Source organism: Nocardia sp. NPDC049935, from assembly GCF_055586645.1.
Map to the genome: position 1 here is coordinate 1 of NZ_JBVJHV010000003.1, position 110074 is coordinate 110074.

Annotated in this window: 116 protein-coding genes (1 of these 116 cut by a window edge); 50 read left to right on the forward strand and 66 right to left on the reverse strand. The window is 68.3% G+C overall.

The window, feature by feature from the left end:
- Positions 1-274 precede the first annotated feature (274 nt).
- The 4 genes from ACZ6SF_RS12855 to ACZ6SF_RS12870 all read right to left on the reverse strand — a co-directional run bounded on the left by ACZ6SF_RS12855 (position 275) and on the right by ACZ6SF_RS12870 (position 3281).
- The gene (locus ACZ6SF_RS12855; RefSeq protein WP_466062278.1) at positions 275-988 is read right to left on the reverse strand and encodes an SAV_915 family protein; all 714 of its coding nucleotides are present in this window, start codon (positions 986-988) and stop codon (positions 275-277) included.
- A gap of 397 nt (positions 989-1385) precedes the next feature.
- On the reverse strand, positions 1386-2171 hold the full coding sequence (locus ACZ6SF_RS12860; protein WP_466062279.1) for a hypothetical protein: 786 nt from the start codon (positions 2169-2171) through the stop codon (positions 1386-1388).
- A complete protein-coding gene (locus tag ACZ6SF_RS12865) occupies positions 2168-2605 on the reverse strand; it encodes an RDD family protein (protein WP_466062280.1) in 438 nt (145 codons plus the stop codon). Before ACZ6SF_RS12865 ends, ACZ6SF_RS12860 begins: the two co-directional genes overlap by 4 nt.
- A gap of 178 nt (positions 2606-2783) precedes the next feature.
- Positions 2784-3281: a hypothetical protein gene (locus ACZ6SF_RS12870; protein ID WP_466062281.1), complete on the reverse strand. Its 498-nt coding sequence runs from the start codon at positions 3279-3281 to the stop codon at positions 2784-2786.
- Between the two features lie 114 nt (positions 3282-3395).
- Between ACZ6SF_RS12870 and ACZ6SF_RS12875 the strand changes: the two genes are divergently transcribed.
- The gene (locus ACZ6SF_RS12875; protein WP_466062282.1) at positions 3396-3863 is read left to right on the forward strand and encodes an NUDIX hydrolase; all 468 of its coding nucleotides are present in this window, start codon (positions 3396-3398) and stop codon (positions 3861-3863) included.
- Positions 3864-3875: 12 nt separating this feature from the next.
- Here the strand turns inward: ACZ6SF_RS12875 and ACZ6SF_RS12880 are convergent, their stop codons facing one another.
- From ACZ6SF_RS12880 to ACZ6SF_RS12895, 4 genes are all read right to left on the reverse strand, one after another.
- Positions 3876-7214 (reverse strand): hypothetical protein, encoded by a 3339-nt coding sequence (locus tag ACZ6SF_RS12880; protein WP_466062283.1) that lies wholly within the window; start codon positions 7212-7214, stop codon positions 3876-3878.
- 167 nt (positions 7215-7381) lie between these two features.
- Positions 7382-7753, reverse strand: coding sequence for a hypothetical protein (locus tag ACZ6SF_RS12885; RefSeq protein WP_466062284.1), 372 nt, complete (start codon positions 7751-7753; stop codon positions 7382-7384).
- Between the two features lie 567 nt (positions 7754-8320).
- The gene (locus ACZ6SF_RS12890) at positions 8321-8515 is read right to left on the reverse strand and encodes an NmrA family NAD(P)-binding protein (RefSeq protein WP_466062285.1); all 195 of its coding nucleotides are present in this window, start codon (positions 8513-8515) and stop codon (positions 8321-8323) included.
- Positions 8516-8594: 79 nt separating this feature from the next.
- Complete coding sequence (locus tag ACZ6SF_RS12895; RefSeq protein WP_466062286.1) at positions 8595-9578, reverse strand: helix-turn-helix transcriptional regulator; 984 nt, start codon at positions 9576-9578, stop codon at positions 8595-8597.
- 81 nt (positions 9579-9659) lie between these two features.
- Here ACZ6SF_RS12895 and ACZ6SF_RS12900 point away from each other — a divergent pair, with 81 nt between their 5' ends.
- The 3 genes from ACZ6SF_RS12900 to ACZ6SF_RS12910 all read left to right on the forward strand — a co-directional run bounded on the left by ACZ6SF_RS12900 (position 9660) and on the right by ACZ6SF_RS12910 (position 12153).
- Positions 9660-10241 carry a VOC family protein gene (locus ACZ6SF_RS12900; protein ID WP_466062287.1) on the forward strand — a complete coding sequence of 194 codons (582 nt, stop codon included), beginning with the start codon at positions 9660-9662 and terminating at the stop codon, positions 10239-10241.
- A 173-nt stretch (positions 10242-10414) separates the two neighbouring features.
- Complete coding sequence (locus ACZ6SF_RS12905) at positions 10415-11392, forward strand: ATP-binding cassette domain-containing protein (protein ID WP_466062288.1); 978 nt, start codon at positions 10415-10417, stop codon at positions 11390-11392.
- Positions 11389-12153: an ABC transporter permease gene (locus ACZ6SF_RS12910; RefSeq protein ID WP_466062289.1), complete on the forward strand. Its 765-nt coding sequence runs from the start codon at positions 11389-11391 to the stop codon at positions 12151-12153. The genes ACZ6SF_RS12905 and ACZ6SF_RS12910 overlap by 4 nt, the downstream gene beginning before the upstream one ends.
- A gap of 49 nt (positions 12154-12202) precedes the next feature.
- Here ACZ6SF_RS12910 and ACZ6SF_RS12915 read toward each other — a convergent pair whose 3' ends face one another.
- Positions 12203-12583, reverse strand: coding sequence for a MerR family transcriptional regulator (locus ACZ6SF_RS12915; protein WP_466062290.1), 381 nt, complete (start codon positions 12581-12583; stop codon positions 12203-12205).
- Positions 12584-12641: 58 nt separating this feature from the next.
- Here ACZ6SF_RS12915 and ACZ6SF_RS12920 point away from each other — a divergent pair, with 58 nt between their 5' ends.
- Complete coding sequence (locus ACZ6SF_RS12920) at positions 12642-13439, forward strand: alpha/beta fold hydrolase (protein WP_466062291.1); 798 nt, start codon at positions 12642-12644, stop codon at positions 13437-13439.
- A gap of 16 nt (positions 13440-13455) precedes the next feature.
- Here the strand turns inward: ACZ6SF_RS12920 and arfB are convergent, their stop codons facing one another.
- The 3 genes from arfB to ACZ6SF_RS12935 form a co-directional block, all read right to left on the reverse strand.
- Entirely contained in the window at positions 13456-13869 is a 414-nt protein-coding gene (arfB, locus tag ACZ6SF_RS12925; RefSeq protein ID WP_466062292.1) for an alternative ribosome rescue aminoacyl-tRNA hydrolase ArfB, read from the reverse strand.
- A gap of 144 nt (positions 13870-14013) precedes the next feature.
- A complete protein-coding gene (locus ACZ6SF_RS12930; RefSeq protein WP_466062293.1) occupies positions 14014-14637 on the reverse strand; it encodes a phosphotransferase in 624 nt (207 codons plus the stop codon).
- Entirely contained in the window at positions 14594-14737 is a 144-nt protein-coding gene (locus ACZ6SF_RS12935; RefSeq protein WP_466062294.1) for a hypothetical protein, read from the reverse strand. Before ACZ6SF_RS12935 ends, ACZ6SF_RS12930 begins: the two co-directional genes overlap by 44 nt.
- Before the next feature lie 329 nt (positions 14738-15066).
- On the opposite strand from ACZ6SF_RS12935, the gene ACZ6SF_RS12940 reads away from it, so the two are divergent.
- Both ACZ6SF_RS12940 and ACZ6SF_RS12945 read left to right on the forward strand, forming a co-directional pair.
- The gene (locus ACZ6SF_RS12940; RefSeq protein WP_466062295.1) at positions 15067-15528 is read left to right on the forward strand and encodes an SRPBCC family protein; all 462 of its coding nucleotides are present in this window, start codon (positions 15067-15069) and stop codon (positions 15526-15528) included.
- A gap of 128 nt (positions 15529-15656) precedes the next feature.
- Positions 15657-16481 carry an alpha/beta hydrolase family protein gene (locus ACZ6SF_RS12945; protein ID WP_466062296.1) on the forward strand — a complete coding sequence of 275 codons (825 nt, stop codon included), beginning with the start codon at positions 15657-15659 and terminating at the stop codon, positions 16479-16481.
- Between the two features lie 83 nt (positions 16482-16564).
- Here ACZ6SF_RS12945 and ACZ6SF_RS12950 read toward each other — a convergent pair whose 3' ends face one another.
- Positions 16565-17170: a dihydrofolate reductase family protein gene (locus tag ACZ6SF_RS12950; RefSeq protein WP_466062297.1), complete on the reverse strand. Its 606-nt coding sequence runs from the start codon at positions 17168-17170 to the stop codon at positions 16565-16567.
- A 180-nt stretch (positions 17171-17350) separates the two neighbouring features.
- On the opposite strand from ACZ6SF_RS12950, the gene ACZ6SF_RS12955 reads away from it, so the two are divergent.
- Positions 17351-18214: an alpha/beta fold hydrolase gene (locus ACZ6SF_RS12955; RefSeq protein ID WP_466062298.1), complete on the forward strand. Its 864-nt coding sequence runs from the start codon at positions 17351-17353 to the stop codon at positions 18212-18214.
- 62 nt (positions 18215-18276) lie between these two features.
- On the opposite strand, the gene ACZ6SF_RS12960 is transcribed toward ACZ6SF_RS12955, so the two are convergent.
- Both ACZ6SF_RS12960 and ACZ6SF_RS12965 read right to left on the reverse strand, forming a co-directional pair.
- Positions 18277-18540: a hypothetical protein gene (locus ACZ6SF_RS12960; RefSeq protein ID WP_466062299.1), complete on the reverse strand. Its 264-nt coding sequence runs from the start codon at positions 18538-18540 to the stop codon at positions 18277-18279.
- A gap of 32 nt (positions 18541-18572) precedes the next feature.
- Positions 18573-19202: a TetR/AcrR family transcriptional regulator gene (locus ACZ6SF_RS12965; protein WP_466062300.1), complete on the reverse strand. Its 630-nt coding sequence runs from the start codon at positions 19200-19202 to the stop codon at positions 18573-18575.
- Positions 19203-19284: 82 nt separating this feature from the next.
- On the opposite strand from ACZ6SF_RS12965, the gene ACZ6SF_RS12970 reads away from it, so the two are divergent.
- Entirely contained in the window at positions 19285-20655 is a 1371-nt protein-coding gene (locus ACZ6SF_RS12970; protein WP_466062301.1) for a flavin monoamine oxidase family protein, read from the forward strand.
- Between the two features lie 3 nt (positions 20656-20658).
- Positions 20659-22119, forward strand: coding sequence for a flavin monoamine oxidase family protein (locus ACZ6SF_RS12975; RefSeq protein ID WP_466062968.1), 1461 nt, complete (start codon positions 20659-20661; stop codon positions 22117-22119).
- Positions 22120-22151: 32 nt separating this feature from the next.
- On the opposite strand, the gene ACZ6SF_RS12980 is transcribed toward ACZ6SF_RS12975, so the two are convergent.
- On the reverse strand, positions 22152-22715 hold the full coding sequence (locus ACZ6SF_RS12980; RefSeq protein ID WP_466062302.1) for a TetR/AcrR family transcriptional regulator: 564 nt from the start codon (positions 22713-22715) through the stop codon (positions 22152-22154).
- Positions 22702-24225 (reverse strand): MFS transporter, encoded by a 1524-nt coding sequence (locus ACZ6SF_RS12985; RefSeq protein ID WP_466062303.1) that lies wholly within the window; start codon positions 24223-24225, stop codon positions 22702-22704. The genes ACZ6SF_RS12980 and ACZ6SF_RS12985 overlap by 14 nt, the downstream gene beginning before the upstream one ends.
- Before the next feature lie 282 nt (positions 24226-24507).
- On the opposite strand from ACZ6SF_RS12985, the gene ACZ6SF_RS12990 reads away from it, so the two are divergent.
- Positions 24508-25392, forward strand: a complete 885-nt coding sequence (locus tag ACZ6SF_RS12990) for an esterase/lipase family protein (RefSeq protein WP_466062304.1) — start codon at positions 24508-24510, stop codon at positions 25390-25392.
- Between the two features lie 727 nt (positions 25393-26119).
- Positions 26120-27763 carry a flavin-containing monooxygenase gene (locus tag ACZ6SF_RS12995; RefSeq protein WP_466062305.1) on the forward strand — a complete coding sequence of 548 codons (1644 nt, stop codon included), beginning with the start codon at positions 26120-26122 and terminating at the stop codon, positions 27761-27763.
- Between the two features lie 50 nt (positions 27764-27813).
- Here ACZ6SF_RS12995 and ACZ6SF_RS13000 read toward each other — a convergent pair whose 3' ends face one another.
- The gene (locus tag ACZ6SF_RS13000; RefSeq protein WP_466062306.1) at positions 27814-29061 is read right to left on the reverse strand and encodes a cytochrome P450 family protein; all 1248 of its coding nucleotides are present in this window, start codon (positions 29059-29061) and stop codon (positions 27814-27816) included.
- A 279-nt stretch (positions 29062-29340) separates the two neighbouring features.
- Between ACZ6SF_RS13000 and ACZ6SF_RS13005 the strand changes: the two genes are divergently transcribed.
- Positions 29341-30093 (forward strand): phosphotransferase family protein, encoded by a 753-nt coding sequence (locus ACZ6SF_RS13005; RefSeq protein ID WP_466062307.1) that lies wholly within the window; start codon positions 29341-29343, stop codon positions 30091-30093.
- A 44-nt stretch (positions 30094-30137) separates the two neighbouring features.
- On the opposite strand, the gene ACZ6SF_RS13010 is transcribed toward ACZ6SF_RS13005, so the two are convergent.
- The 7 genes from ACZ6SF_RS13010 to ACZ6SF_RS13040 form a co-directional block, all read right to left on the reverse strand.
- Complete coding sequence (locus ACZ6SF_RS13010) at positions 30138-31124, reverse strand: alpha/beta fold hydrolase (protein WP_466062308.1); 987 nt, start codon at positions 31122-31124, stop codon at positions 30138-30140.
- Entirely contained in the window at positions 31097-31855 is a 759-nt protein-coding gene (locus tag ACZ6SF_RS13015; protein WP_466062309.1) for a MerR family transcriptional regulator, read from the reverse strand. The genes ACZ6SF_RS13010 and ACZ6SF_RS13015 overlap by 28 nt, the downstream gene beginning before the upstream one ends.
- Before the next feature lie 110 nt (positions 31856-31965).
- Positions 31966-32631, reverse strand: a complete 666-nt coding sequence (locus ACZ6SF_RS13020; RefSeq protein ID WP_466062310.1) for a trimeric intracellular cation channel family protein — start codon at positions 32629-32631, stop codon at positions 31966-31968.
- Positions 32632-32785: 154 nt separating this feature from the next.
- Positions 32786-33421, reverse strand: a complete 636-nt coding sequence (locus ACZ6SF_RS13025) for an AAA family ATPase (RefSeq protein ID WP_466062311.1) — start codon at positions 33419-33421, stop codon at positions 32786-32788.
- Between the two features lie 79 nt (positions 33422-33500).
- Positions 33501-34265, reverse strand: a complete 765-nt coding sequence (locus tag ACZ6SF_RS13030; protein ID WP_466062312.1) for a MerR family transcriptional regulator — start codon at positions 34263-34265, stop codon at positions 33501-33503.
- 94 nt (positions 34266-34359) lie between these two features.
- The gene (locus ACZ6SF_RS13035) at positions 34360-34893 is read right to left on the reverse strand and encodes a hypothetical protein (protein ID WP_466062313.1); all 534 of its coding nucleotides are present in this window, start codon (positions 34891-34893) and stop codon (positions 34360-34362) included.
- Positions 34894-34964: 71 nt separating this feature from the next.
- On the reverse strand, positions 34965-35951 hold the full coding sequence (locus tag ACZ6SF_RS13040; protein ID WP_466062314.1) for an SDR family NAD(P)-dependent oxidoreductase: 987 nt from the start codon (positions 35949-35951) through the stop codon (positions 34965-34967).
- Between ACZ6SF_RS13040 and ACZ6SF_RS13045 the strand changes: the two genes are divergently transcribed.
- Positions 35946-36353: a DUF2267 domain-containing protein gene (locus ACZ6SF_RS13045; RefSeq protein ID WP_466062315.1), complete on the forward strand. Its 408-nt coding sequence runs from the start codon at positions 35946-35948 to the stop codon at positions 36351-36353. The genes ACZ6SF_RS13040 and ACZ6SF_RS13045 overlap by 6 nt on opposite strands.
- Positions 36354-36382: 29 nt before the next feature.
- On the opposite strand, the gene ACZ6SF_RS13050 is transcribed toward ACZ6SF_RS13045, so the two are convergent.
- Genes ACZ6SF_RS13050 through ACZ6SF_RS13095 form a run of 10 tightly spaced genes read right to left on the reverse strand, consistent with a single transcriptional unit; the run spans position 36383 to position 46092 of the window.
- Positions 36383-37282, reverse strand: coding sequence for an LLM class flavin-dependent oxidoreductase (locus ACZ6SF_RS13050; RefSeq protein ID WP_466062316.1), 900 nt, complete (start codon positions 37280-37282; stop codon positions 36383-36385).
- Entirely contained in the window at positions 37267-38034 is a 768-nt protein-coding gene (locus ACZ6SF_RS13055) for an SDR family oxidoreductase (RefSeq protein WP_466062317.1), read from the reverse strand. The genes ACZ6SF_RS13050 and ACZ6SF_RS13055 overlap by 16 nt, the downstream gene beginning before the upstream one ends.
- Entirely contained in the window at positions 38031-38897 is an 867-nt protein-coding gene (locus ACZ6SF_RS13060) for a sulfurtransferase (protein ID WP_466062318.1), read from the reverse strand. Before ACZ6SF_RS13060 ends, ACZ6SF_RS13055 begins: the two co-directional genes overlap by 4 nt.
- Positions 38857-40077, reverse strand: a complete 1221-nt coding sequence (locus tag ACZ6SF_RS13065) for an MFS transporter (protein WP_466062319.1) — start codon at positions 40075-40077, stop codon at positions 38857-38859. Before ACZ6SF_RS13065 ends, ACZ6SF_RS13060 begins: the two co-directional genes overlap by 41 nt.
- A gap of 33 nt (positions 40078-40110) precedes the next feature.
- Positions 40111-40629, reverse strand: a complete 519-nt coding sequence (locus ACZ6SF_RS13070; protein ID WP_466062320.1) for a cupin domain-containing protein — start codon at positions 40627-40629, stop codon at positions 40111-40113.
- An 8-nt stretch (positions 40630-40637) separates the two neighbouring features.
- Entirely contained in the window at positions 40638-41852 is a 1215-nt protein-coding gene (locus ACZ6SF_RS13075) for a styrene monooxygenase/indole monooxygenase family protein (RefSeq protein ID WP_466062321.1), read from the reverse strand.
- The gene (locus ACZ6SF_RS13080; RefSeq protein WP_466062322.1) at positions 41849-42988 is read right to left on the reverse strand and encodes an LLM class flavin-dependent oxidoreductase; all 1140 of its coding nucleotides are present in this window, start codon (positions 42986-42988) and stop codon (positions 41849-41851) included. The genes ACZ6SF_RS13075 and ACZ6SF_RS13080 overlap by 4 nt, the downstream gene beginning before the upstream one ends.
- Complete coding sequence (locus ACZ6SF_RS13085; RefSeq protein WP_466062323.1) at positions 42985-44229, reverse strand: styrene monooxygenase/indole monooxygenase family protein; 1245 nt, start codon at positions 44227-44229, stop codon at positions 42985-42987. The genes ACZ6SF_RS13080 and ACZ6SF_RS13085 overlap by 4 nt, the downstream gene beginning before the upstream one ends.
- A gap of 1 nt (position 44230) precedes the next feature.
- Positions 44231-45040 carry a TauD/TfdA dioxygenase family protein gene (locus ACZ6SF_RS13090; RefSeq protein WP_466062324.1) on the reverse strand — a complete coding sequence of 270 codons (810 nt, stop codon included), beginning with the start codon at positions 45038-45040 and terminating at the stop codon, positions 44231-44233.
- A complete protein-coding gene (locus tag ACZ6SF_RS13095; protein ID WP_466062325.1) occupies positions 45037-46092 on the reverse strand; it encodes an L-tyrosine/L-tryptophan isonitrile synthase family protein in 1056 nt (351 codons plus the stop codon). The genes ACZ6SF_RS13090 and ACZ6SF_RS13095 overlap by 4 nt, the downstream gene beginning before the upstream one ends.
- A gap of 129 nt (positions 46093-46221) precedes the next feature.
- Here ACZ6SF_RS13095 and ACZ6SF_RS13100 point away from each other — a divergent pair, with 129 nt between their 5' ends.
- The gene (locus ACZ6SF_RS13100; RefSeq protein ID WP_466062326.1) at positions 46222-47178 is read left to right on the forward strand and encodes a LysR family transcriptional regulator; all 957 of its coding nucleotides are present in this window, start codon (positions 46222-46224) and stop codon (positions 47176-47178) included.
- Between the two features lie 71 nt (positions 47179-47249).
- The gene (locus tag ACZ6SF_RS13105) at positions 47250-48290 is read left to right on the forward strand and encodes an HAD-IIA family hydrolase (protein ID WP_466062327.1); all 1041 of its coding nucleotides are present in this window, start codon (positions 47250-47252) and stop codon (positions 48288-48290) included.
- 46 nt (positions 48291-48336) lie between these two features.
- Here the strand turns inward: ACZ6SF_RS13105 and ACZ6SF_RS13110 are convergent, their stop codons facing one another.
- A complete protein-coding gene (locus tag ACZ6SF_RS13110; RefSeq protein ID WP_466062328.1) occupies positions 48337-48774 on the reverse strand; it encodes a DUF6069 family protein in 438 nt (145 codons plus the stop codon).
- 144 nt (positions 48775-48918) lie between these two features.
- Positions 48919-49785: an alpha/beta fold hydrolase gene (locus tag ACZ6SF_RS13115; RefSeq protein ID WP_466062329.1), complete on the reverse strand. Its 867-nt coding sequence runs from the start codon at positions 49783-49785 to the stop codon at positions 48919-48921.
- Between the two features lie 103 nt (positions 49786-49888).
- Here ACZ6SF_RS13115 and ACZ6SF_RS13120 point away from each other — a divergent pair, with 103 nt between their 5' ends.
- Complete coding sequence (locus tag ACZ6SF_RS13120) at positions 49889-50368, forward strand: CGNR zinc finger domain-containing protein (protein ID WP_466062330.1); 480 nt, start codon at positions 49889-49891, stop codon at positions 50366-50368.
- A 59-nt stretch (positions 50369-50427) separates the two neighbouring features.
- Entirely contained in the window at positions 50428-50979 is a 552-nt protein-coding gene (locus ACZ6SF_RS13125) for a dihydrofolate reductase family protein (RefSeq protein ID WP_466062331.1), read from the forward strand.
- Positions 50980-51014: 35 nt separating this feature from the next.
- Here the strand turns inward: ACZ6SF_RS13125 and ACZ6SF_RS13130 are convergent, their stop codons facing one another.
- Genes ACZ6SF_RS13130 through ACZ6SF_RS13140 form a run of 3 tightly spaced genes read right to left on the reverse strand, consistent with a single transcriptional unit; the run spans position 51015 to position 52604 of the window.
- Positions 51015-51200 carry a rubredoxin gene (locus ACZ6SF_RS13130; protein WP_466062332.1) on the reverse strand — a complete coding sequence of 62 codons (186 nt, stop codon included), beginning with the start codon at positions 51198-51200 and terminating at the stop codon, positions 51015-51017.
- A 1-nt stretch (position 51201) separates the two neighbouring features.
- A complete protein-coding gene (locus ACZ6SF_RS13135) occupies positions 51202-51381 on the reverse strand; it encodes a rubredoxin (protein ID WP_466062333.1) in 180 nt (59 codons plus the stop codon).
- A complete protein-coding gene (locus ACZ6SF_RS13140) occupies positions 51381-52604 on the reverse strand; it encodes an alkane 1-monooxygenase (RefSeq protein WP_466062334.1) in 1224 nt (407 codons plus the stop codon). Before ACZ6SF_RS13140 ends, ACZ6SF_RS13135 begins: the two co-directional genes overlap by 1 nt.
- Before the next feature lie 185 nt (positions 52605-52789).
- On the opposite strand from ACZ6SF_RS13140, the gene ACZ6SF_RS13145 reads away from it, so the two are divergent.
- Positions 52790-53398 carry a TetR/AcrR family transcriptional regulator gene (locus tag ACZ6SF_RS13145; protein ID WP_466062335.1) on the forward strand — a complete coding sequence of 203 codons (609 nt, stop codon included), beginning with the start codon at positions 52790-52792 and terminating at the stop codon, positions 53396-53398.
- 106 nt (positions 53399-53504) lie between these two features.
- On the opposite strand, the gene ACZ6SF_RS13150 is transcribed toward ACZ6SF_RS13145, so the two are convergent.
- Positions 53505-54695, reverse strand: a complete 1191-nt coding sequence (locus ACZ6SF_RS13150) for an FAD-dependent monooxygenase (protein ID WP_466062336.1) — start codon at positions 54693-54695, stop codon at positions 53505-53507.
- A gap of 112 nt (positions 54696-54807) precedes the next feature.
- Between ACZ6SF_RS13150 and ACZ6SF_RS13155 the strand changes: the two genes are divergently transcribed.
- Together ACZ6SF_RS13155 and ACZ6SF_RS13160 are read left to right on the forward strand one after the other, a co-directional pair.
- Entirely contained in the window at positions 54808-55293 is a 486-nt protein-coding gene (locus ACZ6SF_RS13155; protein ID WP_466062337.1) for a MarR family winged helix-turn-helix transcriptional regulator, read from the forward strand.
- An 88-nt stretch (positions 55294-55381) separates the two neighbouring features.
- The gene (locus tag ACZ6SF_RS13160) at positions 55382-56215 is read left to right on the forward strand and encodes a hypothetical protein (RefSeq protein ID WP_466062338.1); all 834 of its coding nucleotides are present in this window, start codon (positions 55382-55384) and stop codon (positions 56213-56215) included.
- Between the two features lie 35 nt (positions 56216-56250).
- Here ACZ6SF_RS13160 and ACZ6SF_RS13165 read toward each other — a convergent pair whose 3' ends face one another.
- Entirely contained in the window at positions 56251-57234 is a 984-nt protein-coding gene (locus tag ACZ6SF_RS13165) for a zinc-dependent alcohol dehydrogenase family protein (protein ID WP_466062339.1), read from the reverse strand.
- Positions 57235-57320: 86 nt separating this feature from the next.
- On the opposite strand from ACZ6SF_RS13165, the gene ACZ6SF_RS13170 reads away from it, so the two are divergent.
- The 6 genes from ACZ6SF_RS13170 to ACZ6SF_RS13195 all read left to right on the forward strand — a co-directional run bounded on the left by ACZ6SF_RS13170 (position 57321) and on the right by ACZ6SF_RS13195 (position 61380).
- Positions 57321-57680: a winged helix-turn-helix transcriptional regulator gene (locus tag ACZ6SF_RS13170; RefSeq protein WP_466062340.1), complete on the forward strand. Its 360-nt coding sequence runs from the start codon at positions 57321-57323 to the stop codon at positions 57678-57680.
- 121 nt (positions 57681-57801) lie between these two features.
- Positions 57802-58440: a DUF3558 domain-containing protein gene (locus ACZ6SF_RS13175; RefSeq protein ID WP_466062341.1), complete on the forward strand. Its 639-nt coding sequence runs from the start codon at positions 57802-57804 to the stop codon at positions 58438-58440.
- Between the two features lie 84 nt (positions 58441-58524).
- Positions 58525-59784 carry a hypothetical protein gene (locus ACZ6SF_RS13180; protein ID WP_466062342.1) on the forward strand — a complete coding sequence of 420 codons (1260 nt, stop codon included), beginning with the start codon at positions 58525-58527 and terminating at the stop codon, positions 59782-59784.
- The gene (locus tag ACZ6SF_RS13185; RefSeq protein WP_466062343.1) at positions 59781-60266 is read left to right on the forward strand and encodes a hypothetical protein; all 486 of its coding nucleotides are present in this window, start codon (positions 59781-59783) and stop codon (positions 60264-60266) included. The genes ACZ6SF_RS13180 and ACZ6SF_RS13185 overlap by 4 nt, the downstream gene beginning before the upstream one ends.
- Positions 60267-60299: 33 nt before the next feature.
- Positions 60300-60800 carry a hypothetical protein gene (locus ACZ6SF_RS13190; RefSeq protein WP_466062344.1) on the forward strand — a complete coding sequence of 167 codons (501 nt, stop codon included), beginning with the start codon at positions 60300-60302 and terminating at the stop codon, positions 60798-60800.
- Between the two features lie 121 nt (positions 60801-60921).
- Positions 60922-61380 carry a nitroreductase/quinone reductase family protein gene (locus ACZ6SF_RS13195; RefSeq protein ID WP_466062345.1) on the forward strand — a complete coding sequence of 153 codons (459 nt, stop codon included), beginning with the start codon at positions 60922-60924 and terminating at the stop codon, positions 61378-61380.
- Between the two features lie 19 nt (positions 61381-61399).
- On the opposite strand, the gene ACZ6SF_RS13200 is transcribed toward ACZ6SF_RS13195, so the two are convergent.
- A complete protein-coding gene (locus ACZ6SF_RS13200) occupies positions 61400-61792 on the reverse strand; it encodes a VOC family protein (RefSeq protein ID WP_466062346.1) in 393 nt (130 codons plus the stop codon).
- 95 nt (positions 61793-61887) lie between these two features.
- Between ACZ6SF_RS13200 and ACZ6SF_RS13205 the strand changes: the two genes are divergently transcribed.
- Together ACZ6SF_RS13205 and ACZ6SF_RS13210 are read left to right on the forward strand one after the other, a co-directional pair.
- Positions 61888-62835, forward strand: a complete 948-nt coding sequence (locus tag ACZ6SF_RS13205; protein ID WP_466062347.1) for a helix-turn-helix transcriptional regulator — start codon at positions 61888-61890, stop codon at positions 62833-62835.
- Between the two features lie 70 nt (positions 62836-62905).
- Complete coding sequence (locus ACZ6SF_RS13210) at positions 62906-63289, forward strand: YdeI/OmpD-associated family protein (RefSeq protein WP_466062348.1); 384 nt, start codon at positions 62906-62908, stop codon at positions 63287-63289.
- A 30-nt stretch (positions 63290-63319) separates the two neighbouring features.
- Here the strand turns inward: ACZ6SF_RS13210 and ACZ6SF_RS13215 are convergent, their stop codons facing one another.
- Together ACZ6SF_RS13215 and ACZ6SF_RS13220 are read right to left on the reverse strand one after the other, a co-directional pair.
- On the reverse strand, positions 63320-64111 hold the full coding sequence (locus tag ACZ6SF_RS13215) for an adenylate/guanylate cyclase domain-containing protein (RefSeq protein WP_466062349.1): 792 nt from the start codon (positions 64109-64111) through the stop codon (positions 63320-63322).
- Positions 64108-64881: a MerR family transcriptional regulator gene (locus ACZ6SF_RS13220; RefSeq protein ID WP_466062350.1), complete on the reverse strand. Its 774-nt coding sequence runs from the start codon at positions 64879-64881 to the stop codon at positions 64108-64110. Before ACZ6SF_RS13220 ends, ACZ6SF_RS13215 begins: the two co-directional genes overlap by 4 nt.
- A gap of 238 nt (positions 64882-65119) precedes the next feature.
- Between ACZ6SF_RS13220 and ACZ6SF_RS13225 the strand changes: the two genes are divergently transcribed.
- On the forward strand, positions 65120-66448 hold the full coding sequence (locus tag ACZ6SF_RS13225; RefSeq protein ID WP_466062351.1) for a PucR family transcriptional regulator: 1329 nt from the start codon (positions 65120-65122) through the stop codon (positions 66446-66448).
- Between the two features lie 47 nt (positions 66449-66495).
- Here the strand turns inward: ACZ6SF_RS13225 and ACZ6SF_RS13230 are convergent, their stop codons facing one another.
- Together ACZ6SF_RS13230 and ACZ6SF_RS13235 are read right to left on the reverse strand one after the other, a co-directional pair.
- On the reverse strand, positions 66496-67203 hold the full coding sequence (locus ACZ6SF_RS13230) for an SDR family NAD(P)-dependent oxidoreductase (protein ID WP_466062352.1): 708 nt from the start codon (positions 67201-67203) through the stop codon (positions 66496-66498).
- Entirely contained in the window at positions 67200-67913 is a 714-nt protein-coding gene (locus ACZ6SF_RS13235; RefSeq protein ID WP_466062353.1) for a TetR/AcrR family transcriptional regulator, read from the reverse strand. Before ACZ6SF_RS13235 ends, ACZ6SF_RS13230 begins: the two co-directional genes overlap by 4 nt.
- Positions 67914-68110: 197 nt before the next feature.
- On the opposite strand from ACZ6SF_RS13235, the gene ACZ6SF_RS13240 reads away from it, so the two are divergent.
- Genes ACZ6SF_RS13240 through ACZ6SF_RS13250 form a run of 3 tightly spaced genes read left to right on the forward strand, consistent with a single transcriptional unit; the run spans position 68111 to position 70706 of the window.
- Positions 68111-69331 carry a cytochrome P450 gene (locus tag ACZ6SF_RS13240; protein WP_466062969.1) on the forward strand — a complete coding sequence of 407 codons (1221 nt, stop codon included), beginning with the start codon at positions 68111-68113 and terminating at the stop codon, positions 69329-69331.
- Entirely contained in the window at positions 69328-70329 is a 1002-nt protein-coding gene (locus ACZ6SF_RS13245) for an LLM class flavin-dependent oxidoreductase (RefSeq protein ID WP_466062354.1), read from the forward strand. Before ACZ6SF_RS13240 ends, ACZ6SF_RS13245 begins: the two co-directional genes overlap by 4 nt.
- Positions 70326-70706 (forward strand): EthD domain-containing protein, encoded by a 381-nt coding sequence (locus ACZ6SF_RS13250; protein ID WP_466062355.1) that lies wholly within the window; start codon positions 70326-70328, stop codon positions 70704-70706. The genes ACZ6SF_RS13245 and ACZ6SF_RS13250 overlap by 4 nt, the downstream gene beginning before the upstream one ends.
- Positions 70707-70749: 43 nt before the next feature.
- On the opposite strand, the gene ACZ6SF_RS13255 is transcribed toward ACZ6SF_RS13250, so the two are convergent.
- Positions 70750-71397, reverse strand: a complete 648-nt coding sequence (locus tag ACZ6SF_RS13255) for a TetR/AcrR family transcriptional regulator (RefSeq protein ID WP_466062356.1) — start codon at positions 71395-71397, stop codon at positions 70750-70752.
- Positions 71398-71486: 89 nt separating this feature from the next.
- Here ACZ6SF_RS13255 and ACZ6SF_RS13260 point away from each other — a divergent pair, with 89 nt between their 5' ends.
- Positions 71487-72527 (forward strand): NAD(P)-dependent alcohol dehydrogenase, encoded by a 1041-nt coding sequence (locus tag ACZ6SF_RS13260; RefSeq protein WP_466062357.1) that lies wholly within the window; start codon positions 71487-71489, stop codon positions 72525-72527.
- A 3-nt stretch (positions 72528-72530) separates the two neighbouring features.
- On the opposite strand, the gene ACZ6SF_RS13265 is transcribed toward ACZ6SF_RS13260, so the two are convergent.
- Positions 72531-73814: a lipase family protein gene (locus ACZ6SF_RS13265; RefSeq protein WP_466062358.1), complete on the reverse strand. Its 1284-nt coding sequence runs from the start codon at positions 73812-73814 to the stop codon at positions 72531-72533.
- Positions 73815-73992: 178 nt separating this feature from the next.
- The gene (locus ACZ6SF_RS13270; RefSeq protein ID WP_466062359.1) at positions 73993-74835 is read right to left on the reverse strand and encodes a helix-turn-helix transcriptional regulator; all 843 of its coding nucleotides are present in this window, start codon (positions 74833-74835) and stop codon (positions 73993-73995) included.
- A gap of 101 nt (positions 74836-74936) precedes the next feature.
- Between ACZ6SF_RS13270 and ACZ6SF_RS13275 the strand changes: the two genes are divergently transcribed.
- Both ACZ6SF_RS13275 and ACZ6SF_RS13280 read left to right on the forward strand, forming a co-directional pair.
- Positions 74937-75659 (forward strand): SDR family NAD(P)-dependent oxidoreductase, encoded by a 723-nt coding sequence (locus tag ACZ6SF_RS13275; RefSeq protein ID WP_466062360.1) that lies wholly within the window; start codon positions 74937-74939, stop codon positions 75657-75659.
- Positions 75660-75706: 47 nt separating this feature from the next.
- A complete protein-coding gene (locus tag ACZ6SF_RS13280) occupies positions 75707-76186 on the forward strand; it encodes a hypothetical protein (RefSeq protein WP_466062361.1) in 480 nt (159 codons plus the stop codon).
- Between the two features lie 65 nt (positions 76187-76251).
- On the opposite strand, the gene ACZ6SF_RS13285 is transcribed toward ACZ6SF_RS13280, so the two are convergent.
- Complete coding sequence (locus ACZ6SF_RS13285; RefSeq protein WP_466062362.1) at positions 76252-78201, reverse strand: S9 family peptidase; 1950 nt, start codon at positions 78199-78201, stop codon at positions 76252-76254.
- A gap of 208 nt (positions 78202-78409) precedes the next feature.
- On the opposite strand from ACZ6SF_RS13285, the gene ACZ6SF_RS13290 reads away from it, so the two are divergent.
- From ACZ6SF_RS13290 to ACZ6SF_RS13305, 4 genes are all read left to right on the forward strand, one after another.
- Positions 78410-79741: a DUF2252 domain-containing protein gene (locus tag ACZ6SF_RS13290; protein ID WP_466062364.1), complete on the forward strand. Its 1332-nt coding sequence runs from the start codon at positions 78410-78412 to the stop codon at positions 79739-79741.
- 162 nt (positions 79742-79903) lie between these two features.
- A complete protein-coding gene (locus ACZ6SF_RS13295; RefSeq protein ID WP_466062365.1) occupies positions 79904-80311 on the forward strand; it encodes a hypothetical protein in 408 nt (135 codons plus the stop codon).
- Positions 80312-80552: 241 nt separating this feature from the next.
- Complete coding sequence (locus ACZ6SF_RS13300) at positions 80553-82517, forward strand: hypothetical protein (RefSeq protein WP_466062366.1); 1965 nt, start codon at positions 80553-80555, stop codon at positions 82515-82517.
- A 23-nt stretch (positions 82518-82540) separates the two neighbouring features.
- A complete protein-coding gene (locus ACZ6SF_RS13305; protein ID WP_466062367.1) occupies positions 82541-84130 on the forward strand; it encodes an ABC transporter substrate-binding protein in 1590 nt (529 codons plus the stop codon).
- A 13-nt stretch (positions 84131-84143) separates the two neighbouring features.
- Here the strand turns inward: ACZ6SF_RS13305 and ACZ6SF_RS13310 are convergent, their stop codons facing one another.
- Complete coding sequence (locus ACZ6SF_RS13310) at positions 84144-84887, reverse strand: MerR family transcriptional regulator (RefSeq protein WP_466062368.1); 744 nt, start codon at positions 84885-84887, stop codon at positions 84144-84146.
- Positions 84888-85078: 191 nt separating this feature from the next.
- On the opposite strand from ACZ6SF_RS13310, the gene ACZ6SF_RS13315 reads away from it, so the two are divergent.
- Entirely contained in the window at positions 85079-85546 is a 468-nt protein-coding gene (locus tag ACZ6SF_RS13315; RefSeq protein WP_466062369.1) for an SRPBCC family protein, read from the forward strand.
- 24 nt (positions 85547-85570) lie between these two features.
- On the opposite strand, the gene ACZ6SF_RS13320 is transcribed toward ACZ6SF_RS13315, so the two are convergent.
- Entirely contained in the window at positions 85571-86350 is a 780-nt protein-coding gene (locus ACZ6SF_RS13320) for a helix-turn-helix domain-containing protein (RefSeq protein WP_466062370.1), read from the reverse strand.
- A 153-nt stretch (positions 86351-86503) separates the two neighbouring features.
- On the opposite strand from ACZ6SF_RS13320, the gene ACZ6SF_RS13325 reads away from it, so the two are divergent.
- From ACZ6SF_RS13325 to ACZ6SF_RS13335, 3 genes are all read left to right on the forward strand, one after another.
- Positions 86504-87490, forward strand: a complete 987-nt coding sequence (locus ACZ6SF_RS13325) for an ABC transporter substrate-binding protein (protein WP_466062371.1) — start codon at positions 86504-86506, stop codon at positions 87488-87490.
- Positions 87491-87551: 61 nt separating this feature from the next.
- Positions 87552-88550 (forward strand): iron chelate uptake ABC transporter family permease subunit, encoded by a 999-nt coding sequence (locus ACZ6SF_RS13330; protein ID WP_466062372.1) that lies wholly within the window; start codon positions 87552-87554, stop codon positions 88548-88550.
- Positions 88547-89578 carry a FecCD family ABC transporter permease gene (locus tag ACZ6SF_RS13335; protein WP_466062373.1) on the forward strand — a complete coding sequence of 344 codons (1032 nt, stop codon included), beginning with the start codon at positions 88547-88549 and terminating at the stop codon, positions 89576-89578. Before ACZ6SF_RS13330 ends, ACZ6SF_RS13335 begins: the two co-directional genes overlap by 4 nt.
- A gap of 39 nt (positions 89579-89617) precedes the next feature.
- Here ACZ6SF_RS13335 and ACZ6SF_RS13340 read toward each other — a convergent pair whose 3' ends face one another.
- Entirely contained in the window at positions 89618-90499 is an 882-nt protein-coding gene (locus tag ACZ6SF_RS13340; RefSeq protein WP_466062374.1) for an SDR family oxidoreductase, read from the reverse strand.
- A gap of 84 nt (positions 90500-90583) precedes the next feature.
- Here ACZ6SF_RS13340 and ACZ6SF_RS13345 point away from each other — a divergent pair, with 84 nt between their 5' ends.
- Entirely contained in the window at positions 90584-91165 is a 582-nt protein-coding gene (locus ACZ6SF_RS13345) for a TetR/AcrR family transcriptional regulator (protein ID WP_466062375.1), read from the forward strand.
- Between the two features lie 154 nt (positions 91166-91319).
- On the forward strand, positions 91320-92864 hold the full coding sequence (locus tag ACZ6SF_RS13350; RefSeq protein WP_466062376.1) for an acyl-CoA carboxylase subunit beta: 1545 nt from the start codon (positions 91320-91322) through the stop codon (positions 92862-92864).
- A gap of 259 nt (positions 92865-93123) precedes the next feature.
- Here ACZ6SF_RS13350 and ACZ6SF_RS13355 read toward each other — a convergent pair whose 3' ends face one another.
- From ACZ6SF_RS13355 to ACZ6SF_RS13380, 6 genes are all read right to left on the reverse strand, one after another.
- On the reverse strand, positions 93124-94176 hold the full coding sequence (locus ACZ6SF_RS13355; protein ID WP_466062377.1) for a fatty acid desaturase family protein: 1053 nt from the start codon (positions 94174-94176) through the stop codon (positions 93124-93126).
- A gap of 103 nt (positions 94177-94279) precedes the next feature.
- A complete protein-coding gene (locus ACZ6SF_RS13360; RefSeq protein ID WP_466062378.1) occupies positions 94280-95134 on the reverse strand; it encodes a carbohydrate ABC transporter permease in 855 nt (284 codons plus the stop codon).
- A complete protein-coding gene (locus tag ACZ6SF_RS13365) occupies positions 95131-96081 on the reverse strand; it encodes a carbohydrate ABC transporter permease (RefSeq protein WP_466062379.1) in 951 nt (316 codons plus the stop codon). The genes ACZ6SF_RS13360 and ACZ6SF_RS13365 overlap by 4 nt, the downstream gene beginning before the upstream one ends.
- Positions 96078-97382, reverse strand: a complete 1305-nt coding sequence (locus tag ACZ6SF_RS13370) for an ABC transporter substrate-binding protein (RefSeq protein ID WP_466062380.1) — start codon at positions 97380-97382, stop codon at positions 96078-96080. The genes ACZ6SF_RS13365 and ACZ6SF_RS13370 overlap by 4 nt, the downstream gene beginning before the upstream one ends.
- A 223-nt stretch (positions 97383-97605) precedes the next feature.
- The gene (locus ACZ6SF_RS13375) at positions 97606-99108 is read right to left on the reverse strand and encodes an alpha/beta hydrolase (protein ID WP_466062381.1); all 1503 of its coding nucleotides are present in this window, start codon (positions 99106-99108) and stop codon (positions 97606-97608) included.
- 142 nt (positions 99109-99250) lie between these two features.
- Positions 99251-100204: an acyl-ACP desaturase gene (locus ACZ6SF_RS13380; RefSeq protein ID WP_466062382.1), complete on the reverse strand. Its 954-nt coding sequence runs from the start codon at positions 100202-100204 to the stop codon at positions 99251-99253.
- A gap of 308 nt (positions 100205-100512) precedes the next feature.
- Here ACZ6SF_RS13380 and ACZ6SF_RS13385 point away from each other — a divergent pair, with 308 nt between their 5' ends.
- The gene (locus ACZ6SF_RS13385) at positions 100513-100761 is read left to right on the forward strand and encodes a hypothetical protein (protein WP_466062383.1); all 249 of its coding nucleotides are present in this window, start codon (positions 100513-100515) and stop codon (positions 100759-100761) included.
- 120 nt (positions 100762-100881) lie between these two features.
- Positions 100882-101382 carry an SSI family serine proteinase inhibitor gene (locus tag ACZ6SF_RS13390; RefSeq protein ID WP_466062384.1) on the forward strand — a complete coding sequence of 167 codons (501 nt, stop codon included), beginning with the start codon at positions 100882-100884 and terminating at the stop codon, positions 101380-101382.
- Here the strand turns inward: ACZ6SF_RS13390 and ACZ6SF_RS13395 are convergent.
- Positions 101370-102002 (reverse strand): TetR/AcrR family transcriptional regulator, encoded by a 633-nt coding sequence (locus ACZ6SF_RS13395; RefSeq protein ID WP_466062385.1) that lies wholly within the window; start codon positions 102000-102002, stop codon positions 101370-101372. The two genes, ACZ6SF_RS13390 and ACZ6SF_RS13395, sit on opposite strands and share 13 nt — an antisense overlap.
- Positions 102003-102474: 472 nt before the next feature.
- Here ACZ6SF_RS13395 and ACZ6SF_RS13400 point away from each other — a divergent pair, with 472 nt between their 5' ends.
- Both ACZ6SF_RS13400 and ACZ6SF_RS13405 read left to right on the forward strand, forming a co-directional pair.
- On the forward strand, positions 102475-103698 hold the full coding sequence (locus ACZ6SF_RS13400; RefSeq protein WP_466062386.1) for a PucR family transcriptional regulator: 1224 nt from the start codon (positions 102475-102477) through the stop codon (positions 103696-103698).
- A gap of 48 nt (positions 103699-103746) precedes the next feature.
- A complete protein-coding gene (locus tag ACZ6SF_RS13405; protein ID WP_466062387.1) occupies positions 103747-104535 on the forward strand; it encodes a PucR family transcriptional regulator in 789 nt (262 codons plus the stop codon).
- Here the strand turns inward: ACZ6SF_RS13405 and ACZ6SF_RS13410 are convergent.
- The 5 genes in view from ACZ6SF_RS13410 to ACZ6SF_RS13430 are tightly spaced (at most 43 nt apart) and all read right to left on the reverse strand, a layout consistent with a single transcriptional unit that may run on beyond the window.
- Positions 104520-105338 carry a lytic transglycosylase domain-containing protein gene (locus ACZ6SF_RS13410; protein WP_466062388.1) on the reverse strand — a complete coding sequence of 273 codons (819 nt, stop codon included), beginning with the start codon at positions 105336-105338 and terminating at the stop codon, positions 104520-104522. The genes ACZ6SF_RS13405 and ACZ6SF_RS13410 overlap by 16 nt on opposite strands.
- Positions 105338-106543, reverse strand: coding sequence for an oxygenase MpaB family protein (locus ACZ6SF_RS13415; protein WP_466062389.1), 1206 nt, complete (start codon positions 106541-106543; stop codon positions 105338-105340). The genes ACZ6SF_RS13410 and ACZ6SF_RS13415 overlap by 1 nt, the downstream gene beginning before the upstream one ends.
- A 43-nt stretch (positions 106544-106586) precedes the next feature.
- Positions 106587-107645, reverse strand: coding sequence for an alpha/beta hydrolase (locus ACZ6SF_RS13420; RefSeq protein WP_466062390.1), 1059 nt, complete (start codon positions 107643-107645; stop codon positions 106587-106589).
- Between the two features lie 38 nt (positions 107646-107683).
- On the reverse strand, positions 107684-109255 hold the full coding sequence (locus ACZ6SF_RS13425) for a glycosyltransferase family 39 protein (protein WP_466062391.1): 1572 nt from the start codon (positions 109253-109255) through the stop codon (positions 107684-107686).
- Positions 109255-110074 carry the 3' portion of an MFS transporter gene (locus ACZ6SF_RS13430; RefSeq protein WP_466062392.1) on the reverse strand. Its footprint extends 617 nt past the window's final position, so the window shows 820 of its 1437 coding nt (coding positions 618-1437); its start codon lies beyond the right edge, outside the window; its stop codon occupies positions 109255-109257. Before ACZ6SF_RS13430 ends, ACZ6SF_RS13425 begins: the two co-directional genes overlap by 1 nt.

Sequence of the window (110074 nt, forward strand, 5' to 3'; positions counted from 1 at the left end):
CGTCCGGGTATTTCTTCGGTGCTGCCACGCGGGGCTCCTTCCCGGTCCTATCGGACCATGCTCAGAGCCCTCCAAGGAAGCGGGGGAACCTCACCTACGACGAGCTGTCCCGCACCATCCATGATCACCGACAGGAGCGCGAGTACTGAGGGTGTGATAACACCGGCATCCAGGGTATCCGGTGTCTTCTCGTTGGTCGCATCGAGTTCCGTACTGGAAGTCGTCAGCGTGCTCGCGATGGTCGCCAGCGTGTTCTGGTCGATACACAACTCCGTCATGATTGGAACCCCCTCCGGTGTTCATCCGGTATATGGATATCCAGCAGCAGAACATCGAATGGCTGGTCCTGCTGAACCGAATCAAGTGCCACCGTGGGCGTCCACATCCACGGCTGATCATCACCGCAGCATGTCAGGAGTCGGTCGAGCGCCGAATACGCCAGGCAGGCCACCCGGCCGTCGCGCATCTGCCGCAACATGATTCGGGCGTCCTCGACCCTGTCCACATGAGCCATGGTCGGCAGATAGACAACAGGCGGGAAGTTCTTCGGAATCGACGTGGCACCCGAATCGCCTCGACGTCCACTTGCTTGGGCAGACTCGGCGGCATCACTTCGCCCGGCAAGGACCGGTTCGTTGTTCGCCCGATAAGCGTCGTGGTTCACCCGGTCGGCAGCCGGCGCATTTGATGTAGCCGAAGGTGGCATACCATAGCTCGCCGCTGAATAGCCGGTGCTCGGGGGACGCAGTCGCGCGAAGGATTCCTCTGGAGGCAGTCCGGATGCGGGAGCGGTAACAGGCCCGAGGTCGCTCTGGCTCGTGGAGTCGGCCTCCGTCGGCAAATGAGCAGCGGGCTCCTGGGAGGCCGGAGTCGGAGAGGGCGGCGGCGCTACCGGCGTGTCGCCGAGATTGAGCGACGAATACAGGTTATCCGGATTGTTCGGATGATCAGTGCCATCAGCGAATGGGTCATAATGCGATACAGGCATCACGGCACCTCACGGATCGTCTACAGGCTGAGACAGACGGATTGCGAAAATCGATGTTCAATCCGAAGCCCCTCCCCCCATGGCTCTCTTCGATCGCTGCACACCATGCCCGGCACACCACCGGTTGTCAAGATGCCTGTCTGAAGATTCACCAACGCCTGGGATACACCGGCCGTCACCACGATGCCGAGAGTGACAGCCACGAGTGTGCCCAGGGCGACGGCCGACCACATCCACCGACCTCGCATCGAATGTTCCTTTTTATACGAACCCATCATGCCCCGAGATCCCAGTCATCGGTCCATGAACGCCAGGGTGGATTCCAGACGTGCGTCGTGGCTGTCGACCCGACGCACGCCGGACGACGCCCTGTCGAGGTCCGCAGCGGTCCGGTTGTTCAGACGTTCAGGAACTCCAGATGGACGATTCGGGTTTGCGGGTCACGTTCATCGACCAGAACCTTACGGAAAACAAGGTTCCCCGACGGGGACGTGATGTTGTCGCGAGCATAGAGAAGCTTCGGTGAAGTGTTCGGATCCGGTCCGGCGATGGTCGAAATGGACAGTGCGTGCCCGGGCCCGAGCGGAGCCGAATAGCCGGAGTTGTCCAGCATCCACACCAGACCGGGCGGCGTCATCTCGACGGCCAACCGAAACCGGGGCTCGGGTCCGGATTCCTTCTGGACCAGTAGAACCTTGCCGCCCGCCGGAAGGGTCCAACCGCCGTATTCGGTCGCCTCACCGATGAGCTCCGGGCTGTCGCCCACTTCGGTTCCGGAATCCGCCGCACGGTAGACCGATTCGGTGCATCCCACTCCTGTCAGCGCAACCAACAGGAGCATGCCGATGAGGATGCCGCGCCGAGCCACCGAAAAAGCCCTCGGAGACCCGCTGTTATCGGGTCGGGTCGGTGCGGTCGCCCTTTCGGCTGTCCGGCGGGCCCGGAAAATCGATTGCGCCATTGGTGGGTACATCCCCTCGTAGTGTTGAACCGACGAAGTTCCGAACATATTGAATTCCTGGCCATATCCCGCTGTGTGCAAACCGCCCATCCGTTGGTCGCTGATGTCGAAGCCGAGCAGTTCGACGCCTTTCGGGCTGGGCCTGGAGCTGTCCCAGTTGTACTGAAGGCAGGCCAGCACTCTCCCGAATATGGCGTACGCGTAGCGGTGGGTCGCGGTCAACTGAAGACCGTGAGGATCTCCAGCGCGCCGAAGATGCCGATGAACCACTGCTTGATCAGCTGCCCCAGCGTTGGATAGCTGCCGTCCTCACGCCGCAACCGGAGCCCGACAAGGAGTTTGCCGAGCGTGGTCCGGATCAGCCTCTGAATGAATGTGCGGTGGAGGAACGAGGCGGCGATAGCGGCGAGCACTCCCGACATGATCGGATTCCACGGGGGCTCGGGGGAATGCTCGAAGCTGTACCACACCGCCACACCCACCGCGATATGCAACACCATATCCACGATCAGGGCCACGGTGACCAGCGTGTACCGCAGCTCTTTCGATGTGTAGGGGTTCGACGTCCTGCCCACCATGAGGTCGTCCGAGGGCTTCGGGGTGCTGGGGGCGGGGCGGGTGCCGGATTTGCCACCGGCACGGATTTTGTGCCGCATAGGGTTCGGTTCGCGCTTGCTCAGTCCTACGGGTGGGCGTTCCGCTCCAGCGTTGCCGCGGTGATATGGCACCGTGTTCGATTCGTCAGAGCGCAAGACTGGAACTCCTACTGTCCGAGAGGGGTTGCGGGAAGGTCATCGACGACGCCATATCGAGGCCCGAATGGTCCACGGCCGCTCAGACGCCGCGGAAATCGATATGCACTATGCGCGTATCCGCATCCCGCTCGTCGACAGTGATATCGCGCATCATCACCGTGCCTGCCGGGGAAGTGAACCATTCCTGAGCCCGGACAACATTGAGTGACGATTCCAGCGACGGCCCAGCGATCGGTTGCTGCAGGAACGGGGGATGTTCCTTCGCGAATGTGGTGCGGAATCGCGATTGCTCCAGCATCCAGACGAGGTCGGCCGGCGAGAGCTCGACCGCGATCCGATACCGGCGATCGCGATCGTCCTTGCGCTCGACCAGCAGCACCTTGCTGTTCACCGGCAGTATCCATCCTCCGTACTCGGTCGCCTCTGCCAGTAGAGCCGGACTGGTCGATGCCTCGATATCCGGGACCATCGCCTGCTCGATCGAACGGTCGACAACCCGCGCACAACCGTAGATGCCGAGAGTGACGGCCGCGAGTGTGCCCAGGGCGACGGCGGGCCACATCCACCGACCTCGCATCGAACGTTCCTTTCCGGTGGAAAACGGTGGCGATATCATCGCGGCGGAGTCCCGGCACTACCAAACCGAGGGCCCGTAACCAGGCAAGCCGGATGAGGGAATTACGTTCGGTGGATGAGCTTCAGACTCGCGGCATACGCCGTCTGCCTCGAACAGGGCCGGGTGTTGCTCGCTCGTCATGTAGCCGGAAACGGCGAGACCACGTGGACATTTCCGGGCGGTGGGGTCCAGCATGCGGAGGATCCCTTCGATGCGGTGACCCGGGAGCTCGCTGAGGAGACCGGCTATGCCGGGGTCGTCGAGCGCCTGCTGGGTGTGGATTCGAGGGTGATCCCCGCCGCCGTTGCTCGTGCGGGAGTCGAGCATCAGAATGTCGGGGTCTACTACCGCGTCCGCATCACCGGCGGTCGGCTTCGAGCCGAACCGAACGGAGCGACTGTCGAGCCGACCTGGACTCCGCTCGGCGAGGTGATCTCTCTGCGTCGGTCATCGCTTGTCGATTCCGGCTTGGCTCTGGCGCGGACCGTTCCGGCAACCGGTCATATCACGCCCGCTCCGGTCGGCGGCTTGATCCAACACTGAGATACTCCCGAATCACCCGCGCCGCGACCGTGGTCGGCATCCTCGGTCCGCCGAAGCGGCCCACGCCTCGGCGAACATCTCGTGCAGCGGTGCGGGCGGGAATATCCGCAGGTAGGGGCCCTCGATTTCCTTGCCCGTCGGTTTGGCCAGGTGCGTATCCAGTTTCCCGGACTCGAGGGGGAGGTGTGGGGCGGCGACCCCGTCGGTCCAGGGGCCGGGAATGAAGGCGGTGCGGCCCGCGCGGAGACGTTTGCCGATCTCGATCAGCCCGAGCGTCGTGAGTTCCGCCTGCACTGTTTTGTGGTGGGCGGCCTTCCACCCGTTCCAGGCGCGGATATTCCTATCGGTCGGGCGGGCGAGGGTGAGGAGTTGCAGATAGAGAGCGCTTGCGTCCGGTGAGGCGCCGGTATCCGCGGAGACCTTGCCGACGAGATCCGGGACACTGTGGCGGGGGTCCGCCTCGTAGTGGCCGGCGCTTACGGGCGTGGTGGCCGCTCGTTCGACGAGGCGTGCCAGGCCGGTGACCAGTATCTGCTCGCAGTAGATCGCGTGCGCGATGTCCGGCATATCGTGTGCTGCGCAGAGCCGGGCCGTGCGTTCCACCAGCGCGGGATCCGAGAGCGCCGCCGGACGGAGGAAGACGTAATCGAAACGCTCCGTCGGATTCACGATCACCAGCCCGTTGTCGTGGACCGGTAGATCGTGTGGGGGCACCGGCACCGTGTCCGGACCGAATACCGCCGCGCGGAAATGCTGGAATCCGAGGGATACGAGTAGATCCGGACCACGGAGACGAGCGCGCAATCGCTCGTAGATATCGACGGCGTGCGCCGCGACGGGATCGCCCACCGGGCGTTCGGTCAGTGCCCAGACCAGTGCTGTGGCAAGGGAGCGGTAGGGATTGTCCCGTCCGGACAACGCGTCGGTGCCGCGGCTTCCGGTCACCCGTAGTTTTCCGGCGTACTCGGTTCGCAGGACATGGTGCAGATCCTCGGTCGCCATCGGGGAGACATCGGGACAGAGCAGGGCCAGGGCGAAGGGCCGGTCGAGTCCGGTGGCGGACTCGAGCGCCGCCATCGCTTCCTCGGGAAGATGCGACCGGCGGCCGATAAGCTCGTTCCACGCCGTGGCGAGGCGTTCCGCGGCGGCGAGATCGCCGTCTACCGTCCACAGTTCGGCCGGATCGTCGGGGACGGCAGCAGCCAGCAACCGCACGGTTCCTTCGGCGCCGAGGCGGCCGATCATCGTCTCGTAGTCCCTGGCCATCGCCTCGGTCATGCCGTACGGCTTGGCGCGCAGCATCTTCTCATGCGGCGACATCGCCCGGTCGAAGCCGTGGCCGTCGCGTCGGGGCAGCCCGTCGAGCACCAGCCGGGCAACGGCATCACGGACCCCGGTACGTTCGGCGAAAACCCGGACCGCTCGCTCGGAGACGGCGATCGGCCCGTGCGTCTCCAGCAGCTCCGCGATGCGAGGGAGCCGGACGGAATCATCGCGGGTGAGGACGATGGAACGGATATCGGTCGCCTGGTCCGGCGCCGGGGCCGTGGCGGGTTGCAGGAATATCTCGCCGTAGCCGATCGTCCGGTCGTCCGGGATGGAGCGCGCGCGCCCCGAGCGCCACTCCCCCGGCCGGGCGTAGGGCTGAGCCGCCCAGGTGTGCAGCAACCCGAGCAGGGCGTCGCGCTGTGGCTGTGGAGTGCGGGCGGTGACGGCGCGCCACACGATCGCATCGATATGGCCGAGCAGGGGCGTCCACGCGACGGGCCGGCCGAGGCAGCTCAGGGATCGCACGTACCGATCGATATCGCCGGCGAAGAAGGAACCGTCCGCGGCCAATGTCGCCAGGGCGGCGGGCTTCTCGGTCGCGTAGCCGAGGTCCGGGAGCAGACCGAGCAGGGCCGGGTACAACTCGGTATCGGCGATTACGACGGGCGGGCGGACGAGTAGATCTGCCCGGACAACGTTCACCCGGTGGATGGTCCGCTCGAGCTGCTGCGCCAGCCGTGCCGCGAACGAGCCGAAGGAACGCACCGCCTCGGCGATCAGTGGATCCGTGATCGAATCGGGGACAGTACCGTCGGTCAGCAGATGCCGTACCTGCTCCAGGTCGAGAGCGCGCAGCGCCCGGGACGATTCGATATCGCGGGCGCCGAGGAAATGCCAGAACGCGGGCGGTGGGAACGGCCGGGGGTCGTCGGGGTGGTGCTTCCATTGAATGCGCTGGTAGTTCAGCGTTGCGGTCTGTTCGTCCGGCAGGCTTCCGACCTCCCAGTGCGCCGCCCCGTCCAGATAGGCGGTCAGGGATCTGCGGTCGTCATGGCAGGTCATCAGCAACCGCGCTCCGCCCGCGGGCATCTCGAATACACCCCACGGCATGAACCCGCGGTGCGGTTTCAGGTGGGCGCCGCGGCCGTCGATACCTTCCACGAGATAGCCGATACCGGCCCGGTAGTCCCGATCCCGGGTGATCCGGTACGCGGTCAGGCCGTCTACCTGGCCGAGCGGGGTGTCGGTGTGTCCGTCGGGGAGACGCGCCGAGCTGATCAGCGAATTCGGCCGGATACAGTCCGGCGGGATCTCGACATCGGCCAAGAACGCGGGCAGGCCGGGCGACTCGCCGGGCACGCCCGTGACCGGATCCAGTTCGGCCCACCGGTCTCCGGCGGCACCTTCCCAGCGCAAACCCCAAACCCGCGCCCCGTCGCCTACCTGGGGCCGGTGCTGTCCCACACCGTGCCGGTCGCCGGGGCGGAGTACGCGTTCGCCGTCGTAGCGACCGCCGTCTCCGGTGCCGAATTGATATCCGAGCCGCTCCTCCGACGCACCGTTACGCCGCGTCATACCGGCCTGCTCCGCGGGCTCGAAAACATCGCCGGGGGAACTCAGCCAGAATGCCGATCGATCCCGACGCGCGGGGTGCTCGCTGTAACCCACCAGGAAATCGCCGCCGGCGAAGAAGACGGTGAGATCGTGGGCACGCGCGGGAAGAGTGAATGTGGCGTCGGCGACGCGCCCGGACGGGCCGACGGCGATGACGCGGTCGATACCGAATACGGTGAGCACCGGCCAGGTCGAGGTGACGCCCTGTGGTTCGCCCAGATCGGCGAGTGCCGCATCCAGCGCGGGCCAGCATATTTCGGCCGGGATTCCCGCACGCAGTGTCCGCAACAGGGGTACGGCCATATCGACCGCTGCCAGGTTCTCTTCCAGGCCCTCGCGTGTGCGTGCGGTGTGGTCGTCGATCAGATAGCCCAGTTCGTCGAGGGCCTGTTCGGTATCGATCAGCCCTCCCCCCGCGAGAAGCGACAGTGCCTTCGTGATGCGGTCGTTACGAGCGGTGATCTCCACGCGTCGATTATGGTCACGAGGGCCCGACCCCGCCGGGACGGCCATCGGGCGCTGCTGGGGGACCGCGGGTTGGTGGCCGGCTGCCACGCCCGAATCGGCGGACCTTCGTTCACCGAATGGCTCGACACCACCTACCGGTCAAGGGCTCGACCCGCGGCCCCGTCAGATCAGCAGCCCTGTGGAGCCCGCCCGGCGTCCTGCGCGTAGGTGGTCGAGCCGACCATGGCGCCGACCACGGCGCCGACGATCCCGAACGGGATGGCCCCGACAATGAACAGGGGCAGACCCGTGATCGCGCCGACCGCGGTTCCGAGCGCGGCGCCCAGGCCGGTCCGGAGTTCGATGGAGTCGCCGGGCGCCATGCAGGCCGCGATGGGCGATGCCGCCCCGGACCCTGGAACAGCAGGCGCTTGCGCCGGCGCGACCGGCGCGGGGGCCGGGGCGGGCGCGGCCGCCGCGACGCCCCCTGATCCGGCGATGAGCGTCGCGGCAACAACGCTGCCGAGCATGGTGCGGGTCGATATATTCAATGTATTCACGCAGATTCCTGATCAGTCGAAACAACTGGCGACCTGAGTAGTCAGATCTGCGTCCATAATGTCGTATCGGCCGGTGCAATGCTCGCCTGCGGTATCCCGGTCGAAGCGAGCCGGAAACCGTGCTCGCCGACGATCCGGCCTACCCCGCCTGCCCCTCCTGCACAGGTAGACCCCGGTTTCCGTCCTCTCGGTACGGGCACCGGTGTCACGCCCTATACCGCTCGCTGGAGAATGGAGGCAACGGTCGGGCGGGGGTTACGTGTTGGCAGTGGACGATGAGGTCGAACCATTCTTCGGCGGATCCGCCGGTCATGTAGTGACCGTCGTCGGTGTCGTATTCGCGGCCGATCATCCTGAATTCGGCCGTGCGGCAGCGACGTCCCCCACGACCCATATCAACCGTTTCCGCAATGGCGCGCCACGCCCATGCCCGACCAGCATCACGGCACCACCGGACCAGCACAGGAGTGCGCCGATTGCTTACCACGAGACCGGCAACTCAATCCCGGTTCAACAGCCCGGCGATGGTTGCGACCTGCTGACGCGCACTGACCGATGCGGGACCGGTCAGCGCATACCGCTGCCCCGGTCCGCCAGCGAGGAGATATCGGCCAGATCGCCCTCAGCCGCCTCGACCCCGGCCGGGAAGGCGGCTCCACCGGTGTCACGGGTGAGCGCCCTGATCGGCTCGGCGCCGAAGGCGCGCAACTCCTTCAGCAACGAGCGTCCGATGTTCCCGGTGGCTCCCGTGACCAGAATCATGAGCATGTCCTCTCGCGTGGTGATCAACCGAGGCCCACGCTAGAACCTCAACCTATATGCAGGTCAAAAGGGAGCGACGTCAGGTTTCACGACCGGAACCACCGGTCGTTGCCGTGGCGGCGAGGAGCCTGGATCCCCAGTCCTTCATGAGATCGGCCGCTTCGGGTGGCCCGTGCACGATGAACGGCGCGCCGATCGAGACGAGGCAGAAGGCCGCCCAGTCCAGGGATTCGGCGGCGATATGGACCTCGCAGGAGCCGGGGTCGAGGGCGGCGACGGTGCCGTAGTGGACGATCTCGGCTCTGACCCGTTCGGCGGAGGCCTGGATGGTGGCGTGCACCCGGTACCTCGACGGCATGGACCCGATCCGGTCACGGACATAGTCCACCGGATCGCCGCCGGGCAGGTTGCGTGGTGCGAATCGTGCGCCGGTGCGGCGTGGTTGGGTGATCCGGTCGATTCGGAAGGTTCGCCAGTCGGTGCGATCGAGATCCCAGGCCACCAGGTAGAGGCGGCTTTCGACATTGACGATCTGATGCGGTTGGGTGGTGCGCTGCGAAGTGGCCGCGTCGCTGCCGCGGTAGGAGAAGGAGACGCTATCGGCGTCCCGGCAGGCGAGCGCGAGCGTGGTCAAGGCGGTGACATCGTCGATCCCGGCTCGGTGGTAGCCCTCGCCGGCGGGGGTCGCGACGGTCCGCAGACTGTCGATCCGGCGACGGATACGAGTGGGAAGGACCTGGACGATTTTGGCCATGGCGCTCATCGCGGCTTCCGCGGAGGCGGGATGGACGCCGGTGGCGATCTCCTTCAACCCCAGCACGGTCGCGGCGGCCTCCTCCTCGCCCAGCACCAGTGGTGGCAGGCAGGCGCCCGCACTGAGCTGGTAGCCGCCGCCGGTACCGCGCGTCGTGACGATCGGATAGCCGATCTCCTGGAGACCGAGCACATCACGCCGGACGGTCCGCACACTGACATCGAGCCGGCGGGCGAGCTCGGCCCCGGACCAGTGGCGACGGCTTTGCAGCAGACCGAGAAGCGCGAGGGTGCGAGTGCTGGTGGACACATCCCGACGCTAGGCGCACTTGTGGCCATATCCTGTCCGCAACTGCGACGACGCTGGGGGCGCCAACCGAAAGGAGACAGTATGTCCACCACTCCCGTCGTCCCCCCGGCGCCCGCCGGATCCGCAACGGTCGACCCCTTCATCTGGACCGACGACGCGGCAGGTCTGCTCGATTTCCTCGTCGATGTGTTCGGGGCGATCGAGGTCCCCGAGACGCGGACCGCCGATACCGACGGCCTGATTCTGCATTCCGAACTGCGGATCGGCGATTCGACGCTGACGATCGCCGACCGCAAACCGGACTGGCCGTATATGCCGGCCTTCGTCCGCGTCTACGTCGACGATCCGGCCGCCACGCTGAAACGAGCCGCCGCGCGTGGTGCGCGGATCGTCACCGAGCCGACGGACTTCTGGGGCGACGTACTCTCCCGCTTCGCCGACCCGTTCGGCCATCTGTGGTGGGTGTACAAGCACAATCCGGGTAACGCGTCCTGGGATGAAGGATCGGCGGACGGGGCCGGCGAAGGCGGCTGGGGGCAGGCCGATTCCGCCGAGAACAGCGCGGGCGAGTCCTGGGAGTCGTTCGCCACCCCGGAATTGACCGCCGTGCATTCCTCGCTCATGGAAGCGATGGCCTCGCTGCGGGATCCGCGCACCCGCTGACCCGCCTGCCATGCCCTGCGGCCTCGTCTGCGCCGCAGGGCATTCGGCGTCCGCTTTTCGAGGCAAGGACTTCCGGGCCGCCCCGTTCGGCTTGTGGCCGGATACCGTCCGCAACGGAGGTTTTGATCGTCCTGTACCCCATCGAAAGGCAGGACGTGATCAGCACCCGGAATTTGACCAGGACCTTCCACGGTCCCGGCGAATCAGAAGTCCGCGCGGTCGACGGCATCGATCTGACCGTCGCGCGGGAAGAAGTCTTGGCGATCCTCGGCCCCAACGGGGCCGGTAAGACGACCTTGATGCGCATGCTCACGACGCTGCTGCCGCCCACCGGCGGATCCGCGGAGATCGGCGGCCACGACGTACAGCGTGAACCGGCCCAGGTGCGGCGGGTGATCGGATACGTCGGTCAGGGCAACAGCGCGGGACATACCCAACGCGCGATGGACGAGGTGGTGACCCAGGCCCGGATCCACGGGCTGGACCGGAAATCGGCGCGGATCCGGGCGGGCGAACTGTTCACCGCCCTGGGTCTCGACGGACTAGGAAAGCGGAAGTCCCAGGCCATGTCCGGTGGCCAGCGCCGGCGCCTGGATCTGGCGATGGGGTTGGTCCACCGGCCCGCGCTGTTGTTCCTCGACGAGCCGACGACCGGCCTGGACCCGCACAACCGGGCCAACCTGTGGGACCACATCGCCCGCCTCCGGGCGGAATCCGGTATGACGATCGTGGTCACCACGCACTACCTCGACGAGGCCGACCAGATCGCCGACCGGGTCGTGATCGTGGATCACGGGCGCATCATCGCCGACGGTTCACCCGAGGCGCTGAAGAGCGAGCACGCGGGCGACAAGGTGACGTTCGAGACACGAGACCCGGCCCGGGCCGGTGAGCTGGCCGAACTGGCGCGCCGGACCGAAGGCGTGAACCGGGTGACCCACACCGGCACCACCGTCGTCGCCCACGCGGCGAACGGCCCGAAAGCCGTACCCGCGCTGGTCACCGCGGCCCATGCGCGCGGCCTCGAGGTCGTTTCCGCGGCGACCCGGGAGCCCACCCTCGACGACGTCTTCCTCGAGCTCACCGGACGCAGCCTGCGCGACACCGGCACGGCCGAGCACGGCAACCACGATCCGGAGGAGACCCGATGACCACCACCCAACCGCGCCGCAATATCGTCGCCGACACCCTGCTCGTCACCGTTCGCGAACTGCGCCCCGTGATCGGCGACCCGTTCTCGATCGTCTTCGGCCTGGTCCAACCACTGTTCTTCCTGTTGCTGTTCGGGCCGCTGCTGGCCCGCGACGGTGAATCACCCTGGGCGTGGTTCGTTCCCGGAATCCTGGTCATGACGTCGTTGTTCGGTACCGCCGGCACCGGCTCCAACCTCCAGTTCGACCTCCAGACCGGCACCCACGAGCGCCTACTGGTCACGCCGCTGTCCCGGTCGGCCCTCTTCCTGGGTCGCGCGGTCAAGGAATTCCTCCCCCTTATCGCGCAGGCGACCCTGATCATCCTGGTGACCATCCCCCTGGGGCTGCGTCCGGATCCACTCGGCGCGGTGCAGGGCCTGCTGCTACTGGGAGTCCTCGGCCTGGGCATCGGCTCGTTCAGTTACGCCCTGGCGATCGTCGTCCGGGAACAGGACTGGGTTTTCTGGACCGTGCACCAGACCTTGCTGTTTCCCTCGATGATCCTGTCCGGCATGCTGCTGCCCCTCGAACAGGCCCCGGGCTGGATGCGCGCGCTCTCGGTGGTGAACCCACTGACCCACGTCGTGAACGCCGAACGCGATCTGTTCGCCGGCCGCCTCACCTCGGCCGACGTCGGCTGGGGCTGGGTTGCCGCGATCCTCACCGCGGCCATCGGTATCGCGGTGGGCCTGCGGGCACTGCGCAAGAGCACCAGCTGACCCGGTAGCGACCCGAATGGCCCGATGCCATGGTCACCGGCCGGGAAGTCTAGGGAAGACGCCCCTGGGCGGTGGTCGAGCCGGATTCCGTGGCGGACAGGTAGCGAGCCAGTAGTTCGCGGGTTTCTCGCAGGCAGGTGATGCGGGAATCGAGGGAGTCCAGCTCGGAACGGAGAAGGGCGAGCATATCGGGGTGGGGTTCGAGAGTGGGGGCAGGGCCGTGCGCGCAGGGCAGGATCTCGCGAATGGCCCGGGTGGGCAGGCCGGCGGCCAGGAGAGCACGGATCTGGTGGACGGTATCGGGGGCGGTCGGAGCGTACTCGCGAAAGCCGCCCCCGGTTCGCTGTGCCGTGAGCAGCCCCTGCTCCTCGTAATAGCGAAGTAGCCGATGGCTCACACCCGTACGCTGCGCCAGTTCACCGATTCGCATCCCGACTCCGCCACTACGAGTTGACTCTCACATCGATGTGAGATTTTAGCGTGGGTCCATGACACAGCAGAACACGAGTGAATTCCTGGGGTCCGTCCACGGCAGCGGCCCGGGTCTCCTGCTCGCGCACGGGGCCGGCAGCGATATCGAGGACAGTTTCGGCCCGATCGTGCCGCGGTTGGCCGAGGCGAATACGGTCGTGGCGGCGGACTACCCGGGGTCGGGGCGTACGCCGCGCGCGACAGCGCCGCTGACTCTCGACGGCCTGGCCGACGGCTTGGTGGACGCCGCGCTGCGGGCCGGGCAGGAACAGTTCGCCGTGGCCGGGTTCTCTACCGGTGCCGCGGTGGCAGTGCGGATCGCGACTCGGCACCGTCGACGGGTGACCGGGCTGGTGTTGTCGGCGGGATTCGCTCATCCCAATGCGCGCCTGCGGTTGGTCGCCGCCACGTGGCGGAGACTGGCCGCTTCCGGAGATATCCGGTCATTGGCGGCGTATCTGACCCTGCTCGGCTGGAGTCCGGGATGGCTCGACGACCGATCGGGTCGCGAAATCGGTGCGATGGTCGACGCGATCGGGCCGGCGCTACCGTCCGGAGCCGACGATCAACTCGATCTGCTGACCCGAGTCGACGTCCGGTCGGAGCTGGCGGGTATCGGGGTTCCGACCGTAGTCGTTGCCGGCGCCCACGACCTGGTCGTATCGGCGGCGCATGCGGCCGAACTCGCGATCGGGATTCCGAACGCCCGGCTCGTCGAACTCGATTCCGGACACGCACTGGCCAGTGAGCGCCCCGCCGAATGGGCAGCGGTCATCAACGACTTCCTGGCAGTGCGGGTCCCACCGCGACGGTGATTCGCTTTCCCCGCAGCTACTGGTCGTCCGGGAAGGCACGGCGGTTTCGCTTGATGCTGCCGCGCCGTTTCTTCGCGGCGATGCGACGTTCTTTCGCGCCGCGCGAGGGTTTGGTGGCGCGGCGAACGGGCGGCGGGGCGGCAGCGGCGTCACGCAGTAACGAGGCCAGGCGTTCGCGGGCGGCCGCGCGGTTCTGCAGCTGTGCGCGGTGCTCCGAAGCGGCGACCGTGAGCACCCCGTCGACCAGGCGGCCGGCCAGGCGATCGAGCATCCGGATGCGCAGCCGCTCCGGCACGGAGGGCGAGTTGGCGAGGTCGAACGAAAGCTCGACCCGGCTGTCGGTGGTGTTGACGTGCTGCCCACCCGGACCGGACGAGCGGGAGAACCGCTCGCGCAACTCGGAGGCGGGTATCACCAGCGTCCGGGTCACGGTCAGGTCTTCTGCCACGATCCGATGCCGTCTTTCCGTTTCGCGAGTCCACTGTCCCAGGGGTGATGACCTTGCCGTTCACGATAGCGACGACCTTGCCGCGGTTCTGTCGGCGAGGCCATCTCGGAGGTCGATCCCCTTGTGTCACAAGCCCTTCAGGACACGCTCGAGTGCCGCCCGGCCTACCGGTCCCCAGTGCGGCTTGCCGCCCGGCAGGCCTCGATCTCCGTTCTGCCCCATGAGCATCAGGAACAGACTCTTCATGGCCGCCAATCCGCGGGCGCGCCGGATCGCCGACTCGTCCGCGTTCGCGTACATCTCGAAGAACCGTGCGGCCGTGCCCGCGGGCAGCAGGACCCATGCCGCGGCGAGGTCCCACGCCGGGTCACCGGCGAACAGGTCACCGAAGTCGACGATGCCCGAGAGCGTTCCGTCCGAGACGACGACGTTCGCGGGGTGCAGGTCGCCGTGAACCCACACCGGTGGGCCCTCCCACGCGCCGGCGGCGACGGCATCGTCCCAGACCGCCCGGACGTCGGTAGCGAGGTCGGCGGGGGCGGCTCGGAAGAAGGATTCGAAACCGCCCGCGCAGTCCCTGGGATGGGCGCCGCGGTCGGCGGCGATCGGCGCCTCGGCGGGTGCGGGAACATGGAGCGCCCGGAGGAAGGCCGCCAGCGTATCGGCCGCGTGAGTGCCTCGACTGATCGTGGCGTGATCGAGCGGCTCACCGTTCGTCTCCGAGACGCCACATCTGGTTGCCCCAGCCACCCGCCACCTCGCGGATGGTCAGGGTCGCGAGGTCGGGATGTTGCTCCCGGAGCAGGTCGCGGACCAGGTCTGCGGTGATCTCCAGGTCGGTGGCGGTCATGCGGAGTCACTGTACCGAGGCAGCACGCGGCGTGAGGCCCGCCGAGAACGGCTCGCCGCGGCCGCGAACGTCGCTTCCCGGACAATTACGCAACTAAAGGTTGCATATTTAGACGGACTATGCCACTGTGGTTACGCAACCAATTGTTGCTCTATGGAGGTCCCCGCGGGGCGTATCGAGTAGCCCGCCGAGGACCGGCCGACCGGCGGGTTCGCGACGTTCGAAGATCCCGGCGGCGGCAACTACCTGCAGATCACCCGGCTGCGGCCGGACGCGATGTGATCGCGATCGGCCGCATCGCACCACAATCACTCACCAGGGAGATGACCATGCCTGACATCCTGCACCGAGTCGGAGCGAAGGCTCCGCGGCGCGACATCTACAACGCACTCACCACGATCGAAGGCGTAGCCGGCTGGTGGACGCGGGACGCGAGCGGCGACCCCGGCAGCGGCGGCGAGATCCGCTTCGGCTTCGAGCCGGGAGAGGCCGTCGCGGGCGATGCGTCGTTCCGGCTCGAGGTCCTCGAGACCACGCCCGACGAACTCGTCCGGTGGGAAGTCCTCCAGGGTCCGCCGGAGTGGATCGGTACCGAAATACGGTTCGCGCTCGGCGACGAAGACGGCTTCGCGATCATCGAATTCGGCCACTTGGGATGGCCCGCGGCCGGCGAGTTCATGGGGCACTGCAGCACCAAGTGGGCCATTTTCCTCATGAGCCTCAAACAGCTCGTGGAGACCGGGGCAGGCGCTCCGGCACCCGACGACGTCCAGATCAGCAACTGGCACTGAGCCGGTCGGGAGTACGCAAGGGTTTACGATTCCTGACGACCGTCGCGGCCGCCGGCCGACTCCGGCCCGGGATCGACATCCTCGCCGAACGTAGGCAGGCTCCGCGACTCGGCGAACCGAGGAGTGTGATGGAAACGATCACCGGAACCGCTGCCGGAGTGCCCTACACGGCGCTGCCACCCGACGCCGGGGTCGACGCTCCCGCACCACTGATCGTGACCTGGCACATGCTGGATGCGCCGCGCACCGATACCGCGTTCGCCGCGGCCCTGCCGATGACCGGGGTGCCGGCCTGGCGGGTCCACCTGGGCATGCCGATGTGCGGCGCCCGGATGGTCGACGGCCGCGTCGACGCCGTGCTCGAACTCGCCCGCCAGGACGCCCTACTCGCGTTCCTCGCACCCTTCACCCGGCAGGCTGCCGACGAGTTCCCGGCAGCCCTGGCGGCACTGCGTGATCGGCTTCCGGTCGACGAGGGGCCCGTCGGCATTGTCGGCGCCTCGCTCGGCGGCGCGGTCGCGCTCGAAGTGCTGTGCACAGAGGCGGTCCCGATCCGGCAGGTCGCGCTCGTGAACCCGGCCGTGCGGATCCGCTCGGTGGTCCCCTTGACCGAGGGCATCGCCGGTCGTCCGTACGAATGGACGGCCGAAGCCGAACGTGTCGCCGACGGGCTGGATTTCGTGGCCCGGGCCGCCGAACTCACGGTGGCGCCGGCGCTGCTGGTCGTCAGCGGGGAAGAGGATCACCCGGACCTGCGTGCCGACGCGGCCGCGTTGGTCAACACCCTGCGTCGCCGCTATACGCGGCCGGACGACGTCGAACTGATCTCCGTGCCGAATCTCGCGCACCCGCTGGCCGACGAACCGGGCCTCGAACCGACGCCACAGCGCCCCGACGCCAAAGCGGTCGACGACATCCTGACGCGGTGGTTTCGCCGGCAGCTGATCACGTAGCCTTCGCCGTCGACCGGCACCGCCGGCCGCGCGCCGGCCGGTCACGCTCCGGCTTACCGGGGGTTCGGAACAGCAGTGAGACGTCAGGCCGGAGCGCCGAGGGGCGGGTGCTCGAGCACCCGGGGCTTGTACTCGACCAGCTGGATGCGGCCGTCGAAGGTGCGGTGCTCGAGCATGTCGAGGGCGACGTCCGGATAGCCGTCGTAGATGCGTTCCGAGCCCGTGGCCCCGGTGATCACCGGGAACATCACGACCCGGAAGCGGTCGACGAGTCCGGCCCGCAGCAGGGACCGGCACAGGCTGAGGCTGCCGATCGTGGCGAGGAGCCCCGAGCCTTCTGCCTTCATGGCGCGGACCGCCTCGACGGCGTCGTCGCGGACCAGCGTGCAGTTGGCCCACGTCAGTGGCTCGGCGAGCGAGGAGGAGAACACCACCTTGGATGCTCGGGTGAGCTCGTCGACGGATGCCTCTTCTTCGGGCCTGAACTCGTCTTGGCCGTCCGGGACCTCGCCGGCGGCGAATCCCGACATCTGGCGGTAGGTGTTCGCTCCCATCAGGTGGGTGGCTTCGGGCTGCTCGCCGAGCCACGCGAGGTACTCCGGGCCCTCGAGGCCCCAGAACCCGGGCCATCCCTCGCCCGATGCGTAGCCGTCGAGAGAGGTGATGAAGTCGACGAGAAGTTCCGGCATGGCGGTGTCCTTTCCTACGGTGTCACGAGTTCCGACCGGCCGGGGGCTACGAACTCATCGGTCGCGCCAGGAGATCACGACAGAGTTCGAGACCCCGGCCGTCTTCTCGGCCGCACCGATGAATCCCGGGTGGGTCCGTCGTCGAAACCGGTGGGTGTGCCGACAGACAGGAGTCCGGGTATGACGAGATCGGTTCGATCGGATATGACCTCGGTGCGGGCGAACGGTGTGGATCTGGGTGTCCAGAGCTTCGGCCGCGACGACGATCCGCTGATCCTGCTGGCCGGCGGCACAACGATGTTGTCGTGGCCCGACGCGCTGTGTGAGCGGCTCGCGTCGGGCAGGCGGCGCGTGGTCCGCTACGACCTGCGTGATTCCGGCGCCTCGACGACCGTCGATCCGGAGAATCCGGCCTACGACCTACGGGACCTCGTCTCCGACGCGGCCGCGCTGGTCGGGGCGCTCGGTGCCCGGACCGCCCATCTCGGGGGAATCGGCGTCGGCGGGATGGTCGCCCAGGTCGCCGCACTGGACCACCCGGACCTGTTCTCCGCACTGACCCTCGTCGGCACGCGGCCGGTTGCGCCGGGCCCGGTCGACGCGGACCTGCCCGACCACGACGGCGCGATCATGGGCCCCCTGTTCTCGCGTCCGTCGCCGGACTGGACCGACCGGGAGGCTGTCGCGGCGTTCGCCGCCGAGGGCGCCGAGCCGATGGGCAACGACCCGCGGCAGGCACGGGCGACGGCGGCCCGGATCTGGGACCGGACGCCGTCGAGCGATCCCGCGGTGCACCAGGCGAACCAGCTCGGGATGGTGTTCTCCCGGCTCGACTGCGCCCCGCGCTGGCGGGGCCGGCTCGGTGAGCTCGACGTGCCCACGCTCGTGGTGCACGGTCGCGCCGATCCGTTCTTCCCGGTCGGCAATGGCGAGGCGCTCGCCGCCGAGATCCCCGGGGCGCGGCTGCTCGTCCTCGACGACATGGGTACCGCTCTGCGCGACGACTCGGCCGACCGGGTTGCCGCAGCCGTGCTCGCAAGATAGCTACTCGGAACCGAGGAGTCCGACCATGGCGGTGATCGAAGACGTCGGCCCGCTGGGGGTACTCAGGAACGCGATTGACCGGCTGTATCCGTCTCGTCCTCGTCCCCGAGTTGCCATCGGCCGGGGCCGACGAATCTGTTCCGTATCCCGGGTATTCGAAGGTCGATGCCGGCCATTACGACCAAGAATCCCACGCCGAGAAGCGCGACGAGCGCGAGCGCGATCAGGATCAGGACTCGTAGCGCCGGTCCCGGACCCGCCACGATGAGCACGACGATCATCAGCAGGGCGCCCACCGAAACCACCGCTGCGACAACCTTCTTCATATATCAACGGTAGACCTGAAACCCGCTGGCTTTCATGAACTTTCGGCACCGTGCCGGTTGCGGTGGTGTGTGGTGCCGGTGATCAGTCCGCCGAGCAGGGCCCGGGCCAGCTCTCCCGCTCGGGCGCGGCTGAGGGTGGGATCGTCGGATTCGGCGATGGTGAGCGACATTTCGGTGAGGGCGCCGTAGATCGCGCCGGCGAGTAGTTCGGGCGGGTACGGCTGGATTTCACCGGCGTCGAGCAGGTATCGGGCGCCTTCGACGACGAGCCCGCTGAGGTGGCGCCGGTCGACTTCCCGCCAGCGTTGCCAGCCCAGCGCGATGGGGCCCTGCAGCAGCACGATATGGCGGTACGCGGGTTCGGTGCAGATGTCGAGGAAGGCATCCATCGCGTGTTCGACGCGTTCCAGTGGATCGGTCGAGGAGTCGATCGCGGCTCGGACGCGTTGTGCCGCGTCTTGTTCCAGTTCGTCGACGACCGCCTCGAACAGCCCTTTCTTGCCGTCGAAATGGTGATAGAGCGCGCCGCGCGTCAGGCCGGCGGACCGCACGAGTTCCTCTGCCGACAGATCGGCGTAGTCCCGTTCGGCGAAGAGGCGGGCGCCGGTCTCGAGCAGGGCCCGCCGGGTGTTCTCGACGTGCTTGTCACGCAAAGACTCCATACGCTATGTTTATCACATACAGCGTGTATGTCAGATGCACGGCGCATGAGATGGACGCGGGGCATGGAACGGAGCTGTGGGTATGGACAAGTCAGCGGACGTGGTGGTTGTCGGAGCCGGTACCGCGGGCCTGGTCGCCGCTCGTGACCTGGTGCGCGCCGGATTCGAGGTGCTGGTGCTCGAAGCGCGGGACAGGGTGGGCGGCCGCCTGCTCAACGCCGAACTCCCCGGCGGCGCGCCGATCGAGGTCGGCGGGCAGTGGGTCGGTCCCACCCAGCATCAGGTGCTGGCGTTGATCGAGGAACTGGGCCTGCGGACCTATCCCACCCACACCGCCGGGCGGCATATCGCCGAGCTGGGCCGCTCCCGTTCCGAGTACACCGGCCGTATTCCGCGGGTGAACCCGCTGGCGCTGCTCGATATCGCCCAGACGCAGCTGCGGCTGGACCGGTCGGCGCGCAAGGTCGTCCGGGCCGAGCCGTGGGAGTCCGGGCCGGCCGCATCACTGGATGCGCAGACCTTCGGCACCTGGCTGCGTCACCACGCCCGCACCGCCGAAGGGCGTGCTTTCTTCCGGTTGATCACCGAAGCCGTATTCGCCGCCGAACCGGAGGATATGTCGGCGCTGTGGGCGCACTTCTACATCGGCGCCGGCGGCGGGCTCGACGCGCTGATCGACGTGGCGGGTGGCGCCCAGCAGGACCGGGTCGTGGGCGGCACCCAGACCATCGCCCTGGCCCTGGCCCGGGAACTGGGGGAACGAGTCGTCCTCGACAGTCCGGTGACCGATATCGAGTGGGACGACGCCGGTGTGCGGGTCCGAGCCGCAGGTGTGACCGTGCGTGCGCGCCGCGCGGTGATCGCGGTGCCGCCGCCGCTGGTCGCCCGACTCCGGTTCACCCCGGGGCTGCCCGGCGACCGCGACCAGCTCGTGCAGCGGATGCCGATGGGCAGGGTGATCAAGGTCAATATCGCCTACGACGAACCGTTCTGGCGCGCCGACGGCCGGAGCGGACAGGCCAACAGCGACCGGCGGGCCCTGGGCACCGTTTTCGACAACACTCCGTTCACGGGTGGTCCCGGCGTGCTGGTCGGGTTCCTCGAGGGCCGTCACGCCGACGCCGGCGCCCGTCTGAGCCCGGCCGATCGGCGCGCGCTGGTGCTCGAGGATCTGGCCGGGTACTTCGGCCCGCAGGCTCGTCGACCCATCGACTACATCGAAAAGGACTGGGCCGAAGAGGAATACAGCCGCGGCTGCTACGGCGCGTTCGCCACACCCGGGACCCTGACCCGGTTCGGGCCCGCGCTACGCCGGCCGATCGGCCCGCTGCACTGGGCGGGCACCGAAACCGCCACCCGCTGGCCCGGCTATATCGACGGCGCCGCCGAGTCGGGCCACCGCGTCGCCGGAGAAATCGACAGCGCTCCGGCTGCCGCGGCGTCGGACAGATAAGAGCTGTCACCGGCCCCGGTTCTCACAGCAGGGCCATCGACACCACGATCGCCCCGGTCCAGGACAGGGCGTTCTCGCCCGTCCGGAAAGGCAGATATGAGCAGCGATGACCCCACGCAGACCGAGGCGCGATCGGATCCGGCCGCGATCACCACGACCGTGGCCGTGGTCGGGGCAGGATTGGCGGGACTGACGGCCGCGCGCATCCTGCACCGGTCAGGTGTCGAGGTGCTCGTACTCGAGGCCGCCGACCGGCCGGGCGGGCGCGCGATGAGCGAAACCACCGCACTGGGGTCGCGTGTGGATCTGGGCGGGCAGTGGATCGGCCACGACCACCACCGCCTGGCCGCGCTGGCCGGCGAACTCGGCGCCACCCGGTTCCGCATGCACACCACGGCGCTGCCGACCGTCCTCGACGGCGCCCGCCGGGTATCGCCGGGGGCACCGTCGATGCTGGCGACCGCCGGTCTTCTGCTCGGTCTGGAAGCGTTGTCCCATATCCGTGCACCCCGGCGGTGGAGCACCACGACCGTCGCGGACTGGCTGGCGAAGGTGCCCGGGCGGACGGCACGACAGCTGCTGGAACTGGCCGCCCTGACCTCGTGGACCGCCGACCTCGACCGGTTGTCGGTGCAGGCGATGCTGAGAATGATCCGCATGCAGGGCGGATTGCGGACCATGCTGTCGACCACCGGCGGCGCGCAGGAGGATCTGCTGGTCGAAGGCGTCGGCACTCTCATCGACGGCCTCGCCGGTGAACTCGGCCCCCGCGTTCGTCTCGGGCATCGCGTCACCTCGATCGGCGAGGACACCGAGGGCGTCACCCTCGCCACGACCGCGGGCGCGGTCCACGCCGCCGAGGTCGTGGTGACGGTTCCACCGCCGCTGCTGGACCGCATCGACTTCCGGCCGCCCCTGCCGCCCGGCCGGGTCGCCCTCGTCACCCGCTCCTACATGGGGTCGGTCTACAAGGCGATCGCGGTGTTCGACCGGCCGTTCTGGCGGGACCGGGGCACGAACGCCGAGATCATGGCTCTCGGCGCACCCGGGATCGCCGTGTTCGACAGCAGCCCGCCCGATGGTCCCGGCCACCTGTGCCTGCTGATAGGCGGCCCGCACGCACGAGCACTCGACGGGCTCGACGTCGCCGCTCGGCGCGACTCTCTCCTCGGCCGCCTGGTTTCCCTGCTCGGCACGGAGATCCTCGAGCCGGTGGGCTGGCACGAGAAGGCGTGGCATCTCGACGAGAACGCGGGTGGCGGTTACACCGCGCTTCCCGAACCCGGCGCCACCGACGCCCTGCCGCCGCTGCCGTCCACGCCGGTCGGCGCTATTCACTGGGCCGGCGCCGAAACCGCCCTCGACCATCCCGGCTACCTCGACGGCGCCATCGAATCCGGCACCCGCGCAGCCCATGAGATTCTCGACGCGCTCGCGCCACGGGACCGGCACACACCGCGATAGCGGTCCCGGTTTCCGCGGGCGGAGTAGCCGGATCACGGCTGCTCGGTCAGCGCCAGCAATTCCGCTCGGGCCAGGGCGAGATCCTCGTCGGTCAGATAGGGACTCGACCGCGCGAGGGCAAGCCCTTCCGCCGCGTGCTGGATGGCCAGGACCCGCGCCCGGGGTAACCCGTCGGCATCGAGCGCGGCCTTCCATTTCACGGCGTCGCGTTCGTACAGCGCGTCCACACCGGTCGCGTTTCCGAGCGCCGCGATCAGCCCGGTGGGGTTGAGGATCCGCGCGAAATACTCGCTGTCGCCGGTGAGAGCGCGAACGTAGCCGCGGATGAATTTGCCGGGTGTGTTCTCCGACAGGTCGATATGGGCACGGACCTCCTCCCACATCCGCGTGATGCCGTGTTCGACGACCCCCAGCAGCAGCGAATCGCGGTGTGGGAAGTGATGCCGGAGTCCGCCCTGCGTCACACCGGCGGCTTCGGCGATATCGGCGAGACTGACGTTCGACCCGCGTTCGCTGAACAGCCGGTCGGCCGCGTCCAGGATCGCCCTGCGGGTCCGTTCCTTGTCACGGGTGACGACCCGCTCAGTGTTCTTCATGCCTACCTACTTCGCTGTCCCGTGGTGAGGGAATCACCCACCATGCCACCGCGGCGGCGAACACGATGATCGCGGCGGCGACGAAGGACGTGGTCTGCACCGCCGAGGTGAACGCGCGCATGGCATGGTCGACGACCACCGGGTCCGCGGCGGTCTCGATGGTCGTCGCCGGCGACCGTTCGGCCGAGGCGGCGTCGGCGGGGTCGACCCCGGACGGCAGGTCCAGATGGGACCGGTACATCGCGAGGTGGATCGATCCGAGGACGGCGATGCCCAGGGCGACACCGAGTTCGTAGGCGGTTTCGGCGATCGAGGAGGCGGCGCCCGCTCGCTCCTCGGGAACCGCGGAGACCACCGCATCCGTCGAGAGCGTCATCGACACTCCCACTCCCAGCCCGACCACGGCCAGCGAGATACCCAGCCCCCAGTACCCCTGCTGCGAGGTCGTCAGGCCGATACCGGCCAGGCCGACCGCGGCCGTCGCCAGACCCAGCCCGATCGCCCGTCCGGTTCCCATCCTCGCCACGAGGACACCGATGAACGCGATCACGATCATCGCGGCGAGCGTGGACGGTAGCTCGGCGAGCCCGGCCTGCAGCGGACCGTACCCGCGGACGAGCTGCAGATACTGGGAGAAGAAGAACAGCAGCCCGACGAACGCGAAGATCGCCAGACCGTTGGCGGCCACCGAACCGGCGAAGGCGGGCATCCGGAACAGGGCGACATCGAGCAGCGGATGCGTGAGGCGCAGTTGCCGCCGCACGAAAACCCAGCCCGCCGCCACACCCACCACCGCGCAGACCGGGACGGTCCCGTCCAGTCCGCTGCCGACCCAATGTTTCACGGCATAGACCAGGGGAACGATCGCGACGATCGACAGCAGCGAGGAAGGGATATCGATCGGGGCCGAGGCGTTCCCGCGCGATTCCGGGATCAAGACGGGCCCCGTCAGCAGCACCAGCACCATGATCGGCAGATTGATCAAGAACACCGAACCCCACCAGAAGTTCTCCAGCAGCAACCCACCCACCAGCGGGCCCAGGGCGGCGCCGGCCGTGGCCCCCATCGACCACACGGCGATCGCCGTCGTCCGTTGTTTCGCGTCGGAGAACATCGAGCGCACGATCGACAATGTCGACGGCATGAGCGTCGCGCCGGCCACGCCCAGCAGGACGCGCGCCGCGATGAGCGTTTCGGCGTTCGGCGCGAAGGCCGCGATCGCCGAGGCCACACCGAACGCGGCCGACCCGATCAGCAACAGGCGTTTCCGGCCGATGCGGTCGGCCAGGTTGCCCATCGTGATCAGCAGACCGGCCAGCACGAACGAGTAGATATCGCCGATCCACAGGAGCTGCGTGGCACTCGGGGCGATATCGGCTGTCATCGACGGAACGGCCAGGTACAGCACGGTGCCGTCGACGGCGAGCAGGCCCACGACCAGCACGAGGACCGCCAGCGCGGACCATTCCCGGCGACCGGCGCGCGTGGGTGCGCTCACGTATTCGACCATGCCGACAAGTTAACAACTCATTCGAGTTTTTACAACTCTTTATCGAGCTGTTAGCGAGAATCGAGGCAGCGCCCACCACCGCGACGGTTGGGACGTTTCACATACGACGGACGCCGGCAGCCCGGGAGACGTGCGATATCACGGGCTCGAATGTGACTACCCCACAATGCGCCCAACCGGACTTCGAGGCACTCCGCCGGGTGCCATAGTGCGGAGGTGAAGCGTCTGAGCGTATTTTCCGGGCCCCGGTGGCGCGGGCTCGCCGTCTGCGCGGCGTTGGCCATGACCTTGTCTGCCGGTCTCATGGCGACCGTCCATGCCGATCCCCCTCCCGCCACCCCGTACCCGGTGCCGAACCAGTTCTTGCTCGACGCGATGCGGGCATCGCTGCAGGGCGGAGCGGCGAGCCCGCCCGGCACGAACAACTGGTCGTGCCGGCCGACGCCGGAACATCCGGAGCCGGTGATTCTCGTGCACGGAATTCTGGCCAACCGCAACAACAACTGGCAGACCTACGGTCCCCTCCTCGCCAATGAGGGGTACTGCGTATTCAGTCTCACCTACGGGAGCCCCGGCGGCGATCCGGCCGGGTTCTTCGGAGGCCTGGGACCGCTGCGCAACGGCGCCGCGACGCTGGGGTCCTTCGTCGATCAGGTCCTGCAGACCACCGGCGCGGACAAGGTCGCGCTGGTTGGGCATTCCCTCGGCGCGACAATGCCGTACTGGTACATCAAACTCGGCGGCGGCGCCGAGAAGGTTTCGAAGATGGTCGGACTCGCGGGCGGCGTGCAGGGCATCCCGGGCAACGCCCTCACCAGCGGCTCGACCGAAATCCTCGGTGGTGATTCATTGCCCGGCTCGAGTTTCATCCGCGAACTCCACGCGGGGGGCATCGCTGTACCGGGTGTGGCCTATACCCAGATAGTCACCAGATACGACGAGATCCTGCCCTACACCGCGGGTCTGATACACGAACCCGGCGTCGCGAACTACGTGGTCCAGGACCTGTGCGCCCAGGACTTCGCCGACCATCTGTCCATCAATTCCGACCCCGTCACCGCCCGGCTGGTCCTCAACGCTCTCGATCCCGGACATCCGCAGCCCGTGCAGTGCAGCCTGGTCCTGCCCGCCGTCGGGGTTCCGCCGACCGGGTCCGGGGGCCGCTGAGACGGACCGGCCGGATACGGCCGCCGCGTACGACACGGTGATGCGCCGGGTCCCCGTCCCGATATCTCAGTACATACGTCAGCCCACCGGTGTCCTCCCCGAAGCAGTCGGCGAAATACTCCCGAGGCGACGTCCCCGGCTCGGCCTGCCCCCAATCCGGCGCCTTCCCGTCCCAGAACCGGCCGTCGTACATCGCCCCGGGATTCTCGATGACCTCCGGACCCGGAACCGGTGTCACCAGCCACTGCTCGAATGCCTCCCGCCTCATGGGAATACGAGCGGCAACGACAAACGTGTCCGACACAACCGGCTCCTCATCGACCTCGGCGACGCCCACCGTCCCGGGCTCACGCGCTGATCCTGAGGTCCCACCACCTGCCGCGACACTGCCGAGCCCCGATCCGGGACCGCTCGCCGGCAGTCGCGCTCGAATACGTACGCACGCTTCGATGTTCCGCCGATCTGCAACCTGTTCCGGTCTGGAATACTGTTGGCTCGGCGAGTCCGGTCCGCGCGTCGGGGAGCTCGTGAGATCAACCGAGCTGTAGCGAATGGGTCAGGGGGCGGGAACTTTCACGGTGTCGACTTTCACGGTGTCATCGAATACGACGTCCGATCCCCGCAACCCGCCTCGCTCCTTTCCCGGCCGGGCAACTGCCGACTCGCCACTCACGCGAAACGAACCGCTGTGTCCCCCACGGCGACTCATCGAAAGGCAGGTCCCACGATGACAACGACCGCGGAGCATTCCGCATCCTCGACCGGGCACCGAACCCGCGAGATCGATGCGGTCGTCGTCGGAGCCGGATTCGCCGGCCTCTACACGCTGCACAAGTTGCGCGCGCTCGGACTCTCGGTGCAGGTGTACGAGGCGGGCGAGGGGATCGGCGGCACGTGGTACTGGAACCGCTATCCGGGCGCCCGCGTCGATGTGAAGAGCATGTACTACAACTTCTCCTTCGACCCGGAGCTCGAACAGGAGTGGGAGTGGACCGAGAAGCTGCCGCCGCAGCCGGAGTTGCTCCGCTACATCAACCACGTCGCGGATCGTTTCGATCTGCGTAAGGACGTGCAGTTGCGGACCCGGGTCACCGCCGCGGTCTACGACGAGTCCGCCGCGCGGTGGCGGATCACGACCGATCAGGGCGAGGTCGTCTCGGCACGGTTCGCGATCATGGCGACGGGTTGCCTGTCGGCGCGGAAAATGGTGGAGGTCCCGGGTATAGAGACGTTCCGGGGCCGCAGCTTCCACACCGGCGACTGGCCCGAGCAGGACGTGGACTTCCGCGGCCGGCGGGTCGCGGTGATCGGCACCGGTTCCTCGGGGGTACAGGTCATTCCGCTCGTCGCCGAAACGGCCGGGCAGCTCACCGTGTTCCAGCGGACCCCGAACTATGTGCTGCCCGCCGGCAATCACACGATCGATCCCGAATTCCAGCGCGATATCAAATCGCGCTATCGCGAGGTGCGCAAGGCCAACCGGGAATCGTCGTTCGGCATCGCGCGACCCGAGGCCACCACGGGGGCGCTCGAGGTGAGCGAAGACGAGCGCAATGCCTTCTACCGCGGGGTATGGGAGGACAAGAACAGCGAGCTGGTCAGCATGCTGACCGGATTCACCGACACCCTCACCGACGAAGCCGCCAACGAGACCGCCGCCCAGTTCATCCGCGACCGCATCGCCGAGATCGTGACGGATCCGGAGGTCGCCCGGCTGCTTCAGCCCTCCGGCCTGTTCGGCGTGAAGCGCCCCGTCCTGGGCACGGATTACTACGCGACCTTCAATCGTCCCAATGTCCGGCTCGTGGATATCTCCGCGGCCCCGCTCACCGAGGTCACCGAGTCCGGGCTCCGGACGACGCGGGAGAGTTTCGAGTTCGACGACATCATCTACGCCACCGGCTACGACGCGATGACCGGGGCGCTGGACGCGGTCGATATTCGCGGCCGGGACGGTGCGTCACTGCGGGAGAAGTGGGCCGACGGGCCGGTCACCTACCTCGGGCTGGCCATATCGGGCTTTCCGAACCTCTTCACGATCACGGGCCCGGGGAGCCCGGCGGTGCTGTCGAACATGCTGGTGTCCATCGAGCAGCACGTCGACTGGGTGGCCGCCGCGATCGGCGTGATGCGGTCCGAGGGCCTCACGACGATGGAGGCCGAGGTGGACGCCGAGCGGGAATGGACCCGGCACGTCGGCGAAGCCGGCGATATGACGCTGTATCCGAAGGTGGACTCCTGGTACGTGGGGTCGAATGTGCCCGGCAAGCCGAGGGTGATGTACGCCTACATCGGCGGCGTCGGCGCGTTCCGCGAGAAATGCGACCAGGTCGCCGCCGACGACTACGAGGGTTTCACCCTGACGCGGTGACCAGGCGGTGGCGGGCGCCGCACGGCGCCCGCCACCGCGTGGGCCCCCGTTCAGATGAGGCGCATCGGCGGGCACGCCGGAAACTCGACCGGTAGCGCCGCCAACGCCCGATGGAACTGGCCCTGCCGCCACGGCATCTCCTGCGCGGGTATCCGCGGGCGGATATCCGGCAGGGCATCGAGTAGCAGGTCGATACCCTGCGAGGCGATGGTCCGGCCGAGGGTCTGGGCCGGGCAGCCGTGCGCACCGCCGCCCCAGGCGAGATGTGACCGGTTGCCCCGGCGATCACCGCCCGCGACGCTGGGATCGTTGTTGCACGCGGCCAAGCTGACGACCACCGGCTGATCGGCCGGCAGCCACACATCGCCGACGAGCTGCGGCTGCTTCGGGTAGCTCACGCACCAGTTCGCCAGCGGCGGATCCTCGAACAACACCGCGTCGATGGCGTCCCGGGTATCCATCGCGCCGCTGAGCACCTCGCCGCCGTACTGCTCGTCGGTCATCAACTGCAGTAGCGCGTTGAGAATGAGATTGCAGGTCGGTTCCGTACCCATCGAGAACAGCAGCGCGGCCTGATTCACCATCTCCATGGCGTCGAGCCCGTCCGGATGCTGCAACAGCTCGGAAGTGAGATCGTCGCCCGGATCGACCTTCTTCTGCTCGACCACTCCGATCAGGGCCTCGACGAAACGCTGCTGGCCCTCTTCGGCGCCGACTCCCTCCAGCATCGCGGCCATCCCGTGGTAGGCCTCGGCCGCGGCGTCTTCGGGGAAGCCCATCAGTTCGCTCAGGACCCGGAAGGTCAGCGGATACGCGTAGTCGGTTCGCAGGTCGGCGGTACCGCGCTCGCAGAAGGCGTTGATCAGCGCATCGGCGGCGCGGGCGACCGCGTCGTGCACCCTGTGCATATCGACGGTGTTCAATGCCGCGATGATGGTGCGCCGGTAGCGCTCGTGTTCCAGACCCGCGGTGCGCAGCGCGTTCTGGCGATAACCCAGCATCGGCAGCATCGGAGAGTCCGCGGGGGCGGTTTTCTCCCAGCGGCGTGGGTCGGCGGGGAAATGGGCTTCGTCGTTCAGGATCTGCATGGCCACCTGGTAGCCGAGCACGAGAGTCGCCGGGACACCCGGAGACAGCTCGATCGGGACCAGCGGCCCTTGACGTCGCAGCTCTGCGTACACGCGGTGCGGATCGGCCGCGAACTCGGGGGTATCCAGCCGAACCTGGGAGCCGACGGGTACCGGTGATATCCGCGCGGCCGGGGATTCCCGCAGCGGACCGGAATCGGTAGTGCTCACCGCGTGACTCCCCCGCACGGTACCGCGTTGTATCCCTTACGGCCCGCCGCCCGACGGCCAGGCATTCGTTGTGTGGGCATGGTGGCGGATACTACCGGCAGACGGGAATCGTTACAGTCCAAGGTTTTTGGCGAATATGACACCATAGACCGCTCGATCCGCCCTCTTGGGTCGGGGACAGGTGCGGGACCAGCGAAGACGGGCAGAGCGGGAAGCCGGCCGTCGTTGCACGCGGTCGGCCCGGGTGCCGCGAACGGTCGACCCCGCACAATCACCCGTATGGGAGAGCAAGGGGTAGAAGTCGTCGTCGCGCATCACACCTGCGCAACCGTGCGGGCGGGTGGGATCTTCCTGAAGATCGACACCGACCGGACGCGCGCCGATATCGAAGCCGACGCGATGACGAGGGCGCCGATCCCCACCCCGGAAGTTCTGTGGCGCAGACCGCCGGTACTCGCGCTCGCGGCCCTGCCCGGTACGGCACTCGGCCGCCTCGGCGAGCCGTCGGCCGCCTCGCCGGCAGCATGGGCGGCCGCGGGCGCAGCCGTGCGGAAGCTGCACGACGCGCCGCTGCCGCCACAGCCCGGCCGCGGTATCGACGAATTGGCATCGGAACTCGAGGCGGAATGCGCCTGGCTGGCGCGGAACAACGTCCTTCCCACCGGCGTGATCACACGCAACCGCCGAATAGCCGAGGCCGCGCTGCGTCCGTGGACCCCGGTTTTCACCCACGGCGATCTGCAGGTCGCCCATGTATTCGTCGACGGCGACGAGGTGACGGGGGTACTCGACTGGTCCGAAGCGGCCCGGGGTGACGCCCTCTACGACCTCGCCACCTTGACGATGGGACACCAGGAGCACCTCGACGACCTCGTGGCCGGCTACGGTGCCGCCGTCGACCTCGACGTGATCCGGGCCTGGTGGTCACTGCGATGCCTGCGGGGAGTTCGCCGGCAGTTCGAGCACGGCTTCGACCCGAACGCTCCGGGCTGCGAAGTCGACATCTTGAAAGCCCAGGCCGAACGAGGCTGAGCCGGAACGCTCCGGCAGCGGGTCGCGTTGGTTCGCGGCCCCGCTCAGCCGCCGAGGAAGTCCGCGATATCGGCGGCGATCCGTTCCGGGTGTTCGCCGTTGATCGCGTGCGAGGCACCGGGATAGACGCGCACCGTGCCGTGGCGCAGGTTCTCCTCGGCGGTCCGGGCGACGGCGCCGCTGTCGTGCATCGGTGAATCGCCGGCGATGATCGCCAGGACCGGTATCTCCAGGGCTCGCAGCTTTTCCGGCTCGATCCGGCCCGGTGGCGGCTGTTTCATCGTGTAGGTGGACATACCGGCTTCGATCATCCGGCCCACCGGTTCGTCCTCGACCGGTGCGCCGCCGGCGGTCCAGCTGTTGAAGCTGTCGCGCCACGCCTTCGGGAACCAGCTCACACTCGCCCCGAGCGAGCGCACGATCAATTCCGGGGAGAGGCCCGCGAAGGTCTGCACCGGCTCGACGAGGATCAGGCTCGCGATCTTGCCGGGGTCGTGGACGGCGAGGTTGGCCGCGGTCCAGCCGCCGATCGAGAGGCCGAACAGGTGGAATCCGGGTTCCGGTAGTGCGAGCAGGACTTCGTGCAGCCAGCGGGCCTGGTCGGCGTGGGTCTCGATCGGGCGGTCCTGCACACTAGCCCCGGGCTCACCCAGCAGGTCCAGCGCATACACCGGACGCTGGGCGAGCAGGCCCGGCATATTCGCGGCGAAAACGGGTGCGCCCGACCGTGTGCCGGGAAGCAGCAGGAACGGTTCCCGCTCGCCCGCCCCCTCCGAACCCGCGTATCTGTAGACCCGGACGATGCCGTAGCCGGTCCGCACGTCCAGAACACGCTCCGGTTCCGGCATCTCCCGCATGGCCTCGTCGTAGGCCCCCAGATAGCGGTCCTTGTCGTCGGCCGAATCGAAATGGCCCACGGGCGAGGTGTCTCTCAGGATGAGCCAGGCCAGGATCGCCGCGGCGACGAAGGCGGCGACCACCTGAAGCGCTCGACGGAAAGTGGTCAGCTCTGCTGCGCGACGAGTAGGCATTGGTCCAGGAAATCCTTCGTTTTCTGATACAGGACACGATCTTCCGGCGGCCAGCGGTTTTCGGACCGTTCCGTCGCGCGATACAGCGCACCGATCTCGGCAGGCTGATCCCGGAGCGCGTACTCGGTGGTCTCCTGCCATTCCCGGCCGAGCCGGCGACCCGAACGCGAATCGGCCGGCACCCCGTTCTCCACCAGCAGCAGCGCCTGGACCGCGTGCGCTTTCCAGTTGAAATAGGTAGTGATCACCCGCTCCACATCGATAGCGAGATCGGCGGGTGCCCGCGCGCCCGCGTTCTCCACGCCCGGGTGACGCAGCAGCGTGCGGTCGAGGCTCATGGTGGCGGCGACGACACCTTCCGGTACCCGGGCGTCCGGGTGTTCTCGCAGGACCTGCGTCACCGCGGCCAGCACGATCCGCTGACACCGCAACCGCAGCTCCGCGATCTCGAGCAACCGGACCTGTTCGCTGTAGGTCTCGACCAGGGGCAGACCGGCCTGGCGGTCGAGCGCCGCGCCGACCTCCTCGAGCCGCAGTCCCGCGCTGGTCAGCAACTGGATCCGGCGGAGCCGGTCCAGCTTTTCCGGGCCGTAACGCCGGCGTCCGCTCTCGTCGCGTTCCGCGACCAGCAGCCCGATCCGGTCGTAGTACTGCAGGGTCCGCACCGTGGTCTCGCAGCGCCGCGCGGCTTCCCCCACGGCGATCCATTCCACTGCGTCACGACCAGGCATGACAGCGAGCCTGGCATATGACGCAACGTCACCCGCAAGACCGGCCGCCGCCTCCGCGCGCCCTCAGAGCAGCAGTGCGTACAGGGTGGCGGGCGGGTCGGTCGGGGTCGTCATTTCTCCTTCCGGCGGGTGTAGCGCATCCGATCGGGCCAGCTCACCTGTTCCGGCAGCATCCATCCGCGCCACCGCGCGAGCAGGCACAATCCCGCGCCGACCAGTGTCGCCGCGATCGAGCCCGCGGTAACGTGTCCCGAATACCAGATCACCACCAGCGTCGCGCTCGCCAGCAGCGCGGAGGTCGCGTACAGCGTGTTACCCCCGAAGATCGCCGGTACCCGCCCGACCGCGAGATCGCGCACCGCACCGCCGCCGACCGCGGTCACACACCCCAGCAGCAGGGCCGGCAACCACCCCAGCCCGACCTCCAGCGTCTTCTGCGCACCCACCGCCGCCCACGTCCCCAACGCCAGGGCGTCCACCCACGGGAACAGCACGTCCCACAGCCGCCCTTCGAACTCGACGACGAAGGCCACCACCGCTCCGGCCAGCGCGGTCAGTAGATAGGTGTAGTCGGTGAGCGCGATCGGGGTGCCGCGCTGCAGCAGGGTGTCGCGAATGATGCCGCCGCCCAGACCGGACGCGGTGGCCAGTACCGCGAACCCGATGAGATCGAAACGGTGCGACCGCGCCACCGCACCGCCGAGCATCGCGTTCGCGAATACGCCGGTCAGATCCAGCCCGCGCAGTAATTCGGGAACGGTATCCAGTGCCGCCATCGATACGTTCCTTCCGGGAGCCGTTATCGGCACCGTACCCACAGAAGGCCGAGCACCCACCCCCGGCGGTACCGGGGTGTGTCGGGCCACCGGAGCGCCGGCGAGCTCCCGGTGTCGCGCCCGCCCCGGAGTCCGGACCCGGCCGCGCCGAGGGTCACCAGCGGGCGCTGCGGACCGTGACGGCCATACGGCGAAGCCTGCCTCGTATCCGGCCGTCGGTATCGGGTGTCAGGGTGAGACCGGACGCGGCGGCGATGTGGTCGGCCACCGCGGGAACCGGCGTCGTATCGGTCCAGATATGTTCGGCGAATTCGGGTTTGCCCAGTTGTTCGAGGCAGAAGTCCAGTTTGTCCACCGCGAACTGTTCGGCACGTAGCAGCAGATCGCCCTGACCGACCGCGCGCAGAACCGGCGCGAAGCCGAGCCCGCGATCACGAAGGCGATCCAGCACTGTCTCCCGGCGGGCCAGCAGTGCGAAATGGCGCACGTCGTGGCCGGATTCGCGCAGCCGCCCGACCGTCTCGTCGAAATACCGGGGCTCGGCCACGGTCATCGGGGCGATCACCACACCGTCGTGCTCGCGCAGCACATGGTCCAGTACCTCGAATACGCCCTGCCGCCAGGCCGGATAGTCCTGGAAGTCGGTCCGGAGTTTCGCGGGCGTCATCCGCTGCAGCCCGAACCCCACCAGCTCCGGGTCGCAGACGACACTGCCGGGCAGCCGGCGGTGCAACTCGAACGCGGTCTGTGTCTTACCCCCGCCGAAGGGACCGTTGATCCAGAGCAGCATGGCCGCAACCCTATCCACACGTGGGTCGCGGCCGTGCTCGGCTACCCGGCAGGTCGCGCGGCGCCGCCCGCGGAAAGTGTTATCCCCGTGCGTTGTTCGCGGCCGTGATGAACTCGATCTGAGCCGGTGACGGTCCGCAGAACTCGCTCTCGATCCGGTCGGATTCCACGGCCTGCATACGGTAGAGACTGTCACGCAGGCCCGGGTCGCCCCCGTGGAATCCCTCCAGGAGCGTCATCCACTGCGCCGCCATGCGCTGCGCCTCGGGTGAGGTCGGGTCCATTCCCGCCGCGATCGCCGCGTCGACCTCGGGGATCAGCACACCCCAATCGGCTTCGACCTGCCGGATCCGCTGTTCACCGAGTTCCTCCCGACGCTGCGCGAGCTGCGTCAGCTGGCCCTCGGTGAAGTACTCCTTGAATGTGTCGTCGACCATGACGGTCCTCCTGATCAGTTCCAGGAAGCGATCCGCGGATGTCTCCGGCCTGCTTTCCGCCGTGGCGGCCAGTGCCGCGACCAGGGCATGGAGTTCCCGGGCCGCGGTCAATTGCGCGGCCAGGAAGTCGCGGTGGGCGGACAGCACCTGTCCCATCGCGACCGTGCCCGCGAGCAGGTCGGCGATCCGGTCCAGGCCCAGACCCAGCTGACGCAGGGCCAGCACCTGGTACAGACGCTCGACATCGCCGGCGGTGTAGAGCCGGTGGCCGGTGCCGGTGCGCCCGGCCGGGCACACCAGCCCGATCCGGTCGTAATGATGCAGCGTCCGCACCGTCAGCCCGGCTTCGGCCGCGAGTTCACCGACCTTCCACACCCGCTCGGTTCCGTGCTGGTCCACCCGTGTCATCTCACTTCCACCGGCGCACCGTGCGCCGGTGATATCGACGTTATGACCTCACGTTACGTCAGGTTCAAGCCCGAAACCGGCGCGTGCGGTGCGGTCAGGGAACGAAGACCTCGGCGGTTGCCGGAATACTCGGACGGTCGGTGCGAAGCGTGAGCGCGACCCGCCCCGGACCCGAATCCACGTGCAGGAAGAAAGGCCGGGTGCTGTTGTTGCCGGCGGGGATGAAGTGGGTGACCGAGCCGCTGCGTCCGGTGTCGAGGTTGCGCCAGTCGACGATCGCCGTGACATCGCAGGCCAGCAGGGTCGGCGCCCAGGTGCCCAGCGGGGAGAAGCCCTGCGTGACCCGCAGCTCTATGGAATGCGCGGTCCCCGGAAAGGCGTGGTACTGCCCCAGGGGGCCGTCGTAGGCGACGCCGGCGGCAGTCAGCATGCCGACACAGATACCGTTGCCCACCGTCCAGGCCGGAGCCGTCCGGACTTCGTTCATGGCGCAGGTTCGAGGGCCGACATTCGATACCCCGAGCTGGCAGGGATCGGCGGCGCCGGCGGCACCCGGTGCCGCCACGGCCATCGCCGCCCCGACGAGTCCGGTCGCTGCTGTGGTGGCCAATTTCCGTGCGATCGTCATGCCCGGAAGATCGCGCATCGTCTGGCATCTATTACATTTCGCGGTGTCTCGGAATCCCGGACCGGTCCGCGTCAGCGGAGGTGTCGCAGCCGCCGGGCCAACTGGTCGCTCCACTCGACCGACTCCTTTCGCCGCGCGATGCGGGCCGCGAATTCCGGGGCCACCCCACCGAATCTGGCCATGATGCGAACGGGCAGCTCCGCAGCAAGAACCTCGCCCAGGTTCTTCTCGATGGCGCGGATAACGCGGGCCGCCACGAATTCACACGACGTCCCCTTCGTGCCCGGAGTGGACGGAAGACCCGCATCGACGAGGAACCCGGCACTCGTCATCGTTCCGGGGAAGACCACGGACGCGCTCACCCCCGATCCGTGCAGGTCCTGGCGCAGTGATCCGGCGAACCCACGAAGGCCCGCCTTGGTGGCCGAGTAGATGGGGACCCGCGCAGTGGGCAACGCACCGGCGATCGACGATATGTAGACGAGATGGCCGCGCCCGCGACGCAGCATGCCGGGCAGCAGTTGCTGTGTCATGAGCATGGGCACTCGCAGATTGACATCGAGGGCCCGGTCCAGCTGTTCCGGTGTGAAGTCATCGAGCTTCCCGGTGGCGGGCAACGCCGCATTCGCGACCAGGATATCCGCATCGGCCGAGCGTGCGGTGAGCTCGGCGACGTCAGCGGGGTTCGCCAGATCGCACACGACGGCCTCGGCGCCGATCAACTGCGACGCCAGCACATGGAGGGCATCCTCCCGCCGGCAGGTGAGGATCAGGCGAGCGCCGCGGGCGTGCAGCATCCGGGCGATCGCACTGCCCAGGCCGCCGGCAGCGCCGGTAACCACCGCCTCCGCAGCTTCGATCCGCACCGCCGCCTCCGGTTCCGGGCCACGATTTACCCGGCGTCCGGCCTCCGGGCCGGCGCCGAGCAGGAATCGAGCCTGCTGTTCCCGCTGGTTACGCCGTAGAATTATGGTATCGAACCGCGCATCGGACCGGCCACCTGGAAGGCAGGTACACCAATGACGCATCATCAGGATCCCCTTGCCGCCGGCATGCACACCGCACACACCTGGCTGCGGGCCGTCGCCGACGATCTGGGCACCGAAGATCTCACTTTCGCCCTGCGTGCGCTGCGCGCGTGGATGCACACCGTCCGCGACCGGATCGGCGTGGCCAACTCCGCACACCTCACCGCCCAGCTACCCGATTTCCTGCGCGGGATCTGGTACGAGGGGTGGGTACCGAGCCGGGTACCGGGACATCACGGCGTCGCGGAGTTCGTCGACGAGTTCGCCGAGCGTGCCGGAATCGCGGCGGGCGATGTCTCGTTCACCGCCGGGAGCGTCACCTGCGCGCTCGACCGGATGATGTCACCCGGCCAGATGACTCATATCTTCGCGTTGTTCCCGGATCGCCTGAGCAGTGTGCTGCGCGGAGAGCGGACGATGGCCGAAACCTGACCGCGCCGCTCCGCGAGAGCCCTCGGCCGTCACCCACCGGTCCGCAGCGCCGGAAGCACCTCCCGGGCCACCCGCTCGAACTCGTCACGGTGCTCGTCCTCCGGCCAATCGAGGACGAAATCGGTGATCCCGACAGCGCCGAAACGCTCGAAGACCTCTTCGTAGCTGTGCCGTCCCCAGCGCGGGTCCCAGGGCCCGAAGATCGTATAGGACCGGCGGATCGTTGCCGGATCCCGATCCGCGGCCACAGCGAGCCGGTCGATCGTGCGGGTCTGTTCGGCGGTCGCTCGCAGCGTCTGCACATCCGACGCACCGGGCGGGCCGTGGGTATTCCAGCCGTCGGCGAGTTCCGCGGCCACACGCAGCACCGTCGGCGACTGGCCGCCGACGGTGATGGGCAGCCGCGGTGACTGCCACGATCCAGGAGCGGTCGCGACATCTTGCACCCACAGCTGCGCACCGGTGAAGCTGAATGTCTTCTCCCGGGCGCGCAGCAGCCCATCGACGATTGCGACATAGTCGGCGAAACGCCGCATTCGTTCCTTCGGAGTCCAGCTCCTCTCACCGACACTGTGGTGATCCCACGCGAACAGTCCGGCCCCGATACCCAGCTCGAAACGGCCCGCCGACGCGTGATCGATGGTCAGGGCGTGCCGGGCCAATTGTGACGGTGACCGCAGGATCTGGTTGGCGACCATCGTGCCCAGCCCGATACGCCCGGTATCGAGGGCGGCTGTGGCGAGCACGGCCCAGCTGTCGTACCAGGGATGGCCCCGATCACGAAGAGCACCGCTGTGATCCGGCAGGAAGATCTGGTCGAAACCCAGTTCCTCCAGCCAGGCCACTCGCTCCCGCAGTACCGGGAAAGGCTGATCGGGATACAGCATGACCCCGAATCGCGACCGTCCGGCCGTCACTGGGCGGTCCATCCACCGTCCATCACGAGCACCGAGCCCGTGAAGAAAGCCGCTCCGTCCGTGGCGAGATAGGCGACCGTGGACGCCGCCTCCTCCGCCGTCCCGATACGTCCCAGCGGATGCAGCGATCGAAACATCGCGGCCGCGGCCGGGTCCCCGCCCACCGAGGAGCGGTACATCGGAGTGTCGACCGAGGCGAACGCGACGGCGTTGACCCGGATGTTCTCCTGCGCGTACTCCAGGGCCGCGGCCTTGGTCAGACCGATGACACCGTGTTTGCCGGCCACATAGGCGCTGATCCCGGCCCCGAAACCCACCATTCCCAGCTGCGAGGCATTATTCACGATGACGCCGCCGCCGCGCCGCTGCATGGCCGGGATCTCATGCCGCATCGACAGGAAGGTACCGGTCAGGATGCTGTTGAGATCGGCGCTCCATTGCTGCGGACTCTGGTCGGCGAGGCGGCCCGCCGATCCGAGCGCGCCCGCGTTGTTGAAGGCGATATCCAGACCGCCGAACTGTTCCTCGGCGGTGCCTACGGCGTATTCGAGGTCGCCGTCGACGGTGACGTCGGTGGCCACGCAGATCGCCTTACCTCCGCCCTCCTCGATGTCGTGCGCGACCCGTTCCAGCTCGGGCATACGGCGGGCCGCGAGTACGACGCTCGCGCCGCGAGCGGCCAGCACTTTCGCGGCGGCCTCACCGATACCCGAACTGGCGCCGCTGACCAACGCGACCTTGCCCTGCAGTGTCTCCTCGGTCACCTGTGTCCCTTCCGTGGTGTGCGCTCGATCGGCGCGCCCACCAACGATCCGTATTCGGCCCATGACCCGTCGTAGTTCTTGATCCCTCTGTGCCCCAGCAGTTCTCGCAGAACGAACCAGGTGTGCGCGGAGCGGGCGCCCACCCAGCAATAGGTGATGGCACCGGCCCGGAGGTCCAGTCCCGCATACATCTCGGTGAGATCGTCGTCGGTCTTGAACGTGTCGTCGGGATTGACCACCGTGTCCCACGGGAGGTTGACCGCCCCCGGCACATGCCCGGCTCGCTGCGCGACCTCGTGCGGATCACTTCCCGGCGCGAACGCGGGTCCGGCGAAGGCGGGGGCGAACGTCGCGCCCTGATACTCCTCTGGTGTCCGGACGTCCAGGATGGTGACTGCGCCGATACCGGCCAGCACATCGTCACGGGTGGCCCGCACTGCCGGGTTCGGGTTCTGTACCCGATATTCGGCCCGAGGCCGGGCACGGACCGCATCGGTCAGCACGCGGTTCTCCAGCTCCCATTTGCGGCGGCCACCGTCGAGCAACCGCACCGACCGATGTCCGTAGAGGGTGAAGTACCAGTACGCCAGCGCGGCCAGCAGATTGGACGACACCGAATACAGGACAACGGTGTCCTCGTGGCCGATGCCCTTGGCGGACAGCAACTGTCCGAATTCCGCGGGCCCTATCACCCCGAGCGTCAACTCGTCCTGGAACTCCTCCCATCCGATCCACACCGTGCCCGGCACGTGGCCTTTCCGGTAGCCCGTCGGGTCGTTTCCGGTCTCGACGAATACGACACCCGGGGAGTCGAGATGCTCCTCAGCCCATCTGCCGCTGACCAACGCTGTTGCTCGCGTCATGTTCTTCCACCCTTTCCGGATTCGGGACGAGCACCTTGCCGGTCGCCCTCCGGTCCCGGTACCACGCGGTACAGCTCAGGGCGATACCGGCGACCGTGACGGCCGCCGCGACCAGATACACCGATCGAAGGCCGCTGCTGTCGATGACCCGGCCACCCAGCCACCCGGCGAAGGCGGCCGCCAACTGATAGGCCGACGCGTTGACCGCCATGGCGAGCGTGGGCGCCGCCGCGGCGGTGCTCAACACCCGTGCCTGCATGCCGGGGATCACCGAGAATCCCAGCGCACCGAGAACGAACACCATCACACCGATCACTACGACGCTTCCGCTCACCAGCCACATGAACGCGAGCGCGGCGGCCAGCACGACGAGCAACCCGACCTGAGAGGGCATCAGCGCGCGGTCCGAGAGCCGTCCGCCGACGAGGTTGCCGACGGTGGCCCCGACGCCGTACACCAGGAGCCAGGCGGCGACCGAACCGCTGGAGAACCCGCTGATATCGGTCAGCAGCGGCGCGAAGAAGGTGAACACCATCAGCACACCCGCATTGGCGATCGCGGTGACGGCGATCGCCAATTGCACATCACGGCTGCGGAATACCCGCAGTTCGGCCAGCGCGGACCCACCTCCGCTCGCGACCGCGGGGACCAGGCGCAGAACCAGCAACATGCCGAGTACCAGCACCGCACCGATGACCGCGAATGTGGCGCGCCACCCGAAATGCGAACCGATGAAGGTACCGAGCGGCGCACCGAGGATCATCGCCAGATTCATGCCGAACACCAGTTTCGACACGGTGGACGCCTGTTTACCTTCCGGCGCCGTCGACACCGCGGTAACGATCGCGTTGGCGAAGAACGTCGAGGTCACCAACGCGGTGATGACCCGTGCCGCGAACAGCGCCGCGTAGGCGGGGGCCAGCGCCGAGGCGATATTGCCGAGGATGGCGATCACCAGCAGCGTCACCATCAGCGGCTTACGCGGAAACCGGGTGGTGAGCGCGGTGAGGGTGGGCCCGCCCACAATCATCCCGAGGGCGTAGGCCGTGACCAGCAGGCCGGCCGCCGGGATCGAGACCCCCAGATCGGTGGCGACATCCGGGAGAATTCCGGCTATCACGAACTCGCCGGTGGTGATGCCGAAAACGCACAGGACGAGAGAAGCGAGACTCAGAGGCATGGCTCTCTTTCGGTCGAAGGAAGAAACCCGCATCTACGGAGTCGGCGCGGGGCCCGCGTAGCTGTATCCGTAGGTGGTACCGAGCGAAATGATGTGGTCGAGATCAGCGCTGATCTCCTCGGTCGGCAGGGTCAGGGTCCGAGCCGGTGGGATCTCCGCCTCGAGGAAGAGGTCGAACTGGGGTTTGTTGCCCGGATCGGGTGTCGAATGGATCGTGAGGAACCGGACGTCCTCCGATACCGCGACGAAGCCGTGCGGAACCATCCGTGGAATCACCATCGTGGTACCGCCCTCGGCCAGCTGTTCCTTTCCGTCGCACACCATCCGCAACGCCCCGTCGAGTACCAGGAACACCTCGTCCTCGATGTGGTGGTAGTGCAACGGGGTGTTGTAACCGAGCTTTCCGGTGTGCTGTACCACCGTGAACGAATCCTTGGTCGCCCGGCCGGGCACTCTCACCTGCGCCAGGCCCCCGAGTAGCCATACCGCCGACTGCTCCGATTCCGGAATCAGCACGCCCTTTTCGTCGATCTCGATATCCAGATCGGTCATGTCACTCCTCAGTAGAAGCCGGCCAGGAACGACTCGGTCGCCTGCCTGCTGGATAGGGTCCGCCACATGGCGACCGGGTCGTTGAAGTTGTTGACGAACGCTTGCGCGACCCTCTTGTTCTCGGCCGCTTGTTCGAACAGCGCGACCGTGTGCGCGGGCGGCGGCCCGAGGAACGCCGTACTCCATTCGACGACGTGGCGAGCGTGCCGCCACAGCCGCTCCGATGCCGCGCGGCAGAACTCGCGATCGAAGGGGCCGGAAGCACCGCTGATCAGGTCTGCGAGGGCGAACGCGGTATGCGATCCGAGGTTTGCGCCCTGCGCGGTGATCGGGTCGTTGGTGATCCACGCATCACCGATCGCGATCGCGCATTTGTCCCCCGGTAGGTCGGCCCAGCCGCGGCGCACCACCGGGGTCACGCTGCCCTGCGCCAGCTCCCCCGGGCCGATCAGCGTGAACTCCCGCTCGTCGATGCGCTCACGCAGTCCGGGCGCGAATTCGGCGACCAGTGCGAGCACCTCACGGTGATAGCGCTCGCGCTCGGTATCGGCGTCGATCCGCGATACCGCTTCGAGTGGGCCTCCAGGTACCGCCTCGAACGCGAGCACATCGGCCCGGCCGCGCGGCGAGAGGAACGGGATTCGGAAGATCTCGCCGATTCCCGCGAGCAGGAACAGATCCAGTGTGTTCGGGGTGTTCTCACCGATGCCGAAATAGAGACCGCTACAGAGAATTCGCTGCGGACTCTCGAATGCCGAACGGGAGTCGTCCCGAGGAAAGAGGTCTCGTATCGAACGGTCGCCATTGGCGACCACCACCAGCTCGTGTTCGGCCGCGAGGTCTGCGACCGGCCGCCTTCCGACGATGAGCCGGCCGCCCCGCTCGATGAAGGCGCGGCACAGATGCGGCAGGTAGATCCGAAAATCGACCACGCTGGACGGTGGATGCAGATCGGCGCCGAACCTCAGCGCGCCCGCACCGGTGTCCACCGCGACATCCCACCCACGAACCTGGGCATCGGCGAAATCCCAGTCGAAGACGCCGAGCTGGACCTCCCGCTGCTGGGTCGGACCGAATCGCGCCGGGAAATTCCGAGGCCGGCCGGTACCGAGTTCATCGACGTCGCGTTCGGAATAGAGAACGGCGTCGATCCCCAGCTGCTGCAACCGCAGTGCGAGCTGAAGCCCGGAAATCCCGGTGCCGACGATCCCGATACCGTTCACGACCCGGCCCCCATCGTCGACCCCGCCCGGAGTTCCCGGGCCAGCCAGGCGATCGAGTCGAGGGTGTACGCGGCGGCATCGGGGGAGGCCAGGGCGGACGCCGGAATGAGCATCGGATGTTCCAGGCCAGCGTCCACCAGCGCGCCTATCCGGTCCAGGACGGTCTGCCTGCTACCGGCCAGCACCTGGTCCGCGACCACCGCATCGGGAACGGCGGCCATCGCCCTCTCGACCTCGGATCGGGTCAACGTATGAGGTAGCAATTCCTTCAACCCCTGGTATGCGGGACCGAAGGGGTGCTCGGCGCCGTGCACAGCCCAGGCCTCGGCGCTCGCGTGCAGAGCGAGGAAGCGGATCGGCTTCGCGCGCAGCAATTCCAGTGCCTGCGCATCGGTCTCGGCCACCACGATCGGAATCCCGCCGGAGGCGACGATCGCGTGCGGATCCCGGCCCGCATCGGCAGCGGACTTACGCACCACACTCAATCGGCGGGCGTACTCGTCGGGCGCGACGAGATCCGAGGGTACCCAGCCATCGGCGTAACGCCCGGTCAGCGCCAGCATTCGCGGCCTGTTCGCACCGACCCACAGCCGCGGGCTGCGGCCCCGCGGGGCGCGTAACCCCATGAGCGCCCGATCCAGAGTGAAGAATTCGCCCCGGTAACTATGCGGCCCGGGTTCGTCCAGCATCATCCGCAGGATGTGCAGGGCCTCCTCCACCCGCGCGACCTGCCGGTCGTGCGGGACACCGTAGGGCTGCAGGTTCTCCAGCGCACCGGCGCCGATTCCCAGCACCGGCGGCCGCTCGGTGAACTGGGCCAGCGTCAGCGCGGTCTGTGCCAGCACCGCCGGATGTCTCCGGTTCGGGTCGGTGACCGCCGCGATCAGCTGCACCGGTCCTGCGTGTGGCGCGAAATTGCCCAGTACCGTAGCGAAATCCAGGCACTGGTCCGGCGAATCCAGCATTTCGGCCAGATAGGAGAAGTCCGTATCCCACGCCTGGCCGGGAAAGGTGTTGATCAAGTGGTCGAAGACCAGAAACGCATCCAGGTCCCGGGCCCGGGCGAAGTCCAGCAACTCGCGCCCGCCCGCGGCCGGACCGACCGCGTCCCACACCAAACCGACTTCGACGGTCATATCCCGCTCCCCTCCGATCGAACGGCACGCAGGAACGCGGCGGTGTTCGTCGTGCTCGAAATGCTGTGCCACATCTGTTGCGGAACATCGAGATTCGCGATGAACGCGTCGGCTACCCTTTGGTCCCCGGCCGCGGCCGTCAACAGCGACAGCACCTGCGGCGCGGGCTCACCGAGAAACATGTTCGTCCAGTCGACGACCGGTTGCGCGGCAGTCCACAACTGCTCGGACAGCGTGCGGCAGAACTCCGCGTCGTAACCGCCCTCATGCTCGGCGAGCGCCTGGGCCACCTGGAATGCCTGCGCGGAACCCAGATTCGCGCCCTGAGCGGTGATGGGGTCGTTCACGATCCACGCATCACCGATGGCGAGCGCGTATCGTCGCGCGGCAATTTCGGTCCAGCCGCGCCGGACGGTCGGCACCAGCGCACCCTGCATCACATCGATCGGCCTGACCAGGCCGAACGCCTTGGAATCGATACGCTCGCGCAGCGATGGAGCGTATCGGGTTATCAGCTCGAGCAGTTCTGTCTCGAACCTCCGGGGATCCGCGCGGTGGTCTACTCCGGTCACCGGATGGAACGGCCCTCCGGCCACTCCTTCCACCAGCACGGCCGTCGCCCGGCCACCGAAGGTGTGGAAGGTCGGCGCATGGATCTCGCCGGCCCCCGGCACCATGTTCATGGTCATCCCGGCAGGTTCCGGCGGTGCGACACCCAGGAACAGGCCACCCGCCAGCACACGCGCCGGCTCCCGGAACGGCGACCTCGCCGGATCCCGGGGGAACACCTCCGTCAGCTCGCCCCGGCCGGCCGCGACTACCAGGAGGTCGTGGCGCGCGGCCAGTTCTGTCAGGTCGGCACGGGTCGCAGGCCGGTGCCGCACAACCACGGAGCCCCGGCTCTCGAGGAGTTCGAGCAACGCCGCCACATATATCCGGAAGTCGACCGAACTCGCGGGTTCGGGGAGTGCGCCGCCGAACGACAGACCCGCCTCGCCTTCCATGCGCATATGCATCCACGGGTTGTCGAATTCGCTCGCCTTCCACTCGTCTATACCGAGTGAATATTCGCGGGCTCGGGTGGACCCGAAACGCGTGACGAAATTCAGTGGCGGACCATTCCGTATCTCCTCCGCGGTCTGCCCCGCATACAGAGTGGCGTCGATGCCCAGTTGCTGCAGCCTGAGCCCCAGGTGCAGACCGGATATACCCGCACCGACGACTCCGATCGCGGCGGCCATTTCAGATGACCTCGACGCGCTGGAGGTGGCGGTTCGTCGGCCCCGAGAAGGAGTTACGTCCGTGTACGAGCGAGAAGTTGTCGGCGATGACGATATCGCCGGCCTCCCAGGCGTGGTCATAGCAGTACTCACGCCGGTGCAGTAGTTCGGACATACCTGTCAGAAATCGCTCGGACTCGTTCTCGGCAAATCCATCGACCGTCACCGACACGGGGTTCTTGTACACAGCCGGATCGAGCGGTTCCGCTATACGAAGCACCGGAACTCCGGTCACCGGGTGCCGCGATACCAGCTTCTCGGTGACCTGGCCACCGTAATGCGCAAGCTTTTCCGTGGTATAGGTCAGGCTGAGCCGCGACCACCGGTCGCGAGTTTCGTCGCCGGCATCACGATAGACCGCCGTGGTATCACAGAACACGGTTTCGCCACCGGCACCCGGCGTCGCATCCAAACATTGGAAGAAGAACCAGCGGGGATCGGCCTCGACGAACGCGCCGTCCCAATGAAAAGGCACATCGCCGCTGGCGAAGAGATAGTTCTCGGGATCGTCCTGGACAACCAGATCGACGACTTCACCTACCTCCCATTCCAGCACCTCACCCCAGCTTCGGCAGTAATCGGCGAATTCCCGGCTATCCAGGAGGGAAAAGCCACGCAGGACCAGGAGCCGGGATTCCACGGTCCAGCGGGCCAGCGTATCCGGCTGGATACCAGCGATATCCGAACCGCCGGGGGCCACGATCACTCGGCCGAACGGGGCCAGCGGATGGTGGGTCAAAGCACTCGGCAGTGGGGTCGCGGCGCTGCTCATTCCGATACTTCCTTCCGCGAGTCCGCGGTGACGCGGGGTGCCACGAAGTGGCTGGGCCGGCCGTGCCGCCAGACGACTGTGGCCTGAATGGCCTCTGCCTCCCAGCGCTTTACGAGCGTCCGGCGGTTGCCGTCGTCGAGAACGACCCCGTGCCATGGAGTGAGCCAGCTGTCGTTCGTGCCCACCAAATGGAGTCCGAACTTCTCCGAATGCGGGGGTTGCGGGTGGATCGAGAGCCGGAAGGCATCCGGGAACTTCTCCGAGACCACCCGGCTCCAGGCATTGCTCCGGCGGATCGTCTCGTAGGCGCCGGCCTTGGACTCGTTGCGCACCTTGGTTTTCGAGGTGCCCGCCGCAGCCGCTCCCATCGCATCCTCGAACAGGAATCGATGGATACCGTTGAAGAGCGCTCGGGTATCCGCGCTCGTTCGGATTCTGTCCTTCAACTCGGCGAGGGACTCCGAGTAATCGCGCTCGAGTATCGCGCGCATCTTCGGATAGTCCCGATTACCGAATGCATCATCCAGTCCGAACAGATCCAGTGAACCCCACCCGGCCGTCGCGATCAGCTTTGCCAGGTCATCGCGATACTCGGTGACGCCGGTGTCGGTGACCCCGACGACATCGCCGAAGACGTGGCCGTCCGAACAGATGGTAATGCGGGCCCCCGGTGGGTAGAAATGGCCGACGTAGTCGCACAACGACTGCAGGAATCCGAGGGCGATGTTCTCCCCCAGATCCGGAAGTTCACCCAGGACCTTTTTTCGGCTGGGCGACTTCGCCGGAAAGGCCGGAATAACGAAATGAATCGACTCGTCCTGATGTACGAAATTATCGATCTTCGATCTTCGGGCTTCGAATACCGGATCGGATTCCCGGTCCGCCGCCGGCCCGGTGTCGGATCCGGAAGAATTATCTATCCGCTGATATCTGTATAAGAATTCGAGGATCTTGTGGGAAATATCGTTTTTCACGCGCACGAACCGGCCCTCTTCTAACTGATCCCCCCCGGTGGACAGTCCGGGAGCTCCGCCACTCGTCCTGGTCGCCATTGACCGAAATCATCAGCCGCTCGGCTTGCAATTACCACCTACGTGGGGCGGTGCGGCCGTCTTCAGCTTGCCAGCCGGATACACCGACCAGCAATGGCGCAACGATTAGAATCGCGCTAAGTTGATAAGGTGTCGTTTATCGATCTCGAGGGTTCCCCGCTCGCAAGCACAGACGATCCGACCGCTCACCAGCTACGGCTGCTCCTCACACTCGCCGAGGAACTCCACTTCGGCCGGGCAGCCCGCAAGTTGTTCCTCACCCAGCCCGCCCTGAGCCAGCAGATCCGTTCGCTGGAATCACGATTGGGCGTCGAGTTGTTCCACCGCACCAGCCGGCGCGTCGAGCTGTCCGCCGCCGGCCAAGCGGTCCTGCCCGCCGCCCGCACCCTGGTGGACGCAGCCGACGAGCTGCGAAAGATCGTGCACCGCATGACATCACGCGCGGATCACCTGCGCCTGGGCGTATGCGAGAGCTTCGCGGCCCTGGCGCCCGTGCGAGGGATCGCGGCATCCATCGCGGCCACGCATTCCGACCTTGCCCCCGAGCTTCGGGCGCTGGACCGGTTCGGAGATCAGCTCGCCGCCCTCGAGTCCGGCGAGATCGACGCGGCCTTCACCCATCTCCCGGTGCCGTCCACGCTGCGCAGCGAACCGCTCAGCGTCGAACCTCGGCTGGCCTGCCTCTCGGTCTCCCACCCCCTGGCGGCATACGACTCCGTCCGCCTCGCGGATCTGGCCGAGCTTCCGGTGATCACCCTGGTTCCGCCCACATTTCGCGCCGGGCACGATTTCTGGACGGTCAATCCACGCCCGGACGGATCCCCGGTCCGCTCGGCCCCCCATCAGGGTTCGAGTTTCGAATCATTGCTCTCCGCCGTCTCGCTCGGCGGATTGCTCACCTTCGTGCCGGCAGTCGCTGCCGAGCTGTACCCTCGACCGGACCTGCGCTACCTGCGGGTCGAGGATCTCACCGACTGCACCTTCGGACTGGCCTGGCGTCCGGACAACCCGAGCCGGGCCAAGATCACCGCGCTCGAGGCCGCGGCCGCCTGCTTCGCCCCCTCGTCTCCGCCGCCACGCGCATAGCCGGATTCGCGGCAAGAGCAGAAAGCGTTGTTCGACAAGGAAGTTCAACTCCGCCGGGTAGCCTTCGGCGTATGGCGAGGTGCTCACCGCTCACCGGTCCACAGGTGCCGCCGGCGGATCAATTCTCGACCGCGCTGATCGACCTCGACGGCGTCGTATACCACGGCGCGGCGCCGGTTCCGGGCGCGGTGACGGCGTTGGCAGCAGCGCGGCGCGCGGGAGTCCGGACCCTGTTCCTGACCAATAATGCCTCACGCACACCGCACGAGGTCGCCGCACTGATCACCGATCTCGGCCTGCCGACCGATGAGGCGGATGTCGTCACCTCGGCTCATGCCGCGGCGGCGACGGCCGCTCGTCGCCACCCCGGCGGCCGCGCCCTGATGGTCGGCGGCCTCGCCATGAAGTCGGCTCTGCTCGACCACGGGCTCACCCCGGTGCATCGGGCCACCGACGACCCCCACGTCGTCGTCCAGGGGTTTGCGCCCGAGGTCGATTGGCGGCAACTCGCCGAAGCCGCATACGCAGTGGGCCGTGGCGTTCCCTGGATCGTCACGAACGGCGATATCGCCGTACCGCGGGAGGGCGGAATCGCACCGGGCAACGGTGCCCTGGCCGAAGCGGTACGGCTGGCGACCCGTGCGACGCCGCATTTCGCCGGCAAACCCCATCCGCCGATATACCGTGCGGCGTTGGCCCGCATCAGCGGCTCCCCCTTGGTGATCGGCGACGCGTTGGATACCGATATCGCGGGTGGCAACAACAACGGTCTACCCAGCCTGCTCGTATTGACCGGAGTCACAACGCTGCGCGATCTGCTCGACGCTCCTCCAACACATCGCCCGACTCATCTCGGCTTCGATCTGGAGGAGCTCTTCCAGCGCCGGGAGGCCGTAAGCCGGCGGACCGGCGATCGATGGGCCTGCGCGGGATGGGAAGTCTCGGCTTCCGGTGGAGAACTGACGCTGCACCTCCGGAAGGAGCGCCCGCATCCCCGCGCGAACCTCATCGATGCGGCGCGCACCCTCTGCCATGCCGCCTGGGCCTGTCCGGACGCCTCCCGCCACCGTGCCATGACCGCATGGCAGCGGCTGCTGGAGAGAACGGAGTGACGCCCTAGCCCTGGCCCGATCCCGCTCGGTCCGAGGTCGGTGTCGGTCACCCTTCGATCAGGGTGCGGCGCAGGCCCTCGGTGGCGACGACGATGGCGGGGACCAGCGTGAGATGCGTGATCGACAGTGCGATCGTGGACGCGGTATCGAAGTCGGCGCTCATCGTCATCGCGATGGTGGCAACTGCGAGGATCGACCCGGTCGCCGCGGCGACCCGCAGCACGCCGACCCACCGGTAGGACAGCAGGGCCGCCGCGCCCAGACCGATCAGCATGGGGACCACCGTCATCATGACGATCCCGCCGGGGGCGACGCTCTGCACCCGTCCCGCGTCGGTCATCTCGAACGTACCGCCGGCCGCCGCGCCGATCAGCCAGACGACGAGGTTGGCCACCAGGGCGGCGCCGACCGCGCCGAAGACCGCGACGGGGCGGTTGAGCGCGGGGATGCGGGTGGTGCGGACGGTAGTGGTCGCGATGCTCATGATGACCTCCTGGAGCTGTGCGGTTGGTGTGAGATCATCTTGAAACCTGAACAATTGTTAAGGTCAATGCCTTTCGGCTGCGATATGAGCCAGATCACTCACCACGGCGATTCGCGAGCCGATCCGCGATGCTCCCGGACTCGTTCAGCCCAGCACGCGCCCGAGGAAGCCGCGCATATACCCCGCGACGACGTCGAGGTGACTCTCCAGCAGGAAGTGACCGCCGTCGATCAGATGGACCTCCGCGTCCTCGGCGTCGCGCGCGAAGGCCCGGGCACCCTCGGGGCCGAAGATCTCGTCGTTGCGACCCCAGACGGCGAGCACGGGAACCGCGCTGGTGCGCAGGAATTCGTGCAGCAGCGGATAGAGCGGGCGGTTGTTCCGATAATCACGGAACAGCGCCAGCTGGATCTCGTCGTTACCCGGACGGGAGACCAGCGCGACGTCGTGTTCCCAGGTATCCGGGGCGACCAGACTCGGGTCGGGCACACCGTGCAGGTACTGCCAGCGAATCGCATCGGCGCCCAGCGCGGCGCGGACGGCGGGTTCGGTATCGGGACCGGGGTTCGCGCCGTAGGCCCAGAGGCCGGCCCAGAACGAGTCGACGAATCCTTCCTCGTAGCCGTTGCCGTTCTGGGTGACCAGGGCGGAGATCCGTTCGGGGTGCCGGAGCGCGAGACGCCAGCCGATGGGGGCGCCGTAGTCCTGCACATAGAGGGCGTAGCGGTCCAGCCCGAGCTGGTCGAGCAGCCCGGAGGTGAGCCGGGCGAGAGCGTCGAAGGTGTAGTCGAATTCGGTCGCGGCGGGGGCGGCGGACCGACCGAAGCCCAGATGGTCCGGTGCGATGACGCGGTAGTCACCGGCCAGTAGCGGGATGAGTTCCCGGAACATGAACGAGCTGGTCGGATAGCCGTGCAGGAGAACGATGACGGGGGCGTCGGCGGGGCCGGCTTCGCGGTAGAAGATCTCGTGGCCGTCGACGGTGGTCGTCCGATGGTGAACCGAGCTCATATCTAACCCCTTTGTGTCGTTTATACGGTTAGGTCATGGTCTATCGAACACCTCGTGGGCTAACCTGTCAAAAGGCCCAAACAGGTTAGGAGCGTGATTCCCGGTGGACACTCTGCTGGATCTCCTCAACAGCAGGCCGCTGGTCGACGGTGTGGAACGGGACGCACTCGGAGACCCGGACGCCGGTAGGCGCTGGGCGCGGGAGCACGGCGGCGAGGGCACCCCGGCCGAATTGGCGCTCCTGCGCGAGGCCCGGGATCTCCTACGGGACGTGGTGACAGGAGAACGCGCTCCCACCGCGCTGAACCTGCTGCTCGACGACGTCCGCCAGATCCCGGACGTCACGTCCGAGGGACTCCGATGGAAGATCGAGACTCCCCCGCACGCCCGGTTGGCCGTCGAAGCGGTCCTGAATTGGGCGGATATCGAGAACCGGCTACCGGGACGGCTACGCCCCTGTGCGAATACCGCGTGCCGGCTGTTCCTGCTCGATCGCAGCCGCGCCAACCGGGCCCGGTGGTGCTCGATGGCCGTCTGCGGTAACCGTGCGAAAGCACGCCGGCACTACGAGCGCACTCGCTGAGCCGGGAGTCACCCGGCGCGCACCGATGAGTTTCGAGCGTGGAGGAGGTCTATCCGGTTATGAGGAAACTGGTCTACGGGTTCAGCGTGTCCCTCGACGGCTACATCAACGATCGCGACGGCGGGATCGACTGGACCGACCCGGACGAGGAACTGCACCAGTTCCACAACGACCGCTTCCGCGAGGTCGAGGTTTCGCTGCACGGGCGCCGCCTCTACGAGCTGATGGCCGAGTACTGGCCGCACGTCCCGGACGACGCGCCGCACATCGAGCGAGAATTCGGCCGGCTCTGGACGGAGAAGCCCAAGGTCGTCTTCTCCCGCACACTCACCGAGGTCCACTGGAACAGCACGCTGATCAGCGACAACGCGGTCGAGGCGGTGCGGGAGCTCAAGGCCGGAGGCGAGGGTGTCATCGAGGTCGGCGGCGCGAGCCTGGCGGCCGCACTCATGCCGCACGGACTCATCGACGAGTACCAGATGTTCTTCCTGCCGGTGATACTCGGCGGCGGCACCCCGATGTTCCCCGCACTGGACACCCGCACGCAGCTCCGCCTGACCGAGACGAGACATTTCGCCTCGGCGGTGCTGCTGCGCTACCGCGCCGACTGAGGCGCGCGCGGGTGCCGCGGCGATGCGGCCGGTACTCAGGTGCGGCTGATCTCGACCATGAAGAAATCACTCTTCGCCGCACCGCAATCCGGGCACGACCAGTCCTCGGGGATCTCCTCCCAGCGGGTGCCGGGGGCGATACCGTCCTCCGGCCAGCCCAGCTCCTCGTCGTATTCGAAACCGCACTGCGCACATTGGTAGAGCTTGTATCCGGTGTTCATCTCACTGTCCTCTCACCGGGCCGGCCGGTTCGAAATCGGGCTTCTCGCGGACTCCGCAGTCGGGGCAGCACCAGTCGTCGGGTATCGCCGACCACGAGGTGCCCCGGGGGAATCCCTCTCTCGGCTCGCCGGTGACCTCGTCGTAGCGGTAGTCGCAGACCGGGCAGGCGTAGACGGCCATCAGTTCGCCGCCCCGTAACGCGCCAGCACCCGCTCCCGCTTTCCGGGCTGGATGTTCACCCGGCCGATATCGCCGCGGTAGTGGTCGAGCACGCGGTGGTCCATGACCCTGCGCCAGAGCGGGGGAAAGTAGGCGAGGGTGATCATGCTCGCGTAACCGCTCGGGAGATTGGGGGCGCCGTCCATACTGCGCAGGATCTGGTAGCGCCGGGTGGGGTTGGCGTGATGGTCACTGTGCCGCTGCAGGTGGTAGAGGAAGATATTGGTGACGATATGGTCGGAGTTCCAGCTGTGCTCGGGGGTGCAGCGTTCGTAGCGGCCCGACGCCGTGCGCTGCCGGAGCAGGCCGTAGTGCTCGAGATAGTTGACGGTTTCCAGCAGCGAGAATCCGTACACCGCCTGGATCAGCAGGAACGGCAGCACCCCCGGGCCGAAAACCACCGCCAGTGCGCCCCACAGCACCACGGTCATCGCCCAGGCGTTGAGCACATCGTTGCGCAGGGTCCACGGACCACTTCCCGTGCGCGCCAACCGGGTCCGCTCCAGCGCCCACGCCGACCGCAGACTGCCCCACACACTGCGCGGCAGGAACCGCCAGAAGGATTCGGCGAACCGGGCGCTGGCGGGGTCTTCCGGGGTGGCGACGCGAACGTGATGGCCGCGATTGTGCTCGATGTAGAAATGCCCGTAACCGGTCTGGGCCAGCGAGATCTTCGACAGCCATCGTTCGAGATCGTCCTTCTTGTGGCCGAGTTCGTGGGCGGTGTTGATACCGACGCCGCCCATGACCCCCACGCTCAGCGCCACGCCGATCTTCGACCACAGCCCGAGCCCGCCGTCGACGCCCAGCCAGGACAGATCCGAGGCGGTCCACAGGTAGGCGGCGAACACCAGGCTCATCAGCTGGAACGGAATGAACGCGTACACGCACCAGCGGTAGTACCGGTCGCGCTCGAGTCGCGCCATCACCTCGTCGGGCGGGTTCTGGCCGTCGGGGCCGAAGAACCGGTCCAGGGTGGGTAGCAGCACATAGACCAGCAGTGGCCCGATCCACCACCACACCGGCGCCACCCGGCCCCATCCGAGCTGGTCGAAAACCCACACCAGCGCCGCGGCCTGGCCCAGCGCGGTCGGTGCCACCAGCCCGAACAGCCACATGTACCGCTTGCGGTCGCGCCACGGTTCACTCGCCGCGCCGACCGATTCCGTTTCGGACGTCGTCATCGTCGCCCTCCTCGCCTTCCCGAACACCGGCGGCACATCCGCTGCCGCCCGCACCGGTCGAGGTCGGCACTGCACGCCGCCCACCTCAACCGTTTACACTTCTTGCTGATGTGTATTCATTACAGACAGATAGGTCCTAATTGTCAATGAATCGACAGAAGTAGCCGCAATGTAGGCTGGTGATCGTGGCCGATACGCCGAACTTCCAGAGCGAGATGCGCCTACTGCTGCGCACCCGCGTGATCGAGACCGCACGCCGGCTGGTCTGCACCGAGGGCTGGGGCGCGGTCAATATGTCCCGGGTGGCCAAGGAGGTCGGGGTGAGCCGGCCGGTGCTCTACAAGGAGATCGGCACCAAACAGGATCTGGCCGAGGTGGTGATCGCCGCCGAACTGGACACATTCCTCGCCGGCGTCACCGAAACCGTCGCCGCCGAGCCCGGGAACCTGCTCGCGGGAATCACCGCCGCCGCGGATTTCACCCTGCGCACTGCAGCCGACAACACCCTGCTCAAGGTCGTACTGGCCGGCCGTTCCGGCGCCGACACCACCCTGCTGCCGACCCTGATGACCGAACCCGAACCCGTTCTGGGCCGCGCCTGCGCCGCGTTCACCGCGATCCTGCGCGCGCGGTACGGGCCCGGCGATCTCACCGACGACGAGTTCGGCACCAGAGTGGAGGCGATCGTCCGTCTCGCCCTGAGCCATCTGTTCCAGCCCACCGGGGCCATCGATCGCGCCGTCGACCAGATCGCCCTGGTGTCCGACACCCTGCTCACGCGGGGACCGGCGTAGGCGAGCGCCGTCGCGAGCCCGGCTCGGCGGAGCAGGATTCGGCGGGCCGGACAAGGTCGGCAGTCCCCCGGACCACGCGGGCCCGGCCGCCGGGCGGCACTCCTCGCTACGGCCGGGAGGCGGCGGTGAATTCCGGGAGGATCAGTGCCGAATGCGCGGCCTCCCCCTCGGCGGCGGGCAGTGAGACCATCTCGCGCAGAGCCGTGTTCCGCGCTTCCAGCGCTTCGGCCGTATTCGGGAACAGGCTCGCCTCCCCCGCGGTGACCAGCGCTTGATTCAGCCGCACGAACTCCCGCATTCCGTCTTCGTACGCGGCGAAGGCGGCCGGATATGCGGCGTTCGTGGCGAGTGCGCCCGCCAGCATGTACCCGCCGACCAGAGCCACGCTCGACCCCTGACCGGTGAGGAAGGAGGGCGCGTAGGCGGCGTCGCCGACGAGCGCGACCCGTCCCGACGACCAGCGCGGCAGATGGATCTGGCTGACGATATCGAAGAAGAGATCGTCGGCGCCGCGCATATCGGCGATCATCCGTGGGATCTCCCAGCCGTCGCCGGCGAAGACCGACGCCACGAGATCACGCTGGGCACCAGGATCCCGGAAGGCGCCGAACGGGGGTTCGGGGAGCGCGAAGTTCAGGAATCCGTGCAGTTGCGGGCGATGGCCGACGGCATAGAGGGCCGCGGACCGGCCGGGCGCGTTCCACAGGACACCCTCGTGCGCGAGGCCGAAATCGTTGGTCATGGTGAACCCGGCGAAGCAGTAACCGAGGTAGCGGTGGAACCGCTCTTCCGGGCCGAACACCAGGCTTCTGATATTCGAGTGCAGACCGTCGGCGCCGAGGACCAGATCGAACGTGCGCCGGGTCCCGCCGCGAAAGGTCACGTCCACGCCGCGCTCGTGTTCGCGGAGGGTGTCGACGGAATCGTCGAAGCGGAATTCGACCTCGTCACGGACCGCGGCGTACAGGATTTCGGTGAGGTCGCCGCGCCGTACCTCGAGGTCGCGGCCCTCGACGCCGCCGGCGAGGGCGTCGGGCCGCACCGAGGCGATCGGACCACCGTCCGGGTCGAGGAAGGTGATCCGGTGCGTATCGATATGGGCGGCCCGCAGCTGCGGCAGTACCCCCATCCGCTCGACCACGTCCAACGCGGTACCGCGGATATCGATGGGGTATCCGCCGCCGCGGGGCGCGCTCGCCCGCTCGACCACCGTGACCTCGAATCCGTACCGGTTCAGCCAGTAGGCCGTCGCGGGACCGGCGATGCTCGCACCGGAGATCAGGACCGTGCGTGTCATGGAAACTCCTAGATAGCTAAGTTAGGTATACGTATTGCCGATACGATGGGGCACCGTCGAGATGCGGCAATGGGCCAACTATATACCTAACTTAGGTAATTAATGGAGAGTGATGGACGACACATCCCAGGCAGGGGTCGATCTACTGGCGGTCCTGCCCCGCCTGACCCAGCTCGGCGCTGTCCTCAACCGCAGCCACCTGACCGAGCGGGCCATCGAACAGATCGGGATCCCCCTCGACCGGCCCGCCGTATCCGTGCTGGTCACCGTGCAGATGGCAGGACAACCGCTCCGGGTCGGGGATATCGCCAAGCGGATGCAGGTCGTCGGCCCGCACGTCACCCGGCTCCTGCACGATCTGGAGCGGCGCGGACTCGTCCGCCGGATCACCGATCCCGACGATCAGCGGGCCCGCCTGATCGAACTCACTCCCGACGGCGCGGCAGCCGCGGACCGCTACCTGCAGGGGATGCTCGGCTGGTTCACCGGAGCGATGGCCGGCTGGTCCGATGACGACCGCCGCACCTTCGGCGGGCTGCTCGGCCGGTTCGTCGACGACCTCACCGCGCACCTGAAGATCATCGAGGACGGCCCGTAGCCCGACGCCCATGCCCGGGAACGGCGGCGGGGCAGGGTCCGCGGAAAAGCGGGTGCGGATACCGGGAGTCCCGGGCGATGCTGTGGAGGTGAGCACCGATTTCACCGTCCCCCTCGAACTCCCCTTCCCGGCAGGCATTCTCGTCCCACCGCTCGCCGATCTCCGCTGGCAGGGCGATGCTCCCGGCGATCCGGTGACCGCTTCCGGCACGTGGTACCCGTACCGGGAGGGAGTCTCCACCCGGCGGCTCACCGTCGGCTGGGCGGATGGCGAACTCGAGGTGACCCTGCCGGCGGCCTCCGCGCCGGAGGATCTCGACCTGGCGCTCCGAATCCTCTGCGCGGCCGCGGACCACTCCGATGCCGAGGTCGACACCGAGTACGGGCCGTTCGGACCCGATCGCCTGCGCGATATCTTCGATGACGAGTGGGCCTTCCATCAGCTCGGCCGATCGGTATCGACGGTGGCCCGCCTGTCCGAGCACAGCGGCGGGGTGATCTCGCTGCCCGGCCCCACCCGCAGCGTGCACCTGGGCCCGCGGACACTCCCCGACCTCGACCGAGGTGACGACGACCCCACACGCGGTCGCCGCCTGCTCGAGTTGATGCGTGCGGTGCTCTGGCCCGACCCCCGATACGACCCGGCCGGGGTGTTCGAAGCGAGCAAGGACGACGAGACATTCACCTTCGCGGTGTTGCTGTCGGAACGCGCCTGCCTGATGCCGCAGGTCGATCGAATCCTGATCGGCGACAGCGACGACCACGTGATCCAGATTCCCCGGGCGGCGCTGGAACTACTGCCGATCGAATGCACCCGCCTGGACGACGGCAACCATCTGGTGGAATTCGTCCCCGCGGAGAAGTGGCCGGAGGTGGTCACGGCCGCCCGCGAATCGCGGGTGCCGGACTCCGGTCCATCGTGAAGTGCACGCTCGGCCGGGACGACCCGGGCGGATGGTCAGATCTTCACGACGATCTTCTTCCCCTCATGAAGCCCGTGTTCGAGGCGCCGGTGCGCCTCGGCCACATCGTCGAGGGCGAACACTGTGTCGATGGCCGGCCGCAGTGCGCCGAGGCGGATACCGGCGTTCAGGAAGGCCGCCATTCGCCGCACCACCACGGGGTCGAGAGTGTGCTCGAAACTCCGATAGCTCTGGATCCCGGGCAGCGCACCTTCCGGGACGGATGCCGGCCGGGGATCCAGGAAACCCACGGCGACCAGTGGCGCGCCGGGGCGGGCCGCGTCCAGGAGGTCCCGCCGGCCGGGACCCGCGACGAGGTCGAGGACGATATCGGCGCCCGAACCACCGGTGAGGCGCCGAACGGATTCGACGATATCCATTTCGTCGGTGGCGACAACCGCGGCGGCCCCGGCGGCGATCAGTTCGTCCCGTTTCGCGCTGTGCCGGGTGACGGCGATGGGCACGGCGCCGATCTGATTCGCGATCTGAACAGCCGCCCTGCCGACACCGCCGGACGCCGCGCTGATCAGGACGTGGTCGCCGGGGCGCATTCCCGCCTTCTCGACGAGGGCGCCGTAGGCCGTGGAGTAGGCGACCCAGATCGCCGCCGCCTCCGTGACCGCGAGCCCCGCGGGCCGGGCGAGGACCCGGCTCGCGGGGAGCGTGGTGTATTCGGCGTAGCTACCGCGCAGATTCGCGTCCGGAACGGCCGTGAGGATCACCGGATCACCGGCCGCGAAACCATGCACGCCGGGACCCACCGCGTCGATAGTGCCGGTTCCCTCGACACCGAGCCGGGCATGCGGCAGTGCGACGGGCGCGGGTGAATCGCCGGAACGCATCATCAGGTCGAGCGGGTTGACGGCGAACGCCTCGATCCCGACCCGTACTTCGCCGGCCGCGGGTTCGGTAACCGGTTCCTCGACGATACGCATGACCTCCGGTCCGCCGAACCGATCGAAAACGACTACTCGTGGCATGGTGATTCCTCCGTATCCGGTGCTGAACTCGCTAATGCGGAAAACGCTACGGAGCCGTGCGTTACCTCCTGGTACCTTCGAATCTCATGCAGAACACCGCCGGACCGGCATTCCTCGCCGACTGCCCCACCCGGCTGGCGGTCGAGATCCTCTCCGACAAATGGGCCGTCCTGGTGCTCTTCGGGCTGAGCCGGGAACCACGCAGGCACGGTGAGCTCGTCGATCTCATCGGGGGCGGTATCTCCCGCAAGGTCCTCACCCAGACCCTGCGCCGCCTCCAGGAGTACGGACTGGTCGACCGGCATGCCGAAGCGCCACGGCGGGTCGTGTACAGCCTCACCGATCTGGGCCGCACGCTCGTCGAGCCCATCGACGTCCTGACGAACTGGGCGCGCGACCACGGCGGGGCCGTCGCCGACTTCCAGGAGCAGGCCTCGCCAGAGTGAACCGGCAGTTCGGGGACTCCGCGGTACCGATTCCGTAGGCTGTGCCATCATTACCGACTGCAGGTAACCGTCTGGACCCGAGGGGGAGCGGGCGGCGATTTCGATGTTCGGGGTATCGATGATGAGGACGATCTCCGCCACCGGTGCGCTGGTGGCGACTGCGTTGGCACTGGTCGCGTGTACCGGAGGCGCTACCGGCCCGGAGGGGGAAACGGTGGTCGCCGCGACCACCTCGCCCACGGCGGCCGCGGAGGCGAATGTCTCCGTGGCGGTGAGCGTACCGCCGCCACCCACGCAGACCGGCGCGAAACCGGTTCGCTTCGATCCGTGTGTGAGTGTGGGCGACGAGCTGGTGTCCGAGGCCGGGTTCGATCCGGGCACCCGGGAGCGGGCCACCACCGAGGGCGTGGGGGTCTTCACGGAGATCGGCTGTCAGTTCTGGCGCGAATCGCTCGTCGACGGTGCGAAATTTCCCACCGGCGTGGTGTCGGTGACATCGAGCGATCTGACGCTCGACGATGTACGGAAGAACACCGGTCACGAGATCTTCGACTCGGATCCGATCGCCGGGCGCGAGGCCGTGCTGTACCGCACGCCCGCGAATACCGGCGCCTGTTCGGCGGCGATCGAATCCTCCGACGGGTCGTTCAAGGTCGGGATGATCGTGCTACCGGCCGGGCCGGTTCAGGTGGCTGCGCCGTGCGACGAGATCCGCCGGGTGGCAGAGATTCTGAGCGGATCGCTCGGCACCGACGGGTAACTCCACTCACCGGACCCACTCGGGTGCTTCGGTATTCGAGCGGTACAGCTATTCGGAAAATCGGACGAAATCAGAGGGATATCGATGGCCGAGACACTGTCGGCGAATTCCAGCGAGATCGCCGGTCTGGGTGTTCTCCTCACCTCGATCGGCGCGGACGTCCAAGCGGCGTCCGATTTCGTGGCCAAGGAGGGAAGAGCGGCAGATTGGCTCCACGGGCCGATCATCGACACCCTGGTGGCCCCCATCAACAATGCGGCGGACTGGATGTCCCAGCGGCACCGGGTACTCGCCGACACCACCAACGGCAGCGGTACCGAGCTCAACAAGGCCGCCTGGATGTATCACAACCAGGACCAGAAGACCTACGCCGCGCTGAACGCGGCCACCGACTCCGCGATCCCGGGTGCCGACGGGACCGAGGAGAGCGGTGTCACCGCGCAGTACGAGGGTGCCGCGACCTATCCCAAACCGGAATCGTTCAAGCTCGAGGCGCCGGCCGCGAACAAAGAGGAGCTGGCCGGGCTCATCACCGAGGTTTTCCCGGTACTCGGCAATGTGAACGAGTCCATCAAGAGCATCACCCGCGCCGCGGGCACCGAATACGACCCGCTGGTGAAATGCCTGGAGCCGATCCCGGGAAACTGGTCCGAGATCCGCAGGCTCGGTGAGGTGTACAAAGCGGCCGGAAACGGGATCGAGGCCTGCGGCAAGAACCTCGAATCCGGAGTGAAGCGGATCGACGGCAGCACGAACGGACAGCCCAATTGGGACGGCAAGGCGGCCGTCTCCTTCAACGATTGGGCGACCAGACAGATCGCGGCGATGAAATGGGAAGGCCCGGTGGGCCGGGTCGTGAGTGATTGTGCGGGCGAAGTGTCCGACATGATCAGGGACGGTATCCGGACCATTCTGGAAAAGCTCTGGGGGATGCTCAACAAGTACGTCGACTTCGACGACATCAAGGGCGCTCTCAAATCGGTGGCGAATATCCTCTCGGCCGCGGTGCCGGGGCTCGGCGCGGCCCGGATCGCCAAGCTGGTCGTGGATATCGGGCTGCTCGTCAACGCCGCGATCGATGTGGTCGGCAAGATCAAAGAACTCGCCGACGCCTTCAAACGCCTCCTCGACATCATCAAGGATCCGGTGGGCCAGTTGCGGGAGAACGCGAAACAGAAACTGGAGGAGGCCATCGCACCTGTCACCAGCAAGATCGACGACGCCACCCGCGCGGCCGCCGTCGGCCAGGACATCGGGCAGATCGCGGATTACGGGGCCACCACCAACCGACCGACACAGGCATACGACGCCGGGTCCGGCACCGCACCCTGGGAGAACGCATGACCGGGCCGCAGTGGGGCAGCAGGCGCGAGCCCGATATCGATCCCGAGGTGGAGGCGATCGCGCGCCAGGTCATGGACGCGGTCGACGATCTGCGCACGGCCACCGTCCGCCTGGCGAATATCGATATCGATGCACTCTTCGACGGGGCGACGGAGGTGACGGAGGAGTTCATCTCCCTGGTCGCGGGAATGGACACCGCCTCACCGGCGCTGCGGGCCTACGCCGAACGAGTGGCCGGTGGCGAATGCCGGTGGCGCGATATCGAAACCCTCGCCGATCCGGTGCCGCCGGAGGTCGCCGAGATGAAGAGCTCGCCGCAGTTCATCTGGATGTGGTCCCCGGAACCGCCACCGGCGCCCACTCCGCCACCGGCGCCCACCTGGACCCCGCCGCCACGGCCGCGCCCCGGCGATACGGTGGTCGGGCCCAGCGATTGGCCGGACGACTTCGACGAATACCCCGGCGACCAGCGGTGGCGGTGAGGTATGGCTCGGTCCCGGAGGATGGTCGGCCCGATGTCGGTGGTGTGGGTGCTGGGGGTCCCGGTGGCGGCGGTGGCGTTCATGGCGGGCGCGTTGAACCTGGGCGCCGTCGTCGCCCGGGCGACGGGGTCGGATGTCGCCATGGTGCTCTTTCTCCCGGTGAGCGCGATTCTGGGGGTCTGCGCGTGGATGCCCGTTCTGGGCGCCGCCTGGCGGCTGCGCCGGAAATACCTGCGGCGCATCGGGACCGAGGTGGCGGCGGTGGTGGTCGAATCCGATCTGCGGTGTCAGCACAATCGGGGGCCGTTCGACTTCGATCTGTGGCGGGTGCGGGTGGAAGCCGAGTTCCCGCACCCGGAGACCGGTGACGGAACCCGGGTGCGGAAGCAGTATTTCTACGTGCAGTTCCAGGAGTCGAAGGCGCGGGCCCTGGCCGCGGAGTTCGGTGCCGGAGCCCCGGTTGCCGTTGTGGTGCACAAGAATTCCGCGCTGATCGAAATTCCGAAACGGCCGGTCTGGGCCGATATCTGGTGACGTGGCGGAACCGCCGGGCACACGCGGGGGCCGCCGGTCGAACCGTTCCCGCCTACCGGAAGCGACACCACCGACCACCGGAGGTGAGCACGCGGCGGAGCGCGGGACTAGTGTTGCGCAGATGACGTTGCCGAGTGATATGCGCGCGTTCAATCGGTCCGTGGTCGAGAATTTCCGCGAGAACGACGGGGAGATCACGCTGGACGGGATGCTGAAGGGATCCGATCTCGTCCTGCTGACCACCGTCGGACGGCGCAGCGGGCGGCAGCATATCGTGCCGCTCGGATACCTGACCGACGGTGACGACCGGATCGTGTTGTGGGCGTCCAATATGGCCGCCGCCGACCACCCGGCCTGGTACCGGAACCTGGCGGCGCAGCCGCAGGTCATCGTCGAGCGGCCGACGCCCGGTGGGATCGACCTGTTCACCGGTACCGCGAGCACCGCCGCCGGAGCCGAACGGGAGCGGCTGTTCGCGCTGCTGGCGGAGCGGTTCCCGCATATGGCCGCGCATCAGCAGCAGACCGAGCGGGAGATTCCGCTCGTGGTGGTGGAACGGGTATCGGGCCGGTCCGAATAGGCCGCACTCCCCCGGCGGGTCAGTGCCCGGCGAGAATCTCCAGATAGTGGGCGTTGCTCATGACGCCGAGGATATTTCCGAACGGGTCCACCACCGCGGCGGTGACGAAGCCGGGTCCCCGGGTGGTGATCGGGTCGTATTCGGTGGCGCCGAGCGCGAGCAGCCGGTCGTAGGTGGCCCGCAGATCGTCGACATGCCAGTACACGATCTCCCCGCCGGGCCCCGGCTGGGCGCGCCCGGGCCGGTACGCGCCGTCGATCAGGCCGAATTCGTGCGCGTAGTCACCGATCCGGAATTCGTAGTAGCCGGGCACGGCGAAGTACGGCGGTGTCCCCAGGAAGTCCGCGTACCAGTCCTTGGCCGCCTCCAGGTCGTCGGCGTAGTACGTCACGGTCGCCATTCCTCGCAGCATCGTTGTTCTCCTCGGTTGTGTCGTCGGGCCGTTGCGACCATCCTCCCGGGCAAAGTGCTCAACTTCTGATCACTTTTCCGGGGAGAATCGCGGATATGCGCGCAGATCGATTGGTGGCGGCCCTGTTGCTGATGCAGACCCGCGGCCGGGTCACCGCCGCCGAGATCGCGGCCGAACTCGAGGTGTCGGTGGCGACGGCCCGGCGTGATCTCGAGGCCCTGTCGACCGCGGGTGTGCCGGTGTACCCGCAGGCCGGCCGCGGCGGCGGATGGTCGCTGATCGGCGGGGCCCGCACCGATCTCAGCGGTCTGACCGCCGGTGAGGCCCGCGCCCTGTTCCTGCTCACCGGTCCGTCCGCGGAAACGGTGCCGGAAGCACGGTCGGCGCTGCGCAAACTGCTGCGCGCCCTGCCCGCGACCTTCCGCGGTGAGGCCGAGGCGGCCGCCGACGCGGTCGTGATCGATCCGGCCGGCTGGGGCCGCACCGGGCGCGAACTACCCGAAACGGTGCGGCAACTGCAGCAGGCCGTCGTGCGCCGCCGCCGGGTCGTGCTGCGCTACCGGGGTCGCGGCGGGGAGGCGACCGAGCGCGTCGTCGACCCGTGGGGCCTGATCGACAAAGACGCCCTCTGGTATCTGGTGGCCGGCACCGAACGCGGCCGCCGCACCTACCGGGTGGACCGGATCCTGCACGCGGAACCGACCGACCTGCGATCGGACCGGCCGGCCGGACTCGACCTTCCCGCCGTATGGGCGGAAATCGTGGAGGAGATGGAACAGCGCCGCGCGACCACCGCCGCCACCGCCCTGATCAGCGAAAGGCTTCTGCCGATCCTGCGCGATCGGCAGGGCCGGCATTGCGAGGTCCTCGGCGCCGCCCCCGACGGCCGGATCCGGGTCCGGCTCACCGCGCACACCCCGCGGGCCGTCGCCGAACAACTGGCGGGCTGGGGCGCCGATATCGAGGTGATCGAACCGGCCACGGTACGCGACGAACTCGCCGCACTGGGCGCGGCACTCGTCGAACGCTACGGCCGAGGATAAGTGCTCATTCCTTGCGCACTTTTCGCGGGAAGATCGGAACAGACCACCGACAGCCAGCGAGGAGAGCGCCATGATTCCCGACCGGACCGACCCCGTCACCTTCACCACCGCCGCCGAGTACGAGCGGTGGCTGGCCGCCCATCACGACTCCGCCCCGGAGATCTGGCTGAAGATCGCCAAGAAGAACGCCCCCACCGTGACCGTCACCATCACCGAAGCTCTCGACGTCGCCCTGTGTTACGGCTGGATCGACAGCCACCGCCGGCGCCTCGACACCGACCACTATCTCCAGCGTTACTCACCTCGCCGCCGGAAGAGCCCGTGGTCGGAGATCAACCGGGACAAGGCCGAGGTCCTGATCGCGGCCGGAAGGATGCGGGAGCCCGGTTACGCGGCCATCGCCGCGGCCCGCGCGGACGGTCGCCTGCCCGGCCGCGCCGCCGGGGACCACTGACGAACCCGGAGGCAGACCGGGCGCCCGTGATCAGTCCTCCGCCGCGACCGAGTACAGCTGGTAGGAACCGCTGAACCCCTTCAGTTCGGCTGCCCGCGCGGCGGTGACGGTGATATCCGGCCGGTCCGCCACGGCGTCGCGCACCTCCTCGCTGACCAGGACCTCGCCGCCGTGGGCCTGGGCGGCCACGCGGGCGGCCATGGCGACATTGCGGCCGAAGAGATCGTCACCGCGGCGGACCGAGCGGCCCATATGGATGCCGATACGAACGCGGACCCCGGCCATGGGTCCGGTGGCGGTGCCGATGGCGCCCTGTACGTCCAGACCACAGCGCACGGCCTGCTCCGCGTCGCCGAAGGCGATCATGAAACCGTCACCCTGGCTCTTCACGATATGTCCGTCGTGCCCGGTGACCAGCCGGCGGATCAGCCGGTCGTGGCGGCCCAGCAGCGCGACCCAGGCCCGGTCGCCGAGCCGCTCGTTGAGCGCGGTCGATCCTTCGATATCGGAGAAGGCGATCACCACGTCACCGCCGGCGGTGAGCCGCGCCAGATCGGGTCTTTCGACCTGCGCCCAGCCGGCCAGGTCTTCGATCGAGCTGAGCACCGCCGCGCGGAAACCCTTCCGGCGGACCAGGCTCGCGGTCTGCCAGACGGTTTTCACCGCTTCCCGGCCGCCGTCCATCAGCCGCCGGCGGGTATCGGTCCGGCGCTGGACCTCGGCCAGCTCGTGACGAGCACGTACCAGCGACCGCCACAGCACGATCAGGCCGGCGGCCTCGGCGACGGCGATCGCCGCGAGGATACCGGCGGCGACCGTCACCGGCCGCCGTCCGCTGACGAATCGTGTTCCGCGCCCGCCGCCTCGCTCAACTGCTGGGAGACCTCGGGCAGATCCGCGTGGATTCGGCGGTCCATGGCCCGGGCGAGCAGTTCGTCGGCGACCAGGCGCACGGCGGGCCGGAGTTCGGCGAGGGTGCCCGCGAGGCCGTGTAATCGTTGCGGGGAAGGATCTTCGACGACCTGATTGACCAGATTGACCCGGAACTCCCGGACGAACGCGAAGGCCATCCGGTCGAAGGCCGCCTCCAGTTCCCAGCTCAACGCGAGTATCGACCGCAGCGGGATACCCACGGCGACGAAGGCGGTGGCGGCCTCGAGCAGCCGGCCGCTGGAATAGACGAAGCGGTCGTCCTCGATACGCAGATAGCCCAGCTCCATGGCTTCGGTGATGGCCTCCGGAGTGGCCTGCTCGCCGAAACGGTCCAGCATCTCGGCGAAATCGATATCGACCTCGCGGTCGCCCCACGCCACCGAGGCCGCCGTCTCGAATCCGAGCAGTTCCGAGACACCGCCGCCGTGCTCGGCGCTCGTCAGCAGGTCGGCAATTCCTTCCAGGCTGTGGCCGCGGGCGAGCAGGTCGGCGACGAGTTTCAGGCGCTCCAGGTGGGTGTGGTTGTAGAAGGCGTGCCGGCCCTGCCGGCGCGGCGCCTCGAGCAGTCCGCGCTCCTGGTAGTAACGCACGGTTCGTACCGCGACACCGGCGGCCTCGGCCAGTTCGGCGACTCGGTACTCCTGCGTTCGTGGCGTCATCGTCGTCCTTCCACTCAGCGGTCCGCGAGCCGAATGACGGCAAGCTTAACCCCACTGTCTCAGTAGATGCTGGTTCGAACTCGAGGACCGGCCGGATCCACCCACCTATCACCGTAGAGCGAACACCATCGTTGTGGTGCAACTCACCATCGGTTACAGTTTTTACTGATACGGATTGCGCACCCACCGGTAGCGCTCCATTCGTACACAGGTGGCAAGGAGGTCGGAGTCGGTGCTGATGAGCAGCTCTCATGCTATTCGTGAACTGGAGATCGCCGGGACGCCCGCGGTAACACTGCTGGGCCGCACACCCCGACTGTCCCAGCAGTTACTGGACCATCTGGCCGGTTCCGACCATGCCGAACCCGGTGTCACGATGCCGTGCGGCGTGCTGCGCCGCGAGGCCGCCGAGGTGGTGGCCGGCTGTCTGGACCTGGTGGCGGCGGCCCTGCAGGGACGGGCGGTGAGCGCCGTGCCCGCCGCGCTGGCGAGCCGGATCGAGGACTGGGCCGCCGAAGGAGTGGCCCTGGAGGCCGTACAGCACGCCACCCATCTCGGGTTCCGGTTCGTCCTGGACCTGCTGGCCGGGCGGGCCGGCGGCGCCGACGCCCCCGTGATGGTGGCCGCGGGGCAGCGGCTGGCCGAGGTTCTCGATCGTGTCATCACCGGCTTCACCGGGGCCTACCTCCGCGAACTGCGGGCCCATACCGCGGCCCGGTACGCCGGGGCCGAGGCGCTGGCCACCGCGCTGATCTCGGGGTCGGCCACCGCGGAGACGGCCCGCGAGAACGGTTTCCGGAGCGCGGATTCCTACGCGGTACTGGCGCTCGCCCTCCCGGGCACCGGCGGCGAAGCCGACAGCACCGCGCCCCGGCGCCGGCTCCGCCGGGTGCGCGCCGAACTCTGCCTCGGCGGTGACATACCGCCCGCCCGCCTCAGCGAAGCCGGCGGCACGATTCTCGTCCCCCTGCCTCGACCCGACGATTCCCCGGCCACCCACTTGGTCGAGCGCCTGCGCGAGGCGGCCCGCGAACCGTTGCTGGCCACCGTCGTACTCGCGCGCCGCGACGAGATCCCCGACGCCACTCGCCGCGCCCACGAACTACTCGACCTCGCCCAGCGCCTGCACCGTCCCGCCCGGCTGTACCGGATGGCCGATCTGGCGGTGGAATACCAGATCACCCGCCCCGGCCCGGCCCGGCGGCAGCTGGCGACGGCGCTGGACCCGCTGCTTTCCCAGCCCGAACTCCTGCAGACCCTCGCCACGCATCTGGCCAACGACCGCAACCGCCAGGTCACCGCGCGTGCGCTCTATATCCACGCCAACACCCTCGACTACCGGTTGCGCCGCATCGCCCACCACACCGGCCTGGACCCCGCCCGCGCCGACGATCTGTGGCATCTGCAGGCGGCCCTCGTCGCGGGCGCCTACGAGACCGGCCCGGTGGTCGAGACGATCCCGGGCCCGGCACCTCGGCCGAGCCAGGGCGCTCCCGGCTCGGCCGAGGTGCGACCGCCCGCCGAAATCGGTCGCGGGACCGGGGCGCTGGCCGCAGCCGCCGGATAGCGCAATCACGAACGCGATCCCGAACCGTGGCAGGCGGGGCACAGTGATCAGGTGTTGCGGCCCCCGTTGACCCCGAGCAGCTGGCCGGTGATGTAGCCGGCCTCCTCGGAGACCAGGAACGCGCAGGCGGCGGCGATATCGGCGGGCGTGCCGATCCGGCGGACGGGGGTGCGCAGGATATGGTCCTCGACCGTGCCGCCGAGCCGGCCGACCTCCTCGTTCTTGCGCAACATCGGGGTATCGATGAACCCGGGCGGTACGGCGTTGACGGTGATTCCGGAGGGCCCCAGTTCCAGCGCCAGGGATTTGGTCAATCCGTTGACCGCGGATTTCGCCGCCACATAGCTCGACATGAACGGCTGACCCGAATGGGTGCTCGACGACGAGATGTTCACGATGCGGCCCCAGCCCGCCGCGAGCATATCCGGCAGAACCGCCTGCACACAGTGGAAGACACCGTTGACATTGACATCGAATACCCGCTGCCATTCGTCGAAGGTGAGGTGGGCGAAGCGTTTGAAACTTTCCAGACCCGCGGAGTTGACCAATATGGTGACCGGGCCGGTCTTTTCGCGGATCGCCGAGAGCGCGGCCGCGATCTGTTCCGGATCGGTCACATCGGCGCGATAGGCCAGGTCGTCGTCCGGGCCGGGGTTGAGATCCAGGGTCGCGACGGTGTATCCGCCGGCGCGCAGGCGTTGCGCGATACCGAGCCCGATCCCGGAGGCACCTCCGGTGACCACTGCTGTTTTCATGCTGACGACTCCTTGTCGATATCGGCTCCGGTGACCGCCGAGGGGATTTCGGACCACGTCGCGCCGCCGCCGTCACGCGGCAGCAGAGCGCGAAGGAAGAGGGTGACGGCGAACCGGAGATGCCTGTCGGCCTGTTCGGGTGTGCGGTAGACGCCGAACTCGGCCATTCGCCAGGGTTCGGATTCCACCAGGACCAGGAAGTGTTCGGCGGCGAGTTCGAGATCACCGGCGGCGAGCTCGATATGCCCGGCCTCGCGGTGCCGCCGGAGCAGATCGCGTACCGCGCGCAAACGCGGCGACCAGGCGACGGTTTCGGCGCTGACGGCGAATTCGGGGAACCGCGACGATTCGTTCATCGCGATCCGCTGCAGTTTGACCAGCTGCGGGTCCGATATCCGGGCCAGCGCCTCCCGGGCGAGGGCGAGCAGCGAGGCACCGAGGTCGTCACCCGGGGGCGGATCGACCTGGGTGTGCGGGTCGCGCCGGCTCATCGCCCACGGGATCACCTCCGCGAAAACGGCGCGCTTATCCGGATAGCGGGCGTAGAGGGTCTGTTTGGTGACACCGGCGGCCCGGGCGATGGCCTCCATGGTCGCGCCGTCGTAGCCGCGTTCGAGGAAGGTCTGCACCGCGGCTTCGCGCAATCGCTCGACGAGCTCGGCCGCCTCGGTACTGGTGGGCCTGCCCGGCCGCCGTGGTCGCGTGGTCACCGAAACGGCCCCTTTCAATCAGACGCACTCGTATGATTCCATCACTATACGACCGCGTATGAATTGGCAACCGCCGGCGCGACGGCCCGCCCAGCCGCCGGCGCGCCGGCATCGAGGAATCCGAGGTACCCGTGAGCACACCCGACACCGTCGATTTCTTCCGCGACAAGAGCCCGGTGGCGGACCCGTATCCGTATATGGAGTCGCTGCGCGAGCAGTGCCCGGTCGTGCGGGAGCCGCATCACGACGTCATGATGATCACCGGCTACGAAGAGGCGATCGACGTTCTCGGCGACGCCGACCGGTTCTCGTCGTGTATCTCGGTGAGTGGCCCGTTCCCCGGATTCCCGGTCCCGCTCGAGGGCGGCGACGTGCGGGCGCTGATCGATGCCCATCGCGCCGAACTGCCGTTCAGCGACCAGGTGACCGTGATGGACCCGCCCCACCACACCCGCCACCGCGCCCTGCTCATGGGCTTGATCACCCCGAAACGCCTGCGCGAGAACGAAGAATTCATGTGGCAGCGGGTGGACCAGGTACTGCAGCCGTATCTGGCCGCGGGCGGCGGTGACTACATCGGCGAGTTCGCCGGGCCGTTCACGCTGCTGGTGATCGCCGATCTGCTCGGCGTTCCCGAGGACGACCGGGCCGAGTTCGCGGCCACGATGACCCGCCAGGCCCGCGGCGGTGGTGTGGGCGCGTCCGGGCGGCGCGCGATGTCGCATACTCCGCTCGAGTACCTCTACGAGAAATTCGCGCGCTATATCGAAGACCGGCGACGCGAGCCCCGGGGCGACACGCTCAGCGATATGGCCGTCGCCCGGTTCCCCGACGGGTCGGCGCCGGAGGTGATGGATATCGTCCGCCTGGCGGCCAATCTCTATTCGGCGGGTCAGGAAACCACGGTGCGGCTGCTGAGTTCGGCGCTGATGATCCTCGCCGACAACCGTGAACTCCAGCAGGCCCTGCGCGCGAACCCCGAACGCGTCCCGAATTTCATCGAGGAAGCCCTGCGCTTCGAAAGCCCCGTCAAAGGCGATTTCCGGCTCGCCACCGTCGACACCACGGTCGGCGGCGTCGATGTTCCGGCGGGTACCACCCTGATGGTGATGAACGGCGCCGCCAACCGCGACCCGCGCCTGTTCGACGATCCGGCCACCTTCGACCTCGCGCGACCCAACGTCCGCAAGCACATCGCCTTCGGACGCGGACCGCACACCTGCCCCGGAGCGCCGCTGGCGCGGACCGAGGCGCGGGTGAGTATCGAGCGACTCCTGGCCGGCACCACCGATATCAGGCTGTCCGAAGAGAAACACGGACCCACCGGAGCACGGCGCTTCTCCTTCGTGCCGACCTACATCCTGCGCGGGCTGACCGAATTGCACCTCGAGGTCGACCTCGCGGAGAACCCGGCGTGACGACCGCGCTCGAAGTGTCCTGCGGGCTTCCGCCCGGCCCCGAGTTCGCCGATCTGACCGTGCTCGCCGAGGAATCCGGGTACTCGTGGGTCTGGATATTCGATTCGGCGCCGCTGTGGGAGGACCCGTTCGTCCATCTCGCGCTCGCCGCGCAACGCACCTCGCGTATCGGCCTGGCCACCGCGGTGCTGATCCCGGGCGAACGCTCGGAAATGGCGATGGCCGCCGCGATCGCCGCGCTGGCGCGGTTGTCCGGCGGCCGGTTCCGGGCATGTTTCGGCACCGGGGCGACCGCGCGCCGGACCATGGGGCAGCGGCCGATGACACTGCGCGCGCTGGAGGAGTACGTCACGGCCGTGCGTGGACTGCTCGCCGGTTCGACGGTGACCATCGACGGCAGCGCCGCCCGGATGCTGCACGCCCCGGGCCTGAGCGCGGACCGGCCGGTCGATGCCGAGATCTGGTTGAGCGCGTTCGGGCCGCGCGCGGTCGCACTCGCGGGCCGTATCGCCGACGGCATCATCGGCGCCGCGGCGCGGCAGCCGGTTCCGGTCGCGACCATGCGGGCGGGTTCGGTGCTGGACCCCGGCGAGGCGAGCGACTGCCCGCGGGTGGCCGCGGCGGTCGGCCCGTGGCGGGTGGTTGCCTATCACGAGGCGTACGCCCTTGGTGGCGCCGCGGCCGTCGATGCGATGCCCGGCGGGAAGCAGTGGCGCGAAACTCTCGAGCGACTCGCCCCCGAGCACGAACGTCACCTGCTGACCTACGAGGGACACGTCACCCACCTCACCGACCGCGACCGGCCGCTGGCCGGTTACGACGGCGGGTTTCCCACCGTGATCGGGGAACCCGAGGACATCCGCGCCGAACTGACCCGGCTCGCCGGCCTCGGCGTACGAGAACTCGTCTACACACCGAGCGGCCCCGATGTGGCACGCGAACTACGCGCCTTCGCGGCGGCGGCCCGCACCGTCGAGATCCCGGGGAACACACCATGAACGACAGCACGGCCCCCGAACCCCTCTACAAGGTCCTGCTCTTCCTGAAGCGCAAACCCGGTATGAGCGTCGAGGCATTCCGGGAGTACTACGAGAACACCCACTCGAAACTCGGCGAGAAACACGCCCACGGCCTGGTGCGCTATCTCCGCCGCTATCTCGATCCGGTCGGCGGAGAAGAACTGCCGTTCGACGTCATCACCGAACTGTGGCTGCGCGACCGGTCCACCGCCGAGGCGGTCGCCGCCCACACCGCCCGCAATCAGCCGCCACCGGAGATCCTCGAGGACGAGGAACAGTTGTTCGACCGCACGAAACTGCGGGTCGCGATCACCGTCGAATACGAATCGACCCTCGGCGCGGGCCCCAGCGCCTGAAGCCGGCCCGGCGGCAGGGTGGCCGGATGCCCTGACCCGCCGGTCACGGTGGGAGTAGCCGTTCCAGGCCGTCGAGTATCAGGTCGAGGCCGAAGTCGAAATCGGCGATGCCGTCGTGCTCGCCCGCGATGACCCGGGTGGTCAGGCGGTTCATATTCGGGAAACGGTCGGGCGGGATGAGCGGGAGGAACCCGGTCGCGGCGGTGACGTAATCGGCGGGATCCAGCGGGAACGTGGATTCCTGCAGGGTGAAACCGTAGATATGGCTGTCCATCGCGTTCCACGCGCGGTCGGCCTGCAGGTCGGAGAAGCCGGCGGTGTAGAGGCATCCGAGGGTGGCGTCGATATAGCGGAGCATGGCGGGGCCCACGTTGACGCGGCTGCCGATGAGTCCGGTGGCCCACGGGTGCCGGCGCAGCATCTCGTGGGCCGAGCGGGCGCGGCGGCGCATCGCCGCTTTCCAGTCGACGCCCGCACCGGGGACCTCGATCTCGGCGACGACGAGATCGACCAGCCCGTCGAGCAGATCGTCCTTGTTGGCGATGTGGTTGTACAGCGACATCGCTTCGACGCCCAGCTGCTGGGCGAGTTTGCGCATGGACAGGGCGCCGAGGCCGTGCTCGTCGGCGAAGCGCACGGCGGCGGCCAGGATTCGCTGCCTGCTCAGCGGGTCTCGGTCGGGTTTCGGCATCGGTCTCCTTGACGTACTTACGGTGTAAGTGTAGCGTTCCGGGCAGCGAACTTACGCTGTAAGTCACTCGGCTCCGGTGAGGTGTCCTCATGTCCGAAATACACAACGACCGGTTCCGGGACGACCGGGTACACCCCGGACCGATAGCGGGGACCATGACCGCGATCGTCGCCCCGGCCTACGGCGGCAGCGAGGTGCTGCGCGTCGACACCGTGCCCGTCCCCTCCCCCGGCCCGGGCGAGACCCTGGTCCGGGTCCGTGCCGCCGCGGTGTGCAAAGGCGATATCCATCTGCTCACCGGACGGCCCTACCCCATCCGGCTCATGGGTTTCGGGCTACGCCGGCCGAAACAGCGGGTCATCGGACACGATCTCGCCGGCGAGATCGCCGCACTAGGACCGGACGTGGGCGGATTCCGCATCGGCGACGCGGTGTTCGGTGCGGTGCCGGCCGGAGCCTTCGCCGAATACGCGGTGGTCCCGGTGGCGACGCTGGCCAGGATCCCCGCCGGGGTCGATTTCGAACAGGCGGCAGCGGTACCGGATTCGGGGGTCACCGCGCTGCAGGGACTGCGGGATATCGGGCGGGTGCGCGCCGGCCACCATGTGCTGATCAACGGGGCCTCGGGCGGGGTGGGCAGTTTCGCCGTGCAGATCGCGGTGGCCCTGGGAGCGCGGGTCACGGCGGTGTGCAGCACCCGGCATATCGCGGCGGTCCGTGACCTCGGCGCGGACCGGGTGATCGACTACACCGCCGCCGATTTCACCGAATCGGCGCGCGACGTCGATGTGCTGCTGGATCTGGTCGGGAACCGGTCACTGCGCGCGTGCCGCCGCGTACTCGTATCCGGCGGGGTGTTCGTCTCGTCGGCCGGCGCCCCCGGCGGCGATCTCATCGGCCCGCTGCTCTGGCTCGGCAAGGTTCTGCTCGCCGACCTGGTCACCCGGGAGACGCTACGACCCCTGCTCATGCGGCAGTCCCGCGCCGATCTCGAATATCTGGCGACGCTGCTGTCCGACGGCGCCCTCGTTCCGCTCATCGAGCGGCGGCACCCGCTGCGGGAGGCGGCGACGGCGGTCCGGCACCTGCACCTCGGGCACGCGCAGGGCAAAACTGTGCTGCTGGCCTGAGCCCTACGGCAGCGCCGCGCAGTTCACCGGCGCCGGCACGCCCGCGAGGCGATCGGTCACCCACTGCTGCGAGGTGGTCAGCGACGGGAAGAAGGCCACATCATGGGTGCCCAGCACGCCGGACAGCGGAGGCACCGCGGCGTCCGGTTCCAGCTGGACCGGCGTACCACCGCCGCACCAGCTCGCGGCCATACTCCGCACCACCGGGTACGGCGCGACGCCCTCGTCGTTACGGGCCGAGTAGACCCGGACCGGCACTCCGGGAGCGGTCCCGCCGAGCCGCTGCTCGTCGAACGCCTTCTTCAGCTCCGGGGAGCCGTCGATCACCGCGGTGACGGGCAGCCCGCTGGTGGTCCACCGGGACGTCTGCTGCGGTTGCGACATGATGCTGGAGAGGCCGCCGCCGCATTTACCGATCGAATCGCGCAGGATCGCCTTACCGGTGTCGTTGAGCGCGGCGTCGAGCACCGGCCGGGTCTCGGGATAGTCGGCGGCGATACCGTTCAGGATCCAGGCGATGGCCGGGGCCACCCCGGGCTGCCCGTCGCTGTGCGCGATGTAGTCCTGCGGACCGGCCAGGGGTCCGCCCACATAGGCGCCGCGCACATTCAGCTCGGGGGCGTATCGCGGTTGCAGTTCGGCCGCGGCCGCGGAGGCCATCCCACCCTGCGAGTAGCCGTAGATCATCACCGGCGAGCCGGGATGCAGGCCGCTTCCGGGCAGGTGCAAAGCGGCGCGCGCCGAATCCAGGACCGCGTGGGCCTGGGTTTTGCGGTTGAGGAAGTTGTGGGGGCCGGGTGCGGCGTAGTCGTGGTAGTCGGTCATCACGACCGACATCCCCCGGGCCAGTAGCTGATTGATCGCGATCAGGTCGTATTCCACGACCACATCGGCCGGCGGCTGGACCCGGACCACCTGCGACACCATCGCCGACGGCGCGCACTCGGCGCCCTGCCCCTGGGTTCCGCCCGCGTAGGCCACCAGCGGACGCTCGCCCGGGCCGGTCCACGGCGTGAGCGGCTCCAGATACGTGCCCACCACCGTGGTCGGCGCGTCGTGGGTATCGCTGCTGGCGTAGATGAGTCGCGTCGACCGCGCCGGAACGGTTCCGGGCACACCGGAGGCCACGGGCCGGGACGCCTCGGCGCGGAGGATATCGCCCCCGGCCGGCTGCGGTTGCGTCGCCGCGGGCTGCGCCCACGCGGGGGGCGCGGCGATCGCTCCGCACGCGACGGCGACGAGTGTTCCGGTCAATGCGGCGACCCAGGCGCGTTTTTCGCTCTTCATACCGATCCTTCGCGATGTGGTCCATCCGGGGAGCTGAAGTGGCACTGTTCGAGCGCGGAACCAGCAGGTATGCCCTGCCGGGCCACAGCCTATGCCATCCGGCGGGCACAGGGCCGGAGGTCGCGGCGCCGAGTCGGATCGGGTCGGTGCGCGCCCGGGCCCCCGGCGCCCGGAGCGTTCAGCTCGCGAACTGCTCGATCCCGGTGATACTCAGGAGCTCCATCGCGGTTGCCTCGGGTGTGCCCGGCGGCGCCGAGTAGAGGACGAACGTCTGGTCGGTATCGGGCACCAGCAGGGTGTCGCAGTCCAGGGTGAGCATGCCGAATTCGGGATGATCGATGGTCGCGGTCCGCGCCCGGATCACCCCGGACCGCCCGGCGCGCCACAGCTCCTCGAACCGTTCGCTGCCGGCCCGCAGGTCGGCGATCAGACCCGCGAGTGCGGAATCCGCCGGATAGCGCGCCTGGGCCGTGCGCAGGCACCCCACGCAGTGCGCGGCGGAATCCGCCTGCTCGTCCGGCATCTCCACGACCCGGGCGAGACCGTCGCCGAGGAAACGCTGCCAGATGAGGTTCCGGCGGGCGGGCGGCAATGCGGAGAAGTCCCCGAGCAACGCGGCGGCCAGTGGGTTCCACACCAGTACATCCGATTTGGCCGACAGCACCAGTACCGCTGGGCCGTCGATCCGATCCATGGTCCGCAGCACGCCAGGACCCACCAGCGTCGGGATACGACCCTCCTGCGGGGGTTCGCAGCCGCTGAGCCGGAATACCAGATCCCGGTCCTCGTCGTTCAAACGCAGGGCACGGGTCAGCGCGCCGATGACGGAGACCGAAGGCCTCGGGCCGCGGCCCTGTTCGAGCCGGACGATGTAGTCGACACTGAGCCCCGCCAGTTGGGCGACCTCTTCGCGCCGCAGGCCCGGGACCTGACGACGCCGCCCCGCGGGCAGCCCGACCTCGCCGGGTGTGATCCGGGAACGCGCGGTACGCAGTACGGACGCGAGTTCGGCTCTGTTCATCGCTCCATCGTGCCGCCGATCCCGGATCCGCGGGATGGTACTGCCGGTCCCAGGGCCGACCGGTCCTGGCGAGGGCATCCGCGAGGCCGGATGCTGCGGGAATGACAACGACAGCGACCCCGGCGACCGTTCTGGTCACCGGGGCGAACACAGGGCTCGGGCGCGAAGCCGTACGACGATTCGCGACCATGGGCCGCCGGGTTTTCCTCGCCGCACGCGATACCGGTCGAGGTAACGCCGCGATCCGCGAGTTGGCGGCGTCGGGACTCCGGGCGCATTTCGTGCCGCTGGACGTGACCAGCGACGAATCGGTACGCGAAGCCGTCGAGATCGTGGCCGCTCACACCGGGCATCTGGACGTCCTCGTCAACAACGCCGGGATCGGTGGGTCCACGACCCCGCCCGAGAAGACACCGGCCGCCGAACTCGCGGCGGTTTTCGACACCAACGTCCTCGGCGCTGTCCGAGTGACCAACGCTTTCCTGCCGTTGCTGCGCGCCGGCGCGAATCCCCGGATCATCATGGTCTCGAGCGGAATGGGATCGGTAGCGACCGTGACCGCCGCGGCCGGACTCGTGCCGCCCGCACTCGGGTATCCCGCGTCGAAGGCCGCGCTGAACATGATCACCGCCCAGTACGCGCTCGCGCTCCCCGGTATCCGGATCAACGCGATCGACCCCGGGTACACCGCCACCGCCCTCAACGACTATCGCGGCGTCCAGACGGTCACCGAGGGTACCGACGCGATCGTCGCATTGGCCGGTATCGATTCCGCCGGGCCCACGGGCGGCTTCTTCGACCGCGACGGTCGCACTGCATGGTGACCGCCGATCCTTCCGGCAAACGGCCGGATCGACGCACCGGTCCGATCGTGATAGGCGTTGTGTCGCTGATCATCGCGGTCGTCGCCGGGATGATCGGGATTTCGACACAGGAGGCACCGGGCAGGATGAACGATATCGACGCGACATCGACCGTGTTGTCGATCGGAATACACCCGGGCGCACTCGACTACAGCAGGTTCCCGGGCCTGGACGAGGAGACGCTCACCGCGCGGATCGCCGCCGGCAACCTCAGGCTGCGCGAGGCGGGGCTCGACGTGGTGTCGTGCCTGCTCCCCACCGATCCCGACACCGCGGAGGTCCATCTGCGCGAATGCGCCGGGGACACCGCGTTCGCGGTCGTGATGATCGGCGCCGGACTGCGGGCGAGCATGGAGCACACCCTGCTGTTCGAACGAATCGTCAATGTGGTCAACACACTCTCACCGGGGGTGAACTACTGCTTCAACACCTCCCCCGAGACAACCCTCGACGCCATCCGCCGATGGGTGCCGCCGAGTACCCGGTAGGGGCCGGACGGTGATCAGGCAGCGGCACGGGCTCATCGGGCCCGGGCGCCGCTGCCCGCCGGGCTCTACCGGGGCGCGGACTCCGCGCTCGACGGGTCCGGCTCGGCGGTGCGGCCGCCGAGGTGCCGGGCGAAATGCCGCTCGATCGCGCGATACAGGCGGATCCGGTTCTCGGTGTTCTCGAAACCGTGTCCCTCGTCCTCGGCGATCAGGTACTCCACCGGAACCCCGCGATCCCGCAGCCGGGCGACGATATTGTCCGATTCGGCCTGCACCACGCGGACGTCGTTGGCGCCCTGGGCGACCAGCAGCGGGGTGCGGATCCGGTCGACCATGGTGATCGGCGAGCGGGCCAGCATATCGGCCTCCTGCTCGGGGATCTCGGGGTCGCCGACATAGCGGTACCAGTTGTTGATGTTGAAGGCCCGGGTGAACGGCGGCAGGGTGCGCAGGAAATTCGCGAGGTCGGAGATACCGACGTAGTCGACGGCGGCGGCGAACCGGTCCGGGGTGACCGTCACACCGACGAGTGCGGCGTACCCGCCGTAGGAGCCGCCGTAGATGCCGATGCGGGCGGGATCGGCGTAGCCCCGGTCCACGGCCCAGTCGACAGCGTCGAGGAGATCGTCGTGCATGGCCGCGGCGAATTCACCGATGGCCGCGGTGACATGGCGTTTTCCGTAGCCCAGCGAACCGCGGAAGTTCACCTGCAGCACCGCGTAGCCGCGATTGGCGAGGAACTGGGCGTCGGGGCTGTAGCCCCACGAGTCGTGATACCAGGGCCCGCCGTGCACCGCCAGCACCAGCGGGAGGTTCCGCGGTTCGACCCCGACCGGCAGGGTGAGGAACCCGTGCAGGGGCAGTCCGTCGCGGGCGGGAAAGCCGACGGGCTCCATGGGTGCCATGGTGGCCGGGTCGCGGTCCGGGAAGGAGCGGAACAGCAACCGGGCCTCGCCGGTGGTGTGGTCGTAGAACCAGGTGACCCCGGGGTCGCGGTCATGGGTGAACGTGGCGACCCAGCGTCGGCCGGAGTCGTCGCAGGACACCGTGCCGAGCACCCCGTCGGACAGTTTCTCCAGCCGGGCGTGGACCTCGGCGAAATGCGGGTCGAGGATCTCGATATGCGGCCGATCGCCGACGAACCGCGCCGCGAGCACCTCGCCGGTGTGGCGATGGGTGTAGACCGGGGGCGGGAGCACACCGGGTAGCAGCTGGCCGCTGATATCCAGGTCGTGTCCCTCGACCGCGGCGACCACCGTCTCCGCACCCGTCGCGTGATCGATACGCACCAGCCGCAGATCGTCGCCGTCCTGGAACGATCCGACGAGCAGCCCCCGCCCGTCGGCAGTGACCTCCTGGGGTTGCACACTCATCGGATGTTCGGCGCCGCCGAGGTGCCGCAGGAACCGCACCTGCCCGGTACCGGGATCGATCGCGGAGACCTCGACCGTGCCGTCCGCGGTGAGCGCGGTGCGGAAGGCGGGCTCACCGCGGCGGTCGAGCAATACGGCGGCGGTCGGGTCGTCCTGTTCACGATGCAGGGTCGTCTCGCCGGTGGCGATGTCGATCCGGAACATATCGAAGAACATCGGGCGCCGGTTCATCGTCACCAGCACGCTGCCGGGAACCGACGGCAGCGGCCCGGCGCCCACCACCCGCGACCCCGGGCCCATCGGGGTGAGGTCGACGGCCGGGGCCTCGGGATCGTCGAGGTCGACGCGGTACAGATGCCAGTCCTCGTTACCGTCGGTGTCCTGGAGGTAGAGCAACCAGCGGGGGTCGTCGGTCCAGTAGTAGGTGGTGATCCCGCGGCGGGAGTCGTGGGTCACGGGGACGGCCTCGTCGTGGGTCCGATCGATACCGCGGACCCAGACGTTGCGGCGGCCCCCGTGCGGCGCGAGATAGGCGAGGCGGGTGCCGTCCGGCGAGATCGACGGGTTCGCGAACCGCGGGTCGGCGAAGAAGGTCTCGATATCGATCAGGGCCGGTCGCCGGCCGGTAGGTCCTCCGGTCATGCTCACTCCACTCCGCTCGGTTCCGGAAACGTTGACGACCCCGATCGAACACTGTGCCGTAGCGGCATACTCAAGTGCGGGCGCCGCGCCCGGGATCCGGATGTGCGCGCCGACCGGTTCTGGCACGATCGAGTCCATGGCCGCGGTCTCCGGCTCCGCGTCCGCCACGACGAGAGGACCGGCCCGGACCGTGGGTATGGACAACGGTATGAGCGAGCAGAATCCGCAGGACCGCATGGCCGAGATCGTCGAGGTGTTCACCGAGGCCTTCGGTGACATGATCAGCGGCGACCCGGCCGCGTTCCGCAAGAAGTTCCGCAAGATGGCCGATAATCCGTTCGCCTTCTATCGCGGATCGGCCTGCCTGTTCTACCGGGATATGGCCGCCGCCGAGGACCGGTGGGCCGATGAGCGCACCGGCCGGATCTGGATCCAGGGCGACCTGCACGCCGAGAACTTCGGCACCTATATGGACTCCGCCGGACAATTCGTCTTCGATGTCAACGATTTCGACGAGGCCTACCTGGGTTCGTTCACCTGGGATATCAAACGGTTCTGCGCCAGTGTGGCGCTGCTGGCCCGCCGCAAGGCGGTCTCCGACGCCGATATCGAGATGCTGATCGAAACCTATGTGCGCGCCTATGTGGACCTCGTGCGGGCGTTCCACGACGGCACCCGCGAGGAACAGGATTTCAAACTACATCTGCGCAATACCGAGGGCCCGGTCCACGATGTACTGCTCGACGCGCGGATGAACACCCGCACATCGCTGCTGGCGAATACGACGATGGTCGAGAACTACGAGCGCCGGTTCCGCCCCGGCAAAGGCGTCCGGGCCCTGGACGACGACGAGCGCGCGGCCGTGCGGCAGGCGTTCACCCGGTACCTCGACACCATCCCGGAGCACAAGCGGTTCCGGAGCATCACCTACGACGTGAAAGATATCGTGGGCCGCAGCGGATTCGGGATCGGCTCGGCCGGTCTGCCCGCCTACAACATCCTGGTGGAAGGCCAGACCGAGGCGCTGGAGAACGATGTGATCCTGTCCATGAAACAGGGGAACGTGGCCGCGCCCAGCCGGATCGTGCGCGACGAGCGGATCCGGAAGTATTTCCGGCACCACGGCCACCGCACCGCCGTCTCCCAGCGCGCACTCCAGGCGCACGCCGACCCGTGGCTCGGCTACACCGAGATCGGGGGCGCGGGCTATATCGTCTCCGAACTCTCCCCCTACGTCAGCGACCTCGACTGGTCCGATCTCACCGAGCCGAACGAGATGCGGCCGGTGGTCGAGTACCTCGGCCAGGCCACCGCGGGAATGCACTGCGTCTCCGACGCCGATTCCGAGCAGACGCTGGTCGATTTCCAGAGCGAGGAGGCGATCGTCGCGGTCATCGGGTCCGATGAGGCGGATTTCATCCGCGATATGGTCGATTTCGGCCAGTCGTACGCGCGCCGCACCCGCGCGGACCACGAACTCTTCGTCGATGCCTTCCGCAACGGCGAGATCCCCGGTCTCGAACGCGCGTCGGGCGACTGATCGGCCCTGTGCCGTCCGCAATGCGCTGAGCAGCCCGGATTCCGGACTACGCGAATCCGGAACTTCCCTGTTTCACCATATCTGGGGAGTTGCCGACCGCCGCAACCCTTCTTAAGTGGTACCAATTTCCGTGAAGTACTACTTAGCGAGAAGGGGTTTCACATGATCGACGTCAGGAAGACCCTCGCCGCGGCGGCGGGAGTCCTCGGCATGACGGCGGCGGCAGCGGCGTTCTTTCCGGCCACCGCGAACGCCGCGCCCTACGGCGGCCAGTGCGGCGCCGGATACGACGTGATCAACTCGCACGATGTGAAGGGCGGCACGGTGTACCTCACCTACAACGGTGAGAAGAACTGTGTGGTCACCGTGCGCAACGACCCGGGCGCGAAGAAGCCGATGGGAGCCGGACTGCAGCTCGCGAACGGCAACAAGGAGCTGAACCAGCAGCGGGGCGACTTCACCGAATACGCCGGTCCCGTATTCCTCTCCGCCGCGGGCAAATGCATCAACTGGGGTGGATACATAGAAGAGGACAAGTACGAGGAGTTCGACGTGCACTGCGGCCGATAGATCGGCGCGATGTACCACCGGCAGACCGTCGAAGAATCGATGGTCGCCGCGTTCTGGCGCGGTATGAGGATGCTCCGAGTTCCGGTGCACGGTGATCCCGCTGCGGGTATCCTGCGGGAGGACCGGCTGCCGAAATATTCTGCGCCCGACGAACTTCGGTGACGCGGCGGCGGCAGGCGAGGATCCGGGCCGGGAATCCCGGATCGCTCGTCCGGGTTCGCACGGTCCACAGGAGGGGTGGATGTTCGTCGGACGCACCGAATTGCTGCACTTCGTCGATCAGCTGGTGTACGCACCCGATGGGGCGGGTGAAAGCCCCGTCCGTCCGTTGCTCACGGTAGAAGGATGCGGCGGCTCGGGACGCACCGCGACCCTGAATCAGATCTACTCCGCGTGGCGCGGCCGGACACCCACCGTGCTGGTACGCCCGCTCGAACGCCCCTACAGCGATCAGGACCCCATCCGGCCGGTGACGGCCGCGGTGATGCTGGGGCTGAGCCCCGGGATCCCCGGCTACTCCGTGGCCTTCCCGCGGATGATGGTCGCGCAGATCGCCATCAACGCCGGCCTCGACCACGTGCCGGTCACCGAGCAGAAGACCCATCTCCGGGCCGAGCTCAACCGCCATCGGCACGGTCAGAGCCTCGTCCAGCTCGTCAACGGCCTGGTCGCCGTGGTCGGCGACCAGGCGGCGGGACTGGGCGTTCCGGGAGTAGCAATCGTCGCCCCGGCGGTGACCCAGCAGATCAACGATATGGTCGTGCGCCGCCTGGTCCACGGCACCTGGCTGACCCGCATCACCTGGCGGGCGGCAGTGCCCTGGTTCGGTCATCAGGACCTGGGCCTGCGCCAAGATCCCGAGGATGTGCTGATCCGCCTCGCGCTGCAGGCCGGCCACCAGGACCCCGCTGTCCGCAGCGGGATAGACGATCTCGTGTTCGGCGCCTTTCTGGCCGATCTGCGGGAAAGCGCGGCCCGGGTGCGGGGACGCCGGCCCGGTGTGCTGGTACTCCTCGACGATGCGGACGCACCGGCAGCGGTGGCGTTCCTGAGTTCACTACTGCGGGCCCGGAGCTCGCTGACGGCTGTCGGTGTCGGCGATACCGACCCGTTGGCGGTCGTCGCCGCGAGTTCCGGACTGCTGGCGGACGAACTGGCCCGAACGCTGCGGGTTCCCGAGATCTCCCCACACCCTCCTGATCCGCTGCGCTCCGGCCGGAGCGGCGGTTCCGGGTTACCCGCGAATCCGAACCGGGCCTGGCTGCGCCTCGGATTGACGAGCTTCTCCGCCGCCGAGGTGGACACCTTGGCCAGACAGATCGATTCCGTCACCCCCGCGACGATCGGCCGGCCCATCCACCGGTTCGGCCGGGGCCATCCGGCGACGACGGCTTCCCTCTTCGAGCAGATCCGCGATGAGACGGCTCTGGTCGGCGACCTCGATTCGGTGCTGGATGGGCCCGGCCGCGTCTCCGCGACGACATTCCAGCAGCAGCTCCTGTCGCCCTTCGTCCGGGCGCTGAGTCCGCACCGATCCATGGACAGCGACCTCGAAGAGGCTCTGGTGACCATCTCGGCGGCCCGGAACAAACGCGAAGCGAAGTTGCTCGTTTCCGCTCTTCCCGACGGTATCGGTCACGATTCGGTGCTGTTCGAATCGACCTCGCTGTGGACGGCTACGCCGGACGAGTCCGCCGCGGTACTGCCGCCTGCTGTTCGCACACTCGGTTTGCGGATACTGACCGCGCGCGAGGAGCCGCGTATCGGGTGGGATCGGATCTTCCGGCTCCTCTTCCAGGCGGCACAACCCGACGACCGGGTCGCGAGGCTGTACTACAAACGCCTTCTCGAGGGGTCCGCCGCCGTCGCCGACGAGCTGACCACATCACTCGCCCTGCTCACGGCCGCGCAGTGGCTGGCCGAATTCGACCAGATCGTCGCGGTTTTCGATCCACGCCGCACCGACCAGGCCGTGCTCGACGCACCCGATCGCGGCACCACCGACCAGCAATCGATAACCCTGTTGCTGGCGGCCACATCGGTATTCGACTCCGACCCGCGGATCACCACGAGGGAGCAGAAGGCCCGTTTGTGCCGCCGGATCAGCGGCCGGTACCTGGAACTGGCCTCGTCGGGCACCGACGACCCCGATCCGTTCCGAGTGCGCAGTATCCACTACGCCAAACTCGCGGCCGAATACCACTGATCTTTCGAACGAGGAGCGCTTCCGTGGAACCGAACTACAGGTGGTTCATCTGGCCGAACAAGAAGGCGCCGCTCCCGCATCTGTGGACCCGCTGGCTGCGGCTGGGCCTGACCGTGTTGCTGGTCGCGCTGGCCGCATTAGCCTGGCACTCCAAGGAATACGTGCACCATATCGTCACCTGCAACGCGGGCGGCCCGTCCACCGCCGCCTGGGCCGCCGGTGACGACTGCGTGGGATTGTCCGAGGGACCCTACGCGTTCGGCATCCCGGCCTTCGACGGCGTGATGCGCGTGATCGCCGACCAGAACGGATCGGCCGGTGCCCAGTGCTCGGGCACACCGGTCACCGTGGGTGTGCTTCTCACCATGACCGACGACCAGGCGGGCAGTCGCGCCGTGCACGAACTCGAGGGAATGGCGGCCGCGCAGCGGCGCGCCAACGGCACCGGCTGTATCCATCCCATGCGCCTCGTGGTCGGCAATCTCGGTGACTACAACGGCAGCGGGGATGCTGTTTCCGTCGCCCGGGCGGTGGCCGAGCGCGAGGACGTCGTCGCGGTGGCGGGGGTGGGATTGAGCCATCAGACCACCGCCGAGATCGCCGACACCCTGGCCGAGCAGAAGCTGCCGATGGTTTCCGACGTGGTCACCGCCGAAGGCTTCGATCAGAGCGGATCACGCGAGGACTCCCCCGATTTCGGATCCTGCGATGCGGATATCACCTATCCGCAGGGAGTCGGAAAGGGCTACTTCTACCGGGTGGCGTTCCGGGCCGCGAAACAGGTGGACGAGATCGCGGCGGTCCTGCCCGCCGCGCCCGATTTCATCGCGGTGCCCACCGGCGGTTCGGACCCCTACACCTGCACCGCGCTGCCCCTGATACACCGTGCCTACGGACCCGACGTGCCGGAGGTGAAATTCGATTCGGTCGAGCCCACCACGGTGCCGCAGACCGCGCGACGCGTCTGCGCCACCCCCGCCGAGACGACCGTGATCTATCTGGCGCGCGGGCGGGACCTGGGCAGACTGCTCTACAGTTTCGACGAGGCCTATTCCAACGGTCAGTGCGCGGCACCGTCGGTGACCGTGGTGAGTACGTCGGACGGCAACCGAATGCGCACAGTGGAGGCCGATCCCGCGCTGGAGGACCTGCGCAACCAGGCCCTGCGCTCGGACGCTCTCCGCGACGGCCGCATCCGGCTCCTGTTCACCATGGTCAGCGGCGAGGCCAGTGCGCAGACCGGCAACCCGAACTGGACCGAGTTCACCGCGGCGTTCCGGGAGGCCGGTTTCGACCTCGCCCATGTCGACGACGGGTGGGCGATCAATGCCTTCGACGCGCTCGTCACCATCTCCACCGCGGTCCAGACCCTGCCCGCCGGCCAGACCGTGCAGCGCAGCGAAGTGAACACCGTGATCAGCGGTTTCACCGATGCGGAGAACTCGGTGCCCGGCGCGGGCGGCCCCATCGTCTTCGACAACAGCGGTAATCGCACCGATCCCGGCCCGGCGGTCGTACGGGTGTGCCCTCCCGCCCTGGACGCGGACAAGATCTCCTATGTGCCCGTGGTGGTGGCCGAACCCGGGAAACCGATGCCCGCGTGTACCCGCTGACAGGGGCCGGGCGCTACGGCCCGGGCTCCTGGGATTCTTCGGCGAGACGGGCCAGCCGGATGTTCAGCCGATGTACCGCGCACAGCTGTGCCCGGTTGTACAGCGCGATCATCGCCCGGGCGACCGTATCCTCGGCGTGCCGCTTCCCGCCCGGCGCGTCCGCGGCCAGATCGGTCGACAGCGGATATCGCTCGCGCGTACGGAGGGTAACCGGCACCATCCGCTCGACGAGGGAATCGATCACCGCGTCGTCGGCGTCGGCCGCGAGGTTCTCGAACTCGACGTCCACGGGGTCCCGTTCGGCGAGCATCTCCCGGAGCACGCCCAGCGACCGGTCGCTCAGCACGGTCGAGTAGACCATGAGCAACGACTGGTGTGTTTCGGGCATGCCCAGCGCGACCACCGGCGCGAACTCCGCCGGCGTATACGCCGGCGCGCGGTGCCGCAGGACGACGGCGAGCTCCGCCCGGATCCGGTTCAGCCGGTCGACCGTGGCCTCGAGTTCGGCGTCCAGGACGCGAAGCGACCGGTCCGGATCCTCGTCCGCGTTATCCATCGCCGCGATCTGCGACAGAGGGACGCCGAGATCGCTGAGCCGTTTGATCCGCAACAGCCGGATCAGATGCTCGACCTCGTATTGTTTGTAGCCGTTGGACCGGCGCCGCGGCTCGTCGAGGAGCCCGATCTCGTGGTAGTAGCGGACCGCCTTCACCGTCGACCCCGCCAGTTCCGCGAGCTGCCGGGTACTCCACGCCATCGCCGCCTCCTCGCCTCCTCGCCGCCACGGCCCGAGCGGACGCCCGGCCCGGGGCCTTCCGGATATTCCAAACCATGCCCCGGGGGCAGGGTCAAGATCCGGACCCCGGCCCGTCCTCGTGCCGTAGCGGCGCCGGCGGTCTTCGACGGCTCACCCGCCTGCCGCGCGGCGATTGTGCGAGGGTGGATCCCATGAGTGACGAACGGTTCGAGGTCCAGCGTGAGATCGCCGCACCACCCGCCGAGATCTTCGCCCTGCTGTGCTCCCCCGCCGGACATGTGGCGATCGACAGCTCGGGCATGCTGCAATCCGCGGAAGGCGACCCCGTCGCGGCCGCGGGCGACGAATTCGTCGTGCATATGGATCGCGAATCGCTCAACGACTTCCCGATGGGCAAATACGACGTCACCGTGATCATCACCGCGTTCGAGAAGGACGCCCATATCGAGTGGACGATCTCCGGGCAGATCCAGCCGCCGATCGAACACCTCTACGGCTATCGCCTGCGGCCCAGCGCGACGGGCACCCTGGTGACGTCGTACTACGACTGGAGCAAGATCGCGGCACCCTATCGCGAGGCGAAGATCTTCCCGATCATTCCCGAGTCGGGGCTGCGGGCGACCCTGGGCATCCTGGCCAGGACGGTGGAGAACAAGTAGCCGGTCCCGGCGGCACAGCGGCGGTCAGGCAGACCTCAACGGTCTACCGCCGGCACGACCGGCCGCCGCGAGTGCCTCCAGCGGACTCCCGGAGAGAACCGCTACCGGAATTCCGGTCTCCCGGTGCAGCGCCTTGAGCAGTCCACCGCGGGTGGCGTACCCGGCCAGCTGGGCCGCGACCGTCAGCGTATCCCCGCCGCGCAGCCGGGTGAGAGCGATATTGAGCCGCGCCCGCGCACGCCATCGCGTGAAGGTCAGTCCGGTCTCGTCGTGGAAGTGCCGTTGCACCTGACGAACGCTGATATGCCGCTGCGCCGCCAATTCGTCGAGCGTCCGGCCCGAGGTGACACTGTCGTGCGCGATCGCCCGCGCAACCGGGTGCGCGGGCAGAGTCAGCGGAAAGTACTGCGTATTCAGCGATCGCAGCAGCGCGTCGAGCGCGCCGCGGAACGGAGTGATCTGTTCGGTGGTCGCCGGACCGGCGGCGAGGACGGTCGTCATCAGATCCGTCAGGGCGGGGACGACGCCGAGCCGCTGCGTCCGGCCGCGCGGCCGGGCTCCCGCGGGCAGCATCGGCCCCAGTGCGACACCGCCCGCGGACAGCGCTGCCGAATGCGGTACCCGGGGCGCCAGCCACAGGTTCTCCCGCGCGTGCAACCGCATCCGTTCCCCGTCGGCGACCACGTCGGCGTACCCGGTGAGGATGTGGATCAGGTGCGGTACGTCGTGTTCGTGCATGTCGTGGCCCAGGAAACGGATGGAGTTCACCGGAACGGCGGAGACGAGTTCGAGAGGCGCGTTCATTCCCGGCCCTCCTGTCATCGTGTCGTATCGGTGCCGGACCGATGTCGCTTCCGGAGCGATCACCGCGATTGAGAAGGTTAGACTAACCTCACTTTCAGCTGCCCCTCACGCTTCGGTCGTGGCGGGCTTCGTTCTGTTCTGGATCGAGGTTCAATGCGATCGCGTCGCCGTCGGCTCCCCGTCGTCCTTGCCGCCGCGCTCACCGCCGCCGCGGTGACGCTGGCAGGCTGTTCCGCCTCGGATCCGGAGACAGCCGCCGCGGCGACCAGGACCGTGCACACCGACCACGGCGAGGTGACCGTGCCCGCGAACCCCCAGCGGGTGGTCGTACTCAACTACGCCTTGGCCGGATACCTGTACGACCTGGACGTTCCCGTGGTCGCGACCACCTCCGAGGACTCCGACAAACAGGGTGCGTTCTCGGAATTCTGGAAGGACGACGCCGCCGCGGACAAGACCGACCTGCTGTCGTGGAGCGCCGACGGCTTCGATTACGAGGCGATCCTCGAGGCCGATCCGGACCTGATCGTGGCGGGTGGACTCGGCCTGCCGTTCGCGCTCGCCACCAAGGGCTACGACCGGCTCAGCGCGATCGCGCCCACGGTCTTGGTGGACAGTTCGCTGGCCACCTGGCAGGACCAGTTCGGATTCCTCGCCGGTGAGGTCTTCGACAAACGCGACGCCTACGACGGGTACGTCGCCGACTACGACAAGCGGGTCGCCGAGGTGAAGCAGGCGATCACCCCGCCGCCGGGCCCGGTGAGCTATCTGACGATCACCGCGGACAACACCCCGTATCTGCTGTTCGAGAACATGGGGCTGCCGCAGACACTGGCCGAAGTGGGATTGCGGCCCGCACCGCTGGTCGAGAAGAACGGTCTCCAGCCGTACAAGCCGGGCGGGGATATGGCGGAACTGTCGACGGAACAGGTCGGCCGGCTCATTACGACGCCGACGGTGTTCGTCACCGGTTTCAACGGCGACACCACCGATATCGCGACGCTCGCGAAGCAGCCCGTGTACGCGAAACTTCCCGCCTTCGCCGGAGAACACGCCTACGACCTGCCGTACTGGGCCGTCCGCGGCGACTACGACGAGGCGATGGCGTTACTGGACCTCGTCGAGAAGCAGTTCTCCTAGGACCGCAACGACGATGGTCTCACCTCGGCCGGTCTCCACTACCGCCCTGCCACGCCCATCCGTGCGCGTCACGCGCCGGATGGGCTGGTTCATCCTGTCGGTGCTGGTACTGGCCGGCGCGATGGCGGCCAGTATCGCTGTCGGGTCGGTGAACCTGCCGCTGTCCACCGTGTGGGACGCGCTGACCGCCCCGGACGGCAGTATGGATCATCTGACCGTCCGCACCCTGCGCGTCCCGCGCACGATCCTCGGCCTTCTCGTCGGCGCCGCGCTGGGGGTCGCGGGGGCGCTCATCCAGGGCCTGACCCGTAATCCGCTGGCCGATCCGGGGATTCTGGGCGTGAACGGCGGCGCCGGTTTCGCCATCGTCCTCGGAGTCGCGGTGTTCGGGGTCACCGAGATCGAGCAGTACCTCTGGTTCGGTTTCGCGGGTGCGGTCGTGGCCACCGCCCTCGTGTACGGGATCGCCTCGCGCGCGCCCGGCGGGGCGAATCCGCTGCGACTGACGCTGGTCGGCGTCGCGCTGGGGGCCGTACTCACCGGTGCGACGAAAACGATGGCGCTGCTCGACCCGGAAACATTCGACCGGATGCGGTTCTGGGACGCGGGCACCATCGCCGACCGGCCCGCGGGCACTATCCAGGTGATCTGGCCTTTCCTCGTCGTGGGGCTGGTGACGGCAGTGGCATGCGCCCGGTCGCTCAACGCGCTCGCACTGGGCGACGAACTCGCCGCGGCGGTCGGGGTGCGGCTCACCCTTGTCCGCGCGGCCGCCGTGGTCGCGGTGACCCTGCTGTGCGGCGCGGCGACCGCGGCGGCGGGACCGCTGGTGTTCATCGGCCTGATGGTCCCGCACGCGGTCCGCCGGATCACCGGCCCCGACCAGCGCTGGATCATGCCCTTCACCCTGGTGCTCGCGCCCGTGCTGGTCCTGCTCTCCGATATCGTCGGGCGGCTGATCATCCGGCCGGCCGAACTCCAGGTCGGTGTGGTCACCGCCTTCCTGGGCGCCCCCGTGCTCATCGCGCTGATCCGGCGAAGCCGAGTAGAGCCGTCATGAGCCACGTTCTCGTTCTCCGCGCCGGTAGGTTCAGCCGGCGCACCACGGTCCGGACCGTGATCGTGGGCGTACTCCTGAGCTGCGCGCTGATCGCCTGTCTGCTGGCCGCGCTGATGCTGGGCACCCGCTCCCTCTCGCCCGGCGAGGTGATCGCGGCGCTGGGCCCGGGCGCGGACTCCGCCGACCGGCTCGTCGTGGTCGAATGGCGGGCGCCGCGGGCCGTGGCCGCGCTCCTGTTCGGCGCGTGCCTGGGGGCCGGCGGATCGATCTTCCAATCCCTCACCCGCAATCCGCTCGGCAGCCCGGACGTCATCGGGTTGAACGCCGGCGCCTACACCGGTGTGGTCTGCGCGATGACGCTGGGCGCCCACAGCTTCGGCGCCCGCGCGACCGGTGCGATGCTCGGCGGACTGGGCGCGGCCGCGATCGTCTACCTGCTCGCCTTCCGGCAAGGGGTGCGCGGAATCCGGCTCATCATCGTCGGTATCGCGGTCAGCGCCATGCTGTCGTCGGTCAACACCTGGTTCGGCGTGAAGGCCGACCTGGACGACGCCTTACAGGTGGCGGTATGGGGCGCGGGCACGCTGTCCGGGGTGGAATGGCCACCGGTGCTGCTGTCGGCCGTCATGACACTCGTCCTGTTCTCGGCCGCCCCGGTCGCCGGGCGGCGGATGCGCCAACTGGAACTCGGCGAGGAGACCGCCGCGATGCTCGGGGTCGCGGTCGAACGGAGCAAGGTGCTGTTGCTCGTCCTCGCGAGCCTGCTCACTGCGATCGCCACCGCGGTCACCGGGCCGGTCGCGTTCATCGCGCTCGCCGCACCACAGATCGCCGGCCGGCTCACCGGCCACGGCTCATCCGCAGACCCGCTCGAGGCGGCCCTCACCGGCGCGGTGCTCATGTCGGCGGCGGATCTCGTGGCACAGCACGCGATTCCGGAGGCGGATCTCCCGGTCGGGGCCGTCACCGTCTGCCTCGGCGGCTCCTATCTCGTCTGGTTGCTCTTACGTGAGACCCGGCACTGGTGAGCCGCCGATACCTCGTGCGACCGGTACCGTGCCGCTCGATCAGGGCCGGATGTTCTCCAGATCCGCCAGCAGGCCGGGATGTTCGGGTTTCCAGCCCAGTGCCTGCCGGGTGTCGGCGCTGGAGGAGGGCTGGTCGGTAGCGAAGATCGGGCCCAGCAGTCCGTAGGTCTGCTCCGGGACCGATTCGACGGGCAGGCCCAGCCGGCGGCCGATGACCGCGGCGATATCGGCGACCCGGTCGCCTTCGTCGGCCACGGCATGCCAGGAGGTGCCCGCCTCCGCGGTCTCCAGGGCCAGCCGGAAGAGGACGGCGGCGTCGCGGGCGTGCACGGCCGGCCAGCGCTGGGCGCCGTCGCCCGGGTAGCCGGATACGCCGGTCCGGCGGGCGATACCGGTCAGCAGACCCGCGAACCCGCCGTCGCCCTCGTTGTGCACCGTGCGCGGCAACCGTACCGCCGTGCTGCGGACCCCGCGCTCGGCGAGGCCGAGGATCTCGGTCACCGTGCGGCCGCGGCCGCCGACCGGTCCGTCGGTCGACAGCGGGTCGGATTCGGTCGAGGGGCGACCCGGCACGGAGGGCGTGCCCGCGACGGTGACCAGGGGACGATCGCTGCCGATGAGCGACTCACCGAGGGTGGTGAGTGCGGCGCTTTCCTCCCCGACGGCCCGCGCCAGCGCCTCCGCGCTGCTGAAATCGTTGCCGAACGCCAGATGGATCACCCCGTCGGACCCGGCGGCGCCGGCGCGCAGGACGTCCAGGTCGGCCAGCGCGCCCCGGACCGTTTCGGCGCCGGCCTTCTCCGCGGCGCGGGCCGAGGCGTCGGAGCGGGTGAGCGCGAGCACGGAATGACCGTGGCCGAGCAGTTCGGCGACGACGGCGGACCCGATCAGACCGGTACCGCCGGTGACGAAAACACGCATGGACCTCTCCTGACAGTGATGGGACTCTTATCTCATCACTGTAGCAAGTGACGGGACTCTTGTCCCGTCACATATAGTGGAGCCATGGCACGGTGGGAACCAGGAGCGCGCGATCGCCTCGTCGTGGCCGCCGTCGACCTGTTCACCGAGCAGGGATACGACGCCACCACGGTCTCCCAGATCGCCGAACGCGCCGGCGTCACGAAGAGCACGTTCTTCCGGCACTTCCCCGATAAGCGCGAAGTACTGGTGGCCGGACAGGAAACGTTGAGCCGGTTGCTGACCGAAGGAATCGCCGCCGCCCCCGCCGGCGCCGGGCCGCTCCAGGCGGTCGCGGCCGGCCTCGAGCGCGCCTCGACCGCACTGGGTCCGATGAATCGCGAACTCGCCCCCCGGCTGAAGGCCGCCATCGCGGCCAGCACCGAACTCCAGGAACGCGACGCGCTCAAGAGCATCGGCCTCGCGGCCGCCATGTCGGCCGCGCTCCTCGCCCGCGGGGTACCCGATCCGACCGCGGCGCTCGCGAGCGAACTGGGCGTCCTCGCCTTCAAACGCGGATTCGCGGAATGGACGTCGGAGGGCGATCGCGACGCCGCCGACGAACTGGCCGGGTATGTGCTGGCCGCCCTCGACGAACTGCGGGTGGCCGGGGCGTCGCTGCGCTGATCCGCCCGCGACCGCGGCGCACCGCGCCCGGCGAATCCGCCGGGCCCGTTATCGGTGAGAGCTCACAAACCCGCACGACCGCCCGTCCGGGTACGGTATCTACCGCCCCCGACGACGGTGTGGTGCTCCTGCTGATCAACCTGGATGTAATTAGATGAGTTCTACCGCCGAAAAACTTGCCGACCTGCGCAAGAAGCTCGAGATCGCACAGGAACCGGCCGGCGAGGCGGGAGCCGCCAAACGCGCACGCAAGGGCATACCGTCGGCGCGCGAGCGCATCGATATGCTGCTGGACCCGGGCACCTTCGTCGAAATCGGTGCGCTGGTACGCAATCCGGCCGATAGGGACTCCCTCTACGGCGACGGCGTGGTCACCGGGCGCGGGCTGGTCGATGGCCGGCCGGTGGCGGTGTTCTCCCACGATCAGACCGTGTACGGCGGCACCATCGGCGAGATGTTCGGCCGCAAGGTCGCCGCGATCATGGAACTCGCGGGCAAGACCGGCTGCCCGCTGATCGGCATCAACGACTCCGGCGGCGCGCGCGTGCAGGAGGCCGTCACCTCGCTGCGCTGGTACGGCGAACTGGCGACCATGATGGAACCGCTGTCGGGCTCGGTGCCGATGGTGTCGCTCATTCTGGGCAACTGCGCCGCCGGTGCGGTGTACCAGCCGATCTGCACCGATGTCGTGGTCGCCACCGAGAGCGCCCATATGTTCGTCACCGGCCCCAAGATCATCGAGGACGCCATCGGCGAGAAGGTCGATATGGAGGAGCTGGGCGGCGCCTACAACCAGGCCGCCTACGGCAATATCCACCACATCGCCAAGGACGAGGCGGCTGCCTTCGCCTGGGTCCGCAACTATCTGAGCTATCTGCCGTCGAGCGCCGTCGAACTCCCGCCGGTCGTCAACGCCGGCCTGGAACCGCAGGTCACCGAATCCGATCTGACGCTGAACACGCTGGTCCCGGACTCGGACAACGCGGTCTACGATATGCACGACGTGCTGCTGCGGATCTTCGACGACGGCGAGTTCCACGAGATCGGCGCGGCGGCCACCCAGAACCTGATCACCGGTTTCGCCCGCGTCGACGGCCGGCCGGTGGGTGTGGTCGCCAACCAGCCGACCGTGCTGGCGGGCGCGCTCGATGCCAAGGCCGGGGACAAGGCCGCGCATTTCATCCATATCTGCAACGCCTTCGAGATCCCGCTGGTGCTGGTGGTGGACACCCCCGGCTTCCTGCCCGGCGTGGAGCAGGAGAAGGTCGGCGTCATCAAACGCGGCGGCCGGTTCCTGTTCGCCTATGTGGAGGCCACCGTCCCCAAGGTCACGGTGGTGGTCCGCAAGGCCTACGGCGGCGGCTGGGCCGTGATGGGCGCGAAGGCCCTGGGCTGCGATGTCTACCTGGCCTGGCCCACGGCCCGTATCGCGGTGATGGGCGCCGACAGCGCGGTCGGCCTGACGCAGCGCAAGGTCCTCGACGCCACCCCCGAGGATCAACGCGCCGAACTGCGCAAGCAGATGATCGACTTCTACAACGCCACCGTCGCGACCCCCTGGATCGCCGCGGAGCGGGGCTATATCGACAGCGTGATCGAGCCGTCGGCCACCCGCCTGGAACTACGCCGCGCCCTGGCGCTGCTGCGCGACAAGAAGGTCATCCGCTACCCGCGCAAACACCATCTGCTGCCACTCTGAGAACAGCCTCCTCACCTGCCACAACCTCCTGTCGGGGTCTTGACTGACGCCCGAACAGGAGGAGACTGGACTTACACCGGAACACCGGAGAATGTGACTCGCTCGAAGGAGACGTCCCGAAAGGCGAGCCGGCATTTTCGAGAGATCCGGCCAGGCCCCCGGCAAGTCAATCGAGGACCGGAGAAACAGCGACGACTGGAACTTCGGAAATCGACGGAGACTACCGGGGACTGCACTGTGTGGGGGTCATCGTGTGGGGTCATCGATCGGCGGCGCGCAGCGGCGCGCCGGCGTGATGCAGGTGGCGCAACGCCTCGCGGTAGGAATCGATCAGTCCGGTCTCGTGGTAGCTCACGCCGATCTCGGCGCAGTATTCGCGGACGATCACCTGGGCACGGCGCAGGTTCGGGGTCGGCATATTCGGGAACAAGTGGTGCTCGATCTGGTAGTTGAGCCCGCCGAGCGCGAGATCGGTCAGCACACCGCCGCGCACGTTCCGTGAGGTGAGTACCTGTCTGCGGAGATAGTCGGGGCGGTCGCCGCCGGTGAGGGTCGGCATGCCCTTGTGGTTCGGGGCGAAGATACAGCCCATGTACACGCCGAACAGCGCCTGGTGCACGGCGAAGAACGCCAGCGCCTTGCCGGCGGGCAGCACCGCGAACAGGGCGCCGAAGTAGGCGGCGAAATGGACGGCGAGCAGCGCGCCCTCCGTCCACCGGTGCCTGACCGACCGGTTGCGCAGCGCGCGCAAACCCGCCACGTGCAGATTCAGGCCTTCCAACGTCAGCAGCGGGAAGAACAGGAACGCCTGCGCCCGCCCGATCAGCCGGGTCATCCCGCGGCTCGCCCGCGCTTGTCGCTGGGACCAGACCAGGATGTCGGGAGCGACATCGGGATCGAGTTCCTCGTGATTCGGATTGGCGTGGTGGCGGGTGTGCTTGTCCTGCCACCACCCGTAGCCCAGACCGATACCGGCGTTACCGGCGAGCCGCCCCACGATTTCCGTCGGCCGCCGCAGCCGGAAGACCTGCCGGTGTGCCACATCGTGCATGACGAGTGCGACCTGGGCGAAGGTCACGGCCATGCACGCGGCGACGAGCAGGGTCCACCAGGAGTCGCCGACGAGGACGAACGCCACCCAGCCGGCCGCGAACGCGATCCCCACCAGAGTGAGCCGGATCGCGTAGTAGACGGGGCGCCGGTTCATCAGCCCGGCGGCGGAGACGCGGCGCAGCAACCGGGCGTAATCGCCCTCGGCGCGCCGTCGCGGTGATCGTGGATTCGCCTCTGGGGCCGGGGCCGATATCGTCATGGAATCGACGCTATGGGCGGAAATCTCGTTCGGGGTAAGCCCACGGTACGGCCGGCGATAGCACCACGGGGTGAGGTATCCCGACCGCGACCGGGACCTGCCGCTAGCGTCCGCCGAACCCGGACATGGCGATACCGCGGGTGAATGCCTTCTGCGCGAAGGCGTACACGATCACCATCGGTAGCAGAATGAGCATCGACGCGGCCATCAGCACCGGCCATTTCGACACATACTGTCCCTGCATCCAGACCAGCCCGAGGGTGACGGTGGAGATCTCCTGGCGCTGGATCATCACCAGCGGCCACAGGAAATCGTTCCAGACCCCGACCCAGGTGAGTACCCCGAGCACCATCACCGCGGGCCGGGCGTTGGGCAGCAGTACCCGCCAATAGATCTGCCAGGGTGAGCAGCCGTCGAGGACGGCGGCTTCCTCGAGTTCGGCGGGCAGGGTGCGGAAGAACTGCCGCATCAGGTACGTGCCGAACGCGCTGCCGAACAGGCCGGGCACGATCAGCGCCCACGGGGTATCCGTCCAGCCGGCCACGCGCATGAGGACGAACTGCGGAATAACGGTGACGGTCAGCGGGACCATCAGGGTGGCCAGGTAGGCCACGAACAGGACCTCCCGCCCGGGGAACCGCAACCGGGCGAACGCGTACCCGGCCAGCGAACAGAAGAACACCTGCCCGGCCGTCACGCAGGCCGCGTAGACGACGGTGTTGACGAACATCCGCCCGAACGGCATCAGGTCGAACACCTCGCCGTAGTTCGACCACTGCGGGTCCGGGGGAATCAGCGTCGGCGAGGCGACCTCCGATTCCTTCTTCAGCGAACCCGACAGCGCCCACAGGATCGGGAACAGCGCACACCACCCCATCGCGATGAGCCCGGCGTAGAGCGCGACCGCGCGAACGACCGTGCGCCGGTGAGCGCGCCGCGCCGGGAGCGGCCGCGTCACCGCGTCTCGTCCTCGCGCGCGAACCGGAGTTGCGCCACCGTGAGGATCAGCAAGATCACGAATACCACCCAGGCGATCGCCGACGCGTACCCCATATCGCCGAACGCAAAGGCGTTCTGGAAGATCATGATGCCGAAGATGTAGGTGCCGGTTTCGGGACCGCCGTTGCCGCCGGTGAGGGCATAGACCTGGTCGAACGCCTGCACCGTGTTGATGACCGAGACCACGAGCACGAACGACAGGGCGCCCCGGATCAGCGGCAGCGTGATCCGGAAGAAGCGCTGAACATCCCCGGCCCCATCGATTTTCGCCGCCTCGTACAGGTTCTCCGGCACCCCCTGCATGGCCGCGAGCAGGACCACCGTGGCGAACGGAATACTGCGCCAGATACTGACGAGGCACAGCGAGACCATCGCCCAGTCCGGGTCGACCAACCACGGGACCGGCCCTATCCCGGCCCAGCCGAGCATGATGTTCATCAGCCCGTTGTTGGTATCGAAGACGAAACGCCAGACCACTGCCATCACCACACTGGATACCGCCAGCGGGAGCAGCAGCACCGTCCGGAACAGGCCGATTCCCCGGACCTTCCGGTTCAGCGCCGCGGCGATCACCAGGCTGATCGCGACGGTCGGCACCAGACTCCCGAGGGTGAAGAGCACCGTATTGCGCAGCGCGATCGGGAACAGCGGATCACCGGTGAACAGCCGGCGGAAATTATCCGTCCCGATGAATCGCGCCGGCCCGGACATATCCCACTGCTGGAAACCCAGATACAGCGAGAACGCCAGCGGGAACAGCATGAACACCGCCACCGCGAGCAGATTGGGCGCGACGAACAACCGCGCCGCCCGCGCCTGCCGCTTCGCCAGTTCGGTACGTCGCGGCCGACCGGCGCGCGCCGGTGCGGGGATCTCGGCGACAGCGGGTTCTCCGGTGACGGTCATCGGTTGCGCAGCACCTCATCGGTATCGCGCGAGAGCCGGTCGCGCAACGAGGCCGCCCGCCGCGCGCCCCGCAGTACCGGTCCGAAATTGCGATCCATCAGCGCGTCGATCCGCGCCCATTCCGGGGTGACCGGGAGCGGTCCGGAGCAGGCCGGTCCCTCGGTCAGGATCGCGAGATTTCCCACCTTCCGGTGGGCCGCGGCGAAGCCACCGGAGTGCACCGCCGAGCTCAGAACCGGTACGAACAGCCCGGTTTCGGCGATGATCGCCTGGCCCACCGGCCCGGTCGCGAATTTCACGAACTCCCAAGCCTGTTCGCGCCGTGGGCTCGCGGCCGCGATCGCCAGACCCGTGGCGCCGATATTCGAGCCCGCACCCGATCCCCGGGGACCCGCGGGCAACGCGGTGACATCGAAGTCGATATCGCCGGCGTCGGCGAAGGTCCGGTAACGCCAATGCCCACCCATGGCCAGCGCCGCCCGGCCCTGCGTGAAGAGGTCCATCGCCGAGACCGACTGCTGGTCGTTCGGGGTCGGCGCCACCCGGTGTTCGTTGGCCAGATCCGCGTAGAACTGCACCCCCTCGATGAACGCCTCGTCGGCGAAATTGCAGCGCAGCGGACGGGTGCGCGGGCTGGCCCATTCCGCGCCGTTGTTCATTCCGAACAGTCCGGCCGAATAGTAGGGAACCCAGGTGTCGACGAAACCCCAGCGAGTCACCCGGCCCGTACCGTCGCGGGTGGTGAGCGCGCGGGTGATATCGAGGAAATCGGCGAAGCTCCAGGCGGCGTCCCACCGGCCGGGCGCCGTGAGCCCGGCATCGGCGAAATGCGCCCGGTTGACGAACAAGAAGTTCCCCGACCACTGTTCGGGCAGTGCGTACTGCCCGCCGTCCAGGGCGAAGGTGTCGTACAGAGCGGGCACGCTGTCGGATTCCAGCGCCGCCGCGAAGGCGGGGTCCTGTCCGAGCAGTGTATTCAGGTCGAGCAGGACGCCGCGATCGGCGAGGGCGGCGTAGGTCTGTTCCCAGGCCATCAGCACATCCGGGCATTTGCCGCCCGCGCAGAAGGTCGACATCTGCTGGATCGGATCCGGTCCCGACAACACCGTGCGGACCCGGATCCCCGGGTAGCGGCGGGTGAATTCGTCGATCACCCGCATCCGCCCCTCGGCCTCTTCCGGATTGGCCTGGAAGAAGAAGGTCAGCGCGTCGTCGTCACTGCACCCGCTCGCCCCCGCGGCCGCGAGGGACACACCGGCGGCACCCACCCCACGCAGAAACGTACGTCGCGCTAATCGCATGGTGACCCGGATTCCCTTGTGACGGCACTGGCGAGGACGCAGCAATCACACTGTCCGGGTCCGGATCGCCCGGCACGATGTCTCGGCCGGCCCCGTCACCCGGTGTCGAGACCGACCCGAGTATCGCAGGAACACCGGCGCAGCCGCCCCATTGCCACCCGGGCATGTCGCCCGCCCGGCGACCACCGGGCGGGCGGCGAATCATGGCGTGGCCGCCCGGGGCTCAACCGCCGGCCGGAGCCGGCGCGCAGTCCACATCCCGTTCGGGCAGGGTGCCCTCGACCAGGTAGCGCGTGGTGACATCCAGCGCGCAGGGGTTGTCGCCCAGGACGTAGGCCCCGTGCCCGCTCCCGTCCACCCGGACCAGGCGGGACCGCGCGCCGAACTTCTCGTCGAGCAACTCGCCGCCGCGCAGAGGAGTGACCGGGTCGCGGCGGTTCTGCAGGATGAGGACGCCGGGCCCGTCACCGGAGATCGCCACCGGCGGCTCGAGCGGCGCCTGCCAATACGCGCAGGGCAGGATGTTCGCCGCCGACGCGCCGTACAGCGGATACCTCTCGCGGTCTTCGGCGACGGCCCGCTGGTAACCGGCGACATCCTCCGGCCATTCCACGTCGTTGCAGGTCACCGCGAGGAACACCGACCAGGCGTTATCGGCCGGCGAAGGAGCCGCCGGGGGCGGTGGCGGGGGCGTCGCGGGGGCCGGAGCGGCGAGCAGCGACTGCCACTCCTGCGCGGCCTGCTCATAGGACCGCTGGTTGTAGAGCGTCACGAAGCTGGCCAATCGGAAGAGCGGGCCGTCGACTCCGTTCACCGGGGTCCGGTCGAGCTTCCCGGCCAGAGTGAAGTAGGTGTCACGGACCGCTTCCGGCGTGCGGCCCAGACCGTAGGTGTCGTGCCGCGCGGCAGCCCATTTCGCGAAGTCCGGGAACGTCTCCTCCATACCGCGGGCGTACCGGCGTATCCCGTCCTGGTCGAGGTGGGTGTCACCGATATTGCTGTCGAGCACGATCCGATCGGTGCGCTCCGGGAACATCGAGGCGTACGCGGCGCCCAGCGCGGTTCCGTAGGAATAACCGAGGAAACTGGCCTTCTCCTCGCCGAGCGCGGCCCGGATCCGGTCCAGATCGCGGGCGGTGTTCGCCGTCGAAATATGGCGGAGCCGGCCCTCGCGGTCGCCGGCCGCGCACTGGTCGGCGACGCCCCGCACGATCGTCGCCCGCTCGGCGACCGCCGCGTCGTCGGCGGCGTGCGGCGGAATATTGCCGAGATACGGTTGATCGGTGGTGAAGCCGCAGCTCACCGGCGCCGAATGCCCGATCCCGCGCGTGTCCATACCGATCAGGTCGTAGCTGTCCAGGACACTATCCGGCATGCCCTGGGAAACCAGCAGCTGCGCGAATCCCAGCCCGGAGCCGCCCGGGCCCCCCGGGTTCAGGAGCAGCACCCCGCGCCGCTTGTCCGGGTTCTTCGCCGCCAACCGGGAAATCATGATCTCGATCTGCGCGCCGCCCGGATCGCGGTAGTCCAGTGGCACCGGCACGGTCGCGCACTGCAGCACCGGCGGATCGTTCGGGACGTCGTCGGGGCACGCGCCCCACCGCACCTGCGGCGCGGGTTCGTCACGCGGCTGGGTCGCCGCGGGCGACACCCCGGTGAGCGCCCCTGCGAGGGCCAGTACGGTAACCAGGGCGGCCCGCCGGCCGAACCCGCGTTTTCGATTCATCTATCCCACTCCCCGACCTGATCGCACAGTTGGTCTTTCCGGCTCCCACTGCACACCGTGCCCTCACGGCACAGTCAAGATCTGCAGGCCGGAGCCGTGCCCGGCAATGGATGGTGCGGTCCGGAGGTGCGACCGGGAAGCCTCAGCTCACGGTGAGGACGGCGTCGTCCGCCTCCCGGGCGAGCAGGCGCGCGCGGCGCTCCACGAAGCGCTGCACGTCCCGGCCCAGTCGTTCGAGGTAGGCGCCCAGTTCCTCCCGGCTGCGCTCGCCGCGCGCGGTGAAATCGTCACGCTCGAAGACCCGCCAGGTCCGCAGGACCGGCATCAGCACCTCGTCGAGGTGCTGGCGCAGATCGTAGATACCGTGCTTCACCATCAGCACCCCATTGCGGCGCCAGTTCGGCATCCCCCGGCCCGGCATCGCGAAATCCTTGACGATCTTGGTCACCGATTCCATCGCCTGATCGGGGGCGAGGTCGAACGCCGCCGCGGCCACATTCCGGTAGAAGAGCATATGCAGGTTCTCATCGGCCGCGATGCGCTTGAGCATCGCGTCGGCGACCGGGTCGTCGCACACCTTCCCGGTGCAGCGGTGGCTGATACGGGTGGCCAGCTCCTGGAACGTCACGTAGGCGACCTGATCGAGTACACCCCGGAAATACTCCGGGGCGTGTACCCCGCGGGTCATATGCACCATCCGGTCGTTCTCCAGCGCCACCGGGTCCACGCCGCGGGTCACCACCAGGTAGTCGCGCATGACGATCCCGTGCCGGTTCTCCTCCGCGGTCCAGCGGCCCACCCAGGTGCCCCAGGCGCCGTCGCGGGAGAAATGCTCGCTGATGGTGCGGTGGTAGGAGGGCAGATTGTCCTCGGTGAGCAGGTTGGTGATCATGGCGACCTTGGCGACCTCCGAGAGCCGCGACTGCCCGGGCTCCCAGTCCTGCCCGCCCATGGCGGCGAAGTTGCGGCCCTCGTCCCAGGGGACGTAGTCGTGCGGATGCCACACTGTGGCGGTGCCCAGGTGCCGGTCGAGATTCTCGGCGACCACCGGTTCCAGTTCCGCCAGCAATTCGTACTGGCTGAGATCACGTCCCATGGCAGGTCTCCTCGGCTCGTCGGCGGGACCGATTCGGGATCGGCGCTCGGTCGCGGCAGGCGACCGGCCACCGGAAGGTAACAAGGCACTCCGGGAATCCTCCGAAACCGAAAACGACACTCCGGCAGGCGGTTCACGCTCGTATCACAATATTCCCGAGATTCTTTCCGTACATTTTCATGCGTCGGCCGTACTCGTGCACGATCGAAATTGCGACGCATTGGTGTATCGCCACCAATTCCTCCGGCCGTCGAAAAAGCCGGGATAGCCTGTGCCCGCAAGAAGTTTCCGACCAGAAAGAAAGCACAATGCGCGCAATTTCCGGAATTCTCGCTTCCGCCGCTGTCGTCGGCACCCTGGCACTGGCCGCGGGGCCGGCGCAGGCCGCCCCCGATCAGGCGCCCTCCACCGCCGGCACCAGCCCGGGGGTCACCGATTCGGGCCTGCTGCCGAGCACCGGTTCGGGCGTCATCGACGCCGGGACGGGCATTCTCGAGACGGGCGTCGACCTCGTGCTCGACCTCGTCTCCTCCCTGTCCGCGGGCGCGGGCTCCTGACCCGTGACCCCTTGTAGGGCAGCATGATCCGGTAGACCGCCGGGCCGGGCCCCGCGACTGCCACCCAGACGGCAGCCGGGGCCCGGCAACTGCCGCCGACAATTCGAGAAAGGCTCGACAATGCCGATATTCGGACGCGTCGCCACCGCGGCACTCGTCTGCGCGATATGGTTCGCGCCGGCGCCGGCACACGCCCGGGAACCCGGCGCCGAACCCACACCGGGCGCGGGGTCTCCGGAGAGTTCCGCCACCCAAACCACGCCCACCACCACCTCGCCGGCCCGCACACCGGCGCCCGATTCGGATGATTCCGGTATCTCGGTACTGACCTTGGCGGCGGTAGCCCGTTCCGGGAAACCCGAGTTCCGCACCACCACTCTTCTGTGCGCGCCGGAGCAGACCGGAACCCATCCCGATCCGGAGCACGCGTGCGCCGAATTGACGGCGGTCGAAGGTGATTTCGCCGCGCTCACCGCGGAACCGGCCGCCTGCCCGATGATCTACGAGCCCGTCTCACTCCTGGTGATCGGCCTGTGGAACAGCAGGCCGGTGACCTATCAGCACGAATTCTCCAACTGGTGCGTACTGGCCAACGCCGCCGAGCACGTCTACAAGTTCTGAATGCCCCGGCCCGGCGGCCCGGTCCGCCGCGGCTGCAGACCGTGCCGCATGATCGGGAGTATCGCGGCCCGCACGAAGGCGCGGGCCGCGTCCTCGTCGTCGAAATCCGCACCCGCCGTGGGGGTCAGCATCAGCGAATGCGCGAACCGTGCGACGAGTTCGGCGACGGGACGGGTGTCGTACCGATCGATCTCGCCACGTTCCTGAGCGGCGTCCAGAATGCTGACGATGAACTTGATGCCCTGCGACACCAGTTCCTCACCGCGCACGGTGTAGAAGCCCAGCGATTCCTCCGGGGCCACCGCGATCAGCTGGGTCACCAGGGGGTGGGTTCTGGTGAGCCGCAGGATGTAGAGAACCGTCTCGACGATCTGCGCCTCGACACCGGGGGTCGTGGTGGCGATGGCGGTGGCCTCGGCCAGGACCCGCTGGATCTCGCGGGTGAGCACGGCGTCGACCAGATTGTCCTTCCCGGCGAAGCGCCGGTAGATCGTGACCCGGTTGAGCCCGCAGCGGCGCGCGATATCGTCGAGACTGCTCCGCCGGATTCCCACCTGCAGGATTCGCTGCAGCGCCGCGTCCAGGATTGTTTCCTCGACACTGTCGAATACACGCACCATGCATCGAAAGTACCGATCCTGTTTCATTGCGTCAAAGGAATGCGCGAGACGGTCCGGACGGCATTCCCGGTGACGCGGGACGGTCCGCCGATCGGCCGGCGGACCGCCCCGCGCGGCTCCGGCCGAATCACCGTCGAGGACCGGAGCCGTTCCGCCCGTTCGGGATCGAGGACGTTGCGGGGCGCTACGACCCCCTCGTCCGAAACGGGCGGAGATCTCGGGGCCCGCGGAAATCGCACAGCGGGCCCGGCGTTCGTTCGCGCGTGCGGGCAGGATTCATATCCCACCTCGATTCGATTCTCGAGCGGCGAACTTCGTCGAATTACTACGCAACAATGTATCTATCGTTGATACGTAAAGTCAACGGTGAACCCATCATTGATGCAATGTTACATTCACGCTATCGTAATGGTCGATCGGCCATCCCGCGGTCCGTTCCCGACCGCGGACCACTCGCCGAATGGAGCCCGATATGCCCGTCACCGCCGACGATCACCGAGCCCGCCGCACCGGAGAACGGCCGCTCGGCCGGGTCCGGGCCGCCGCCCCCGGAACCGGCCCGGCCGGTGACGCGAGCCGCGGCCCGGCGGCGCAGGGCCCCGAGTGGCGATCCCAGGTCTTCCGGGCCTGCACCCGCATGCTCGCCGAGTACTCCGCCGATACGCCTCCCGGGTCCGGCGAATCGCCCGAACTCGCCGGCCTGCACGAATCCGCGACCGGCTGGATGCGCAACGGCGGCACGGCCGATGCGTTCCACCGCATCGTGCGATCCGCGGTCGACGAATCCTTCACACGGCTCCTCGCCGCGGCCCGGCCCGGATCCGCCGAACAGCTGCTGCCCGCGGTCCACCGTTTCGTCCATGCCCACGAGGAGATGTCCCGCGCGGTATCGGAGGGACTGATGCTGCCGCTGGGTACCGATACCTGCGGTCCGGTACCCACGCTGGGGTCCCTCGCCGCGGCGGCGGCCGAGGGCCGGGTCGAAGCGCTCCCGCCCGGCGCCCGGATCAGCGAGACCTATTCCGTTCTCGCACTGGCCCTGCGGCCGGACGACGACTCCACCACGACCGTGGACGCGACGGGGCCGGGGTCCTGCCACGACGGCCGCCACGGACTCCGGCGGATGCGGCAGGCACTGGCCCGCGATCACGACCCGTCCGTCCTGGTCGCGCTCGGCGCTCACGGCGGCACGATCCTCGTACCGGCCGAGGGCCGGACCGACCCCGGCGAGCTGGTCGCCGAGCTCACCGCGGCGGCGGGTATGCCGATCATCGCGATCATCGCGCCGGCGGAGCGCACGCGGATCGCGGCGGTCGCCGAAACCGCGCACGAACTCCTCGATCTCGCGCAGCGGCTGCAGTACCGCGCCGGGCTCTACCGGTTCCGGGACCTCGCCCTCGAATACCAGCTGACCCGGCCGGGCCCCGCGCGAACCCGGTTGTCGGCCCGGGTGGCGCCGCTCTACGACCATCCGGAACTGCTCGACACGCTCCTGCTCTACATCCGCAATCGCCTCCGCCGGCAGGCCACCGCCCATATCCTCGCGCTGCATCGCAATACGGTCGATTACCGGTTGCGGCGGATCCAGGAGCTCACCGGATTCGATCCGGTTCAGCAGACCGGCCTCTGGTATCTGCAATCGGGTCTCATCGCCCACGGCTACGAATCCGGCGGCGCCGGATCGATCGGAAACTGATCCGCCCGTACCGGATCGGAGAGACTTCGCGGGAACAGGTGATCAGCGATGCCGAGGAACGACCATTCGCACGCGACCGCGTCGCCGGCCGGCCCGCCGCCTCGCGGGCCCGCCGAAACCCTGCTCGCGGGACGTGGCGCGGCGGTGATCGCCCACGAGACCGGAGTGCCCATCGCGGAGTCCTACCGCGTGTTCGCGGTCGCTGTCCGCGGTCCGGCCGGCGGCACCCGCGGCCCGGCCGGACCGGCGCTGCCGAAACTTCCCCCGGACCTGCCCGCACTGCTCTCCCCGCGGGCCCTGGCGGCCGCCACCGCGGACGGTGTCACCATCCTGGTTCCCGCGCAGGCGCTTCCGGCGGACACCGCGCACCGGGTGATCGGGCGTCTGTGCCGCGACGAGAACGCGCCGATCATCGCCGTCCTCTCCGAAGCGGTGCCCGAGCGGATTCCGGAGACGGCCCGGCAGGCCTGGGAAGTCGTGGATCTGATCCGGCAGTTGCAGCTGCCCGCCGGACTGTACGGTTTCGACGATCTGGCTCTCGAGTATCAGTTGACCCGTCCCGGGCCCGGTCGTGACCAGCTCGCCTCGCTACTGGATCCGCTCGACGACCATCCGGACCTGATCCACATGCTGCGCGTTCATATCGCCAACAATCTCAACCGTCAGCGCACCGCCCGCGCGCTGCATATCCACCCGAATACGGTGGATTACCGGCTGAAGCGGATCGGCGAACTGACCGGATTGGACGCCGGCGAGGCGCCGGGGCTCTGGTATCTGCGCTCGGCGCTGGTGGTCCGGGGCTATACGGGCGACGCCGGCGCCTACCCCCCGCTGTAGGTCTGTTCCCAGGCGAGCACCGATATCACATAGGCCATCGAGTTGTTGTAGCGCAGGATCGCCCGCTCGCGCTGTTCCCGGCGGGTGAGATCGGAGCCGCCGTCACACAGATAGCGGCCCGCGGCGACGGTGGCGTCGAAGATGTTCTGCGGGTCGGTCACACCGTCACCGTTTCCGTCCGAGGCGTAGTACTGCCAGGTCTCCGGAATGAACTGCATCGGGCCCACGGCCCGATCGTGGGTGGGCGAACCGTCGAGAGCGCCTCCGTCGGTATCGGTGACGACCTCGTTACCGTCCAGGCTCCCGTCCAGCACGGGTCCGTAGATCGGCTGGACGGGATTGCCCGCCGGATCGGCGAGCGCGCCGAACGCGTGCCCCGACTCGATCCGCCCGATCCCCGCCAGCAGCGTCCACGGCAATCCGCAGGCGGGGTTCTCCGCGGCCACGATCCCGGCGGCGTTCTGATAGGCGGCCACCGCGACCGCCGGAATATCCTGTGTCCCCACGGCTACCGCGACCGCCGGCGGCAGGGGCGGCGGCGGGGGCGGCGCCTGCTTGGCCGCTTTCAGCAGGACGAACGGCGCCGGGGGCGCGGCCGCGACCGGATCGGGGGCGGTATCGGGCGGCGCGGGCTCCGGGGCCACGTCGGGCAACAGCCGGACCGGATCGTGTCGCTCCGGCGGTCCCGGCGCCCCCGGCGACTCCGCGATCGCGAACACCCCCGTCGGCAGCAGGCCGGTCAGCGCCACCACCGGAATCCGGGGAATCCTCCTCCGCGACCGCCGCCGATGCCGGCCGCCCATCAGCCGAACCCCCGCACCGATTCACCGATCACGACCGCGTCCGGGCCGGTCAGTGTCCGCAGGAAGGCCTCCTGCGCCCGACGGCCACGGTCCGCGGCGCGGTCCATCCCGCCCGGCAACCGGATCAGCGCCGACCGCGCGAGATTCAGCGGTAATCGCAGTACCGGGTACCACGGCGGCACCGCGGACGGCAGCCCCAGCTTCCGCATCGCCTTCGGACCCAGCATGGCGGCCGAGATCGACAGATGCCGGGCCCGCGCGATCCGCCCCCGTACCACCGGGAAATTGCGGAAATGCCAGTTCAGCGGATCATCGGCCATGGGGACCGCCAGCCGGCGCGAGGTGTCGTCGGGCGCGGTGATGGCGGCCAGCGTGTGGTACAGCACCCGGACGGCGTCGGCGAAATCGGCCGGCAGGAAGGTGTTCTGCACCCCGATCAGCCAGCCGACGTAGCGGACCAGATGGGCGGCGGCCTCCAGATCGCGGCGCGGGGGCACGATTCCCATCGGCACCGCCCCGACCAGGGGCGCGATGAGGGCCCCCACCAGGGTGGCCGCCATATCGGTCTGATTGATGGGCAGACCCCAGTCCTGCGCGCGCCAATCGGGCATCGCCGCGACCTCACGGCGAACCAGCGCGTGGATGAACCGGACCTGGATCGTGGACCGGTACCCCGGGCCGCCCCGCTGCAATCCGTTCTCGGCGGTGACATCCAAGGCCCACTGCGCCGTTTCGGCGAACCGCTTGGCCGGTCCCTTCTCCAGCGCTCCGGTGCGCAGCAGTGTCCGATTGAATCCGGAGGCCAGATAGCCGCCGAGAAACGATACGTCCCGCGCCACGTACACCCCGTCGACGCCGCCCAGCCGGTACACCCGCGCGCCACGGCGCAACCGGTCCGGATCCAGCCACCGTGGCGGCGACTCCACGTGGACGAAGAACTCCCGCAACGGCTGCGGCGCGCCCCGCATCTCGGCGATGCCCTCGCGGAGCGCGCGGTCGAACAGCGGCCGGGTGGCCTCCGGCCCGTCGCGGTATATCCAGTCGACCACGGCGTCCATCGGGGGATCACCGGCCGTCAGGGCCGTACCGAGCTCCTGCCATTGCGCCGGGGTCGGCCCGGCGACACCGAGCGCACCGGCGAGCGCGCCGAGCACCGGGATCTTGCGGGGCGATGCGGGATGCCGGGCGGGGACGGTGACTGACATATGCGTTCCTTCGGAAAGTGTTGCGGAACAGGTTCTTTCGGAATCAGCGGCCACGGTTCAGCGCATCCCGGATCAACGGCCACGACCGATGCAGGTCCTGTTCCCAGTAGCCCCAGGAGTGCGTGCCGTTGGGGCGCAGCTCGAAAACGGCGGGTATTCCCAATTCCGTCAGTCGCGCACGCAGGGCGAGTGCGCACTGATTGGTGACCGCTTCGAGCAGACCGCCCACCACCGACTGGTCCACGAGTTTGCCGAGATCGCCTCCGATGCCCGGGCCCTGCAGGGTCTCCAGCGGTCCCGGTATCCCGTTGCCGGTGGAGACGAACACGGTGACGCCGCGCAACTCCTCGGCACGGAGGTAGGGATCGTTGGCGGTCCAGGCCGGGCTCGGCCACGGTCCCCACATATTCGTCGCGTCCCCGCCCCAGCGCCCCACCACCGCCCGCACCATCACCCGGCCCAGCGGATCCGAGGTGCGGATACAGCCGCTGTAGGAACCGATCGCCGCATAACGCCGGGGCGCCGCCAGGGCCAGCTGGAAAACCGACGTCGCCGCCATGGATATGCCGATGACCGCGTTCGCGCCCGTACCGTTGAACGCGTCGTCGATCAGCGGCGGCAGTTCACCGGTCAGGAAGGTGGTCCACTGCTGGCGGCCGAGTACCGGATCGTCGGTCTGCCAATCGGTGAAATAACTGCCCGAACCGCCCAGCGGTATCACGACGTTGACCTGCTGGTCGGCGAAGAAGTTCCGGATATCGGTCTTCTGGTGCCAACTGCTGGCGCCGTGCCCGCCGGCCGCCCCGTTGAGCAGATAGAGGGCGGGCGCGGGGGCGGAGGTGTCGTGGGCGCGGATGACCTTGACCCCGAGAACGGAGTCCATCGCCGCCGAATACACCCGCAGGTCGAGCAGACCGTCGGCGTCGGGCTCGATACTCGTGATGTGAGCCGGTTCGGTTTCCGGTCCGGGGTCGTCCGGTGCGGCCGCGCCGGGTGCGCCGCCGGTCACCAGCACCACGGCGGTGAGAAGGACCGCCGAGGCGAATCGGCGCGCGCGGAGGCGGCGGATGGGATGCGCCGGGTGCGGCGTGTACCGGGTCATATGTCACTCCTTCGGGACGAATGCGCGGTATCGCGAAGTCACGGGGCGCCCATATCGAGCGCCAGAGTCCTTATCCGCGGCCAGATTTCGGACCAGGGCCGCAGCGGTCCGGAGAGATGCGCCACGGTCACGTACCGGCTGATGCCGGGAAAACCGCGTGGATCGTCGGCGGCGGAGACGGTGGCCGCCGTCCGGAAATGGGCCGCCAGCGCGTCGCGGCCGCGCCCGGCGCCGACATAGAGCACGTCGGCGGTGCCCTCGGGCGGGCTCCCGAAGTAGGCGTATCCGCGATTGGGGCTGTAGACGGGCGGCAGTTGCGCGCCGGCGAAATACTCCAGCGCCGCGGCCTGCCAGTAGGTATCGGCGACGATCACCGTCCGCTCACGCACCTGCGCGGGAAGCCCGTCATAGGACCGGGTGACGGCCGAGACCAGGTCCGGCCAGCCGCCCGTCCCGTACATCCGCAACCGCGCGGAGACCTGCGCGGCCGAATCACTGGGCCGGTCCGGCACTATCGCCGGCAGCGGCAGCACGGCCACCACCACCACGGCGATCACCGCGGACAGGGCGCCGAGCACCGCACCGGCCCACCGGCCCGCCGCCCCGGCCCACGCGGTGAGTGCGACCGCGCCGGCTGCGAACAGCGCCGGGAGCAGCCCGGCGGTGTAGTAGGGCCGAGTAGCGGTGAGGAAGACGAACAGCAGCGTCACCGCGGCCGCCACCGCGACGAACCGGTACGGCCGCAATGCCCGGCACCACCGGAAACCGCAGATCGCCCCGATGACGAGAACGGTGCCGAGCACACCGGACTGCAGCGCCTGCTGCCCGAGCAGCTCCACGCGGTCACCGGCCGCCGCCGTCTGCTCCGCCGCGATGACCTCGCCCATCGCCCACTGCGGCCAGCCGTGCCGGGCCTGCCAGACAAGTCCGGGCACCGTGGTCACCGCCGCCGCCAGTCCCGCCGCCCAGAACATCCGGTGGCGCAGCAGCTCCCGCGGCCCGGCCAGCGCGATTCCGGCGACGAGGCCGGCCAGGACCACGAGCGCGAGCCATTTGATCTGCAGATCGAGCGCCGCGACAGCCACCGCCGCCGGGATCAGCCGGTCGTCGCGCAGCCGCGCCCACCGGACGCACAGCCACAGCACCACGGCCGAACAGAGGCTTTCCAGCGCGAAGGTCGACAACGACGCGGACTGTGACACGGCGAACGGAGAGGTCGCGTAGGCGAGCGCCGCGATCAACTGCGCATAGGTGGCGCCGCCGAACTCGCGCGCCAGCGCGGCGGTGACCACCACCGCCGCGACGGCCGCCAGCACCGCCGGGGTCCGCAGGACCACCAGTGACCCCGGCGCGACCAGTTCGGCGATACGGGCGAGCACAGCGACGACCGGCCCCTGGTCGGCGTATCCGGCGGCGAGGTGGCGTCCGGCGGCGAGGAAATACAGTTCGTCACCGAACGGGGCATAGCGGTCCGCGCGCAGCAAGAACAGCAGACCGACCAGACCCGCCAGCACGGTCACCGGAACCAGTGCGAACGGCGGCGCCTCGGCATCCCGCCGGGCGGGTATCCGCGGGAGCGCGGACGGCGATACGAGCCGCGCCGGGAACATCACCGCCTCCTCGGCAGCGCGCCGACCGCGACCAGTAACACAGCGGCCGCCGCGACGATCGTCCACAGGGTGTGCTCGCAGGCGAGGAGGTACGCGGAAGCGGTGGCCGCGGTTTCCGGCCCGCCACCCCCCGCGACTCCGCTGTGCAGCCGGGTGAGCAGAACCAGCGGACCCAGCGCACTACCCAGTTGCTGCAGCGTCGGGACCAGGCCCGATGCCGTACCCGTCTCGGCCGCGTCGACTCCGGACATCATCAACGCGGGCAGCGGCGCGGCGAAACAGCCGAGACCGAACCCGGCCACGGCCAGGGGAAGTACCAGGACCGCTGTCTCGATCCGGCCGGAGCCGGGGTCGATGAGCAGCGCGGCCGAGGCCAGCGCCGCGCCGAAGACCAGGATCGCGGCGGCGAGCGCGCGGCTGCCGCCCCGTGCGTACAGCGCGGGTGCGGCGAGCGCGCCGAGAACCGCGCCGGCGGCGCCGGGCAGCAGCAGCATGCCGGCCTGCCGGGCGGTGTATCCAAGGCCGAGTTGCACTGTCGTGGAGACCGTGACCGGCAGGGCCGCGAAAATCGCCGAGAAACCCACCACCGCCACCGCGCCGGCAGCGAATTCGCGCCGGCCGAGCAGACCGGCGGGCAGCACCGGCCCGTGATCGGTATACCGGCCGCGATACAGAACCGCCGCGAACAGCACCGCCGCACCGGCCACCGCGGCCACCGGGACCGCGATCCCGCCCGACCGGGGAATCACCGGCGAGAGCAGCAGTGCCACGGCCCCGATACACAGCGCGGTCCCGGTCGTATCGAATCCGGCCGGCCCG

What these genes read in the sequence shown, in the direction of transcription:
- ACZ6SF_RS12855 (WP_466062278.1), bottom strand. Translation starts at nt 988, where the DNA reads ATGCCTGTATCGCATTATGACCCATTCGCTGATGGCACTGATCATCCG.
- ACZ6SF_RS12865 (WP_466062280.1), bottom strand. Translation starts at nt 2,605, where the DNA reads ATGCGGCACAAAATCCGTGCCGGTGGCAAATCCGGCACCCGCCCCGCC.
- ACZ6SF_RS12870 (WP_466062281.1), bottom strand. Translation starts at nt 3,281, where the DNA reads ATGCGAGGTCGGTGGATGTGGCCCGCCGTCGCCCTGGGCACACTCGCG.
- ACZ6SF_RS12875 (WP_466062282.1), top strand. Translation starts at nt 3,396, where the DNA reads ATGAGCTTCAGACTCGCGGCATACGCCGTCTGCCTCGAACAGGGCCGG.
- ACZ6SF_RS12890 (WP_466062285.1), bottom strand. Translation starts at nt 8,515, where the DNA reads ATGATTCTGGTCACGGGAGCCACCGGGAACATCGGACGCTCGTTGCTG.
- ACZ6SF_RS12900 (WP_466062287.1), top strand. Translation starts at nt 9,660, where the DNA reads ATGTCCACCACTCCCGTCGTCCCCCCGGCGCCCGCCGGATCCGCAACG.
- ACZ6SF_RS12910 (WP_466062289.1), top strand. Translation starts at nt 11,389, where the DNA reads ATGACCACCACCCAACCGCGCCGCAATATCGTCGCCGACACCCTGCTC.
- ACZ6SF_RS12915 (WP_466062290.1), bottom strand. Translation starts at nt 12,583, where the DNA reads ATGCGAATCGGTGAACTGGCGCAGCGTACGGGTGTGAGCCATCGGCTA.
- ACZ6SF_RS12920 (WP_466062291.1), top strand. Translation starts at nt 12,642, where the DNA reads ATGACACAGCAGAACACGAGTGAATTCCTGGGGTCCGTCCACGGCAGC.
- ACZ6SF_RS12935 (WP_466062294.1), bottom strand. Translation starts at nt 14,737, where the DNA reads ATGACCGCCACCGACCTGGAGATCACCGCAGACCTGGTCCGCGACCTG.
- ACZ6SF_RS12940 (WP_466062295.1), top strand. Translation starts at nt 15,067, where the DNA reads ATGCCTGACATCCTGCACCGAGTCGGAGCGAAGGCTCCGCGGCGCGAC.
- ACZ6SF_RS12945 (WP_466062296.1), top strand. Translation starts at nt 15,657, where the DNA reads ATGGAAACGATCACCGGAACCGCTGCCGGAGTGCCCTACACGGCGCTG.
- ACZ6SF_RS12950 (WP_466062297.1), bottom strand. Translation starts at nt 17,170, where the DNA reads ATGCCGGAACTTCTCGTCGACTTCATCACCTCTCTCGACGGCTACGCA.
- ACZ6SF_RS12955 (WP_466062298.1), top strand. Translation starts at nt 17,351, where the DNA reads ATGACGAGATCGGTTCGATCGGATATGACCTCGGTGCGGGCGAACGGT.
- ACZ6SF_RS12960 (WP_466062299.1), bottom strand. Translation starts at nt 18,540, where the DNA reads ATGAAGAAGGTTGTCGCAGCGGTGGTTTCGGTGGGCGCCCTGCTGATG.
- ACZ6SF_RS12965 (WP_466062300.1), bottom strand. Translation starts at nt 19,202, where the DNA reads ATGGAGTCTTTGCGTGACAAGCACGTCGAGAACACCCGGCGGGCCCTG.
- ACZ6SF_RS12970 (WP_466062301.1), top strand. Translation starts at nt 19,285, where the DNA reads ATGGACAAGTCAGCGGACGTGGTGGTTGTCGGAGCCGGTACCGCGGGC.
- ACZ6SF_RS12980 (WP_466062302.1), bottom strand. Translation starts at nt 22,715, where the DNA reads ATGAAGAACACTGAGCGGGTCGTCACCCGTGACAAGGAACGGACCCGC.
- ACZ6SF_RS12985 (WP_466062303.1), bottom strand. Translation starts at nt 24,225, where the DNA reads ATGGTCGAATACGTGAGCGCACCCACGCGCGCCGGTCGCCGGGAATGG.
- ACZ6SF_RS12990 (WP_466062304.1), top strand. Translation starts at nt 24,508, where the DNA reads ATGACCTTGTCTGCCGGTCTCATGGCGACCGTCCATGCCGATCCCCCT.
- ACZ6SF_RS12995 (WP_466062305.1), top strand. Translation starts at nt 26,120, where the DNA reads ATGACAACGACCGCGGAGCATTCCGCATCCTCGACCGGGCACCGAACC.
- ACZ6SF_RS13005 (WP_466062307.1), top strand. Translation starts at nt 29,341, where the DNA reads ATGGGAGAGCAAGGGGTAGAAGTCGTCGTCGCGCATCACACCTGCGCA.
- ACZ6SF_RS13010 (WP_466062308.1), bottom strand. Translation starts at nt 31,124, where the DNA reads ATGCCTACTCGTCGCGCAGCAGAGCTGACCACTTTCCGTCGAGCGCTT.
- ACZ6SF_RS13015 (WP_466062309.1), bottom strand. Translation starts at nt 31,855, where the DNA reads ATGCCTGGTCGTGACGCAGTGGAATGGATCGCCGTGGGGGAAGCCGCG.
- ACZ6SF_RS13020 (WP_466062310.1), bottom strand. Translation starts at nt 32,631, where the DNA reads ATGGCGGCACTGGATACCGTTCCCGAATTACTGCGCGGGCTGGATCTG.
- ACZ6SF_RS13025 (WP_466062311.1), bottom strand. Translation starts at nt 33,421, where the DNA reads ATGCTGCTCTGGATCAACGGTCCCTTCGGCGGGGGTAAGACACAGACC.
- ACZ6SF_RS13030 (WP_466062312.1), bottom strand. Translation starts at nt 34,265, where the DNA reads ATGACACGGGTGGACCAGCACGGAACCGAGCGGGTGTGGAAGGTCGGT.
- ACZ6SF_RS13035 (WP_466062313.1), bottom strand. Translation starts at nt 34,893, where the DNA reads ATGACGATCGCACGGAAATTGGCCACCACAGCAGCGACCGGACTCGTC.
- ACZ6SF_RS13045 (WP_466062315.1), top strand. Translation starts at nt 35,946, where the DNA reads ATGCACACCGCACACACCTGGCTGCGGGCCGTCGCCGACGATCTGGGC.
- ACZ6SF_RS13050 (WP_466062316.1), bottom strand. Translation starts at nt 37,282, where the DNA reads ATGGACCGCCCAGTGACGGCCGGACGGTCGCGATTCGGGGTCATGCTG.
- ACZ6SF_RS13060 (WP_466062318.1), bottom strand. Translation starts at nt 38,897, where the DNA reads ATGACGCGAGCAACAGCGTTGGTCAGCGGCAGATGGGCTGAGGAGCAT.
- ACZ6SF_RS13065 (WP_466062319.1), bottom strand. Translation starts at nt 40,077, where the DNA reads ATGCCTCTGAGTCTCGCTTCTCTCGTCCTGTGCGTTTTCGGCATCACC.
- ACZ6SF_RS13070 (WP_466062320.1), bottom strand. Translation starts at nt 40,629, where the DNA reads ATGACCGATCTGGATATCGAGATCGACGAAAAGGGCGTGCTGATTCCG.
- ACZ6SF_RS13080 (WP_466062322.1), bottom strand. Translation starts at nt 42,988, where the DNA reads ATGACCGTCGAAGTCGGTTTGGTGTGGGACGCGGTCGGTCCGGCCGCG.
- ACZ6SF_RS13085 (WP_466062323.1), bottom strand. Translation starts at nt 44,229, where the DNA reads ATGGCCGCCGCGATCGGAGTCGTCGGTGCGGGTATATCCGGTCTGCAC.
- ACZ6SF_RS13090 (WP_466062324.1), bottom strand. Translation starts at nt 45,040, where the DNA reads ATGAGCAGCGCCGCGACCCCACTGCCGAGTGCTTTGACCCACCATCCG.
- ACZ6SF_RS13095 (WP_466062325.1), bottom strand. Translation starts at nt 46,092, where the DNA reads ATGGCGACCAGGACGAGTGGCGGAGCTCCCGGACTGTCCACCGGGGGG.
- ACZ6SF_RS13105 (WP_466062327.1), top strand. Translation starts at nt 47,250, where the DNA reads ATGGCGAGGTGCTCACCGCTCACCGGTCCACAGGTGCCGCCGGCGGAT.
- ACZ6SF_RS13110 (WP_466062328.1), bottom strand. Translation starts at nt 48,774, where the DNA reads ATGAGCATCGCGACCACTACCGTCCGCACCACCCGCATCCCCGCGCTC.
- ACZ6SF_RS13115 (WP_466062329.1), bottom strand. Translation starts at nt 49,785, where the DNA reads ATGAGCTCGGTTCACCATCGGACGACCACCGTCGACGGCCACGAGATC.
- ACZ6SF_RS13125 (WP_466062331.1), top strand. Translation starts at nt 50,428, where the DNA reads ATGAGGAAACTGGTCTACGGGTTCAGCGTGTCCCTCGACGGCTACATC.
- ACZ6SF_RS13130 (WP_466062332.1), bottom strand. Translation starts at nt 51,200, where the DNA reads ATGAACACCGGATACAAGCTCTACCAATGTGCGCAGTGCGGTTTCGAA.
- ACZ6SF_RS13135 (WP_466062333.1), bottom strand. Translation starts at nt 51,381, where the DNA reads ATGGCCGTCTACGCCTGCCCGGTCTGCGACTACCGCTACGACGAGGTC.
- ACZ6SF_RS13140 (WP_466062334.1), bottom strand. Translation starts at nt 52,604, where the DNA reads ATGACGACGTCCGAAACGGAATCGGTCGGCGCGGCGAGTGAACCGTGG.
- ACZ6SF_RS13150 (WP_466062336.1), bottom strand. Translation starts at nt 54,695, where the DNA reads ATGACACGCACGGTCCTGATCTCCGGTGCGAGCATCGCCGGTCCCGCG.
- ACZ6SF_RS13155 (WP_466062337.1), top strand. Translation starts at nt 54,808, where the DNA reads ATGGACGACACATCCCAGGCAGGGGTCGATCTACTGGCGGTCCTGCCC.
- ACZ6SF_RS13165 (WP_466062339.1), bottom strand. Translation starts at nt 57,234, where the DNA reads ATGCCACGAGTAGTCGTTTTCGATCGGTTCGGCGGACCGGAGGTCATG.
- ACZ6SF_RS13170 (WP_466062340.1), top strand. Translation starts at nt 57,321, where the DNA reads ATGCAGAACACCGCCGGACCGGCATTCCTCGCCGACTGCCCCACCCGG.
- ACZ6SF_RS13175 (WP_466062341.1), top strand. Translation starts at nt 57,802, where the DNA reads ATGAGGACGATCTCCGCCACCGGTGCGCTGGTGGCGACTGCGTTGGCA.
- ACZ6SF_RS13180 (WP_466062342.1), top strand. Translation starts at nt 58,525, where the DNA reads ATGGCCGAGACACTGTCGGCGAATTCCAGCGAGATCGCCGGTCTGGGT.
- ACZ6SF_RS13185 (WP_466062343.1), top strand. Translation starts at nt 59,781, where the DNA reads ATGACCGGGCCGCAGTGGGGCAGCAGGCGCGAGCCCGATATCGATCCC.
- ACZ6SF_RS13190 (WP_466062344.1), top strand. Translation starts at nt 60,300, where the DNA reads ATGTCGGTGGTGTGGGTGCTGGGGGTCCCGGTGGCGGCGGTGGCGTTC.
- ACZ6SF_RS13195 (WP_466062345.1), top strand. Translation starts at nt 60,922, where the DNA reads ATGACGTTGCCGAGTGATATGCGCGCGTTCAATCGGTCCGTGGTCGAG.
- ACZ6SF_RS13200 (WP_466062346.1), bottom strand. Translation starts at nt 61,792, where the DNA reads ATGCTGCGAGGAATGGCGACCGTGACGTACTACGCCGACGACCTGGAG.
- ACZ6SF_RS13205 (WP_466062347.1), top strand. Translation starts at nt 61,888, where the DNA reads ATGCGCGCAGATCGATTGGTGGCGGCCCTGTTGCTGATGCAGACCCGC.
- ACZ6SF_RS13210 (WP_466062348.1), top strand. Translation starts at nt 62,906, where the DNA reads ATGATTCCCGACCGGACCGACCCCGTCACCTTCACCACCGCCGCCGAG.
- ACZ6SF_RS13220 (WP_466062350.1), bottom strand. Translation starts at nt 64,881, where the DNA reads ATGACGCCACGAACGCAGGAGTACCGAGTCGCCGAACTGGCCGAGGCC.
- ACZ6SF_RS13225 (WP_466062351.1), top strand. Translation starts at nt 65,120, where the DNA reads ATGAGCAGCTCTCATGCTATTCGTGAACTGGAGATCGCCGGGACGCCC.
- ACZ6SF_RS13230 (WP_466062352.1), bottom strand. Translation starts at nt 67,203, where the DNA reads ATGAAAACAGCAGTGGTCACCGGAGGTGCCTCCGGGATCGGGCTCGGT.
- ACZ6SF_RS13240 (WP_466062969.1), top strand. Translation starts at nt 68,111, where the DNA reads ATGGAGTCGCTGCGCGAGCAGTGCCCGGTCGTGCGGGAGCCGCATCAC.
- ACZ6SF_RS13250 (WP_466062355.1), top strand. Translation starts at nt 70,326, where the DNA reads ATGAACGACAGCACGGCCCCCGAACCCCTCTACAAGGTCCTGCTCTTC.
- ACZ6SF_RS13255 (WP_466062356.1), bottom strand. Translation starts at nt 71,397, where the DNA reads ATGCCGAAACCCGACCGAGACCCGCTGAGCAGGCAGCGAATCCTGGCC.
- ACZ6SF_RS13260 (WP_466062357.1), top strand. Translation starts at nt 71,487, where the DNA reads ATGTCCGAAATACACAACGACCGGTTCCGGGACGACCGGGTACACCCC.
- ACZ6SF_RS13265 (WP_466062358.1), bottom strand. Translation starts at nt 73,814, where the DNA reads ATGAAGAGCGAAAAACGCGCCTGGGTCGCCGCATTGACCGGAACACTC.
- ACZ6SF_RS13270 (WP_466062359.1), bottom strand. Translation starts at nt 74,835, where the DNA reads ATGAACAGAGCCGAACTCGCGTCCGTACTGCGTACCGCGCGTTCCCGG.
- ACZ6SF_RS13275 (WP_466062360.1), top strand. Translation starts at nt 74,937, where the DNA reads ATGACAACGACAGCGACCCCGGCGACCGTTCTGGTCACCGGGGCGAAC.
- ACZ6SF_RS13285 (WP_466062362.1), bottom strand. Translation starts at nt 78,201, where the DNA reads ATGACCGGAGGACCTACCGGCCGGCGACCGGCCCTGATCGATATCGAG.
- ACZ6SF_RS13290 (WP_466062364.1), top strand. Translation starts at nt 78,410, where the DNA reads ATGAGCGAGCAGAATCCGCAGGACCGCATGGCCGAGATCGTCGAGGTG.
- ACZ6SF_RS13295 (WP_466062365.1), top strand. Translation starts at nt 79,904, where the DNA reads ATGATCGACGTCAGGAAGACCCTCGCCGCGGCGGCGGGAGTCCTCGGC.
- ACZ6SF_RS13300 (WP_466062366.1), top strand. Translation starts at nt 80,553, where the DNA reads ATGTTCGTCGGACGCACCGAATTGCTGCACTTCGTCGATCAGCTGGTG.
- ACZ6SF_RS13310 (WP_466062368.1), bottom strand. Translation starts at nt 84,887, where the DNA reads ATGGCGTGGAGTACCCGGCAGCTCGCGGAACTGGCGGGGTCGACGGTG.
- ACZ6SF_RS13315 (WP_466062369.1), top strand. Translation starts at nt 85,079, where the DNA reads ATGAGTGACGAACGGTTCGAGGTCCAGCGTGAGATCGCCGCACCACCC.
- ACZ6SF_RS13320 (WP_466062370.1), bottom strand. Translation starts at nt 86,350, where the DNA reads ATGAACGCGCCTCTCGAACTCGTCTCCGCCGTTCCGGTGAACTCCATC.
- ACZ6SF_RS13325 (WP_466062371.1), top strand. Translation starts at nt 86,504, where the DNA reads ATGCGATCGCGTCGCCGTCGGCTCCCCGTCGTCCTTGCCGCCGCGCTC.
- ACZ6SF_RS13335 (WP_466062373.1), top strand. Translation starts at nt 88,547, where the DNA reads ATGAGCCACGTTCTCGTTCTCCGCGCCGGTAGGTTCAGCCGGCGCACC.
- ACZ6SF_RS13340 (WP_466062374.1), bottom strand. Translation starts at nt 90,499, where the DNA reads ATGCGTGTTTTCGTCACCGGCGGTACCGGTCTGATCGGGTCCGCCGTC.
- ACZ6SF_RS13345 (WP_466062375.1), top strand. Translation starts at nt 90,584, where the DNA reads ATGGCACGGTGGGAACCAGGAGCGCGCGATCGCCTCGTCGTGGCCGCC.
- ACZ6SF_RS13350 (WP_466062376.1), top strand. Translation starts at nt 91,320, where the DNA reads ATGAGTTCTACCGCCGAAAAACTTGCCGACCTGCGCAAGAAGCTCGAG.
- ACZ6SF_RS13355 (WP_466062377.1), bottom strand. Translation starts at nt 94,176, where the DNA reads ATGACGATATCGGCCCCGGCCCCAGAGGCGAATCCACGATCACCGCGA.
- ACZ6SF_RS13365 (WP_466062379.1), bottom strand. Translation starts at nt 96,081, where the DNA reads ATGACCGTCACCGGAGAACCCGCTGTCGCCGAGATCCCCGCACCGGCG.
- ACZ6SF_RS13370 (WP_466062380.1), bottom strand. Translation starts at nt 97,382, where the DNA reads ATGCGATTAGCGCGACGTACGTTTCTGCGTGGGGTGGGTGCCGCCGGT.
- ACZ6SF_RS13375 (WP_466062381.1), bottom strand. Translation starts at nt 99,108, where the DNA reads ATGAATCGAAAACGCGGGTTCGGCCGGCGGGCCGCCCTGGTTACCGTA.
- ACZ6SF_RS13380 (WP_466062382.1), bottom strand. Translation starts at nt 100,204, where the DNA reads ATGGGACGTGATCTCAGCCAGTACGAATTGCTGGCGGAACTGGAACCG.
- ACZ6SF_RS13385 (WP_466062383.1), top strand. Translation starts at nt 100,513, where the DNA reads ATGCGCGCAATTTCCGGAATTCTCGCTTCCGCCGCTGTCGTCGGCACC.
- ACZ6SF_RS13390 (WP_466062384.1), top strand. Translation starts at nt 100,882, where the DNA reads ATGCCGATATTCGGACGCGTCGCCACCGCGGCACTCGTCTGCGCGATA.
- ACZ6SF_RS13395 (WP_466062385.1), bottom strand. Translation starts at nt 102,002, where the DNA reads ATGGTGCGTGTATTCGACAGTGTCGAGGAAACAATCCTGGACGCGGCG.
- ACZ6SF_RS13400 (WP_466062386.1), top strand. Translation starts at nt 102,475, where the DNA reads ATGCCCGTCACCGCCGACGATCACCGAGCCCGCCGCACCGGAGAACGG.
- ACZ6SF_RS13405 (WP_466062387.1), top strand. Translation starts at nt 103,747, where the DNA reads ATGCCGAGGAACGACCATTCGCACGCGACCGCGTCGCCGGCCGGCCCG.
- ACZ6SF_RS13410 (WP_466062388.1), bottom strand. Translation starts at nt 105,338, where the DNA reads ATGGGCGGCCGGCATCGGCGGCGGTCGCGGAGGAGGATTCCCCGGATT.
- ACZ6SF_RS13415 (WP_466062389.1), bottom strand. Translation starts at nt 106,543, where the DNA reads ATGTCAGTCACCGTCCCCGCCCGGCATCCCGCATCGCCCCGCAAGATC.
- ACZ6SF_RS13420 (WP_466062390.1), bottom strand. Translation starts at nt 107,645, where the DNA reads ATGACCCGGTACACGCCGCACCCGGCGCATCCCATCCGCCGCCTCCGC.
- ACZ6SF_RS13425 (WP_466062391.1), bottom strand. Translation starts at nt 109,255, where the DNA reads ATGTTCCCGGCGCGGCTCGTATCGCCGTCCGCGCTCCCGCGGATACCC.